Raw genomic sequence first — 101,296 nt, forward strand, 5'->3', positions numbered from 1 at the left:
CCGCGCTGCTGCTCATCCCGATCGTCGGATTCCTGCCGCCGGAGGACTCCCGGGTGCGCGGCACCGTGGAGGCGGTCGAGCGGGAGCTGACGGTGGACGGCTTCGTCATGCGCTACCCGGTGGCCGAGGAGAACGCCGTGGACGGGCTGCCGGGCGGGGAGGGCGCCTTCCTGGCATGCAGCTTCTGGATGGCCGAGGCGCTGGCGATGATCGGCAGGCGGGACGACGCGGCCACGATGTTCGAGCGGCTGCTCTCGCTGCGCAACGACGTGGGACTGCTGGCCGAGGAGTACGACCCGCGTTACGGCCGGCTGGTGGGCAACTTCCCGCAGGCGTTCAGCCACGTGCCGCTGATCCACGTGGCCGGGCTGCTGAGCGAGCCTGCCCCGGCGGCCAGGCCGCTGACCGGGGAGGGCCTGCAGGAAGGCGCCTGACAGCCCGGCGCGCCGTCGGGAGCGGTGTCGTCTCGCGTGGGGCGTCACATGGTGGAGGTGAGCCCTTCCCCGATCTTCTTCAGCTCGGCGTCGACGGCCTCGGCACCGGAGAACTCCTCCGCGTACACAGGGCTGAACGCGATCTCGGCCCACTGCCTGCCGCCCGTTCTGAGGAACAGGGTCGGGGTGCCCTTCATGCCGTCCTCACCGACGTTCCGCACGACCAGGTAGCCGCTCCGGCCGCCGACGGTCACCTCCTCGCCGTCCTGCTCGTCGCGATACGCCCGGATCTGGTCGTCGACCTCCTGGACGGCCGCCTCCTCGTACATGCGAATCTGCACCCGGTAGGAGCCCTCGCCGTCGCCCTCGCGGTTGTACGACGTCATGTACCGGTCACCGAGGTCCACCGACCATCGGGACCACTGCAGCCCCTCGGGCAGGTATCCCACCCTGACATGCCCGAACTCCCTGCCATCGCCCAGGTCGCCCAGGTCCGGCGGCGCGGAACGCGCGGGCGGGGTGTCGTCGATGGCAGGCGGCTCCGGCGCCGGGGAGACGGTGCTCCACTCGTCCGTCGTGGTCGCCGGGCCGGCGGTCAGGTAGGCGACGGGCGGGGCGGCGACCACGACGGACGCGACCACGGACGCGACCACCGCCGCGGCCTTGGCCCTCCTCCTCCGGTCCCGGTGGGAGCGCAACACCCGGACCAGCAGGTCAGGCGCGGCCTGCAAGCTCGCCGTCTCGTCCGCCATGAGCCGGCGGATCTCGTCCTCAAGCGTGGGCATCCTTGATCACTCCTTCCAGTGTTTCCCGGCCAAGCGCCGAACGGAGCTTGGCCATGGCCTTCGACGTCTGGCTCTTGACCGTGCCGACCGCGCATCCGAGCACCTCGGCGGTCTGCGGCTCGGTGAGGTCCTCCCAGTACCGCAGGACGATCACTGCCCGCTGCCGGGGCGGCAGGGCGCGCAGCGCCTCCATCAGCACATGGAGCAGGTCGGGGTCGCCCGCGCGGGCCGACGTCTCCGGCGGGCTGTGCATGGGGATGATGCGGAGGAGCGCCCGGCGGCGGGCACGGCTGATGGCGGCGTTGATGATGACGCGCCGCACGTAGGGCTCGGGGTCGTCGTGGCGGACCGTCCGGTCCCAGTTCCGGTAGGTGCGCTCGAGTGCCGTCTGCAGCAGGTCCTCGGCCTCCGTCCTGTCGCCGCAGGCGAGATAGGCGACCCGGAGGAGGCTCGTGGCACGCGCGGCCACGAAGGCGCCGAAGTCATGTTCCTCGCCGCTCACGGCTGTCTGTCCGATATCACGCCTCCTCATACGCCTCGGCCTTCGCGACCGTTGCCCTGCCGCGCCGGATATTTTCACAGGCAACCCTTCAGGCGGCCCAGGCGTATGGATGGTCATGACTTCCGAACCATGGAGTGACTCGATGGCTCTCCCGACCGCGCCGGCCCGGCGGCTGACCGTTCTCGGCGTCGCCGTGGCCGTGGGCGCGACCCTCCTGAGCGCGCAGCCGGCCGCCGCGGCCGCTCCCCCCGAAGGGGCCTACTGGCACACCAGGACGATTTCGACGTCCACCCATCCCTTGCGATTCGGCACCAGGGCGCACCCCTATTCGCTGGTCCAGCAGGAGATCGAGGAGCGGTGGAGCGCCCCTGACGGCAGAGCCTGGGTCGGACGCCGCGAGCTGGCGACGCTGCCGGGGACCGCGGCCGACAGGAAGGCATGGCGGCGCGACGGCTCCCCTTCCAGGTGGAGCGAGTCGATCGACGGCAAGACCGTGAAGCTGTCCGCCCACCCCGCCCAAGGCCGTGTGGACCCTGTGCCGGGTAAAACCCAGTTCTGGTTCGCGGAGCAGTGGCTGACCTACGACGAGGTCCAGCGCCTGCCCGCCGACCCGGGACGGCTGAAGGACTGGATCACCAAGGCGGGCCGGACCAACCGGGAGAGCGACATCCCCGGCTGGGTCCGGTACACCCTGCCCGCGGTGCTGCACGACGTCCCCGCCCCGAAGGAGGTCCGCACCGCGGCCTACCGGGCCCTGCTGACGCTGCCGGGGGTCCGCGCCGGCGGCGCCGCGAAGGACGACCTGGGCAGGCCGGGCACCGTCGTCGTGATCGACAGTACGAGCGGGAAGGGGAAGGAGGCGACCGTGTTCAAGGAGAGGCTGATCGTCGACACCGGCAGGATGGTGCTGCTGTCACAGGACCAGAAGGCCACGCGCGACGGCAAGGCGGTCCCGGACATGTCCTCGGACGAGACGCTGATCCAGGTCGGCTGGACCGACTCCCGGCCTGCCGTACCGGCCCTGCCCTGACGCGCCGCGGCCAGAAGATCGGCCCCCGGCCCGGACATCCGACTCACCGGCGGATTCCGGCGCATGACCCTAGCGGGGCGGGCGGGCGGCGAGGGCGGCCAGCACGGACGCGAACTCCGGCGGCGGGGCGACGACGAGCCGCACCTGGCCGTCCTGGGCGACCAGGTCGGCCCTGATCAGGGTGAGCCTGCCCGCCCGCCACCAGTAGACCTGCGGGCTGAGGCCGTCCTCCCGCTCCTCGACCTGCCGCTGGGCGAAGACGCGCAGCCGTTCGATCGCCCGGACCACGCCGATCCCCTCGACGGGATGCGCGAGGAGCACGCCGGGGGCGGGCAGTGCCACCAGGGCGCCGTCCTGCGGGACCGGCAGGTAGTCCTCCAGGCACCGCAGGTGGGCGGGGACGCCGCTGGTGGAGCCGGTGAGCCGCCAGACCGTCACGCCGCCGAGGTCGCTTCTCGACACGGTCAGCCGCTCGTCGTCGCGGGCGTTGCGCAGGGCCAGGTCGAGCGCCTGGGCGGCCGGGATGGGCCAGCAGCCCGCCTCCTCCGGGCGGACCGCGCGGCCGGTGCCGCCGTACCCGACGGTGAGCACCTCGACGAGGTCGGCGGCGAGGTGGCGGCCGACGACGCGGTCGCCCTCGATCTCGTCGGCGGGACGGATCCGGGTGCGCAGCAACGGGCGGATCTGGGCGAGGTCGCAGGCGTCGAGCGGCTCACCGGCCACGGCGAGCGCGTGGGCGAGGTGCTCGGAGACCAGCTTGGGCCAGTCTTCCCTGGCGCTCCTGGCCGCCTCCCTGCGCAACCCTCTCAGCCTGACGGCGTGGCGTTCGGGCCCGGTGAGGAGCAGCGTGTCGCCGTCCGCGGCGAAGGAGCACGCGTAGCCGAGCGAGTCGGCCACCAGTGCCAGCAGCGAATCCAGGTCCACGTCCCCGGCCGGGCGCCTGGGCGGCATGCCCTGCGGCTCACGACTGCGCCGGAACAACCCCACGTCCGTCCCCTCTGCCACTTTCACCAGGCTTCGCTCTACATTGTCTTCTCCCTGTCACCCAACAGACCGGTCAGGGAGCACGATTCTGTATCGATAACACCAAGTCCCCCCAGCCACACGCTCTGCTGCGGTGATCCGTGCCCGACCGGCAGACCTGCGAGAACGGGGACGCCGAGCGGGACGAGCCGGTCGGCGAGGACCGGCATCGGGTCGCCGCAGTCCACCCACGAGCCGAGGGCGACGCCGGCCACGCCGTCGAAGGCGCCGGCCTGGAGAAGCTGGGTGAGCATCCTGTCGATCCGGTAGGGCTGCTCGCCCACGTCCTCCAGGAACGCGATCCGCCCGGCGAACCGCGGCGCGTACGGCGTGCCGCACAGCGCGGCGAGCAGCGACAGGTTGCCGCCGGTCAGCGGGGCCCGCGCCCGGCCGGGCACGAGCACCCGGTCGCCGGTGACCGGCTCGGGGCCGGCGGTCAGCGCGGCCCGCAGGCTCGCGAGGGAGCGCGGCTCCGGCCCGCCCGCGCCGCCCAGCACGTCGTTCCCCGGCATCGGCCCGAAGCAGCTCGCCACGCCCAGCCGGAGCGCGAACGCCTGGTGCAGCGCGGTGATGTCGCTGGAGCCGAGCAGGATCTTCGGCTCGGCGGCGGCCATCGCGTCCCAGTCGAGCAGGCCGAGCAGCCGGCTCGCACCGTAGCCGCCCCTGGCGCAGACCACCGCGGCCACCGACGGGTCGCACCACGCGCCGGCGAGGTCGGCGGCCCGCTCGGCGTCGAAGCCCGCGAGGTAGCCCTCCCGGCGCATCACGTGCGCGCCGAGGCTCACCTCCAGCCCCATCCCGGTGAGAACGGCGACGCCGCGTTCCAGCGTGTCGGGCTCGACCGGTCCCGAGGGCGCCACCACGGCCACCCTGTCTCCCGGCTTCAGCGATCTGGGCGTGCGCAGCCCCTCGTCCATCGTCGGCTCCCCGCTCACGTGACTCCTCCGGACCTCCATCCTGCCCTTTCACACCTGCCACGCGGGACCGGGGGCGCCCCCGCCCGGGGGCCGTGTCGCGGCCGGGACCGGTCCGAGGCGTTCGGCTGCGGAAGATCGCGGATATCTGATGGGATGGGAGCGTAGATCAGGAAATTTCCGCTGGTGGGGTATATGTTCGCGTCGGTGGGGGCGTGATCGGTAGGTGTACTCGGCAAACGGTGGCACACTGTCCACACCTATGCGACCTCCGCCCCACATCCTCGTGGTCAACGGCATCAAGGTCCGCCGGCCGGTGTTCGTGCTCGCCGCCCCGCACTCCGGCGCGGACCTGGTTGCCCGCGCGCTCAAGCGCTCGCCGGGCTTCCACGTCACGGTGGGCAGGCCGGCCGTGACCAACGTCGTCTACGCCTTCGCTCGCAGGCCGTCCATCGTCGTCAGGAACGAGGGCGCCGGCGCCTCCCGCGTGCTGCGGGACGCGCTGGCTGAGGCGTGGCAGATCGTGCCCGGCGCGTGCCAGGAGTGCGCCGACGCCTGCCGGGCGGCGGCCGGCCTGACCGGCATCGGCCCGTGCGCCCCGGCGGACACGGTGGCGCGGTACGGCGACGCCAGCCCCGACCTGCTCTACAGCGCTCCGCTGCTGCTGCGGGCCTTCCCCGACGCGCGGTTCGTCCAGCTGATCAGGGACGGGCGCGACGTGACCGCGGACATGATGGCCGACCCCGCCTGCATGGCGTGGTTCAAGCCGGTGATGCTGAGCGAGGGGACGGAGTTCCCCAACGCCTTCCTGGGAATCAACCGGGACGAGCACGTCCAGCGCTGGAAGGACATGCCTGCGGCCGGCAAGTGCGCCCTGCGCTGGCGCAGCGCGGTCCGGCTGAACGCCACGCTGCGCCGGCAGCTGCCGCACGAGCAGCTGCTCACCCTCCGCTACGAGGAGCTGACCGCCTCCCCCGCGGGCGCGGCGCGGAAGCTGTCGGAGTTCCTGGAGAGCCGGGTGTCCAAGGTCGCGCTCTACTCCGCGACCGCCGCCCGCCCCGGCTCAGCCCGCCCGCGGCTGGGCGCGCAGGACACCAGGCTGGTGGAGAAGGTCGCCCGCGAGGAGCTGGCCCGGCTCGGCTACGTGCCCGCGGCCCAGCCCTGAGCGGCTCACACGCCGCTGAACTGCGTGCGGTAGAGCTCGGCGTAGACCTTGCCGCCGGCCAGCAGCTCCTCGTGCCTGCCCCGCTCGACGACCCGGCCGTCCTGCACCACGAGGATCTGGTCGGCGTCGCGGATGGTGGACAGCCGGTGGGCGATCACCAGCGAGGTGCGGCCGGCCAGCGCCGTCTTCAGCGCCTGCTGAACGGCGGCCTCCGACTCCGAGTCCAGGTGGGCGGTGGCCTCGTCGAGCACGACCACCCTGGGCGCCTTGAGCAGCAGCCTGGCCAGGGCCAGCCGCTGCTTCTCCCCGCCGGACAGCCGGTAGCCCCGGTCGCCGACGACGGTCTCCAGTCCCTCGGGCAGCGCCTCCACCAGGTCACCGATCTGGGCCGCCCGCAGCGCCTCCCAGATCTCCTCGTCGGTGGCCTCCGGCCGGGCGTAACGCAGGTTGGCGCCGATCGTGTCGTGGAAGAGGTGGGCGTCCTGGGTGACGACGCCGACCGTGTCGCGCAGGGCGGCCATCGTCGCGTCGCGCACGTCGAGCCCGTTGATCCGGACCGCGCCCTCGGTGACGTCGTAGAGCCGGGAGACCAGGGACGTGATCGTGGTCTTGCCGGCGCCGGAGTGGCCGACCAGGGCGACCAGTTCGCCGGGCGCGGCGGTGAAGCTCACCCCGCTCAGCACCTCCTGGGCGGGGGCGGAGTCGGGCCGCGCCACGGACTCGAGGGAGGCCAGCGACACCTCCGACGCCGCCGGGTAGCGGAACCGCACGTCGTCGAACTCGACGAGCGCGGGCCCGCCGGGCACCGGCCGCGCGTCCGGCCGCTCGGCCACCATCGGCTTGAGGTCGAGCACCTCGAAGACCCGGTCGAAGCTCACCAGCGCCGTCATGACGTCCACGTGCACGTTGGACAGGCCGGTCAGCGGGCCGTACAGGCGCATGAGCAGGGCCGCGAGGGCGACCAGGGTGCCGAGCTCGAAGGCGCCGTTCACGGCGAGCACGCCGCCGACGCCGTAGACCAGAGCGGTGGCCAGTGCCGCGACCAGGCCGAGCGCGAGCCGGAACACCGTGCCGAACATCGCGACCGTGATGCCCACGTCGCGCACCCTGGCGGCCCGGCCGGCGAAGGTGACCGCCTCCTCGTCGGGCCTGCCGTACAGCTTGGCGACCATGGCGCCCGCGACGTTGAACCGCTCGGTCATCACCGAGCTCATCTCCGCGTCGAGCTGCATCTGCTCGCGGGTCAGCTTCGACAGCCGCCTGGCGAAGTACTTGGCGGGCAGCAGGAAGATCGGCAGCAGCACCAGGGCCGCGAGGGTGATCTGCCAGGAGAGCACCAGCATGGCGCCGAGCACGAGCACCAGGCTGATCACGTTGGACACCACGGAGGACAGCGTGGTGGTCAGGGCGCGTTGGGCGCCGATCACGTCGGTGTTGAGCCGGGAGACCAGCGCGCCGGTCTGCGCCCGCATGAAGAACGCCACCGGCATCCGCTGCACGTGGTCGAAGACCTCGGTGCGCAGGTCGTAGATGAGGCCCTCGCCCAGGCGCGCGGAATACCACCGCTGGGCCAGCCCGAGCAGCGCGTCGACGACGGCCAGCGCGGCGATGGCCACGGCCAGCCCGGCGACGAGCCCGGTACGGTGCTGCGCCACCCCGTCGTCGATGATCGACTTGATCAGCAGCGGGTTGGCGATCACGATCCCCGCGTCGAGGACGACCAGCACCAGGAAGGCGGCGATCTGTGCCGCGTAGGGCCGCCCGTAGCCGGCGATGCGGCGGACCGTGCCGGGCGCAACGCGCTCACGGACCACCGACTCGTCGCGCCGCATGGAGCGCAACGCCTGGCCGTAGCCTCCGCCGTTCATCATGGTCATGACGCCGTCGTGCCCGTCCTTCCCGGTCGGGGGGTGTGCTTTGCCGGGGTGCGGGCCGGATGCCTCTCCCGTGTGTGCCGTACAGCACGGGGGGACTCTCCGGCCATTCCCCGATCAGCTCGCGGCGAACAGCGTGCTCCCGTCGTGCTCACGAACGGGCGGACATGATCTTCAACCGGGCGATCTGCTCCTGCCGCTCGGCCGCGCTCTGCTCCTCCAGCGAGCGCTGCCCGGCGCCCTGGAGAAGCCGTTTGGTGGCGGTCGCCGCTCCCCGCTCGGTCGCGAGCAGCGCGCCCGCCAGATCGCGTACGGCCTGCCTGAGCTCTCCCCTGGGCACCACCAGCTCGCCCAGGCGCAGGTCGTACGCCTCCTTGGCGTCCACCGTGCGCGCCGTCAGGCACAGCTCGATGGCTCTGGGCAGTCCGACGAGCTCGACCAGCGGCTTGGTGCCTGTCAGGTCGGGCACCAGCCCGAGCGCCGGCTCCTTCATGCAGAACTTGGCGTCGTCGGCGAGGATCCGCAGGTCACACGCGAGCGCCAGCTGGAAACCGGCGCCGATCGCATGCCCCTGGACCGCGGCGATCGACACGATGTCCGGTCGCCGCAACCACAGGAATCCCCGCTGTGCCTTGGCTATCGTCTGCCCCAGGGACTCGTCGTCCCGTTGCCCGTTCGATGCGAACGAGCCCTGCCCCGGTACCCCATCCGGGGTGAACATCCGCAAATCGATTCCAGCCGAGAAGGACGGCCCCTCACCTTCAATCACGACGATGCGCACCTGGCCTGGCAGGTTGTCACCGATCCTGGCCAGTGCGGCCCAGGTCGCGAACGTCTGCGCGTTCCGCTTCTCCGGCCTGTCCAGTGTGATCGTCGCGATCTCGCCGTCCACCTCGAATCGCAGGCCGATCTCGGCAAGCTCGCTCGCCTCGATCGTCTCCGCGCTCCCCCCAACAGTCGCTTCCGCCATCGCCTCTCCCCTTCACTGATCCGTCACGCCCGAGCCTATCCACAAGGCAGAACGTCGTTCTGCTGGCCCGGGCGCGACGACACCGACTGACGGGGACGAGCGGCTGCGGTCGCGCGTTTTCCGAGGCGGTCGCTAGCGCTTCGACTTGCCCCGGGTGGCTCCGCCGCGTCCCCGTAGAGTCACGCCGGACTCGCTGAGAATGCGGTGGATGAACCCGTACGACCGGCCGGTAGAAGCGGCCAGCGCGCGGATGCTTTCGCCCGCGGCATAGCGCTTCTTGAGATCGGCGGCCAGTTTTTCACGGTCGGCCCCGGTCACCCGGGTGCCCTTCTTCAGAGTCTCGGCCACGAGTACCTCCTGTAGTGCCAGACTTCCGCAGCGTTACTCACGCCATGATCAGTCATTTCAGCCGGATCGGCTACCTACTCCATGGGAAAAGATCCGTACCCGCTCAAATTAAGATCAGGCAAGTGCCACAAGATCGGAAAATTCATCGCTCCAAGCGTCTTCTACTCCGTCTGGTAGCAAGATCACCCTATCCGGTTGTAGTGCCTCAACGGCGCCCTCATCATGCGTGACGAGGACGATCGCCCCAGAATAGGACCTAAGTGCCGAAAGTACCTGATCGCGGCTGGCAGGATCGAGGTTGTTCGTAGGCTCGTCGAGCAACAGCACATTCGCACTGGAAAGCACCAGCGTCGCCAGCGCCAGGCGGGTCTTCTCACCGCCGGACAGCACTCCGGCGGGCTTGTCCACGTCGTCGCCGGAGAAGAGGAACGAGCCCAGGACCTTCCGCAGCTCGACCTCGGGCACGTCGGAACCGGCCGAGCGCATGTTGTCGATGACCGTGCGCGCCGGGTCCAGAGTCTCGTGCTCCTGGGCGTAATAGCCCAGCTTGAGGCCGTGACCGGGGCGGATCTCGCCGCTGTCGGGCCGCTCGACGCCGCCCAGCAGCCGTAGCAGCGTGGTCTTGCCCGCGCCGTTGAGGCCCAGGATGACCACCCTGCTCCCCCGGTCCACCGCCATGTCCACGTCGGTGAAGACCTCCAGCGAGCCATACGCCTTGGACAGCCCCGCCGCGGTCAGCGGCGTGCGCCCGCACGGCGCCGGGCTGGGGAAGCGCAGCTTGGCCACCTTGTCGGCCCTGCGCTCCTCGGAGACGCCGCTGAGCAGGCGTTTCGCCCGGCGCTCCATGTCCTGCGCCGCCTTGGCCTTGGTGGCCTTGGCCCGCATGCGGTCGGCCTGCGACAACAGCACCGACGCCTGCTTCTCCGCGTTGGCCCGCTCCCTCTTCCTGCGCCGCTCGTCGGACTCGCGCTGCGCGAGATACGTGGTCCAGCCGACGTTGTACGTATCGATCACGCAACGATTGGCGTCCAGGTGAAGAACGCGGTTTACCGTCGCTTCAAGAAGGCCGACGTCATGGCTGATGACGATCAAACCGCCCTGATGGGATCGTAAAAAATCACGAAGCCACCCGATTGAGTCTGCGTCGAGGTGGTTTGTCGGCTCGTCCAGGAGGAGAGTCTCCGCTCCGGAGAACAGAATTCTGGCGAGTTCGACCCGTCGGCGCTGGCCGCCGGAAAGCGTCTCCAGCGGCTGGCCCAGCACCCGGTCGGGCAGGCCGAGGCTGGAGGCGATGGAGGCCGCCTCCGCCTCCGCCGCGTAGCCGCCGAGCACGTGCAGCCGGTCCTCCAGCCGCCCGTAGGCGCGCACCGCCCTGTCCCGGACCCGGTCGTCGTCGGAGGCCATGCCCTGCTCGGCGGCGCGCAGGTCGCGCAGCACCTCGTCCAGGCCGCGCGCGGAGAGGATGCGGTCGCGGGCGAGCACGTGCAGGTCGCCGGTGCGCGGGTCCTGCGGCAGATAGCCGACGTTGCCGTTCTTCGTCACCGAGCCGGCCGCGGGCAGGGCCTCGCCGGCGAGCACTTTGGTGAGCGTGGTCTTGCCCGCCCCGTTGCGGCCGACGAGCCCGATCTTGTCGCCGGGGTTGACACGGAAGGAGGCGCCCTCGATGAGCAGCCGCGAGCCCGCGCGCAGTTCGATGTCAGTAGCTATGATCATGGTCGGAGAAACACTCCCAGCCGGAGGTCGAAGGAAGGAACTGTGGCCGGGGGGCCGTCAGTCGGGAGTGGGCATAGGGATCAGTGTACGGCGGTTCGCGGCCTCACCTGGGCGCGCGCATCGCCGGGGGGCGGTCAGGTGGTCAGCCCGCCGTACCCTCGACCGGGTCCACGACCCTGATCCGGACCGCGAGGAAGGTCCTGGGCGTCTCCTTCAGCACCGCCAGCCGGGGGTCCGGGACGGCCAGGAACGGCGCGGCCTCCAGGGCGAAGACCGGCGCCATCCTCCTGTCGCCTCTCAGCGCGTCCACCGAGCGCCGGTCGCCGCCGAACACCACCGCGTCCAGCTCCGCCAGCCGGGGCCCGAGCACCCGCAGGGCGGTTTCGGCGGCGGCGTCCTGCGCCTGTCCCGCCTGGTTCTCCCTCCTGCGCGCGAACCTGCGCTGTGACCACCCCCCTGCCGCCGTGCGGCCCTGGACCAGCCGCGACCCGACCTTCGAGGCGACCAGCGAGCCGCCTTCGAACACCCCCGCGGCGTACCCGCCCAGCCTGACCAGCACGACCCCCACCCGGCGCGGCAGCGCCGCGTGCCCGGCCAGCCCGCGCACCGGGTCCCCGTGCCCGCCGGGGGCCAGCGGCGGGAAGGGCACGTGGCACTCGGCCACGGCGCCGTCGGCCGCGGTGAGCACGACCGCCTCTCCCGCCATCCCGTCACCCGCCCCGGTCACCACGGTCGCCGTCACCGGCCCGTGCCGCTCGCCGAACCCCTCGATCCACCCGCCGAGCCGGTCGGGAGCGACCGAGACCCAGCGGCCCCCGCCTCGCGCCGGTCGTCCGCCCATCCCGCGAGGCTACCGCTCCGCGGCCGGACGCACGATCACACAGGATGTCAAAGCCGCAGGTCAGAGGGGGAGTCCACGCATGCAACAAGAGGAGAAAAATGGGTGAATTTCATCTCATGCGCCTTTTGTGACAGCGTGTGCGGCGACATCATCTGTACGTGTCGAGCAGCATCAACATCATGCCGCCATCAGCGACCGGAGCGCGGCCGGTCATCACACCGATCGTCGATCTCGACACCGGTGGCGTGATCGCTCTCAGCGCTTCCGCGGAGCACGATATCGCGATGCCGGCCACTCCGCAGTCCGGCGCGGGCGCGGTACGCGCCGCACTGGACGCGGCCCGCAGGGAAACGCTCCTGCCCATCGTCCTCACCGTGCCCACCACCACCGTGATCGGCGGTTCGGCGAGCCTGGCGCCGCTGCACGAGGCGCTGCGGTCGTCCGGACGCCGGCCGGGCGAGGTGATCCTCACGGTCGAGGGCGGCTTCCCCGCAGAACGGCGCAGGGCGCTGCTGACCGGCCTCGACGGGCTGCGCGCGATCGGCTACCTGATCGCCATCGGCGACCTCGGCTCCGGTCACCTCCCGCTCGACCTGCTCACCGACGCCGCGCCGTACCTCGTCGTGCTCTCCGCCGGCCTGATCGCGCGGGTCCCGCGCGACCCCCGGCGGGCGACCCTCGGGGAGTCGGTGTCGTCCCTGGCCAGAGGCACCGGCGCGCACGTGCTCGCGCCGAACATCACCCACGAGGCGCAACTCGCCGCCGTGCGCGGCTGGGGGGTACGGCTGGCGCAGGGGCCGCTGCTGGCCCCCGGGCCCTCAGGGCGGGTGCGCGTGCCGCTGCCGGTGCCGCAGGAGTCCGCGGTCGGCGCGCTGCTCGGCCCGCGGGTGCAGGAGATGCTGCTGCCCGCCGTCACGCTGGACATCGAGGCGACCGCGGAGGACGCGGTCGAGGCGTTCAGCAGCGAGCCGTCCATCACCAGCGTGATCCTGGTGGACGAGTACCAGCGCCCGCGCGGCAGCCTGGACCGCAGCCGTTTCATGCTGTCCTTCGCCGGCCGGTACGGCCACGCGCTGCACGGCAAGAAGCCCGCCATCCGCCTCGCCGACCCGCCGCGCACGGTGCCCAAGACCACCCCGGCCATCGCCGCGATGCAGGTGGCCGGCAAGGCGAACGAGCGGGTCTACGACGACCTGGTGGTCATCGACGAGGTGGGCAGGTGCATGGGCATCCTGCGGGTCAGCGACCTGATCCGGCAGGTGGCCGACCATGACAGCTCCTTTACCAAGTAGATCACGATAAGTCCTGACATCAGATCGGTCACGACTTGCCAACGCCTCGTGGTCATGCCCTGTTGATCAGGATAAGAAGGGATACCGGAAGCTGACACGGGGGCGGGCGACGGGGAGTGCGCCATGCGCGATCACGACGGCGAGACGGGACCGGGCCGGCGGCGGTTCCTCGGCGCGGGCCTGGCCGCGGGCGCCGCGCTGGCCCTCGCCGGATGCACGCCGGAACGGGAGCCGGCCACGCCCGCGTTCGACCCGGCTGACTGGGAGTCGGTGCGGGCGCAGTTCCCGCTGCGGACCGACCACGCGCACTTCGCCGCCTTCGTCCTCGCGGCCCACCCCGACCAGGTACGGCGGGCCATCGAGCGACACCGCCGGGGGCTCGACGCCGACACCGACGCCTACCTGCACGAGGACCGCGAAACGCCGGTGCTCCGGGCCGCCGCCTCCTACCTCGGGACACCCGAGTCGGAGATCGCCCTCACCGACAGCACCACGATGGGACTCGGCATCCTGTTCGGCGGCCTGCGGCTGCGCCCCGGGCAGGACGTCGTCACCACCGAGCACGACTTCTACGCCACCCACGAGGGCCTGCGGCTGCTCGCCGCGCGCACCGGCGCCGAGGTGCGGCGGGCCAGGCTCTACGACGATCCCGCCGCCGCCGGCGTCGACGAGATCGTGTCCCGGCTGAGGGCCGCGATCCGGCCCGCGACCAGGGTGGTCGCGATCACCTGGGTGCACTCGGGCACGGGCGTGCGGCTGCCGGTCAAGGAGATCTCCGGCATGATCGCCGAAATCAACTCGGGGCGGGACACGGAGGACCGGGCGCTGCTGTGCGTGGACGGCGTGCACGGGTTCGGTGCGGTCGCCGACCGGGTCGGCGACCTGGGCTGCGACTTCCTGGCCACCGGCACGCACAAGTGGCTGTTCGGCCCGCGCGGCACCGGCGTCCTGTGGGGCCGCGCCTGGGACGCGGTCGCGCCCGTGATCCCGAGCTTCACCGGGGACGGCATCGCGGCCTGGATCGGCGGCTATCCCCCGGCGGGGAACAACGCCGCCATGGGCACGCCCGGCGGATACCACTCCTTCGAGCACCGCTGGGCGCTGGACGAGGCGTTCGCCTTCCACGGGGCGATCGGCCGGGACCGCATCGCCGCCAGGACCGCCGAGCTGGCCACCCGGCTGAAGCAGGGGCTCGCCGGCATCCCCTCCCTGCGCCTGGTCACCCCGGCCTCCCCCGAGTTGTCCGCCGGCCTGGTCTGCTGCTCCATCGCCGGCCAGAACCCCGGCGCCGTCGCCGCCCGGCTGCGCGAACAGCACCGGATCGTCGCCGGCGTGACCCCCTACAGCGACGCCTACCTGCGCTTCGGCACCAGCATCGTCACCAGCCCCGAGGACGTCGACCGGGCCGTCAAGGCCGTCGCAGCCCTCTGAGCGCGGCTCGGAGCCGCCCGCCGGGGCCGGGCGCGACGGACGGCGCCCTGCCCCGGCGGACGGCCACGGCCGGCGTCACGCGCTCACAGGCGGCAGGCGTAGATATCGGTGACGAAGATGGCGCGGGCGCCGATCTCCCAGAGCTGGTCCATGACCTGCTGGTGGCCCTTGCGACGGACCATGGCGCGGACCGCGACCCAGCCCTCGCGGTGCAGCGGCGAGACGGTGGGGCCCTCGATGCCGGGGGTGATGGCGATGGCCTTCTCGATCTGCTCGGCCCGCATGTCGTAGTCGATCATGACGTAGTCGCGGGCGACGAGCACCCCCTCCAGGCGGCGGACGAGCTGCTCCAGGCCGTTCGCCTGGGGCGCGCCCGCCTGCTTGATCAGCACGGCCTCCGAGCGCATGATCGGCTCACCGAAGACCTCCAGGCCGACGTTGCGCAGCGTGGTGCCGGTCTCCACCACGTCGGCGACGGCGTCGGCGACGCCGAGCCGGATCGCGGTCTCCACCGCGCCGTCCAGCTTGATGACCCGGGCGTCGACGCCCGCGTCGGCCAGGTGCTTCTCCAGCAGCCCGGCGTAGGAGGAGGCGATCCGCAGGCCCTTGAGGTCCTGGACGGAGGCGAACTCGCCGGGCTTGGCGGCGAAGCGGAAGGTGGATCCGCCGAAGCCGAGCGGCAGGATCTCCTCGGCCGGCGCGCCGGAGTCGTAGAGCATGTCGCGGCCGGTGATGCCGCCGTCGAGGGTGCCCTCGCCGACGTAGACGGCGATGTCGCGGGGACGCAGGAAGAACAGCTCGCAGGAGTTGTCCGGGTCGACGACCACGAGCTCCTTGCTGTCCTTGCGGTGCCGGTAGCCGGCTTCTTTGAGCAGGGTCTGGGCGGCTTCGGCGAGCGCGCCCTTGTTCGGGACGGCGAGACGCAGCATGGCGTGAATTCCTCTGATCGAGAGAACGAACGGGACGGTGAGCGGGCCCGGCCGGGCGAACCCGGCCTACAGATGCTTGTAGACCTGCTCCAGCCCGATCCCACGGGCCAGCATGAGCACCTGCACGTGGTAGAGGAGCTGGGAGATCTCCTCGGCGGCGCGCTCGTCCGACTCGTGCTCGGCGGCCATCCAGCTCTCGGCGGCCTCCTCGACGACCTTCTTGCCGATGGCATGGACGCCGGCGTCCAGCGCGGCGACCGTGCCCGACCCGGCGGGTCGGGTGCGCGCCTTCTCGGACAGCTCGGCGAACAGCTCTTCGAAGGTCTTCATGATCTCTCTCGGCGGTCGGTGAGTGTGTCACCTCAGCCTAACCGGGCGAACCCGGCGGCGATGCGCCTGCTCCCTCCGCGGCGTTCCGCGTGTCGCACGCCTGGCCGAACTGGGCGATCCGGCGTTCCCGGGTGTCCAGCACGTTCCCGGCGGCGTCGGTCAGCTCGACGCGGAGCGGGTACAACGGCTGGTCGCCGTGCCCGCGCGGCCACCACAGCGCGAGACCGGGCACCTCCAGCTCCAGCACGGTGGCCGAGACACCTCCTAGGAGCGCTCCCAGAACGGCGTGCCCGGTGCCGGCGGACACCGTGACATATTCCACGTGAGCTCCTAGCGGCTGAACCGGATAAGTAACGCGACGGTGAGCGCCTTTGTCCAGATATATCAACGTATTGTTGGCTATTGGCTGACGTGCTGTGCCAGGTGGACCGGCCATTCACCGGCCGAGCGACGGGGCGCCTGCCGGGGGCGTAGTAACGTACCCGGGTGCCGGTGCGGGCAGGCCGAGAGCGCATGCCGCTCAACCGGTTCAAGGGGAGGGGCCCGTGAACAGACCGACGATCGCCGACATCGCCCGGCGGGCCGGAGTCTCCAAAGGAGCGGTTTCCTACGCGCTCAACGGGCAGCCCGGCGTGTCGGAGACGACCCGAGCGCGGATCCGGGCCATCGCCGAGGAGATCGGCTGGCGGCCCAACAGGGCGGCCCTCGCCCTGAACGGCGCCCGCGCCGACGCCGTCGCCCTGGCAGTGTGCCGCCCGGCCCGCATCCTGGGCGCCGAGCCGTTCTTCATGGAGCTGATCAGCGGTATCGAGGCCGAGTTGTCGGCCCGGTCCTGCGCGCTGATGCTCCAGGTCGTCGCCGACCACGACGCGGAGGTCGCGGTCTACCGCCAATGGTGGGGCGAGGGCCGCGTCGACGGGGCGATCATGGTGGACCTGCACGTCGCCGATCCGCGGGTGGCCGCGCTGTCCGCGCTGGGCATGCCGGTGGTGGTCATCGGTCACCCCTCGGAGGCGGGCGACCTGGTGCCGGTCTGGTCCGACGACGGCGCCGCCGTACGGGAGACCGTGGAGTATCTCGCGGCCCTCGGCCACCGGCGGGTCGCCCGGGTCGCCGGCCTGCCCCGGCTGGTGCACACGGTGATCAGGGACCGCGCGTTCGACGCCGTGTGCGCGGAGCTGGGACTGGACGGCCAGGTGACCGTGCACACCGACTACACCGGTGAGCAGGGCGCGCGGGCCACCCGCAGGCTGCTCAGCTCGCCCCGGCGGCCCACCGCGATCGTCTACGACAACGACATCATGGCGGTGGCCGGGTTGTCGGTCGCGCAGGAGATGGGGTTGTCCGTGCCCGCCGGCCTGTCGGTCGTCGCCTGGGACGACTCCCCGCTCTCCCAGGTCGTACGGCCCGCCCTCACCGCGCTGACCCGCGACATCGCCGCCTACGGCGGCCACGCGGCCAGGCTCCTGCTCTCCCTCGTCGCCGGCGAGCAGGCCACCGCCTACGAGGACACGGCCGCCCGCCTCATCCCCCGCGGCAGCACCGCTCCCCCACCCACCACGTGACCCGCCCCCACCCGGCCCGCCCTCACGCGGGCGCGCGCCACCCTCGGGCCCGCCGATTAGCACGGCCCGCCCCTCCGCCGACAGCGGACAGCGGACAGCCGACAGCCGACAGCCGACAGCCGACAGCCGACAGCCGACAGCCGACAGCGGACAGCGGACAGCGGACAGCGGACAGCGGCGGGATGATATGCGGAACGGGCGCCCGGTCATGTGCCGGGCGCCCGTCATCGTCCTGCCTTAACCGCTCTCAGCGGCCACCTCGCGGCACGCGACCCCTGGGGCCGCGATGCCGGACCGGCGCCGAGCGGCGTTCTCACGGCCTGCCGGGGCGGGCGGGCGGGTGAGACGCCGGTGGTGCCGGTACGCCGGAGGTCAGCGGCCGAAGCGGCGCTCCGGCCTGCCGCGGTCGGCGCGGAAGCCGCTGCGGGTGTCCCTGTCGTCGGTGCGGAAACCGGCCCGGTTGCCGGGGCCGTCGGAGCGGAAACCGCCACGCCGGGCCCGGTCGCCGGAGCGGTGGGCCCCGTTGTCACGCTCACCCGCCCGGAAACCGCCGTCCCGGTCGTTCCGGAACCCGTTGTCGGCGCGGAAGCCGTTGTCGTTCCGGAAGCCGTTGTCACCGCGGAACCCGTTGTCCCGGTCGGTACGGAAACCGCCGCGGTCGCCCCGGTTGTCGAAGCGGGAGTCGCGCCCCCGGAAGCCGTCGCCTCCGCGAGGAGCGTCACCACGGGAGGCGTCACCACGGGGGGCGTCACCACGGGGAGCGTCACCCCCGCGTGGGGCGTCACCCCCACGGAAGCCCGCGTCGGAACGCCCACCATAGGACCCGCGGTCGTCGGAACGGGCGGCGCCGTACGACCCGCGGTCGTCGCGGCGGCCGGACCGGAACGGACGCCCGGCGCCGCCGTCGCGGCGGGGGCGGTCCTCGCCGTCCTGGCGGCGGGGGTAGGACTCCCCGTCCTGGCGGCGCGGGTAGGAGTCGCCGTCGCGCCCGCGGGGGTGCGCGGCGTCCTCGCCGGAGTCACGGCGCGGGCGGCGGTCGCCGTCGAAGCCTTCGTGCCGGCGGCGCGGACGGCGGTCGGACTGGCCGTCGCGGCGCTGGCGGCGGTTGCCGGTGGGGGCCACCGGCGGCTCCCAGACGGGGATCTCGACGCCGCTCGGCTGCTGGGCTCCGGCGGCCTCGGCCAGCCGGGGGTGGCCCGGGGTGGCCTTGAGGCGGAACGGCCGGATGCCGGCCTGCCGGGTGAGCTGCTCGGTGGAGCGGCGCTCGTTCGGCAGCACCAGCGTCATCACGGTGCCGCGCTCGCCGGCGCGGGCCGTACGGCCGCCGCGGTGCAGGTAGCTCTTGGGGTCCTGCGGCGGGTCGACGTGCAGCACCAGGCTGACGTCGTCCACGTGGATGCCGCGGGCGGCGACGTCGGTGCAGACCAGGACGTTGATCGCGCCCTCGCGGAACTCCGCCAGGATGCGGGTGCGCTGGTTCTGCCGCTTGCCGCCGTGCAGGCCGCCGGCCCGGACGCCGACCCGGGCGAGCTGCTTGACCAGGCGGTCCACGCCGTGCTGGGTGCGGACGAACAGGATCGTCCTGCCCTCACGGTTGGCGATCTCCGCCGTGATCGGGAACTTGTCGTCCCGGGTGACCTGGAGCACGTGGTGCTCCATGGTCTCCACCGGCGAGGTGGCCGGGGCGATGGAGTGCGTGACCGGGTCCTGCAGGAAGCGCTTGACCAGCTTGTCCACGTCGCCGTCGAGGGTCGCGGAGAACAGCAGCCGCTGACCGTCGGTCGGGGTCTGCTCAAGCAGCGCGGTGACGACCGGGAAGAATCCCAGGTCGCACATGTGGTCGGCCTCGTCGAGCACGGTGACCCGGACCTCTTCGAGCGAGCACTCGCCCTGCTGGACGAGGTCGGTCAGGCGGCCCGGCGTGGCCACCACGACCTCGACGCCGCGGCGCAGCGCCTCGATCTGCCGGCCCATCGACATGCCGCCGACGACGGTCTTCATCCGCAGCGACAGTCCCCTGCCGAGCGGTTCGAGCGCGTCGTGCACCTGGAGTGCCAGCTCGCGGGTGGGCACGAGGATGACGGCCAGCGGGCGGCCGGGCCTGGCCCGGACCCCGGAGATGCGGGCCATGGTGGGCAGGCCGAACGCGAGGGTCTTGCCGGAGCCCGTCTGGCCGCGGCCGAGGACGTCGGTGCCGGCGAGGATGTCGGGGATGGTGGCACGCTGGATCTCGAAGGGGGCCGTGATGCCCTGCCGCGCGAGGGCGGCGACCAGCGGCCGGGGCAGGCCCAGCAGGCTGAACTCCGAGGGCCCGGAGCCGCCGGCGTCCGCGGTCCCCTCGGAGGGCTGGGAGGTCTCGGAGATCTGCGGCGCGTCGATCGTCTCGGGGGTTTCGGGCAGGACGGCGTCGAGCATCGTCACGAAGATTCGTGCCTTTCGATAGAAGTACGCGGCACGTCACTTCTGCGAAAGGACGAGCCTGGGGCGTGCGGCATCGGGCCGCACTCCTGGAGCACCCACTTGATCGGGTACCGTGCAGCGCCTGCCGGGTATGGCGTCCGGGCGCTGCGCAAGGCGGGCGACAGCAGTCTACCCGCACAGAGCCAAACTGTGATCAAACCGGCCCGGCCTTCGCAGGGCCGACACCGAGACCGCGCACGTACGGTCCCCGCCGGGACCTGATGTGCGGTCAAAGGGAGACAACACTCCCAACCGGACCTTTCTTCCCGGCGAGCACAAGTCTCTCACAGATCATCGTCGCCCACTCCCGGGATGGCGGGGTGCCGGGAGTCGCGAGGGCGCGGTGAGCTGGGAACACGGTGAACCCCCGGCTCCAGGGCCGGGGGCTCGCCTGGGCGGCACTCAGACGTTGAACCCGAGCATGCGGAGCTGCTCGCGGCCGTCGTCGGTGATCTTGTCAGGACCCCACGGCGGCAGCCACACCCAGTTGATCTTCACATCGGAGACCATCCCGCTCAGCGCGGAGTGCGCCTGGTCCTCGATCACGTCGGTGAGCGGGCAGGCGGCACTGGTCAACGTCATGTCGATGGTCGCGACCGTGCCGTTCTCCCCCGGGTCGAGGTTGAGGCCGTAGATGAGGCCAAGGTCCACGACGTTGACGCCCAGCTCGGGGTCCACGACGTCCTTGAGCGCCTCCATGACGTCGTCGGTGCTCATCTCGCCGTCGTAAGCCGTGCCGGAGGCCGGATCGCCGGCCACCGTGGCCGTCGTGGGGGTCTCGACGGGCTTGCTCATGCCGTGCTCCTCACCAAAGCGTCCTTGTAGGCCATCCAGGCCAGCAGCGCGCATTTCACCCGGGCGGGGTACTTGGCCACGCCGGCGAACGCCACCGCGTCGCCCAGCACGTCCTCGTCCGGCTCGACCTGACCCCTGCCCTGCAGGAGCCGGGTGAACTCGTCGACCACGCCCAGCGTCTCCTCGACGCTGGAACCGCTGGCCAGCTCGTACAGTACCGAGGCGGCGGCCTGGCTGATCGAACAGCCCTGACCGTCGTAGGAGACGTCCTCCACCTTGCCGCCGTCACCGAGTTTCACCCGCATGGTGATCTCGTCACCGCAGGTGGGGTTGACGTGGTGCACCTCGGCGTCGAACGGCTCACGCAGCCCGCGCCCCTGCGGGTGCTTGTAGTGCTCCAGGATCAGCTCCTGGTACATGGACTCGGTGATCATGGTTAGGAGAACACCTTCTGAACATGGTGGAGGCCGCGCACGAGGGCGTCGATCTCGCTCGTGGTGTTGTACAGATAGAACGACGCCCTCGTGGTCGCGGGTATTCCGAACCGCAGGTGCAGCGGCCGGGCGCAGTGGTGCCCGACCCGCACCGCGATGCCGAAGGCGTCATCCAGGATCTGCCCGACATCGTGCGGATGAATCCCGTCCAGCGTGAAGGAGACCGTGGCGCCCCGCTCGTGGGTGTCGCCGGGGCCGATGACCCGCAGGGTGGGCACCTCGCGCAGGGCGTCCAGCGCGTACGCGGTGAGCTCGCGCTCGTGCGCCTCCACCGCCTCCAGGCCGACCGAGGTCAGGTAGTCGGCCGCGGCGCCGAGGCCGATGGCCTCCACGATCGGCGGCGTCCCCGCCTCGAACTTGTGCGGCGGCGGGGCGTAGGTCGAGTGGTCCATCCAGACCGCCTCGATCATCTCGCCGCCGCCGAGGAACGGCGGCATGGCCTCCAGCAGCTCGCCGCGCCCCCACAGCACGCCGATCCCCGAGGGGCCGACCATCTTGTGGCCGGTGAAGGCGACGAAGTCGACGCCGAGCGCCGCCACGTCCACCGGGTGGTGCGGGACCGACTGGGAGGCGTCGAGCATCATCAGCGCGCCCACCTCGCGTGCCCGGGCGAGCACGGCGGCGACCGGGTTGACGGTGCCCAGCACGTTGGACTGGTGGGCGATCGAGACGATCTTCGTCCGCTCGTTGACCAGGTCGCCGATGCCGGACAGGTCGAGCCTGCCCTCGTCGGTGACCGGGAACCAGCGCAGCGTGGCGCCGGTGCGCCGGGCCAGCAGCTGCCAGGGGACGATGTTGGAGTGGTGCTCCATCTCGGAGATGACGATCTCGTCGCCGGGCCCCATCCGGAACCGCGGGTCCTCGCCCGCCGGGTTGCCGAAGGCGTAGGCGACGAGGTTGAGCCCCTCCGAGGCGTTCTTGGTGAAGACCACCTCGTCGCGCGAGGGCGCACCGATGAAGTCGGCCAGCTTGTCCCTGGCCGTCTCGAACGCCTCGGTCGACTCCGAGCCGAGCGCGTGCATGGCCCTGCCCACGTTGCTGTAGTGCTGGGCGAAGTGCTCGCGCATGGTCTCGATCACCTGCGCCGGCTTCTGCGAGGAGTTGCCGGAGTCGAGGTAGACGAGCGGGCGGCCGCCGGGCAGCTCGCGGGAGAGGATCGGGAAGTCCTTCCTGATCCTCTCCACGTCGAAGGCGGCCGAGGTCATGCCGACGCCTTGACGAAGCGCTCGTAGCCTTCGGACTCGAGCCGGTCCGCGAGTTCGGGCCCACCCTCCTCAACGATCTTGCCGGCGGCGAAGACGTGCACGAACTCCGGCTTCACGTAGCGCAGGATGCGGGTGTAGTGGGTGATCAGCAGGACGCCGGTGTCGCCGCTCTCCCGGAACCGGTTGATCCCCTCGGAGACGACGCGCAGGGCGTCGACGTCGAGGCCGGAGTCGGTCTCGTCGAGCACCGCGATCTTCGGCTTGAGCAGCTCGAGCTGGAGGATCTCGTGCCGCTTCTTCTCACCGCCGGAGAAGCCCTCGTTCAGGTTGCGCTGGGCGAAGGCGGCGTCGATGGCGAGGTTGTCCATGCCGCCCTTCAGCTCCTTGGTGAACTCCCGGAGCTTGGGGGCCTCGCCGCGCACGGCGGTCACCGCGCTGCGCAGGAAGTTGGACACCGACACGCCGGGCACCTCGACGGGGTACTGCATGGCGAGGAACAGGCCGGCCCTGGCCCGCTCGTCCACCGGCATGTCCAGCAGGTCCTCACCGTCGAGCAGCACCTGGCCGCCGGTGATGGTGTACTTGGGGTGACCCGCGATGGCGTAGGCGAGCGTCGACTTGCCCGAGCCGTTCGGGCCCATGATGGCGTGCGTCTCGCCCGACCGGACGGTCAGGTTGACGCCCTTCAAAATCGCCTTGTCGCCGACGGCGACCTGCAGATCGCGGATCTCAAGGGTGGACACGGTTATGACTCCTTCGAGAGCGAGACGTAGACGTCGTCGCCGTCGATCTTCACTTGGTATACGGGCACGGGCTTGGTGGCGGGCGGCCCCGTGGGCTTGCCGGTGCGCACGTCGAAGCACGAACCGTGCAGCCAGCACTCCAGGGTGCCGTCGTACACGTCGCCCTCGCTGAGCTTCACCTCGGCGTGCGAGCACACGTCGTACAGGGCGTGGACGCCGTCGCCGGAGCGGACCAGGGCGACCTGGGTGTCGCCGACCTCCACTCCGATCACACCCCCCTCGGGGATGTCGCTGACCTTGCAGACCTTCTCGAAGGTCACCTCGGCCTCGCTCACTTCTCCAGCTCCGCCTCGACCGCGCGGGCGACCCGCTCGCGGATCTCCTCGACCTCGATCTTCTCGAGCATCTGGCCGAAGAAGCCCTGGATGACCAGGCGGCGCGCCTCGTCGAAGGGGATGCCGCGGGCCTGGAGGTAGAAGATGTGCTCGTCCTCCAGCCGGCCGGACGCCGAGGCGTGACCGGCGCCGGCCACCTCGCCGGTGAGGATCTCCAGGTTGGGCACCGAGTCGGCGCGGGCGCCGTCGGTCAGGAGCAGGTTGCGGTTGAGCTCGTAGGTGTCGGTGCCCTCGGCCTCGACCCTGATGACCACGTCGCCGATCCACACGGCGTGCGCCCCGTCGCCCTGCAGCGCGCCCTTGTAGGTGACGTTGCTGCGGCAGTTGGGCACGCTGTGGTCGACCAGCAGCCGGTGCTCCAGGTGCTGCCCGCCGTCCACGAAGTAGATGCCGTTGAGGTCGGCGTCGCCGCCGGGGCCGGTGTAGGAGACCGACGGCGAGAGCCGTACGAGGTCGCCGCCGAGGGTGACCACGAAGCTGCGGAAGGTCGCGTCGCGGCCGAGCTGGGCGTGGTGGTGGGAGACGTGCACGGCGTCGTCGGCCCAGTCCTGCAGGCTGACGACCCTGAGCGTGGCGCCGTCGCCGACGACGAACTCGACGTTGTCGGCGTAGACCGCGCTGCCCTGGTGGTCCAGGACGAGGACCAGCTCGGCCAGCGGCTCCAGCTTGACCACGATGTGGCCGTAGGCGGCGCCCTCGCCGGAGCCCTCGGCCTGGCCGCGCAGCGTGACCGTGGTCGGCCTGGACGCGACGGCCTGGGCGGGCACCGTGATGACGGTGGCCTTCTCGAAGGAGGCGTAGGCCTGGGCGCTCACCCGGTCGCGCGGCACGTAGGCGGCGCCGACCCGGGGGTCGTCGCGGCCGACGGTCTCGACGACGACCTCGGGGGCGGGGTCGACCTCCACCACCACGTGGCCGGACCCGGCCGCGGTGCCGTCGTGCAGGCCCTTGAGCCTGCGCAGCGGGGTGAACCGCCAGGCTTCCTCGCGGCCGGTCGGCACCTCGAAGTCCGCCGGCTCGTAGGAGGCCCGCTCGTGCAGGGTGGAGAGGGGCTTGGTCTCGAGGCCCATCGTCAGCCCACCGCTCCTTCCATCTGCAGCTCGATCAGCCGGTTGAGCTCCAGCGCGTACTCCATGGGGAGCTCGCGCGCGATGGGCTCGACGAAGCCTCGGACGATCATCGCCATGGCCTCGTCCTCGTTGAGGCCGCGGCTCATCAGGTAGAAGAGCTGGTCCTCGGAGACCTTGGAGACCGTGGCCTCGTGGCCCATCGACACGTCGTCCTCGCGGACGTCGACGTAGGGGTAGGTGTCGGAGCGGCTGATCTGGTCGACCAGCAGCGCGTCGCACTTGACGGTCGAGGCGCTGCCCGCCGCGCCCTCCTCCACCTGCACCAGGCCGCGGTAGGAGGTACGGCCGCCGCCGCGCGCCACCGACTTGGAGACGATGGTCGAGGAGGTCTTCGGCGCGAGGTGCACCATCTTGGCGCCGGCGTCCTGGTGCTGGCCCTCACCGGCGAAGGCGACCGACAGGGTCTCGCCCTTGGCGTGCTCGCCCATCAGGTAGACCGCGGGGTACTTCATCGTGACCTTGGAGCCGATGTTGCCGTCGATCCACTCCATGGTCGCGCCCTCGTAGGCCACGGCGCGCTTGGTGACCAGGTTGTAGACGTTGTTCGACCAGTTCTGGATGGTCGTGTAACGGCAGCGGGCGCCCTTCTTCACGATGATCTCGACGACCGCCGAGTGCAGCGAGTCGCTGGAGTAGATCGGCGCGGTGCAGCCCTCGACGTAGTGCACGTAGCTGTTCTCGTCGACGATGATCAGGGTGCGCTCGAACTGGCCCATGTTCTCGGTGTTGATCCGGAAGTAGGCCTGGAGCGGGATCTCGACGTTGACGTTCGGCGGGACGTAGATGAACGAGCCGCCGGACCAGACGGAGGTGTTCAGCGAGGCGAACTTGTTGTCGCCCACCGGGATCACGGAGCCGAAGTACTCCTTGAAGAGCTCCGGGTGCTCCTTGAGGCCGGTGTCGGTGTCGAGGAAGATGACGCCCTTCTCCTCAAGGTCCTCGCGGATCTTGTGGTAGACGACCTCCGACTCGTACTGCGCGGCGACGCCCGCGATCAGGCGCTGCTTCTCCGCCTCGGGGATGCCGAGCTTGTCATAGGTGTTCTTGATGTCGGGCGGCAGCTCGTCCCACGTCGCCGCCTGCTTCTCGGTGGAGCGCACGAAGTACTTGATGTTGTCGAAGTCGATGCCGCTCAGGTCGGAACCCCAGGTCGGCATGGGCTTCTTCTGGAACAGCCGGAGGCCCTTGAGGCGCAGGTCCAGCATCCACTCCGGCTCGTTCTTGAGCGCGGAGATGTTGCGGACGACCTCCTCGGACAGGCCGCGCTTGGCCGCCGCGCCGGCGACGTCGGTGTCGGCCCAGCCGAACTTGTAGTTCCCGAGGCCTTCCAGCTCCGGGCGGTCGGTGAGAGTCACCTTCCGGTCTCCTTGCTCGAATCTTCATTCGAATCGTCGATCGTCATATTCCCGGCTCCGGCCTCCGAACGCGCCCGCCCCGGCGCCTCGTGAACCGGCCCGCTCTCCCTCACGCCCACCAGCTCGTGAGGGCTCACATGTGTCGTGCACACGCCGTCGCCGTGGGCGATGGTGGCCAGCCGTTGCACCGGCGTGCCCAGGATCTCGGCGAACGCCTCGGTCTCGGCCTCGCAGAGCTGCGGGAACGCGACCGCCACGTGCGCCACCGGGCAGTGGTGCTGGCACAGCTGCTCCCCGCCCAGGTGGGCCTTGCTTGCCGACGCGGCGTAACCGTCGGCGGACAGGGCCTCGGCGAGGACCCGCACCCGCTCGTCGGCCGGCACCTCGCGCATCGCGGGCATGAGGCGCTCGACCAGCCCCGCGACCTGCGACCGGGCGAACTCCGCGACCGCCTCCTCGCCCAGGCGTCCCGCGAGGAAGCGCAGCGCGCTGCCCGCGAGGTCGTCGTAGGCGTGCTCGAAGGCGCTGCGCCCGGCGTCGGTGATGGCGAACAGCTTCGCCGGCCGCCCGCGCCCGCGCTGGGCACGGGGCCGCGCCGCGCGATGCTCGATCATCTCGTCGGCGAGCAGCGCGTCAAGGTGGCGGCGCACCGCCGCCGGTGTCAGCCCCAGCCGCTCCCCGAGCGCGGCTGCGGTGACGGGGCCGTGCTCCAGGATCAGCCGGGCGACGCGCGCGCGAGTGCTCTGCTCGGCGCCCGTCTCGGCGTTTCTCATCCCGGCCACGTTTTTCACAACATCAGTGTGACGTATTTCCTTCCCGGCGCACAAACGGTTCTGCGCGATCGGGGAATGTCTTTGCTCACGCAGGTAAGCCTTACCTAACCTGCGGAGACAGGTTCCGCGCGGACCGCCGGGCGGGTGCCGCCGAGGGCCAGGAAGGCGGCCAGCGATCCCGCCGCGAGCACCGTCATGACGACCGCCATCGGCGCCGCCGTACCGGTGCCGGCCAGCCCGACGAGGGGGGCCGACAGTGCGCCGAAGGCGAACTGCAGCACGCCGAGCAGGGCGGAGGCGCTGCCCGCGACCTGCGGCGGCTGGTTCATCAGGGCCAGCGCGCCGGTGCCCGGCAGCACCAGGCCCGCCCCGCACATCATGACGAACAGCGAGCCCGCCACCACCGGCAGGCCCAGCCCCGCGGCCACGCCCGCGAGCAGCGACAGCGCCCCCGCCAGCGTCACGAACAGGCCGACGAGGACGAGCCGCGCCGGGGACACCCGCCCGGCCAGCCGCCCGCCGAGCTGGGACAGCGCGATGAGCCCGACGGCGTTGGCGGCGAAGAGCAGCGAGTAGGTCTGCGGGGTCACCTCGTAGACCCCCTGGAGCACGAACGGCGAGCCGGAGATGTAGGCGAACATCGCGCCGAACCCGAGACCGGCGGAGATCGCGCACGCCATGAACGGGCGGTCGCGCAGCAGCACCCAGAAGGTCCTCCCGGTACGGCGCAGCCCGCCCGCCTCCCGCTGACCGGCGGGCAGCGTCTCGCGCACGCGGAACACCACTGCGGCGAGCAGTCCCAGCCCGGCGACGGTGAGCGCGACGAAGACGCCGCGCCAGGAGGTGACGGAGAGCAGTTGGGCGCCCGCGATCGGCGCGAGGATCGGGGCGAGGCCGCTGACCAGCATGAGGCTGGCGAAGATGCGGGCGATCGCGGGGCCGTCGTACAGGTCGCGGACGACCGCGCGGACGATCACCAGGACGGCGCCGCCGGCGAAGCCCTGCACCAGGCGCAGCGCGACCAGCGCGTAGACCGAGGGTGCGAAGGCGCACAGCAGCGAGGCCAGCACGTAGCCGGCGAGGCCGGCGAGGAGCGGGGTCCTGCGCCCGCGCACGTCGCTGAGCGGGCCCGCGACCACCTGGCCGAGCGACACGCCGATCAGGCAGGCGGTCAGGCTCAGCTGCACCTCCGCCGCCCCCGCGGCCATCTCCGAGGAGATCGAGGGCAGCGCGGGCAGGTACATGTCGATGGACAGGGGGCCGATGGCGGACAGCGCCCCCAGGACCAGGAGCCCTCCCCTGCGGCGGGGGGCGGGTGAGCCGGATTCCGCATCCGGTTCTGCGTCGATGCCGGGCGACTTCCTGGCGTCGGCGGGGGCGGTCATATGCGGATCCTTTTCCCGTACTGCGGCGGCGGAGAGCGAGAGGTGCAAACGGCATAGAAGCACCAGAAATTCCCAAATTTCACCCTATTTTCGGGTGATCGGTCGTGACCGGCGCAGCCGCCGTGCCGCGAACGGGACCACGGCCGGGAGTCCCTAGACTCGTGCCCATGGAATCCCCTGCCCTCGAGGTGGTCGATCTGGTCAAGCGGTACTCCCGCGTGACCGCGGTCGACGGCCTCACGCTCGCCGCCGGGCGGGGCGCGGTCACCGCCATCCTCGGCCCCAACGGCGCGGGGAAGACCTCCGCGATCGAGATCTGCGAGGGCTTCCGCCGGGCCGACGGCGGCACCGTCCGGGTGCTCGGCCTGGAGCCCTCGCGGCCGGAGCTGCGCGCCAGGGTGGGCGTGATGCTCCAGGCGGGCGGGGTGCCCCCCGCGATGCGCGCCGGCGAGTGGCTGCGCCTGGTGAGCCGGTTCTCCGCCAGCCCGCTGCCGCCGCAGGCCCTCCTCGACCGGCTGGGCCTCACCCGGCAGGCCCGCACCCCCTACCGCCGGCTGTCCGGCGGCGAGCAGCAGCGCCTGTCGCTGGCCGCCGCCGTCGTCGGCCGCCCCGAGCTGGTCTTCCTGGACGAGCCGACCGCGGGCCTGGACCCGCAGGCCAGGCACGCCTGCTGGCAGCTCGTCCGCGACCTGCGCGCGGCGGGCGTCTCCGTGGTGCTCACCACCCACCACATGGAGGAGGCCGAGCGGCTGGCCGACCGCGTGGTGATCATCGACAGGGGCCGGGTGGTGGCCGAGGACACCCCGGCGGCGCTCACCGGGGCCGAGCGCCAGCTCCGCTTCCGCGCCCGCCCCGGCCTCAACCTCGACGAGCTGCTCAACGCCCTGCCCGGCGGCAGCGCGGCGAAGGAGTCCCCCTCCGGGCACTACATCATCGAAGGGCCGGCCCGCGTCGGCGTCGGCCCCGAGCTGCTCGCCACCGTGACCGCGTGGTGCGCCGCCGAGGGCGTCACCGCCGACGACCTGAGCATCGAGCGGCGCACACTGGAGGACGTGTTCCTCGAACTGACCGGCAGGGAGCTGCGATGAGCGCCCGGGCGCGCCGCGCGGGCGCCGCCGGGGCGGCCGAAGGAGGGCACCGGTGACCACGACGGACGGCCCGGGGGCCACGCTGGACCTCACCCCCGCGCCGGGCGCCGCGCCGATGTGGCGCATGGTCGCGGCCCAGGCGGGCGCCGAGGTCAAGGCCACCCTCAGGAACGGCGAGCAGCTCCTGCTCACGCTGATCATCCCGGTGCTGCTGCTCACCGGCTTCTCCGCCGCGCCGCTGCTCGACCTCGGCACGACCCGGCGGGTCGACTTCCTCACCCCGGGCGTGCTGGCGCTCGCCGTCATGTCCACCGCGTTCACCGGCCAGGCCATCGCGACCGGGTTCGAGCGCAGGTACGGCGTGCTGAAGCGGCTGGGCGCGACCCCGCTCTCCCGGGGCGGGCTGATGCTGGCCAAGACCCTCGCGGTGCTCGTGGTGGAGGCCGTCCAGGTGGTGGTGATCGTCGCGGTCGCGTTCGCCCTGGGGTGGCAGCCGCGCGGGTTCCTGCCCACGGCGATCCTGCTGATCGTGCTGGGCACGGCCGCGTTCAGCGGGCTCGGCCTGCTGATGGCGGGCACGCTGCGCGCCGAGGCGACCCTGGCCGGGGCCAATCTGGTCTACCTGATCCTGCTGGCCTGCGGCGGAGTGGTCTTCCCGCTGACCGACTTCCCCGGTGGCGTCCAGCCCGCGCTGGAGCTGCTGCCGATCTCGGCGCTGGCCGGCGGCCTGCGCGCCGTGCTCGCCGACGGGGCCGCCCTGCCCACCGTCTCCGTCGCGGTGCTCGCCTGCTGGGCCGCGGCGTCCCTGGCGCTGGCCGCCCGCACCTTCCGATGGGAGTAGCGTGACCTCTCTGTCGCGGACCGGCGCGGCCGAGCCGTACCGGCGTGGGTTTCGCGCGGGCGCGTTGCTGCGCTCGGCCTCCGACGCCATCCCCCCGTCCGGCCTCGTGCTGCTGGCGATCATGTCCGTGCAGGTCGGGGCGGGCTTCGCCAAGGACCTGTTCACCCAGCTCCCGCCGAGCGCGGTGGTCTTCCTGCGGATCGCCGCCGGGGCGCTGATCCTCGGCGTGTTCGTCCGGCCTCGGCTGCGCGGCCTGAGCCGGGCCGACCTCGGCGTGGGCGTCGCCTTCGGCGTCACGCTCGCGCTGATGAACCTGTCGTTCTACGAGGCGCTGGCCCGGCTGCCGATGGGTGTCGCGGTGGCGGTGGAGTTCCTCGGGCCGCTGGGCGTCGCGGTGGCCGCCTCGCGGCGGCGGCTCGACCTGCTGTGGGTGACGCTGGCCGCGGCCGGGATCGCCCTGCTCGCCCCCTGGGCGGAGGCGGCCGGGCGGATCAGCTGGGCGGGCATCGGCTTCGGCCTGCTGGCCGCGCTCTGCTGGGCGGGGTACATCCTGCTCTCCGCGGCCACCGGCAGCCGCTTCCCCGGCGCCACCGGGCTGTCGTTCGCGATGATCGTGTCGCTCGTGGTCATCGCCCCGGTGGGCCTGACCACCGGGGGCTCGGACCTGCTGCACCCCGAGCTGCTGCTGATCGGCCTCGGCGTGGGCCTGCTGTCCTCGGTGATCCCCTACTCGATCGAGCTGGAGGCTCTGCGCAGGATGCCGAAGAAGGTGTTCGGCATCCTGATGAGCCTGGAGCCGGCCGCCGCCGCGCTGGTCGGGCTGGTCGTCCTCGGTGAGATCCTCTCGCCGATGGAGTGGGCCGCGATCGGCTGCGTCGTCGTGGCCAGCGTGGGCGCCACCCGTGCCGCCTGACCTCCGTACACCACCGGGCGCCCGGATGCTCTGAGTATTCGGGTACTCATGCGCGATCGGCGCTCGCGCGGAAGGATGGCCGGGTCAGGTGAGCGCGGACGGCGCGCCGTCCGCCAGCGGAAGGTCCGGGAGGCGAGGAGAGCCGATGTCGACACCCGACGCGGGGCAGCACCGCGGCTGGTGCGGGACGATGCCCGTGCACCACACCATGCTGGCCACCCAGCCGGAGTACGCGATCGCCAGAGCGACGATCGAGAACACCGCCTTCCAGCGGATGACCGCGCGGGCGCCGGTGCACGAGGAGGTCGTGACCATCCCCGTGGTCGTGCACGTGGTGTACCGCGCCGCCGCCGAGAACGTGTCCCAGGAGCAGATCGACAGCCAGCTCACGGTGCTGAACCACGACTTCCGCAAGACGAACGCGGACGTGTCGAAGGTGCCCCCCGTCTTCCAGCCGCTGGTCGCCGACACCCGGATCGAGTTCAGGCTCGCCACCACCGACCCGGCGGGCGGGACGACCACCGGCGTGGTCAGGCGGCAGACCACCCGCGCGTCGTTCGGGCAGGACGACGCGGTGAAGTTCACCGCCAGGGGCGGCTCCGACGCCTGGCCCGCCGACCGCTATCTCAACCTGTGGGTGTGCCGGCTGGACCGGTTCCTGGGCTACGCGCAGTTCCCCGGCGGCGCGGCGGCGACCGACGGCGTGGTCGTCTCGCACACCGCCTTCGGCACCTCCGGCACCGCCGCCGCGCCGTTCGATCTGGGCCGCACGGCGACGCACGAGGTGGGCCACTGGCTCAACCTCCGGCACATCTGGGGCGACGACGGCGAGGGCTGCTCGGGGGACGACTTCGTGGCCGACACCCCGAACCAGGCGGGCCCCAACTACGGCGCGCCCACCTTCCCCAACCCGAGCTGCGGCAACGCGCCCAACGGCGACCTGTTCATGAACTACATGGACTACACCGACGACAGGTCGATGTACATGTTCACCAAGGGTCAGGCCGAGCGGATGGACGCCTGCCTGGCGGGCCCGCGCTCGTCGTTCGTCCCGGCGGCGGAGCTGCGGAACATGCGGGCCGGCGTGGCGGAGGGAGACGCCGCGGGGGAGCCTGTGAGAACGTGAGCGGGTGACCGCTACGCCCGCGCAGCTGGCCGGTGACTGGACGCACGCCCGCGAGGAGGACTCCGCGGGCGTGAAGGTGTACCGGCCGGCCGGGCATCCGCTGCCGCCGGCCCGCTGGCGGCACCGGCTGGAGCTGCGCGCCGACGGGACCTACGTCGACCACCGGCTGGGCGCGGACGACCGCTCCCCCGGCGTGCGGGGGCGCTGGACGGTCGAGCCCGGCCGGGGACGGCTGCGGCTCCAGCCGGACGACGCGGGCGCCGGCGCCGTGCTGTTCGAGGTGGTCGCCGCGGAGCCGGGCAGGCTCACCCTGCGCGACGCCTAGTCCTCCGGCTCCGGGCGGGCGGCCCAGATGCCGCGCACGTGCCCGATGTGCTGGTTCATCAGCCCCTCCGCCGCGCCGGCGTCGCCGTCGCACAGGGCGTCGAGGATGTAGAAGTGCTCCCGGGCCGAGTCGGCGAGGGTGCCCTTGCGGTAGAGCGCGTCCAGCCCGTACAGCCGGGCCCGGTTGCGCAGGTCGCGGACGACGGTGACGAGGTGGGCGTTGCCGGCCAGCGCCAGCAGTTCGACGTGGAAGCGCAGGTCGGCGTCCACGTAGGCGAGGAGGTCGCCGTTCCCGGCGGCGACGATGATCTCCTCGGCGATCGGCCGCAGCCCCTCGAACTCCGCCCGCCGGGCCGGGTCGGCCAGCCGGGCGACGGTCGGCACCTCGATGAGCTGGCGCAGCGCGGTGAGCTCGTCGAGGTCGCGGTCGGACAGTTCGGTGACCCGGAAGCCCTTGTTGCGCACCGCCTCCACCAGGCCCTCCTTGGCCAGGTCGAGCATGGCCTCGCGGACGGGGGTCGCCGAGACGCCGAACTGCGCGGCGAGCACCGGCGCGGAATAGACCATGCCCGGCCGCATCTCACCGGTGATCAGCGCGACCCGCAGCGCGTGCGCAACCTGCTCCCGAAGGCTCTGTCGTTCGCCCACCACCGGCAGGTCGAGGCGGCTCTCCGCCGAAGGCGTCATCCCGTGTCCTTCTCTCGTCGCTCTCGTGGCTGTACTGGGTCTCGGCTCATCGACGTCGAACGCGCCCGCCGTCCGCCGTCTACGCCCTCCGGGTGGGGCGCCGCCCAGGCGTGGTAGGCCGCCGCGGCCACGACCAGGTCCTGCCAGGCCATGCCCACGCTTTTGAACACCCTCGGGCCGGTGGCCGGCACGCCACCGCCGATCACCAATTCAGCCATGTTTCCGGTGAGATGACCATCGGTGATGGTACCGCTCCGCAAGGGCGTTATCAGGTCGCCCGCCTCGGCGAGAGCCGCCGTCCGGGCCTCCACGAACACGGTCGACCGGGCGATCAGCACCTCGTCCAGCTCGCGGGCGCCGGGCTCGTGGGAGCCGACGGCGACGACGGTGGCGTCGTCGCGGACCAGCTCGCCGGGGAACAGCGGGGTGCGCGCGGTCGTGCAGCACGCGATCAGCTCGGCCTCGGCGACCGCCGCGCGCACCGCCGCGGTGTCATCGGCGGCCAGCGCGCGCGATTCGAACCCCTCCGCCGCGCAGCGGGCGGCGAAGGCGGCGGTCCTGGCCGCGTCGCGGCCCACCACGGTGACCCGCTCCACCGGCCGCACCGCGCGCAGCGCGGTGACGTGCCCGCGCGCCTGCGGCCCGGTGCCGAAGACGAGAAGCGATCCGGCCCGTTCCCGGGCGAGATGGCGTACGGCGAGCGCGGAGACGGCCGGGGTGCGCAGCGAGGTGAGCGCGATGCCGTCGAGCAGGGCGAGCGGGGCGAGGGTCCGCCCGTCGAGGAGCAGGTAGGAGCCCTGGATCCGGGGCAGTCCGAGCGCCGGGTTGCCCGGGGCGACGGTGGCGATCTTCACCCCGGCGTGGTCCCGCCAGGCGGCGGGCATGAGCAGCACCTGCCCCGCGGGCACCTCCATGACCGGCCGCCGCGGGGTGTCCTCGGGGTCCAGCCCGCCGCGCAGCGCCTCCTCCAGCACCTCCACGGCCCGGGCCACCGGCACCAGCCGGGCCAGCTCCGCGCCGTCGATGTACGGCGGCGCCTTCGTCTCCCGCTCCCCCGCGTTCATCTGAGGGTGAATCCCGTGCCGAGGGGATCACGCGGGTCGAGGGTGAACCGGTGCTCCCCGGTGCGGTAGGCGGTGCCCTCGATCTCGGGGATCACCCCTTCGGGTAGCACCTCGGCGACCCGCCCGGTGAAGACGCTGCCGACGATGCTCTCGTGGGTGAGCGTCCCGGTGAACCCCTCCTCGTGCAGTAGGGCGAGCCTGGCGGCGGTGCCGGAGCCGCAGGGTGAGCGGTCCACCTCGCCGTCGGCGAAGACGGTGACGTTGCGCTGCCGTCCCGGTCCGAGGTCCTCGTGGAGGACGACGCCGTAGACGCCGGAGAGCCGGTCGTCGCCGGGGTGCCTGGTGGCGGGATGCCCGGCCAGGGCGGCCTTGACGGCACGCCCGCGGGCGATCAGCTCGGGGAGGTGGGCGGGGGTGACGGAGAGCCCGAGGGCGGCGGCCGGGAGGGAGGCGTAGACGGCGCCGCCGTAGGCGAGGTCGGCCTTCACGCCTTGCCCGGGCAGCGGGACGCCGCGCTCGATGACGTAGGAGGGGACGTTGCGGAAGACCACGGACTCGGGGCGGCCGGCGGCGCAGCGGACCCGGGCGGTGACCCGGCCGGAGGGCACGTCGATGACGACGTCGGTCTCGCCGTCGGGGTCGGCCTGGACGAGGCGCTGCTCGACGGCGTGCACGCCGAGCGCCATCGTGCCGTGGCCGCAGGCGGTGGAGTAGCCGTCCTTGTGCCAGAAGAGCACGCCGAGGTGGGCGCCGGCGTCGTCGGGCGGGACGAGGAAGCAGCCGTACATGTCGGCGTGGCCGCGTGGCTCGTGGCAGAGCAGCCGGCGCACGGCGTCGAACTCCGGCGCGGCGGCGGCGGTGCGCCGGTCCAGCACGGTGCGCCCGGGGATCTCCGGGACGCCGTCCACCACGACACGGAACGGCTCACCGCCCGTGTGGTAGTCGATGGTCCGGACGTCACATGTCACCATGCATAAAGTGTGACATTCCATCCTGGTTCTCGGTATCCCATGCGGTCGGGTGAAGTGCGGGGGGACGGCACGGACGACCGCTCTCCAGGGCCGCGGCGAACCGCCGGCCGGGGCGACCACGAGACGCGCACGCGAACTCACCCAGGCAGATGAAATTGAATAGGGGAAGAGTACCAGACAGATGGATTAGTCCTCGTTTACACGGGAGTGGGTTCTGGGAATCCCGCGGCTTCTGTGAATTGGCGCACATCGGGCGGCCATTGCCCGAAAGGCGGCCGGGTGCCAAAGGACGGCACGCCAAGCCTTTCGCCTTTCCGGATCGGCCGTGCCACCAGCGCGGCGACCGGCCTCACGCGCCTCCGGGACGGCACTGCGCGGCACCTCGCCCGCCCGCGGTATTCGCGTCCAGAAACCGGATAAAAGGGCAGCGTCGTCACAGAGAACTCTCCTGCCACACTTTGGAACGATTCAGGAGGGCAGCCGGTTCCCGGGCCTTCTTCGCGGGCCTCCCGGAGAGTTCACGCGACGGCTTTGGCGGCGGCTTCCTTGGTGTGCCCCGTCCCGCCGTGGTTCGTGGTGTTTGCGAGCTGTAATCAGATTCTAGAATTCGCTGGGTTATCATGGGGATCGGGGGCAGGACCATGGCAGGTGGAAGGACCGGGATGGCGCGCGCTTCGAGTGGCAGGGGGGGCTCCTGGGAGTGGAGCCGCACGGCGCAGACCCGCAGGGGCATGCTCCAGGCGGCCCGCGAGGTCTTCGGCGAGCACGGCTTCACCGAGGCCAGCGTGGCCGACGTGGTGGCGCGGGCCGGTTCGAGCGTGGGCAGCCTCTACCATCACTTCGGCGGCAAGACCGAGCTGTTCCTCGCCCTGTGGGAGGAGCACCAGGCCGCGCACGAGGAGGCCGCCGCCTCCGCGGTCGCCAGGGCCAAGCAGTCCGGCGCCGCCGACCCGCTCGGCCTGTTCGTCGCCGGGGCCCGCGCCTTCCTCGAAGGCTCCTGGGAGCGGCGCGACCTCGCCCGCCTGTTCATGGACGGCAACGGCCCGCCCGGGTTCGAGCTGATGCGCCGCACCCGCAGCCGCGAATGGGTCCGGCAGAACGCGGTGCTCCTGGGCGCCGGCGGCGACCCCACGGCCCGCCTCACCGTCATGGTGCTCACCACGATCATCGGCGAGGCCGGCCGCGAGGTGGCCACCAGCGAGACCGAGGAGGAGGCGCGTCAGCTCATCGAGGCCGCCATCGTCCTCATCCAGCGCCTGGACCCGCTGCACCGCCCGTAGGCCGGGCCCGCCCCTGCGGCCCGCCGGCGGGATCAGGCCGGGGTCAGGCGGGGGGCAGGCGGGGTCAGGCGGGGGTCAGGCGGGGTCAGGCGGGGCGGATGACCGCGCGGCCGTTGTCGATGACAACCGTGCCGTCCTCCTTCGCCGTGCGGAACAGCGCGGTGTCGCCGTCCACCCACATGGAGACGGTCAGCGACTCCCCGGGCAGGACGGGCCGGCTGAACCGGCCGGACATCGACGCGAAGCGGGCGGGATCGGAGCCGGCCAGGGTGTGCAGCAGGGCGCGGCCGGTGATCCCGTAGGTGCACAGCCCGTGCAGGATGGGCCGCCGGAACCCGGCCCTGGCCGCGAAGGACGGGTCGGTGTGCAGCGGGTTGCGGTCGCCGGAGAGCCGGTAGAGCAGCGCCTGCTCGGGACGCGTCCGGTAGGTGACCTCGTGGTCGGGCTCGCGGCCGGGCAGGGTCCAGTCGTCCTTCGGCCCGCGGTCGCCGCCGAAGCCGCCCTCGCCGCGGATGAAGGCCGAGCTGCGCGAGGTGATCATCGGCTCGCCGGTCGCCGGGTCCACCGCGGTGGCCTCGATGACCACCAGCGCGCCCGATCCCTTGTCGTAGATGCCGGTCACCTTCGACGTCGTGCGCACGCCGCCCTCGGCGGGCAACTCCCTGTGCAGGGTGAACGCCTGCTCGGCGTGCACCAGCATGGCCGGGTCGAAGTCGCCCAGGCTGCGCCCGGTGCGCGCCTGCGCCGCGAGCACGGCGAAGGTGGGCAGCACGCGCTGCCGTACGCCGGCGGTGTTCTCGGTGGTGAAGGGGAGCTCCTGGAGCGGGTCGCCGAGCCCTGCGCCCACGCCCACGGCGTAGAGCAGGGTGTCCCTGGAGGTCCAGGAGCGCTCGCAGGGCTCGCTCTCGACGCCGATGACATCGTGGTCGAAGGGCATGTCAGCGCTCCCGTCCCGGAATCTCGCCGCTCTGCCGGGCGTTCGGGGCCGCCCGCTCGACCAGGCCGGGGACGATCTCGCCGAGCTTGGCCGGGTCCCAGCGGGCGCCGTTGTCCACGCCCGGTCCCGCGTGCCAGCCCTCGGCCACGCTGATCACGCCGCCGCGCACGTTGAAGACCCGGCCGGTGATCTCCCTGGCCTCGCCGGAGGCCAGCCAGACCACCAGCGGGGCCACGTTGCCGGCGTGGCCCGCGTCGAACTCGCCCTCGGCGGGACGCGGCCGGTCGGGCCGCAGGTTCTCGGTCATCCGGGTGAGCGCGGTGGGCGCGATCGCGTTGACGGTCACGCCGTAGCGGGCGAGCTCCATGGCGGTGATGACGGTGAACGCGGCGATGCCCGCCTTGGCGGCGCCGTAGTTCGACTGGCCGGGGTTGCCGTAGATGCCCGACGACGAGGTGGTGTTGACGATGCTCGCGTCCACCCGGTGACCGGCCTTGGACCGCGCACGCCAGTAGGCGGCGGCGTGCCGGGTGGGTGCGAAGGTGCCGCCGAGGTGGACCCGGATGACCGCGTCCCACTCCGCGGCGCTCATGTTGACGAGCATCCGGTCGCGCAGGATGCCGGCGTTGTTGACGAGCACGTGCAGGTCGCCGAAGTGGTCCACGGCGGCCTCGACCAGCCGCCTGGCGCCCTCGAAGTCGGCGACGTCCTCCCCGTTGGCGATGGCCTCCCCGCCCATGGCGCGGATCTCGTCCACCACGGCGCCCGCCGGGCCGCCGGACGACCCGCTGCCGTCGACCTGGGCCCCGAGGTCGTTGACCACGACCCTGGCCCCCTGGCGCGCGAACTCCAGCGCGTGCTCCCGCCCGATCCCCCGCGCCGCGCCGGTGACGATCACGGTACGGCCGGCCACGATTCCGTTCATGCCATCTCCGAGATACTAGAACCTAGTTCTAGAAGAATCCCGCACCGGATCGCCGTAAGTCAACAGCGTGCGATCCGGCCCCCGCCCGGCCCGGGGGGCATGGGGCGGAGACCGGGTGACCGGGACGCGTCACAACACGAAACCGGCGGGGAAGGGGTCGGCGGGGTCCAGGAAGTACTGCGCGGTCCCGGTGATCCAGGCCCGGCCGGTGATGGCGGGCACGACGGCGGGCCGCCCGGCCACCTCGGTCAGGGAGAGCAGCCTGCCGGTGAACCTGGTCCCGATGAAGGACTCGTTCACGAAGTCGGCGCCGAGTTCCAGCTCGCCGCGGGCGTGCAACTGGGCCATCCTGGCGCTGGTGCCGGTGCCGCACGGCGAGCGGTCGAACCAGCCGGGATGGATGGCCATCGCGTGCCGCGAGTGCCGCGCGTCCGAGCCGGGCGCGACGAACTGCACGTGGTGGCAGCCGCGGATGCCCGGGTCGAGCGGGTGCACCGGCTCGTCCTGCTCGTTGATCGCCGCCATGACGGCCAGGCCCGCGTCCAGGATCCGCTGCTTGGCCGCCCTGTCGAAGGGCAGGCCGGCCGACTCGACGGGCAGGATCGCGTAGAAGTTGCCGCCGTAGGCGAGGTCGTAGGTGAGCTCGCCGAGGCCGGGCACCTTGACCGTCCGGTCCAGGCCGGCGCTGTAGGAGGGCACGTTCTCGATGGTGACGGCCCGGGCGGCGCCGTCCTCGACCTCGACCCTGGCCACGACCAGCCCGGCGGGGGTGTCCAGCCGGATCGTGGTGACCGGCTCGGTCACCGGCACCATCCCGGTCTCCACCAGGACCGTGGCCACGCCGATCGTGCCGTGCCCGCACATCGGCAGGCAGCCGGACACCTCGATGTACAGCACGCCGTAGTCGGCGTCGGGCCGGGTGGGCGGCTGCAGGATGGCGCCGCTCATCGCGGCGTGGCCGCGCGGCTCGTTCATCAGCAGGGTGCGCACGTGGTCGAGGTTCGCCATGAAGTGCTCGCGCCGCTCGGCCATCGTGGCGCCGGGGATCACGCCCACGCCGCCGGTGATCACCCTGGTCGGCATGCCCTCGGTGTGCGAGTCGACGGCGTGGTAGACGTGCCGCGTCCTCATGCCCGCCTCCCGTCCTGACCCGCGCCGCTCACCTGAGCCCCTCGGCGAGGACCTTCTCCGTGGCGGCCCGGACGATCGCCTCCTGGCCGGGGGTGAGCGGCCCGCGCGGCGGGCGGCACGGCCCGCCCCTGCGGCCCGCGATGTCCATGCAGAGCTTGATCGCCTGGACGAACTCGGTCTTGCTGTCCCACCGCAGCAGCGGGTGCAGGCTGCGGTAGAGCGGCAGCGCGGTGCCGAGGTCGCCGGCGACGGCCGCCCGGTAGAGCGCCACGTTGGCGGCGGGCAGCGCGTTGGGGAAGCCCGCCACCCAGCCCACGGCGCCGGCGACGGCGAGTTCGAGCAGCACGTCGTCCGAGCCGATCAGCAGGTCCAGCCCGGGGGCGAGCTCGGCCAGCTCGTAGGCCCGCCGCACGTCGCCGCTGAACTCCTTGACCGCCACGATCAGCCCCTCGGCGTGCAGCCGGGCGAGCAGCGCGGGAGTGAGGTCCACCTTCGTGTCGTAGGGGTTGTTGTAGGCCACGATGGGCAGCCCCGCCCTGGCGACCTCGCGGTAGTGGTCGAGCACGGCGCGCTCGTCGGCCCGGTAGGAGTTCGGCGGCAGCAGCATGACGACCTCGCAACCGGCGTCGCGGGCCCGCTCGGCCCACGTGCGCGCCTCCCGCGCGCCGTAGGCGGCGACGCCCGGCATGACCCGCCCGGGGCCGATCGCGGCGGCGGCCGTCTCCACGACCCGGATCCGCTCCTCCTCGGTCAGCGTCTGGTACTCGCCGAGCGATCCGTTGGCGACCACGCCGTCACAGCCGTTCTCCACCAGCCACGCGCAGTGCTCCGCGTAGCCGCCGAAGTCGGCCGACAGGTCCTCGTTCAGCGGGAGCGCGGTCGCGACGAGCACGCCGTGCCACGGTCTGGCCTGGGTCGTCATCAGGGATTCCTTTCGTCGGAGGGCTCGGCGCCGGACGCGGCCAGGTCGCCGAGGCGTACGGGTTGCGCGAACGGCCTGCGGGGCGGCCGGGGCGTCTCCCCGGCCAGGCGGGCGACGGCGTGGCCGCACACGCGGCCCTGGCACCAGCCCATCCCGGGCCGGGCCAGCAGCTTGACGGCGCGCGCGTCCCTGGCGCCCAGCTCCCGGGCTTCGACGACGCGCGCGTAGGGGACCTCCTCACAGCGGCAGACCAGCGTGTCCGGCCGCAGCCAGCCCATCCAGCCGTCCCGCACCGGGTAGGCGCGGGCCAGCGCGGCGGCGAACGCGGCCAGCCGGTCCCGGCGCGCGGACAGCGCGGGCGCGGGCGCCACCGCGCGCCCCAGGTCCGCCGCCGCCGTACGGCCGGCGATCAGGCCCTCCACCTCGGCCAGCTCGGACCCGCCGACCCCGGTGGTCTCGCCCGCCGCGTAGACACCGGGGACGCTGGTGCGCAGCCCGGCGTCCACCGCCACGACGGGATCGCCGTCCGCCCCGGGCACGGTGGCGCAGCCGAGCTGGACCGGCAGGTCGAGCTGGGCGACGAAGCCGTAGCCCACGGCGAGGGTGTCACAGGCGATCACGCGGGTGCGCAGGGGATGCCAGTCCGCGTCCACCTGGGCGAGGGTGACGTGGGTGAGCTCCGTGCCGCCGTGCGCGGCGATCACCGCGTGGCCGCCGCGGAAGGGCGTCCGGTGCCGGGCCAGGGTCAGGGCGTATCCCGCGGCCTCGGCGACCTTGCCCGGGGTGAGACGCGCCCGGCGCGCGACGCCGGGCAGCGCGGCGGCCTCGAAGACGCCGAGCACCCGGGCGCCGGCGGCGGCGAGCCCGGCCCCGACCGGCAGCAGGAAGGGCCCGGTGCCCGCGACCACGACCCGGCGGCCCGCCGTCACCAGGTCGCCCTTGAGCAGCGCCTGCGCGCCGCCCGCGGTGAGCACGCCGGGCAGGTCCCAGCCGGGGAAGGGCAGCGACCTGTCGTAGGCGCCGGTGGCGATCAGCAGCCGCCGCGCGGTGATCGCGCGCGGCCGTTCCTCCCGGTCGCCGACCAGGCAGTGCACGGCGACCGTGCCGTCCTCGCCGCGCTCCACGCTCCAGACGCGGTGCCGCGTGAACACCTCGGCCCGTTCCGACACCCCCTCGCGCAGCCGGGTGAACCGGGCGAAGCCGTGGTGCGGCCCGGCGGGGTTCGCGGCGTGCAGGCCCTCGGCGGGGTGCCGGAAGTACTGGCCGCCGAGCCGCGCGCCGCCGTCGATCAGCGCGACCCGCAGCCCGGCCCTGGTGGCCGCGGCGGCCCCGGCCAGGCCGGCCGGACCGCCGCCGACCACGGCGAGGTCGTAGGGCGTCCCGCTCACGCCGTGGTCACCTCGTCCCCCGGGCGGGCCTCGGTGACGCAGGCGCGCAGCGAGGTGGCGGCGTTGACCGTGACCAGGCAGTCGAAGCAGACGCCGATGCCGCAGTACAGGCCGCGCGGGCGGCCGCCGAACCTCGTGGTCCGCCAGGAGCGGATGCCTGCGGCGTGCAGCGCGGCGCCGATCGTCTGGCCGGGGACGGCGGGCACCGGCCTGCCGTCCAGGGTGAACTCGAACGCCGGGCCGGGCCGGACGCCCGCCGGCCTGCCTGGTGTCCCGTGGGATGTCATCGTCTCTCCGCGGCGAATCGGTCGGGCAGGAACGGTGCCAGGTCGAGGTCGGGGCGGTCGCCGCCGAGCGACTGGGCGATCAGGTGACCGGTGGCCGGGGCCAGGCCGATGCCCGCGCCCTCGTGGCCGCAGGCGTGGTGGAGGCCGGGCGCGCGCGGGTCGGGGCCGATCACCGGCAGGTGGTCCGGGCAGTACGGCCGGAAGCCGCAGTAGGACCTGATCACCTTCGTGGCGGCCAGCGCGGGGAACAGCGCGATCGCCTGGGCGGCGAGCCGGCGCAGCACAGGCGGCGACGGGGTGCGGTCGAAGCCGACCCGTTCCCTGCTCGCGCCGATGAGCACGGTCCCGGCGGGGGTGCCCTCCACCACGGCGCTGGTCTCCAGCCCGGCCGACCCGCTGGCGACGTTGGTCACGTAGGCGGCGGTGTAGACCTTGTGCCGGATCAGCGGCCTCGGCAGCGGCTCGGTGACCAGGATGAAGCCGCGTCTCGGCAGGATCGGCAGCTCCAGGCCGGCCAGCGCGGCCACCTCGCCGCCCCAGGTGCCCGCCGCGTTGACCACCGCCCCGGCCAGGATGTCACCGGCCGTGGTACGCACCCCGGTGACGCGGTCGCCGGCCCGGAGGAACCCGGTGACGGCGGTGCCGGTGCGCAGGGTCAGCTTGCCGTGCCCGAACCGGGCGGCGCCGTACCGCAGGAGCAGCGCGGCGGCCAGCATCGGCTGCACCTGGGCGTCCTGCGGGTAGAACACGCCGCCCGCGAGGCCGGGGGCGAGGTGCGGCTCGTAGCCGGGCAGGTCGTCCGGGCCGGCGACGACGTGGTCCAGGCCCTGGGCGGCGGCCAGCGCGTTCAGCGCCGCGCGCACCTCGTCGGTCTCGGCGACCACGAGGCCGCCCTTGGCCTCGAACTCGAAGCCGGCGGGGAAGGCGCTCTCCCCGGCCCGTCCGCCGGCCTCGTGGGTGGCTGCCAGCTCCCGCCACAGGCCGTTCGACAGCACGGCGAGGTCGAGCTCCGGGCCCGGCTCCTTGTCGGAGACGAGCACGTTCCCCTCGCCCGCCCCGGTGGTCCCGCTCGCGACCGAACCCCGCTCGACGACGGTCACGTCGAAGCCCGCGCGCGCCGCATAGTAGGCGCAGGCGGCGCCGACGACCCCCGCCCCGATCACCACGACATCCGGCACCCGTGCCTCCTTCCCTGGGGATGGTATGTCACATACCGACCTTGGCATAGGCCCTGACCCCGTCCATAACGGGACCATAGGGTGAGGACGGGACCGGCCCCCTCTCCGCCTACGATGTGACCCGTGACCCGCCTCATCGACGAGCTCCGCAGCCGCGCGACGGCCCTGTTCCATTCGTTCTGGACGCCCACCCCCGCCACCATGCGGCGCTGGGCGATCGCGGCCGTCGTGGTCAACGCGGGCATCACGGTGACCGGGGCCGTGGTCCGGGTCTCCAAGTCCGGCCTGGGCTGCCCCACCTGGCCGCGCTGCACGCCGGAGAGCTTCACGCCGGTGGCCCATCCCGAGGTCTCGCCGATCAACATGCTGATCGAGTTCGGCAACCGGACGCTGACGTTCCTGGTGCTCGCCGTCGGCGTGGCCTGCCTGCTGGCGGCGCTGCGCCTCGCGCCCCGGCGCCGCTCCCTGGTCCGGCTGGCCTGGCTGCAGCCGATCGGCGTGGCGGCGCAGGGCCTGTGGGGCGGCGTGGTGGTGCGCAGCGTGCTCAACCCGGTGACGGTGAGCGTGCACTTCCTGATCTCCATCGGTCTGATCGCGGCCTGCTACGCGCTCTATGCCCGTTCCACCGAGGGGGACGGCCCGCCGCAGCGCCTGGTCCACCGCGACGTGCGCACGCTCGGCTTCGTCCTGGTGGCCGCGGTCGTCGTGCTGCTGGTCGCGGGCGTGGTGGTCACCGGCACCGGCCCGCACTCGGGCGACGTGGCGGCCACCCGCTTCCCGTTCGACATGGAGGTGGTGGCGCGGATCCACGCCGACATCGTGTGGGTCGTCGTCGGCATCACGTTCTCGCTGCTGTTCGCGCTGCACCTCACCGACACACCGGGACGAGCCCGGCGGGCCGCCCTGCTCCTCTTCGCCGTCGAGCTGGCCCAGGGCGTGATCGGTTACGTGCAGTACTTCACCGCCGTGCCGGCCGCGCTGGTGGGCCTGCACGTCTTCGGGGCGGCCCTGGTGTGGATCGCCACGCTGCGGGTGGTCTTCATGCTGCGCTCCCGGGGACCCCTCCCCGAGCCCGCCCCGGAGCCGCTCAGGGCGATCGCCGCCTGACCCCTCTCCCCCGCCGGGACCGGCTCCGCGCCCTGGGGTGCCGTGTACTGGAATGTGGGGAAAGATCCGCTCCTCCCCCACCGCGCGGAGAACCGTTTCGTTGATGAACATACGAAATGTCGTTTCGCCCCTCCCCCACCTCTCCCGCACCGCGCTGCGCCGGTTGTTCCACGGGCTGGTGCTGCTGAGCGTGCTCGCCCTCGCCCCGCCCACCTGGGCCCGGCTGAGCAGCGACGGGCACACGACCGTCGCCGGGGCCGGGGCGGGCTGGCTCGGCGCCGTGCCGGAGACGCCGGTCGGGCTCGTCCTGGGCGCCGGCATCCGGAACGGCCGGCCCACCCCGATGCTCGCCAACCGGCTGGACATCGCCGCCCGGCTGTACGCCGCCGGGAAGATCCACACGATCCTGCTGTCCGGCGACAACTCCCAGGTGGGCTACGACGAGCCCACCGTGATGCGCGACTACCTTCTCGCCAGGTCCGTGCCGGGCGAGGCCGTGGTGCTGGACTACGCGGGCTTCGACACCTGGGACTCCTGCGTACGGGCCCGCCAGGTCTTCGGAGCCCACCGGATCACCGTCGTCACCCAGCTGTTCCACCTGCCCAGAGCCGTCACGCTGTGCCGTACGGCCGGCCTGGACGCGTACGGCGTCGGCGACGACTCCAGCAGGCAGTGGGCGCTGCGCACCTACTCCTACGCGGTCAGGGAGTTCTTCGCCTGTGCCAAGGGCTTCCTGGACGCCGTGGTGCTGGACTCGCCGCCGCGTTTCCCCGGGCCGCGGGAGACCTCGCTGGAGCAGGCCGCGCGGTGGGCCGGCATCCGCCTGGACGGCTGAGCGGCGCGGGTCAGCGCGAGCCTGGCGGCCCGCCCAGGGAGGACGCCCCGGCCGGGACCGGGAAACGCTCTCTCGCCACCCGCATGCACTCCAGCAGCGCCCGCTGCTCCTCGTAGAAGGTGGACTCGCCGACGACGCCCCGGGTGGCGCGCTCGTGCAGCAGGCCGAGCTCGGTCGCGGCGAGCTGGTACTCGGTCATCGCGCGGAGTCCCGCCCGGCCGCCGTTCCCCCTGGCCCACTGCCGGGCGTGCCGCCGGGCGGGCAGCGAGGAGAGCATCTGCACGTCGAACAGGGTGAGCAGGCCGGTCGGCTGGTAGGCGGGCAGGTAACGCTGCAACAGTGCGACGATCCGCCGCCGGTCCCGGATGACCACGCCGATCAGCACGAACAGCACGGCCATCAGCACCAGGTAGGCCACCGCCAGCCCCTCGAAGCCGCCGTAGGAGGCCAGGCCGTTCCACAGGCCGTGCAGCAGCATGGCGCCGAGCCACCCGGCCAGCACGATCAGCACCCTGCCCGGACCCCGCCGGCCCGCCGCGACCGCCACCGCCACGCCGATCATCGAGGTGAACAGCGGATGCGCGAACGGCGACAGGATGCCGCGCAGCACCACCGTGACGGCGAGCGTCTGCACCCCGGACGGGCCGCTCAGCGCGGCGACGTAGTAACTGACGTTCTCGGACATGGCGAAGCCGAGGCCCACCATGCTCGCGTAGATGACGCCGTCGGTGGGGCCGTCCAGCTCCTGCCTGCGGAACCTCAGCAGGCCGAGCAGCACCAGGCCCTTCATGGTCTCCTCGACCAGCGGGGCGCCGAAGGTGGCGGCGACGCTCCGCGCGTCGGCGCTCTCCAGGTTGACCGCCCGCTCGATGTAGACCAGGCCGAGTGAGTTGATCACGCCCGCGACCAGGACGGCGATGCCCGCCCCCCAGGCGAAGGCGAAGAGCAGGTTGCTGCGCGGCTCGGGCTCCATGCGGTCCAGCCCCAGCACGGCCGCCAGCAGCAGCGGCACCGGCGCGATCGCCAGGATCAGCGCGATGAAGAACTGCACCGGCTGCCCGTCGAGCAGGTCGAAGGAGAACGACACCAGCGCGCACAGCCCGGCCACGACGAGCCCGATGATCAGCCCGACCGACGGGCGCTCCCTGAACACCCAGCGAGGATCACGGCTCGTCATGTGGCGAGGGTAACCGATCGGCCACGACCTGTCCCGCCCAAGGCTCAGCGGAGCAGGGAGTCGATCGCCACGGCGAGGAAGAGCAGGGCGAGGTAGGCGTTGGACCAGTGGAAGAAGCGCATCGGCCGCAGGTCCACGCCCGTCTTGCCGGCGTTGACGCGGGCCAGCAGGCGGTATGCCTCCCACAGGCACGCCGCGCCGAGCGCCAGCGCCACCGCCGGGTAGAGCAGGGTGGTCCCGGCCACCGGCCACAGCAGCAGCGAGCACAGCACGGTGGCCCACGTGTAGACGATGCTCTCCAGCACCACGCGGCGCTCGGTGGCGACCACCGGCAGCATGGGCACCTTGGCCGCCGCGTAGTCCTCGCGGTAGCGCATGGCGAGGGTCCAGGTGTGCGGCGGCGTCCAGAAGAACACCACGCCGAAGAGCACCAGCGGCGCCCAGTCGAGCCGGCCGGTGATGCCCGCCCAGCCGATCAGCACCGGCATGCAGCCCGCGATGCCGCCCCACACGACGTTCTGCGCGGTGCGGCGCTTGAGCAGCATGGAGTAGACGAAGACGTAGAACAGGTTGGCCGCGAGCGACAGGAGCCCGGCCAGCCAGTTGACCGCGAGGCCCAGGCCGACGGTGGACAGGACGCCCAGGATGACGCCGAAGATCAGCGCTCCGGTCGGGGAGACCTGGTCGCGGGCGAGCGGCCGGCGCCGGGTGCGCCGCATGGCCGCGTCGATGTCGCGGTCTATGTAGCAGTTGAGCGCGTTGGCGCTCCCCGCCGAGAGGGTGCCGAAGACCAGGGTCGCCAGGGCGGCGCGCCAGTCCGGCAGGCCCTTGGCCGCCAGGAACATCACCGGCAGCGTCGTGATCAGCAACAGCTCGATGATCCGCGGCTTGGTCAGGGCCACATACGCCTTGACCAGCGCGCCCAGCGAGCGGGGCCGCTGCGGGTGCTCCGCCGGAGCGGCCACCTGCGGGCTCACCGACAGCTCGGTCGATGGCTTGTTCGTCAGCACCGTCAAGGCGCTTCCAGCACATGCGGGGTCAACGCGTAACCTCTGATTAGAGCGGATCCGTGAATGCGGGCACCAGCCAGCTTGGAGACTCACTGTAGTCCCAGAGGAGGCCGGTCCCGGAAATGGGGGGCGTAGGGCGCGCGGCGGGATGTCTCACCTTGGGCGTTTCCCCGGCGCTGCCGACAAACCTCGCGCAGACCCGCCTGTGGGCTCCACGACGCAAGCCGTGCCGAACCACTAGGGTCCGGTGTGGGCGGGAAACGCCACCCGGGCGCCACCATTACTACTAGATCCGGAGATCGAGCAGTTGAGCACCGAACTCGTGCCCCTTGAATGGAGCGACCTCGACCGGCGTGCCGTCGACGTCGTACGCGCCCTGGCGATGGACGCGGTGGAGAAGGCCGGATCAGGTCACCCCGGTACCGCCATGAGCCTGGCCCCCGCCGCCTATCTGCTCTTCCAGCGCACCATGCGCCACGACCCCACCGATCCCACGTGGGCGGGCCGCGACAGGTTCGTCCTGTCCTGCGGCCATTCGAGCCTCACCCTCTACATCCAGTTGTTCCTGTCCGGTTACGGCCTCACTCTGCACGACCTGAAGTCGCTGCGCCAGTGGGACAGCCTCACCCCCGGCCACCCCGAGCACGGCCACACCCTCGGCGTCGAGACCACCACCGGCCCGCTGGGCCAGGGCATCGGCAACGCGGTGGGCATGGCGATGGCGGCCCGCCGCGAGCGCGGCCTGTTCGACCCGGACGCCGAGCCCGGCGAGAGCCCCTTCGACCACCACATCTGGTGCATCGCCTCCGACGGCGACATCGAGGAGGGCATCAGCCACGAGGTCAGCGCGCTGGCCGGGCACCAGCGGCTGGGCAACCTGACCGTCATCTACGACAGCAACCAGATCTCGATCGAGGACGACACCCGGATCGCCCTGTCGGAGGACGTCGCCAAGCGGTACGAGGCGTACGGCTGGCACGTCGTCGACGTCGACTGGCGGGCCGGCGACGAGTACCACGAGGACGTGCCCGAGCTGCACCGGGCGCTGGAGGAGGCGCGCGCCGAGACCGGCCGGCCGACCCTGATCAGGCTGCACACGGTCATCGGATGGCCGGCGCCGAACAAGAAGGGCACCGGCAAGATCCACGGTTCGGCGCTGGGCGCCGCCGAGGTGGCCGCCACCAAGCAGGTCCTCGGCATGGACCCGGACAAGAGCTTCGACGTCCCGCAGGACGTGCTGGACCACGCCCGCACGGTCGTCGAGCGGGGCCGCTCCGCGCGCGCCGCGTGGGACAAGGTGTACGCGGGCTGGCGCGAGGCCAACCCCGAGCGGGCCGCCGAGTTCGACCGGATCGGCGCGCGGCGGCTGCCCGAGGGCTGGACCAAGGCGCTGCCGTCCTTCGAGGCGGGCGCGTCCCTGGCCACCCGCAAGGCGTCCGGCGAGGTGCTGTCGGCCCTCGCGCCGGTGCTGCCCGAGCTGTGGGGCGGGTCGGCCGACCTGGCCGAGTCCAACAACACGACGATGAAGGGCGAGCCGTCCTTCATCCCCGAGGAGCTCCAGACCAAGGAGTTCCCCGGCAACAAGTACGGCCGCACGCTGCACTTCGGCATCCGCGAGCACGGCATGGGCTCGATCCTCAACGGCATCGCCCTGCACGGCGGCACCCGCCCCTACGGCGGCACGTTCCTGGTGTTCAGCGACTACATGCGCCCGGCCGTCCGGCTGGCGGCGCTGATGAAGCTGCCCGTCACCTACGTGTGGACGCACGACTCGATCGGGCTCGGCGAGGACGGCCCGACGCACCAGCCGATCGAGCACCTGTGGGCGCTGCGCGCGATCCCCGGCCTCGACGTGGTCCGCCCGGCCGACGCCAACGAGACCGCCGCCGCCTGGCAGGTCGTGCTGGAGCACACCGACCGCCCCGCCGCGCTCGCGCTGACCCGGCAGAACCTGCCGGTCTACGAGGGCACCGGCGACGCCGCCAAGGTCGCCAAGGGCGGTTACGTGCTGGTGGAGGCGTCCGGTGGCCGGCCGCAGGTGATCCTCATCGGCACCGGCAGCGAGGTCCACCTCGCCGTCGAGGCCCGGGAGGCGCTGGAGGCCGCCGGCGTGCCCACCCGCGTGGTGTCCATGCCGTGCGTGGAGTGGTTCCGGGCGCAGGAGCCCGCCTACCGGCAGCAGGTGCTGCCGCCCTCGGTCCGGGCCCGGGTCGCCGTGGAGGCGGGAATCGCCATGGGCTGGCACGAGTTCGTTGGTGAAGACGGGGAAGTGCTGAGTTTGGAGCACTTCGGCGCCTCCGCGCCGTACAAGACCCTGTTCGAGCAGTTCGGCCTCACGGCTGAGCGGGTGGTGGCGGCCGCTAACGCCAGCCTCGCCAGGTCCGGGGCCGACAAGGGCGAGACGACGGGAAACTGATCATGAGTGAGACCCTCAGGAAGCTTTCCGGCCAGGGCGTTTCGATCTGGCTGGACGACATCAGCCGGGAGCGGCTGCGCACTGGCAACCTGGCCGACCTGGTCCGGGACAAGAGCGTGGCGGGCGTCACGTCCAACCCCACGATCTTCGCCTCGGCGCTGAGCAAGGGCGACGCCTACGACACCCAGTTGCACGACCTGCGGGTGCGCGGGGTCGACGTGGGCGAGGCCGTGCGCTCCATCACCACCTACGACATCCGCTGGGCGGCCGACGTGCTGCGCCCGGTGTACGACGCCTCCGGCGGCGTGGACGGCCGGGTCTCCATCGAGGTGGACCCGCGGCTGGCCAAGGAGACCGAGAAGACCATCGCCGAGGCGCGCGCGCTGTGGTGGCTGGTCGACCGGCCCAACCTGTTCATCAAGATCCCGGCCACCGTCGAGGGGCTGCCCGCGATCACCGCGTGCCTGGCCGAGGGCATCAGCGTCAACGTCACGCTGATCTTCTCGCTGGAGCGTTACCGCGCCGTCATGGACGCGTGGCTCGCCGGGCTGGAGGCCGCCAAGGCCAAGGGCCTCGCGCTGAACGGGATCGAGTCGGTGGCGTCGTTCTTCGTCAGCCGGGTGGACAGCGAGATCGACAAGCGGCTCGACGGGATCGGCACCGAGCAGGCCGCGGCGCTGAAGGGCAAGGCCGCGGTGGCCAACGCCCGGCTCGCCTACGCCGCGTTCGAAGAGGTGACCGCCTCGCCGCGCTGGGAGGCGCTGCGCGCCGCGGGCGCCCGTCCCCAGCGTCCGCTGTGGGCCTCGACCGGGACGAAGAACCCGGACTACCCCGACACCCTCTACGTGGACGACCTGGTCACCTCCGGCACGGTCAACACCATGCCGGAGAAGACGCTCGACGCGGTGGCCGACCACGGCAAGGTGTCCGGTGACACGATCCGCCCGTTCTATGAGGACGCGTGGAACACGATGGCCGCGCTGAAGGACGCCGGTGTCGACTACGACGACGTGGTGCGGGTACTCGAGGACGAGGGCGTCGAGAAGTTCGAGGCGTCCTGGAACGAGCTGCTCGAGACCGTGGCCGCCGAGTTGAAGAAGGCGTGAGAACGCATGAGCGTGTCGTTCGGCGATGAGACGGTGGCCGCCGCGGCGGCGGCCACCGTCCACGCCCTCGCCACCGAGGGGGTGCCGGCCGCGTTCGCGGCCGGTGACCCGGCGCTCTGGGGCGCCGTGGCGCAGGCGGAGGCCGCGATTCGGCTCGGCTGGTTCAACCTGCCGCTGACCAGCAGGGAGCTGCTGCCGGAGATCGGCAAGCTGGTCGAGCGGGCCCGTGCGGAAAGCCTGGACCACGTGGTGCTGGCCGGCATGGGCGGCTCCTCGCTCGCATCCGAGGTGATCTGCGCCACGGCCGACGCGCCGCTGACCGTGCTGGACACCACCGATCCCGGCCAGGTCAGGCGGGCCCTCGCGGACCGGCTGGACCGCACGATCGTGGTGATCGCCAGCAAGAGCGGCGGCACCGTCGAGACCGACAGCCACCGGCGCGTCTACGAACACGCGTTCCGGGAGGCGGGGATCGACCCGGCCGACCGGATCGTGGTCGTCACCGACCCCGGCTCGCCGCTGGAGCAGGCGGCGATCGAGGCGGGCTACCCGACCGTGCTGGCCGACCCCAACGTCGGCGGCCGTTACAGCGCGCTGAGCGCGTTCGGCCTGGTGCCGAGCGCGCTGGCCGGCGTCGACGTGGAGCGGCTGCTGGACGACGCGGGGGACGTGCACGCCTCGCTCACCGAGGAGGAGGGCAACCCCGGTCTGGAGCTGGGCGCCGTGCTCGGCGCCGCGGCCCTGGCCGGGCGCGACAAGCTGATCCTGGAGGACGGCCTCTCGGAGATCAGCGGGCTGCCCGACTGGATCGAGCAGCTGATCGCCGAGTCCACCGGCAAGGAGGGCAAGGGGATCCTGCCGGTGGTGGACGCCGATCCTTCCGGCGCGGACGACGAGCTCGCGGTGGGCATCGGCACCGACGGCGCGGTGCGGGTCGACGGGCCGCTGGGCGCGCAGTTCCTGATCTGGGAGTACGCGACGGCGGTGGCCGGGCGGCTGCTCGGCGTCAACCCGTTCGACCAGCCCAACGTGGCGGAGTCCAAGGAGAACACCGCGGCGATCCTGGAGGCCGGCCTCCCCGTGGAGACGCCGGTGCTCGTGGACGGCCCGGTCGAGGTGTACGGCGAGCTGCCCGGCCCGGCCAAGGACCTCTCCGACGTGCTCACCGGGCTGCTGGAGGCCGTTCCCGACGACGGTTACCTCGCGGTGATGGCCTATCTGGACCGGTGGGCCGCCTTCGACGTGCCCGTCCGGGACGACGCCCCGCTGGACGAGCTGACCGACGCGTGGGCCGCCGCCGACCCGGCGACGCTGCGCGCCCTGCTCGCCCTGCGCACCGAGCGCCCGGTCACCTTCGGCTGGGGGCCGAGGTTCCTGCACTCCACCGGCCAATATCACAAGGGAGGCCCGCAGAACGGCGTCTTCCTGCAGATCACCGGGGCGGTCGAGGAGGACGTCGAGGTGCCCGGCCGACCGTTCACCCTGGGCGGGCTCCAGCACGCCCAGGCGCTCGGCGACTTCGGCGCGCTGGTCAAGCGTGGCCGTCCCGCCGTGCGCCTTCATCTGACCGACCGAGTGGCCGGGGTGGGCCATCTGCTGGCCGCCGCCCGGCAGGTATGACAGACGGGGAGACTCAGATGACCAGTCCGGAAGAGCCGAAGGCTCCCGGCGACGAAGAGGAGACCAGGCCGGCCCACGCCGACGAGGTGGCGACCGTCGCCGCCGCGGCGGCGTCCGCGGCCAGCACGGAGGCCGCGATGCTCGCCAACCCGCTGCGCGACCCGCGCGACAAGCGGCTGCCGCGGGTGGCCGGGCCGTGCGTCCTGGTGCTCTTCGGCGTCACCGGTGACCTGGCCAAGCGCAAACTGCTGCCGGCGATCTACGACCTGGGCAACCGGGGGCTGCTGCCTCCCGGCTTCTCGCTGGTGGGCTTCGCCCGGCGAGACTGGGCCGCCCAGGACTTCGCGCAGCTCACCCACGACGCCATCAAGGAGCACGCGCGGACGCCGTTCCGCGAGGAGGTCTGGAAGCAGCTCCGCGAGGGCATCCACTTCGTGCCCGGCGAGTTCAGCGACGACGGCGCCTTCGACGCGCTGGCGATGACGCTGAAGGAGATCGACGAGACCCGCGGCACGGGCGGCAACTACGCGTTCTACCTGTCGGTGCCGCCGAAGTTCTTCCCGCTGGTGGTCGAGCAGCTCAAGCGCACCAACCTGGCCAACGCGCCGGAGGGGGCGTGGCGGCGGGTCGTCATCGAGAAGCCCTTCGGGCACGACCTGCAGAGCGCCCAGGAGCTCAACACGATCACCAGCGCGGTCTTCCCCGAGAGCTCGGTCTTCCGGATCGACCACTATCTCGGCAAGGAGACCGTCCAGAACATCATGGCGCTGCGGTTCGCCAACAACCTGTTCGAGCCGATCTGGAACCGCGGCTACGTCGACCACGTGCAGATCACGATGGCCGAGGACATCGGGATCGGCGGGCGGGCCGGCTACTACGACGGCATCGGCGCGGCCCGCGACGTGATCCAGAACCACCTGCTCCAGCTCCTGGCGCTGGTCGCGATGGACGATCCCACGTCCTTCGAGGCCAACTCCCTGCGCAGGGAGAAGGAGAAGGTCCTCAAGGCCGTACGGCTGCCGCACGATCTGGGCCTCGGCACCGCCCGCGGCCGGTACACCTCCGGCTGGCAGGGCGGCGAGCCGGTCGTCGGCTACCTGGACGAGGACGGCATCCCGGCCGACTCCATCACCGAGACCTACGCGGCCATCAAGCTGGAGATCGCCAACCGCCGGTGGGCGGGCGTGCCGTTCTACCTGCGCACCGGCAAGCGGCTCGGCCGCCGGGTGACCGAGGTGGCCGTGGTGTTCCAGCGGGCCCCGCATCTGCCCTTCAGCACCGACGACACCGAGATACTGGGGCAGAACGCCCTGGTCATCCGGGTGCAGCCGGACGAGGGCATCACGGTGCGGTTCGGCTCCAAGGTGCCCGGCACCGCGATGGAGGTCAGGGACGTCAGCATGGACTTCGCCTATGGCGAGTCGTTCATGGAGTCCTCGCCGGAGGCTTACGAGCGGCTGCTGCTCGACGTGCTGATCGGCGATCCGCCGCTGTTCCCGCACCAGCGGGAGGTGGACCTGTCCTGGCAGATCCTCGACCCGATCGAGCACTTCTGGGCGTCCCAGGGCCGGCCCGAGGGGTACCCGGCCGGCACCTGGGGGCCCGCGTCGGCCGACGCGATGATGGCCCGTGACGGGCGTGTCTGGAGGAGGCTCTAAGTGGCGAGCTTCATGCTGAGCGGCACGACCGCTTCCAAGATCTCTTCGCAGCTCACCCACCTGCGGCACCAGATGGGCGCCCCGGCGATCGGCATGGTGCTGACCCTGGTGGTGGTCTGCGACGAGAGCAACCAGTACGACGCCGTCCGCGCCGCCACCGAGGCGGCCCGCGAGCACCCGTCGCGCATCCTGGTGGCGATCGCGCGCGACCCGGCGGAGGCGATCAGGCTCGACGCCGAGCTGCGCATCGGCGAGTCCACCCCCGGCGAGGTCATCCTGCTCCGCCTGTACGGGGAGCTGACCCGGCACGCCGAGTCGGTGGTCAGCCCGCTGCTGCTGCCCGACACCCCGGTGGTGGCGTGGTGGCCCGGGGAGTGCACGGACCGCCCGGCCAAGGATCCCATCGGGCTCCTCACGCAGCGGCGGATCACCGACGCGCGGTCCGCCGACGACCCGGTGAAGGCGATCGTCGGCCGGGCCCGCGGCTACCACCCCGGGGACACCGACCTGGCCTGGACCAGGCTCACCCCGTGGCGCAGCCTGCTGGCCGCGGCGTTCGACCAGCCGGTCGGCGAGGTGGAGCGGGGCGTCGTGGAGGCGGTTCCGGACAACCCGAGCGCGCCGCTGCTGGCCGCCTGGCTGTCGGACCGGCTCGGCGCCCCGGTGGAGGTGGCGGAGTCCGGCGGCCCCGGGCTGACCGCGGTACGGCTCTCCACCGCCGACGGCGAGATCAAGGTGACCCGGTCGGACGCCCGGCTGGCCACCCTGACCCGTCCCGGGCAGCCCGACCGGAGGGTGGCGCTGGCCCGCCGGCCCACCTCCGAGCTGCTCGCCGAGGAGCTGCGCCGCCTCGATCCCGACGAGCTCTACGAGACGGCGATCCGCCACCTGGCCCGCGGCGTCACCGCGCCACAGGCCGCGCGGCGCTGAGCACCACCACCACCGAGAAAGGGCACCACCGTGACCGTCCCCAGCGTTGTCGTCCACCGCGACGCCGACGTCCTCGCCAAGGCCGTCGCCGCGCGTCTGATCACCCGGCTCGTGGACGCGCAGTCCGCCAAGGGCTCGGCGTCCCTGGTGCTGACGGGCGGCACGGTGGGCCATGCCACGCTCGCCGAGGTCGCCGCCACCCCGGCGCGTGACGCCGTGGACTGGCGGCACCTCGACGTGTGGTGGGGCGACGAGCGCTTCGTGCCGACGGGCGACCCGGAGCGCAACGAGACGGGGGCCCGCAAGGCCCTCCTCGACCACATCGACCTCGACCCGGCGCGGGTGCACGTGATGGCCGGCCCGGACGGCGGCCTGTCCGCCGAGGAGTCGGCCGCCCGCTACGCCGAGGAGCTGCGCGCGGCGGCGCGGCCGGAGGACCACGGCCCGGTGCCGTCCTTCGACGTGCTGCTGCTCGGCATGGGCCCGGACGCGCACGTCGCCTCGCTGTTCCCCGAGTTGCCCGCGCTGTATGAGGAGCGCCCGGTGGTCGCGGTGCACGGCTCCCCGAAGCCGCCGCCCACCCGGATCACGCTCACCCTGCCCGCCATCCAGGCGGCGCGGGAGGTGTGGGTGGTCGCCGCGGGCGCGGAGAAGGCGCAGGCCGTACGGCTGGCGCTGGAGTCCTCGGGCCCGGTGCAGGTGCCCGCGGCCGGGGCGAGAGGGCGGCAGCGCACGCTGTTCCTGCTGGACCGCGCGGCCGCCGCCAAGATCCCCGCGTCCCTGAGCCGCCTCGCCTCCCCCTGACCCGCCCGGGGCTCAGGCGGGGACGGCGTCGATCTCGGCGTTGAGCGCGTCCTTGGCCGCCTGGCCGAGGAAGGACGCGTTGACGGCGTTGTGCGCCAGCGCGGCGAGCCCCTTGCGGTCCAGGCCGAACACCTCGGCGGCGACGCGGTACTCGTTCGACAGCGTGGTGCCGAACATCGGCGGGTCGTCGCTGTTCAGCGTGACGTAGAGCCCTTCGCCCAGCATGACGGGCAGCGGGTGCTCCTCGATGGCGGCGACCTGCCCGGTGCACACGTTGGACGTCGGGCAGACGTCGAGCGGGAGCTGTGTCTCCCGCAGATGGGCGAGCAGCGCGGGGTCCCGCACGCAGGAGATCCCGTGGCCGATCCGCTCGGCGGCGAGGTCCTCGATGGTCTGCCAGATCGTCTCGGGGCCGCTCATCTCGCCGCCGTGCGGGACGCTGTGCAGCCCGGCCGCGCGGGCCGCCACGAAGGCGTCCCTGAACGCGTCCCGGTACTGTGAGCGGCTCTGCTCGATGCCCGCCAGCCCGAAGCCGACCAGGGCCTGCGGCGGCTCGCCGAGCGCGTGGTCCAGGGTGACCCTGGCCGCCTCCTCGCCGTATTCGCCGGGGATGTCGAAGATGTAGGCCACCTGGACGCCGTGCTCGTCGGCCGCCTGCCGGGCCGCGATGTCCAGTGCCTCGGTGACCGCCCGCATCGGCAGGCCACCCACGTGGTGCGCGTACGGCGTGACCTGGAGTTCCACGTAGCGGCCGTTCTGCGCCGCGAGGTCCCTGGCCATGCCGGTCACCAGGGTCGCGACGTCCTCCGGGTCGCGCAGCAGGGTGTTGACCGCCATGTAGATCTGCGCGAAGTGCGGGAAGTCGCGGAACGTGTAGAACGCCCGCAACTCCTCCTCGACGGTGGGCACCGGGCCGCCCGGATGACGCCGGGCGAGTTCGAGGACGGTCTGCACGGAGGCGGAGCCGACGAGGTGGAGGTGGAGTTCGACCTTGGGCAGCGCGGCGATGAAGTCTTCGAGTGGGGATTCGGCCATGCGGGCGACTTTACGCAGCCTCTCAGCACTCCATACAGCCCAGGGGCCGATATCTTACACAAGAATGTAAGGTTATGGCTTTCGGTGAACTTTCGCCTGGTTCGGGCCGGGTGGTGGACGCGACGGGGCTTTCGGGGTAGGTCTCAGAGGTGGGACTGGACGAGGTGGCCGAGCGGCTCTACACGCTGCCGCCCGAGGGTTTCATCGCCGAGCGGGACGCGGCGGCGCGGGCCGCCAGGCAGGCGGGCGAGGCGGGGCTCGCCCGGGAGATCGGCGGCCTGCGGCGGCCGACGGTCTCGGCGTGGGCGGTCAACCAGGTCGCCCGCACCCATCCGGATGAGCTGACGGAGCTGCTGGACCTGGGCGAGGACCTCCGCCGGGCGTGGCGGGCGCAGGACGCCGATTCCCTCGCCGGTCTCACCGGCCGGCGCGGCGCGCTCACCACCCGGCTGGCCCGGCTGATCCGTGACCACGCGGCGCGGGAGGGCCGGCCGCTGTCCGGCTCGGCCGCCGCCGAGGTGGAGCAGACCCTCGACGCGGCCACCGTCGACGCGGACGCGGCCGACCAGGTACGGCGGGGCCGCCTGGTCCGCCCCCTCAGCTACACCGGCTTCACCCCCTCCCCCACCCCTTCACGGGCTCCCTCCCCCGCCCCTTCCCCCGCCGCCTCACGCGCCGCCTCACGGACCACGGCCGCTGCGCCCGGTGGGCGGAGGTCCGTCCGCGGCGGGGCCCGGGGGACGTCCGCCGCGGACGACGCCGCGCGGCGGGAGCGGCGGCGGCTGGAGCTGGAGCGGGCGGCGGAGTCCGCCGCCCGGGCCGCGGCCGAGGCGCGGGAGGATCTCGCGGAGTGGGCGGCCGAGCGGGCGCGCGCCGTCGAGGAGCACGAACGGCTGGCGGAGCGCGTGGCGACCCTGACCCGCCAGCTCGCCGAGGCCCGCGACCGGTTGTCCACGGCCGCGCAACGCCGCGAAACGGCCGAACGCCGCGAACGCCGGGCCCGCCACACCGCCGACTCCACCCAGACCACCGCCGACACCGCCACCGCAGCCGCCACGAAGGCCGCCGACACCGCCACCAACACCGCCACCGAAGCCGCCATGAGGACCGCCGCCGACGGCACCCCCGAGGACGCCGAGGAGACCGCCGCGCCGAGCGACACCGAGACCGCCACCGAAGCCGCCACGAGGGTCGCCGACGGCACCGCCGAGACCGCCGAGGAGGCCACCGCCACGAGCGACACCGAGGGCGACACCAGGGGCGACGCCGAGGGCGCCGGCACCGCTGCCGAAGCCGCGACGGGCGGGGCACCTCAGGTGAGACGCACGGCCGGCCACCGGGCGCGGAACACCGGCACCCGTCACGGTCACCGGACCTGAGACGCCAGATCGTGCGACCCCACCGTGACGACACCGTGACGACACCGTGACGACACCGTGAGGACGCCGGGCCTCCGGGAACCGGCCGCGTGGTTCGGGCACTGGCCAGGCTTCCTGGTCAGGACCCGACATCGTGTCGCATAGTGGAGTCACCGCACTCGGCCCACCCCTGTAACGGAGGCTCCAGTGTTCGAGCGTTTCACCGAACCTGCCCGCCGTGTCGTGGTCCTCGCACAGGAGGAGGCCAGGCGGCTCGGCCACGGCCACATCGGCACCGAGCACATCCTGCTCGGCCTGGCCGGCGAGGAGGGCGGGCTGGCCGCCGGGATCTTGCGCGGCTGGGGCCTGGACCGCGACCGGCTGCGCGGCGAGGTCGAGCGGGTCGTACCGCGCGGGCGGGCGGGCACGGCTGAGCACATGCCGTTCACGCCCAGGTGCAAGAAGGTGCTGGAGCTGGCGCTGCGCGAGGCGATCCTGCTGCAGCACCAGCACATCGGCACCGAGCACATCCTGCTCGGCCTGATCAGGGAGGGAGAGGGCGCGGCGACGCAGGCGCTGGCGAGGACGGGTCTCACGGTGAAGACGCTGCGGGACCGGGTCCTCGCGGAGATCAGGTCGCGCACCCCCGAGCGCACCCCGTCCGTCCGGCACTTCGCCGCGGACCCGGCGTCACTGGGCGAACGGCTGGAGCGGCTTCAGCGCGGCCTGGACCGCATCGAGCGCCGCCTCGACCTCCTCGGCGCCCCACCCGACCCGGGCCCGGCCCCCACGCCCGGACCCGGTTCCCCGCCGGGCCCAGGCCCAGCACCAAGCCCGGCCCCTGACCCTGGCCGTGGCCCTGGCCGTGGCCCTGACCCTGGCCCGGCGCCGGACGCCGAACCCGGCGAACCCGGCGAGGGCGCCGAGGGCGGCGGGCGGGCTTGAGCGCGCGGCGTCAGGCCGCTCCCGGGGACGCGGCCGCCATCACCCCCAGCGGCAGCCGGGCCTCGATCACGCCCGGATCCTCGGTGTAGGTCAGCGTGGCGCCCAGCGGCAGCATCAGCCGCCGCATCCGCGTGTTGTCGGAGAGCATCCCGGCCCTGATCTCGGCGAAACCGAGGTCCCTGGCGTGCTGCACGAGCATGCGGGCGAGCACGCCGCCCAGGCCGCGCCCCTGCCAGCGGTCCTCGACCAGGAAGCCCACCTCGGCGATGCCGGGATCGGCGGTGAAGAGCAACGTCGCCAGGGCCACCACCTGGCCGTCGTGCCCGGCGACGAGGGACAGCCCGCGCCCACGGTCGCAGAGGCGGTCGAACAGCCGGGGCGGCAGGGTGGGCATGGCGGTGAAGTAGCGGAACCTGCGCGATTCCGGCGAGCAGCGTTCATGCAGGTCGCGTACGGCGTCGCGGTAGATCGGGGTGAGCGGGCGGATCATGACCTCGCCGCCGTCGGCGAGCCGGACCTGCCGGTCGTGACCGGCGGGCTCGGCCGGCGGCTGGGCGAGCCGGACGAACGCCGCCGCCCGGGCGGCCTCGGTCAGGGTGAAGGGCAGGTGCGACCGGCGCAGCCGGACCGCGCGCCGCTGCGCGACCGGCACGGTGAGCAGGGTCGGGTCGGGCAGCTCCCCCGCTTCACCGGCCGCGGAGCCGTACACCCAGCGCGCGTCGTCGGCGCGCAGCAACTCGGCGAGCAGTTCGGGCAGCCGCCACGGCATGCCGCGCAGCCGGGCGGCGAGCAGCAGCGCCCTGGTCGGCTCGTCGGTCAGCTCGTGCGCGGTGGCGGCGACGACCTCGACCCGGCGCCCGCCGGCGGCCTCCAGCGCCGCGCGGACGGCCTCCGGGGAAGCGGGGATGTCGGCCATGAACTCGTCGACCGTGCCGTCGGTGTCGGGCTGCACGCTCAGGCCGAGGATGTTGCCCCCCTTCTCCGCCAGCGCGGCGGCCAGTGAGGCCAGCCGTCCGGGACGCTCGTCCACAGTCGTGCGAATGCGCAGAAACCCCATGTTCGGTTCGCTCCCTCCGTCACCCGAAAGAGTGGCGGAGAACTGTTACACAACTGCTACGTAACGATGAGCCCGCCGTTTCATCCTGATTCACTAGGCATGGCCGGACTTCACCGTGCCACCGAAGGCACCTTGCGGACCCGGGACAGGGACAAGGACAGGGGCAGAGGAGGATGGGCGGATATGAACGGCACCGTTCCGCTGACCGGCGACTTCGTCAACGGGGACGTCTCCTTCTGGTACCGCTCCGCCGGGCCGCCCGTGCCCGGCGAGCGGCTCGACGGCGACCTGGACGCCGACGTGGCGATCGTCGGCGCCGGCTACACCGGCCTGTGGACCGCCTACTACCTCAAGAAGGCCCGGCCCGGCCTGCGGGTCGTCGTGCTGGAACGGGAGTTCGCCGGCTTCGGCGCCTCCGGCCGCAACGGCGGCTGGCTCACCTCGGAGCTGGCCGGCCTCCCCCGCCGCTACGCCCGGGACCGCGGGGACGCCGCCGTCGCCCGGTTGCGGCGCGAGATGCACCGGACCGTCGACGAGGTCGTCGCGGTCGCGGCGGCCGAGGGCATCGACGCCGACATCGTCAAGGGCGGCGTGCTGACCGTGGCCACCAACCGGGCGCAGGACCGGCGGCTGCGCGAACTCCTCGCGCACGAACGCGCCCTCGGCGGCACCGAGGAGGACCTGCGCCTGCTGCCGGCGGACGAGCGCGAGGCCAGGCTGCGGGTCGCGGGCGCGGTGAGCGCGCTGTGGAGCCCGCACTGCGCGCGGATCCAGCCGGCCAGGCTGGTCCGCGGCCTACTGCGTGCCGTACGCGACCTGGGCGTGACCGTCCTGGAGGAGACGCCGGTCACCCGCATCGCCCCTGGCAGGGCCGTCACCCCGCGGGGAACGGTCCGCGCCCGGCACGTCGTCCGCGCCACCGAGGGCTTCACCCCCGGCCTGGCGGGCCACCGGCGCACCTGGCTCCCGATGAACAGCTCCCTGATCGTCACCGAGCCGCTGAACCCCGCCGTGTGGGCGGCGATCGGCTGGGACGGGCACGAACTGCTCGGCGACATGGCGCACTACTACATGTACGCCCAGCGCACCGCCGACGACCGCATCGCCTTCGGCGGGCGCGGCAGCCCCTACCGGTACGGCTCGCGGGTGGACGACCGGGGACGCACCCCCGAGCGGACCGTCGAGGCCCTGTGGCGGCTGCTGACCGGCATGTTCCCCGCCGTGGCCGGGGCCAGGGTGGCGCACGCGTGGTCCGGCGTGCTCGGCGTCCCCCGCGACTGGTGCGCCGGCGTGCACCTGGACCGCGCCCGCGGCCTGGCCTGGGCAGGCGGCTACACCGGGCACGGCGTCGCCACCGCCAACCTGGCCGGCCGTACGCTCAGGGACCTCATCCTGGACGAGGAGACCGAGCTGACGGCGCTGCCCTGGGTGGGGCACCGTTCGCGCGGCTGGGAGCCCGAGCCGCTGCGCTGGCTGGGCGTGCACGCGATGTACGGCCTCTACCGGATGGCCGACGCCCGGGAGCGGCGCGGGCGCGCCCGTACCTCGACCCTGGCTCGCGTCGGCGACGCCATCACCGGTAGATAGGTAGCCATGACCGAACTCGTTTTCCGCGGCGGACCCGTCTTCACCGCCACCGGCTCCACCGCGGAGGCCGTGCTCGTCCGCGACGGGCTGATCGCCGCCTGCGGCACGGAGGCCGAAGTCGCGGGCCAGGCCGGCCCCCGCCACGAAACCGTCGACCTGGACGGGCGCCTGCTGACCCCGTCGTTCACCGACGCGCACCTGCACCCCGTCCAGGCGGGCATGGAACGGGCCAGATGCGACCTGTCGGAGGTCTACGGGCTGCCCGAGTACGTGGAGCGGATCCGCGTCTACGCCGCGGCCCACCCCGGCAAGGAGTGGATCGACGGCGGCGGCTGGGACATGTCCGCCTTCCCCGGCGGGCTGCCCCACCGCTCGCAGCTCGACTTCCTGGACCGGCCCGCCTACCTCATCCAGCGCGACCACCACGCGGCCTGGGTCAACAGCCGTGCCCTGGAGGCCGCCGGGATCACCCGGCACACCCCCGACCCGCCGGACGGCAGGATCGAGCGCGACCCGGACGGCTCGCCGAGCGGCGTGCTGCACGAGGGCGCGATGGACCTCGTGGGCCTGCTCACCCCCCGGCCCACCGAGGCCGACATGCACGCGGCCCTGATGGACGCGCAGAGTCACCTGTTCTCCCTGGGCATCACCGGCTGGCAGGACGCCATCGTGGGCTCCTACGCCGGGTCGGACGACCAGTTCCCCGTCTACGTCTCCGCCGCCGCCTCAGGGCGGCTGCGGGCGCGCGTCACCGGCGCGCTGTGGTGGGACAGGACGCGCGGCGCCGAGCAGATCCCCGGCCTGGTGGAACGGCGCGCCGCGACGGCGGGCCTGGACCGGTTCCGCGCCACCTCCGTGAAGATCATGCAGGACGGCATCACCGAGAACTTCACCGCCGCCGTGCTGGAGCCCTACTGCCGCTGCGGCGGCACCGGCCTGTCCTACGTGGACCCGGCCAAACTCATCGAATACGTCGCCGAGCTGGACGCGAACGGCTTCCAGGTGCACTTCCACGCGATCGGCGAGCGTGCCGTACGCGAGGCGCTGGACGCCCTGCGGGGCACCGATCCGGCCAACCGGCACCACGTCGCCCACCTGCAGATCATCGAGCCGTCCGACCTGCCCAGGTTCGCCGCGCAGGGCGTGACGGCCAACCTCCAGCCCCTGTGGGCCACCCACCACGCCCAGATGGACGAGCTGACCCTGCCCTTCCTCGGCGAGGAGCGCTCCGCCTGGCAGTACCCCTTCGCCGACCTGGTACGGCACGGCACCCGGCTGTGCGCGGGCAGCGACTGGCCGGTGTCCACCGCCGACCCGCTCCAGGCGATGCACGTGGCGGTCAACCGCACCGAACCCGGCGGCTCGGTGCACGCGACCTACCCCACGGCCCAGACGCCGTTCCTGCCCGGCCAGGCGATCGACCTGGCCACCGTGCTCACCGCCTACACGGCCGGGTCGGCGTGGATCAACCGCTCCCCCGCCGGGAGCATCGAGCCGGGCCGCCCGGCCGACCTGGTCGTCCTGGACCGCGACCCGTTCGCCGTCGACCCGGCCGACCTGTGGCGGACCCGGGTGGCGATGACCTTCCTCGACGGCGACTGCGTGCACGGCGGCTGACCCTCCGGCCGGGCCTTTCCCGGCACAGAGAAAGGCCCCTCGGTCCGCACCGAGGGGCCTCGCTCCACGCCGGGCTCAGTAAATGGGTCGCGAGGAGGTGCGCAGCCGCTCCAGGGCCTCCGCGAGGATGGCGGCGCCGTCCTTGTCGCTGCGGCGCTCCTTCACGTAGGCCAGGTGCGTCTTGTAGGGCTCGTTCTTCGGCGGGGCCGGGGGATTGGCCTCGTCCTGTCCGGCCGGCAGGCCGCACCGCGGGCAGTCCCACAGCTCGGGGACGGCCGCGTCACTGGCGAAACTGGGGCGCGTCTCATGCATGTTGGCGCACCAGAACGGGACCCGGACACGTGGAGCTGCCTCGCCGCGCTCGGCCTCCCCCATCGGGCCGGCGCCGACTCGGCTGCCACGGATCGCGTTGCCACTACCCACGGATGAACTCCTCGCTCGATCGCCCCGCGGATGGCGGGGGGAGAATCACTGTCACGCGGTTTCGCCGATAGACGATCAAGGCCGCAGGAGCAGGCCCAGCGCGACGATGCAGATGAACCAGATCACGCCTGTGATGATGGTGAGCCGGTCGAGGTTGCGCTCGACCACAGAAGACCCACCGAACGACGACGAGAAACCGCCACCGAACATGTCAGAAAGGCCGCCACCTTTGCCCTTGTGAAGCAGGACGAGCAGCACCATCAGCGAGCTCGACAGGATGAGGGCGATGGAGATTCCGATAGTCACCGTAGACCTGTTCCTTATATGCGCTTACCCGCGGTTGGGAGCGCGACCCAATGCACGACATCGTCGGCGTGACGATTCGAACTTGCTCTAAGAGGGTACGACCTGCTGTCAAGTCGCACCCTCCGAACGGCCCAGTTAGCCAGACATTTCACCGAAACGGCAGATCTTGACGAAGTCTCCGGGGTCGAGACTGGCGCCGCCGACGAGTGCGCCGTCCACATCCGGTTGAGCCATGATCCCGGCGATGTTGTCCGGCTTCACCGAACCTCCATAGAGGATACGGACCGCGGCGGCGACATCACCGTCATAAAGCTCGGCGAGTCGTGCCCGCAACGCGCCGCACACCTCCTGGGCGTCGGCCGGAGTCGCGACCTCGCCGGTGCCGATGGCCCACACCGGCTCGTAGGCGACCACGATGGACGCCGCCTGCTCGGCGGTGACCTCGCGCAGCGCGCCGTCGAGCTGGGAGAGGGCGTGCGCCACCTGTCCGCCGGCCTGGCGGACCGGCAGCCCCTCGCCCACGCACAGGATCGGCGTGATCGAGTGCCGGTAGGCGGCCAGCACCTTGGCGTTGACGACCTGGTCGTCCTCCGCGTGGTACTGACGCCGCTCGGAGTGCCCGACCACGACGAAGGTACAGCCCAGCTTGGCCAGCATCGCCCCGGACACCTCACCGGTGTAGGCGCCGCCGTCGTGCCGGGAGAGATCCTGCGCGCCGTACACGATGCGCAGTTTGTCGCCGTCCACCAGCGTCTGCACGCTGCGCAGCGAGGTGAACGGAGGCAACACGGCCACCTCGACCGCGTTGAAGTCCTTGTCGACGAGGGAGAACGCCAGCTTCTGGACGGTGTTGATGGCCTCGAGGTGGTTGAGGTTCATCTTCCAGTTGCCGGCCATGAGCGGCTTGCGGGGCATCGTGGTCAGTCCTCCAGCGCGGCGAGTCCGGGCAACGTCTTGCCTTCGAGGTACTCCAGGCTGGCGCCGCCGCCGGTGGAGATGTGCGAGAACCCGTCCTCGGGCAGGCCGAGCCGGCGCACCGCGGCCGCGGAGTCGCCGCCGCCGACGACGGTGAACGCCTCGGAGCCGATCAGCGCCTCGGCCACCGCCCGGGTGCCCCCGGCGAAGGCGTCGAACTCGAACACGCCCATCGGGCCGTTCCAGAACACCGTGCGGGCGTCGGCCAGCTTGCCCGCGAACAGCTCCCTGGTCTTGGGCCCGATGTCGAGGCCCTGCCGGTCGGCCGGGATCGCGGTGGCGTCGACCGCCTCGTGCTCCGCGTCCGGCGCGAACCCGGTCGCGGCCAGCACGTCCACCGGCAGCACGAGGTCCACGCCGCGCTCGGCCGCCTCGTCGAGGAAGCCGCGCACCTTGTCGAGCTGGTCCTCCTGCAGCAGCGACCCGCCCACCTCGTGCCCCTGGGCCGCGAGGAAGGTGTAGGCCATGCCGCCGCCGATGAGCAGGCGGTCCACCTTGGACAGCAGGTTGGCGATCACGCCGAGCTTGTCGGAGACCTTGGCTCCGCCGAGCACCACGACGTACGGCCGGGCCGGGTCGTCGGTGAGCTTCCTCAGCACGCCGACCTCGGCCAGCACCAGGCCGCCCGCCGCGTGCGGCAGCAGCCTGGGCACGTCGTAGACGCTGGCGTGCCTGCGGTGCACGGCGCCGAACCCGTCGCCCACGTAGAGCGCGGCCAGCGCGGCGAGCCGCTCCGCGAACGCGGCGCGCTCGGCGTCGTCCTTGGACTCCTCGCCCGGCTCGAAGCGCAGGTTCTCCAGCAGCGCGACCTGGCCGTCGGCGAGACCCTCGACCGCCTGCGCGGCCGAGTCGCCCACCACGTCGGAGGCGAAGGCCACGTCCGCGCCGAGCAGCTCGGCGAGCCGCGTGGCCACGGGACGCAGCGAGTACTTCGCGTCCGGCTTGCCCTTGGGGCGGCCCAGGTGGGCGCACACGACCACGCGCGCGCCCCGCCCGGTGAGCTCCTGGATCGTCGGCACCGAAGCGCGGATACGCCCGTCGTCGGTGATCGTCTCCCCGTCGAGGGGGACGTTGAGGTCGGCGCGCAGGAGCACGCGCCGGCCCTTCACGTCGAGTGTGCTCACTCCTCGCATCAGAGGTCCGCGCCCACCAGCTCGACGAGGTCGGCGAGGCGGTTGGAGTAGCCCCACTCGTTGTCGTACCAGCCGATGACCTTCACCTGGTTGCCGATGACCTTGGTGAGGCCGGAGTCGAAGATGCAGGAAGCCGGGTCGGTCACGATGTCGGAGGACACGATCTGGTCCTCGGTGTAGCTGAGCACGCCCTTGAGCGGGCCCTCGGCGGCGGCCTTGAGCGCGGCGTTGACCTCTTCGACGCTGGTCTCGCGGCCCACCTCGACGGTCAGGTCGGTCGCCGAGCCGGTGGGGATCGGCACCCGCAGCGCGAAGCCGTCGAGCCGGCCCTTCAGCTCGGGCAGCACCAGGCCGATGGCCTTGGCGGCGCCGGTGGAGGTCGGCACGATGTTCAGCGCGGCGGCGCGGGCGCGGCGCAGGTCCTTGTGCGGGCCGTCCTGCAGGTTCTGGTCCTGGGTGTAGGCGTGGATCGTGGTCATCAGACCCTTCTCGATACCGAAGGTGTCGTTGATGACCTTGGCCATGGGGGCCAGGCAGTTGGTGGTGCAGGACGCGTTGGAGATGATCGTGTGGCCGGCGGCGTCGTACTTGTCGTGGTTGACGCCCATCACGATCGTGATGTCCTCGTTCTTGGCCGGCGCCGAGATGATGACCTTCTTGGCGCCGTTGTCGGCGTGCGCCTTGGCCTTGGTCGCGTCGGTGAAGAAACCGGTCGACTCCACCACGACGTCGACGCCCAGGTCACCCCAGGGCAGCTTGGCGGGATCACGCTCGGCGAAGACCTTGATGGCCGTGCCGTCCACGCTGATCTCGTCCGCCGTGGCCTTCACCTCGTAGGGCAGGCGTCCCAGGATGCTGTCGTACTTCAGCAGGTGGGCAAGGGTCGCGGTGTCGGTCAGGTCGTTGACCGCGACGATCTCGATGTCTTTACCGCCGGCCGCTACGGCACGCCAGAAGTTGCGGCCGATGCGGCCGAAGCCGTTGACGCCTACGCGGATGCTCACGGCACCGATCTCCTCGTACGTCGAGTGCGCCGGCCGGGCCGACGCCAGGGGCGGGCTGGAACCTAAACAGAAACACTATCCGAACGAAATTGGTGTAGACCACACGCGGGTCCGCTCCAGGCCAGGCAGCACTCACGCGCCTGCCGGTCCATTCAATCAAAGTGCGACCCCGGTCTCGGCAGGCCCTCCTGCGACACGCTCAGCCCCTGGTCAGAGCGTCGCGCCCGGCGACGCTAGGGAGCGAGCATGTCCATGGTCAGGTTGGCCTCGGTGTTCGGGATGCCGAGATCGCCCGCCCGCTTGTCGGCCATCGCCAGCAGGCGGCGGATCCGCCCGGCGATCGCGTCCTTCGTCAGCGGCGGGTCGGCGAGCTGGCCCAGCTCCTCCAGGGACGCCTGCTTGTGCTCCACGCGCAGCCGCCCGGCCACCACGAGATGGTCCGGGGCCTCCTCGCCGAGGATCTCCAGGGCCCGCTGGACGCGCGCGCCGGCCGCGACGGCGGCCCGGGCGGAGCGCCGCAGGTTGGCGTCGTCGAAGTTGGCCAGCCGGTTGGCGGTCGCGCGGACCTCGCGGCGCATCCGCCGCTCCTCCCAGGCCAGCACGCTGTCATGGGCGCCGAGCCGGGTCAGCAGCGCGCTGATCGCGTCGCCGTCGCGGACCACCACCCGGTCCACCCCGCGCACCTCGCGCGCCTTGGCGTGGATCTTCAGCCGGCGGGCGGAGCCGACCAGCGCCAGCGCCGCCTCCGGCCCCGGGCAGGTCACCTCCAGCGACATGGACCTGCCGGGCTCGGTCAGCGACCCGTGCGCGAGGAACGCCCCCCGCCAGGCGGCCTCGGCGTCGCAGGTCGCCCCCGCGACCACCTGCCGGGGCAGGCCGCGCACCGGACGCCCGTGGTTGTCGATCAGCCCGGTCTGCCGGGCGAGCGCCTCCCCGTCGCGGTACACCCGCACGACGTAGCGCGACCCCTTGCGCAACCCGGCCGGGGCGAGGACCAGCACCTCGGCCTTGTGGCCGAACACCTCGCCGATGTCCCTGATCAACCGTCTGGCCGTGACGTTGGTGTCCAGCTCGGCCTCGATCACGATGCGCCCGCCCACCAGGTGCAGCCCGCTCGCGAACCGCAGCAGCGTCGACACCTCCGCTTTGCGGCAGCAAGGCTTCAGGACCGAAAGCCTGCTCAGCTCGTCCTTCACCACACCCGTCATCGCCATGTGCGTAAGTCCTCCCCCATTCAGACCTGGCTCACAGCAGTCTCTCGTACTCGCCGAGCACGCTGACCAGGATCAACGCTTCTCACGGAAAATCTCGTCAAGGACCGAGGCAAGACGTCGTGCATCGTGCCTCGCCGGGTCTCCGGCGGTGGCCACACCGGCCGTGACCAGCCGGCCGCCCATGCCGATCGTGACCTTCTCGAGTTCCTCTCTGTCGTCGACCACGCCGCTGTCGGCGAGCACGACGTCGATGTCGAGGGCGGGCGCGTGCTGCCGGAGGACCTCGAGATGCTTCTGGGGGGAGAAGCCGTCGGTCTCGCCCGGCTGCGGCGCGAGATTGAGCGCCACCAGCCGTTTGGCCCTGGTGGCGTGCAACGCCTCGGCGAGCTGCGGCACCTTCAGGTGCGGCAGCACGCTGGTGAACCATGACCCGGGGCCGAACACGACCCAGTCGGCGTCGAGCACCGCCGAGATGGCCTGGGGGGAGGCCGGCGGGTCGGGCGGCACCAGCGAGATCGCCCGGACCCTGCCCGGGGTGAGCGCGCAGGCCACCTGGCCGCGCACGGTGGTGACCGCGCCGTCGAGCTCGACCTCGGCCACGATGTCGAGCGGCACCGACGCCATGGGCAGCACCCTGCCGTGCGCGCCGAGCAGCCGGCCCACCCAGTCGAGCGCGGCCACGGGGTCGTCGAGCAGCTCCCACAGGGCCACGATCAGCAGGTTGCCGACGGCGTGCCCGTGCAGGTCGCCCTCGCTGCGGAAGCGGTGCTGCACGACCTTGCTCCAGGTGCGGCCCCAGTCGTCGTCGCCGCACAGCGCGGCCAGCGCCATCCGCAGGTCGCCCGGCGGCAGCACGCCCAGCTCCCGCCGCAGCCGCCCGCTGGACCCTCCGTCGTCGGCGACGGTGACCACCGCCGTCAGCTCGGAGGCCACCCGGCGCAACGCCGACAGCGAGGCGTAGAGGCCGTGGCCGCCGCCGAGGGCGACCACGCTGGGACCGTCACCACCCGGTGACTCGCCAGGCTCCTTCACTTCTCGCGCTGATTCGGCATCTCCTGACACCGCACCAGGCTCCCTCACTCCCTGCCCACATCCCGATGACTCACCTGAACCTCCATCGAGCGGTCCCGCAGGCGGGCGCCGATCTGCTCCGCGACGGCGACGCTGCGATGCTTGCCGCCGGTGCAACCCACGGCCAGCGTCACGTAGCTCTTGCCCTCCCGGGCATAGCCCGCCGCGACGACGTCAAGCACCTCATCGTAGGCGTCGAGGAACTCTTTCGCGCCCGCCTGGCTGAGCACGTAGTCACGGACCGGCGCGTCCAGGCCGTTCATCGGGCGCAGCTCGGGGACCCAGTGCGGGTTGGGCAGGAAGCGGCAGTCGACGACCAGATCGGCGTCGACCGGCAGGCCGTACTTGTAACCGAAGGAGACCACGTTGACCCGCAGCCCCGGCCGGTCCTCGCCGCCGAAGAAGGCGACGATCTTGCTGCGCAGCTCGTGCACGTTGAGCGAGGACGTGTCGATCACCAGGTCGGCGTTGGCCCTGACCTCGCGCAGGATCCCCCGCTCCCGAGCGATGCCGTCGACCAGCCGGCCCTCCCCCTGCAGGGGGTGGGGACGCCGCACGTTCTCGAAGCGGCGCACCAGCTCCTCGTCGCTGGCCTCCAGGAACGCCACGCGGACCGCGACGCCGCGCCCCTCCAGCTCCTCGATCGCCGCGTTGAGGTCGGTGGTGAACGCCAGGCTGCGCACGTCGACCACCGCCGCCACCTTGTCGGCGGCCAGCTTGACCCGCCCGGCCTCCTCGGCGAGTGAGAACAACAGCCCGGGCGGCAGGTTGTCGATCACGAACCAGCCCAGGTCCTCCAACGCCTTCGCGGCCGTGCTCCGCCCCGCACCGGACATGCCGGTGACGATGACGAACGCCGGCTCCGCGCCTGTCGCGGTCACGAGTCCTCCCCCTTCAGCGCTGACACGATCACCTCGGCCAGCGCGGGGCCGAAGCCGGGAACCTCGCAGATCTCGGCCGTGCCCGCCTCGCGCAGCCGCTTGACCGACCCGAAGTGCCGCAGCAGTGCCTGCCTGCGGGCCGGGCCCAGTCCTGGAACGGCGTCCAGAGCGCTTTCCTTCGCGCTTTTGGAGCGCTTGCTTCGATGGTAGGTGATGGCGAACCTGTGAGCCTCGTCACGCACCCGCTGGAGGAGATAAAGGCCTTCGCTTGACCGAGGAAGGATCACCGGCTGGTCGTCACCGGGAACCCACACCTCCTCCAGCCGCTTGGCCAGCCCGCACACCGCCACGTCGTCGATGCCCAGCTCGTCGAGCGCGCGCTGGGCGGCGGCGGCCTGCGCCGGCCCGCCGTCCACCACGAGCAGGTTGGGCGGATAGGCGAACTTGCGCGGCCGGCCGGTCTCGGGGTCGATCGGCTCGGCCCCCGGCTCGCCGCCCGGCTCCGCGCCCAGCTCGCCCGTCGCGCTGCGCTCCTCCAGGTAGCGCCTGAACCGCCGGGAGATCACCTCATGGATGGAGGCCACGTCGCCCTGGCCGGACAGCCCTCTGATGGAGAACCTGCGGTATTCGCCCTTGCGGGCCAGGCCGTCCTCGAAGACCACCATCGAGGCCACCACGTCGTCGCCCATCATGTGGGAGACGTCGTAGCACTCGATGCGCAGCGGGGCCTGGTCGAGCTCCAGGGCGTCGGCGATCTCCTGGAGCGCCTTGCTGCGGGTGGTGAGGTCGCCGGCCCTGCGCAGCTTGTGCTGGGCGAGCGACTCCTTGGCGTTGCGCTCGACGGTCTCCATCAGCGCCTTCTTGTCCCCCCGCTGGGGCACCCGCAGCTCGACCCTGGCCCCGCGGTGCTCGCTCAGCAGCTCGGCGACCGCCTCGGCCTCCGGCGGCACGGCCGGCACCAGGACCTCCCTGGGCAGCGCCTCGGGGGCGGCGTCGCCGTACATCTGGAGCAGGAACTGCTCCACCAGGTCGCCGGGGGTGGGCTCCTCGACCTTGTCGACCACCCAGCCCCGCTGGCCCCTGATCCGGCCGCCGCGCACGTAGAACACCTGGACGGCGGCCTCCAGGGCGTCCTCAGCGAGGGCGATCACGTCGCAGTCGGTGCCCTCGCCGAGCACGACCGCCTGCTTCTCCAGCGCCCGCTGGAGGGCCTGGACGTCGTCACGCAGCCGGGCGGCGCGCTCGAACTCCTCCTCGGCCGCGGCCTCGCGCATCTCGCGCTCCAGCCGCCTGATGAACCGGGAGGTGTTGCCGGCCATGAAGTCGCAGAAGTCGGCGGCGAGCTCGCGGTGCTCCTGCTCGGTGACCCGGCTCACGCACGGCGCCGAGCACTTGTCGATGTAACCCAGCAGGCAGGGACGGCCGATCTGCCCGGCCCGCCGGAACACCCCCGCCGAGCAGGTGCGCACCGGGAACACCCGCAACAGCAGGTCGACGGTCTCCCTGATGGCCCAGGCGTGCGAGTAGGGCCCGAAGTAGCGGGTGCCCCTGCGCCGGGCGCCGCGCAGCACCTGGACCCGGGGGAACCGCTCGTCCATGGTGACCGCGAGGTAGGGGTAGGACTTGTCGTCGCGGTATTTGACGTTGAACCGCGGGTCGAACTCCTTGATCCACGAGTATTCGAGCTGGAGCGCCTCGACCTCGGTGCTCACCACGGTCCAGTTGACGTCGGCGGCCGTGGTGAGCATGGTCTGCGTGCGCGGATGCAGGGAGGCGAAGTCGGCGAAGTAGGAGTTGAGCCGCTGCCTGAGGCTTTTGGCCTTCCCCACGTAGATGACCCGGCCGCCGGCGTCGGTGAAGCGGTAGACGCCGGGCGACTCGGGAATCGACCCCGGCGCCGGCCGGAAACTGAGGGGACTGCCTGCCGATCTCACACCCAAAGCCTATCCGTCCCGACCGACAGACCCCGGCCCTCCGAGGGGCTCAGGCGAGCGTGATCCGGTCCCCGGAGACCGTGATCGGCACCTCGGCGAGCGGCTGGGTGGCCGGGCCCTTCTGCACCGAGCCGTCGGTCACGCTGAAGGTGCTCATGTGACAGGGGCAGACGATGGAGCCGTCCCGCACGTCCTGCACGGTGCAGCCCTGGTGCGTGCAGACCGCGGTGTAGCCCTTGAACGTGCCCTCTTCAGGCTGGACCACGACGACCTTGCGGTCGGGGAAGACCTTCCCGCCGCCCACCGGGATGTCGGCGGTGGAGGTGAGCGCGCCGCCCGCGGAGGGCGCTCCGCCGGAGGAGGGCGCCGCGGACGCGTCGGCGCCCTGTTCGGTGGCGGTGGTGTCCCCGGAGGCGCCGCACGCCGCGAGCACCGTCAGCAGCCCGCCCGTCCCGACGCCCGCGATGACGGCCCGCCGTGTCGTCCTGTCGTTCTGTCTCATGCGGCCCACCCAACCGCATCGAACTGAGAAAGATATGAGACGCCTCCCCCGCCGCACGAAAGCCGAGGTCCGCGGCCGGTGGACACCGAACGGGCGGGCTCCGCCGAGCGGGACCGACCGGGCGGCTTCTCACCAGGAGTCCTCGGCGGCGCCCCAACCCGCCGGTCCCCCTCCGCCGGCGCTCCCCAGCCGGTCCCCGCCCGCCGGTCTCCACCGATCGCTCTCCACCCGCCGCTCTCCACCCGCCGGTCCCCGAAGACGCCACCGGGGCCCTCGCATGATGCGAGGGCCCCGTGGTGGCCGGGCGATCAGGCGAGGGAGATGGCGTCGCCGTCGACCTTGATCTGCGTCTCGGGGAGCGGCCTGGGGGCGGGGCCGCCCTTGACCGAGCCGTCCGTGATGCTGAACTTGCTGCCGTGGCAGGGGCAGTTGATCGTGCCGCCGGAGACGTCGCCCACCGTGCAGCCCTGGTGCGTGCAGGTGCTGCTGAACGCCTTGAACTGCCCCGCGGCGGGCTGGGTCACCACGAGCTTCTGGTCGGCGAAGATCTTGCCGCCGCCCTCGGGGATGTCCGCCGTCTTGGCGAACCCGGCGGAGTCGCCGCCACCGGCCGCGGACTGCTCAGGCGCGGCCGACGAGGCGGGCGCCGGCGCGGAGGACGCGGGCGCCGCCGTGTCGGTGCCGCCGGAACCGCAGGCGGCCAGCACGGCCACCAGTCCCACGCCGCCCGCGCCGAGCATGACGGCGCGCCGGGACGTGTCCGCCGGCAGAGCCTGGCCGGCCGCCACGGGCCGCTCCTCCCGATCGGCGGTGTGCTGCTCACTCACCACGGCCTCCCGGGGAACACAGGCCGGACATCACATACATACGTTCACCCCTCCAAGGGTTCTTTCTTTCCCATACGTACGGTTCCGGCGAGGCGCGGGTTCAGCGTGCCGTACAGTCGGCGGGAAAATTTTGAACTTTCATCTATACGCCAGGGCGAGGATGGGGGGCGTCACCCGGGGCGCGGGCCGCAGGCGCGGCCGGCGGGTCCTCCGGCGGGCCTGCGGTCGGGCCGTCACCAGCGTATTGACGGCACGGCCCGGTCCCCGATCGGGGGCCGGGCCGGTGCGGCGGGTCAGGAGCCGAGGATCTTGCGCAGGAACCGGGCGGTGTGGCTCTGCTCCACCAGGGCGACCTCTTCCGGGGTGCCGGTGGCGATGACGCCGCCGCCCCGCGAGCCGCCCTCGGGGCCCATGTCGATGATCCAGTCGGCGGTCTTGATGACGTCGAGGTTGTGCTCGATGACGATGACGGTGTTGCCGCCGTCGACGAGCCGGCCGAGGACGCCGAGCAGCCGGCGGATGTCCTCGAAGTGCAGGCCGGTGGTGGGCTCGTCGAGCACGTAGATCGTGCGGCCGGTGGACCGGCGCTGGAGCTCGGAGGCGAGCTTCACCCGCTGGGCCTCGCCGCCGGAGAGCGTGGTGGCGGGCTGGCCGAGCCGGACGTAGCCCAGGCCCACGTCGTTGAGCGTCTTGAGGTGCCGCTTGATCGCCGGGATGGCGTCGAAGAACTCCAGCCCCTCCTCGATCGGCATGTCGAGGACCTCGGAGATCGTCTTGCCCTTGTAGTGGACCTCCAGCGTCTCCCGGTTGTACCGGGCGCCCTGGCAGACCTCGCAGGGCACGTAGACGTCGGGCAGGAAGTTCATCTCGATCTTGATGGTGCCGTCGCCGGCGCACGCCTCGCAGCGGCCGCCCTTGACGTTGAAGCTGAACCGGCCGGGCTGGTAACCGCGGACCTTCGCCTCGGTGGTGGCCGCGAAGAGCTTGCGGACGTGGTCGAAGACGCCGGTGTAGGTCGCCGGGTTGGAGCGCGGGGTGCGGCCGATCGGCGACTGGTCGACGTGCACGACCTTGTCCACGAGGTCCATGCCGTTGATCCGGGAGTGCCGGCCCGGCACGGTGCGCGCGCCGTTGAGCTCCTTGGCCAGCGCGCTGTAGAGGATGTCGTTGACCAGGGTGGACTTGCCCGAACCCGAGACGCCGGTCACCGCGGTGAACACGCCGAGCGGGAACTCCACGTCGACGCCCTTGAGGTTGTGCTCGCGGGCGCCCTTGACGACGAGCTGGCGCTTCTTGTCGCGCTTGCGCCTGGCCGGCGGCAGGCTGATCGACCTGCGCCCCGACAGGTAGGCGCCGGTGAGCGACTGCTCGCTGGCGAGCAGCTCCTCCACGGTGCCGGAGACGACGACCTGGCCGCCGTGCTCGCCCGCGCCGGGACCGATGTCCACCACCCAGTCGGCGGCGGCGATGGTGTCCTCGTCGTGCTCCACCACGATGAGCGTGTTGCCCATGTCGCGCAGCCGGATGAGGGTCTCCAGCAGGCGCTGGTTGTCCCGCTGGTGCAGGCCGATGGACGGCTCGTCGAGCACGTAGAGCACGCCGACCAGGCCGGAGCCGATCTGCGTGGCCAGCCGGATGCGCTGCGCCTCGCCGCCGGCCAGCGTGCCGGCCGCGCGGTCCATCGTGAGGTAGTCGAGACCGACGTCGAGCAGGAAGCCCAGGCGGGCGTTGATCTCCTTGACCACCCGCTCGGCGATCTGCATGTCACGGTCGGACAGCTTCAGGGCGGACAGGAACTTGGCGCACTCGCCGATCGACATCCCCGACACGTCGGCGATCGACCGCTCGGCCACGGTCACCGCGAGCGAGACCGGCTTGAGCCTCGCCCCCTTGCACGCCGGGCACGGGATCTCCCGCATGTAGCCCTCGAACCGCTCCCGGGTGGCGTCGCTCTCGGCCTCGGCGTGCCGCCGCTGCACCCACGGGACCACGCCTTCGAAGGTGGTGTAGTAGGAGCGCTGCCTGCCGAAACGGTTGGCGTAACGGACGTGCACCTGCTCGTCGTGGCCGTTGAGCAGCGCCTTCTGCGCCTTCTTGGTCAGGCGCTCCCACGGGGTGTCCAGGTTGAAGCCCATGGTGTGGCCGAGGGCCTCGATGAGCCGGATGAAGTAGTCGCTGGTGTGGCCGTTGGTCCACGGGGTGAGCGCGCCGTCGCCGAGCGTCTTCTCGGGGTCGGGCACCACGAGCTCGGGGTCGACCTCCATCCGGGTGCCGAGCCCCGTGCAGTCGGGACAGGCGCCGAACGGCGAGTTGAACGAGAACGACCGCGGCTCCAGCTCCTCGAACGACAGGTCGTCGTAGGGGCAGTAGAGATGCTCGGAGTAGAACCGCTCCCGGCCCGGGTCGTCCTCCGGGAGGTCGACGAACTCCAGGGTGATCGTGCCGCCGGAGAGCTGGAGCGCCGTCTCGACGGAGTCGGTGAGCCGCCGGGCGGCGGACTCCTTCACCGCGAGCCGGTCGACGATCACCTCGATGTCGTGCTTCTCGTACTTCTTCAGCGTGGGCGGCTCCTCCAACCGCACGACGGTGCCGTCCACCCGGGCACGGGCGAAGCCCTTCCCCTGGAGCTGGCCGAAGAGCTCGGAATACTCGCCCTTGCGACCGCGGACCACGGGGGCGAGCACCTGGAAGCGGGTGCCCTCGGGCAGCTCCATGACCCGGTCGACGATCTGCTGCGGGGTCTGCCTGGCGATGGGCCGCGCGCACTGCGGGCAGTGCGGCTTGCCGATGCGCGCCCAGAGCAACCGGAGGTAGTCGTAGACCTCGGTGATGGTGCCCACGGTCGAACGCGGGTTGCGGCTCGTGGACTTCTGGTCGATGGAGACCGCGGGGGAAAGCCCCTCGATGAAGTCGACGTCGGGCTTGTCCATCTGGCCCAGGAACTGCCGCGCGTAGGCCGAGAGCGACTCGACATAGCGCCGCTGGCCCTCGGCGAAGATCGTGTCGAAGGCCAGGCTCGACTTGCCTGAGCCGGACAGGCCGGTAAAGACGATCAAAGAGTCTCGCGGAAGGTCCAGCGAGACGTCTTTGAGGTTGTGTTCACGTGCGCCACGCACGATGAGGCGGTCAGCCACGGTGGTCCCGATGTCCCAAGGTCTAGTTGGTCAATACCTGCTGCACGGGCAGAGTAGCCGGGGGGTGTGACAAAAACGCGGCGACCGGGTCCCCACGTGCTTCCAGACTACGGGCACCGCCGTCGCTTCGCCTGCCACACATGTCAACAGGACCAACAACGCAGGCCATCGGGGTTATGCCCGACGGCGCCCGGATGGGACGGACGGGAGACCCGATGACCTGCGCCGGACCGGGTTCCGGGCACCGCGCGCCGGCAGGTGTACGCGGGAGCCGTACGGCCGGCCGCCGAGCGGCTCGCCGATCCCGCGGCGCACGGCCCGCGGGGCGAGGTGCCGGGCCCGGGTGACCGGCCGGTCGGCGCGGGCGGGTCCTAAAGTGATCCCTGAGGGCGCGGCCGAGCCGCCGCCGTGGCTCGACATGCCGGCGCCGCCGTACCTGCCCGCCACACCTCCGAAGGAGTATCCGTGACCTATACCGGCGACGTCACCAAGGGCGGTCCCGCCGACGTCCGGGAGCTGCCCGGCCTGACCATCAGCAAGCTGGAGGTGGGCGACTTCGGGAACAACGCCTACCTCCTGCGGTGCACCGAGACGGGCGACGGCCTCCTGATCGACGCCGCCGCCGAGGCCGACCGGCTGCTCGGCCTGATGGGCGACCGGCCGATCAGCAAGATCGTGACCACCCACCGGCACCAGGACCACTGGATGGCGCTGGCGGAGGTGGCCGGGACGACCGGCGCGACGGTGGTGGCCCACCCGCTCGACGGGCCGGAGCTGCCGGTGCCGGTGGGCCTGGAGGTCGAGCACGGCGACCGGGTGACGGTGGGCGTGGTGACCCTGGAGGTCGTCCACCTGCGTGGCCACACGCCCGGCTCGATCGCCCTGCTCTACCAGGACGGCCACGTCTTCACCGGCGACTCGCTGTTCCCCGGCGGGGTGGGCAACACCCAGGGCGACGCGGCGCGGTTCACCCAGCTCTTCGGCGACGTGAAGGAGCGGATCTTCGACCGGCTGCCCGACTCGGCCTGGGTCTACCCCGGTCACGGCAAGGACACGACGCTCGGCGCGGAGCGGCCGGCGCTGCCCGAGTGGGAGGCACGCGGCTGGTAAAATTCGGAAGGTGAGGCCCGAAGGGGTCAGGCCCGGCGGCCGGGCGGGGCGGCGAAGAGCCGCATGATGCGGTCGGCCGCGGCCGACGGGTCCTCGGCCCGCTCCACCACGTCGCCCCACGACCAGCGGAAGAACCACCCCCCGGACACGCACGCGCAGTCCACGGTCTCGGTGAGCAGGGCGGCGTCGGGGTCGCTGACCTTGAGCGAGGGCGGGTCCGGACGCAGCGAGACCGACATGCCTCGCAGCTCCAGCTCCTGGGCGAGCCTGCCGAGGAAGTAGGTGCGGGTGTGCTCCCGTGGCGCTGCTGCCATAGGCCCATTAGAACGCATGGCGTCGCCGGGGGGACACACGGCCGCGTTCCGCCGCGGAAACGGGAACGGCACCGCCGGGGGGCGGTGCCGTCTGCCGTCGCTCTCGTCTCAGCCGACCGGCCGGTGCTCGCGGCGCTGCTCCTTGCGCTGGGAGCGCTTGAACATGACCACCCGCAGCGGGATCGCGGTCACCAGGGCGATCTGCATGCTGGCGCCGACCTTGATCAGCGTGTCGCCGCCCTCAGGCCAGGCCGCCCACACCGTCAGGCAGGCCACGTTGAGCATGATCCAGCCGAGCACGACCGCGGCGAGCTGCCCCTTGGGCTTGGGGTACTCGATCCGGCTCACCATCAGCCAGGCCACCGCGAAGATCGCCGCCAACGCGACGAAGGACGGCTGGAACAGCAGTACGACCGAGACCACGGTCATGGCGCCCATCGGGATCGGCAGGCCCATGAAGTCGCCGCTCTTGGTCTTGACGCAGGCGAAGCGGGCCAGCCGTACGACGCCGGCGACCAGGACCGAGCCCGCGGCGCCGAGCACCAGCCACAGCGGGACCCCGGGTGAGAAGCCCGCCCAGACCACCACCATGAAGGCGGGGGCGAAGCCGAAGCTGATCACGTCGGCCAGGTTGTCCAGCTCGGCCCCCATCGCCGAGGCGCGGAAGCGGCGTGCCACCAGGCCGTCGAAGAGGTCACAGGTCGCGCCGATCAGCAGCAGCACCACGGCGGTGGCGAAATACCGCGGATCAGGGGAGAACCTGCCGCCCGACGCCTGGAGCTGGCTGATGGCCGACCAGGTGAGCACGCACACGGCGAGGAACCCGCACAGCGCGTTGCCCAGGGAGAGCGAGTCGGCCGCGGAGAGCCGGAACGCCTTGCCCACCGGGCCTTTCGGCTCGTCGTCGACCTCGTCCAGTTGTTTGAGGGGCCATTCGGCGTCAGCCGTGGTCAAGGCCGGTCACCCCCGCCACGGTCTTCTGGCCGACGGTCACCGCAGGGGCGACGCCCTCGGGCAGGTAGACGTCCACCCGGGAGCCCAGCCGGATCAGGCCGATCCGGTCGGCGCGGGCCACGCGGGCGCCCTTCGCCAGGTAGGGCACGATCCGGCGCGCCACGGCGCCGGCGATCTGCACCAGCTCGATGTCGCCGAGGGCGGTCTCGAAGTGCCACACCACCCGCTCGTTCTGGTCGCTGTCCTTGTTGAACGCGGGACGGAAACCACCTGGCACATGCTCCACCGACGTGACGGTGCCGGCGAGGGGCGCCCGGTTCACGTGCACGTCGAGGGGGCTCATGAAGATCGCCACCCGTGTTCGGCCGTCCGGCCACGGATCGATGCTCTGCACCACGCCGTCGGCGGGTGAGAGGACCCTTCCCGGCCCGGGGACGCGCTCGGGGTCGCGGAAGAACCAGAGCATGCCACCGGTGAGCGCGGCCAGCGGACCGGCTGCGATCGCCCAGCGCCGATCTCGCGTGGCGAGGAGCGAGGTCACCGCGGCGGCCGCCGCGGTCGGCGCCAGCCACGGCGATACGCCGCGGGCCAACCGCGTGCGGCCGGTGTTGAACCTTGCTGAATCGTGGGACACGGAGAACCTTTTGTGATGACTTCCGGCTATGTATTTGCCGCCTTGGTGGCAGATGTTACCGATCCCACAACGTTTGGTTGGCCCTTCGAGAGAACAGAACGACTCAATGGCCGTTTCGCTAGCTCTGGCCGGTGCTCGCAGGCGACGGCTCCGCCACCGCCTTACGCGCGTCACGCCGGGACTTCGCGAGGCTGGCCACCGTGGTCACGATCATGGTGATGATGATGACGCCCAGCGACACCGGGATCGGGACCTCGGGAGCCCACGAGAAGCCGCTGGAGTGCAAAGCCTCGAGAATCAGCTTAACCCCGATGAAACCGAGAATGAACGCCAAACCGTAGCTGATGTAGACGAGCCGCTGGAGCAGGCCGCCGAGCAGGAAGTACAGCTGCCGCAGGCCCATGAGAGCGAAGGCGTTGGCGGTGAAGACGATGAAGGCGTCCTGCGTGAGGCCGAAGATGGCGGGGATGGAGTCGAGGGCGAAGAGCAGGTCGGTGGTGCCGATGGCGATCATCACGATCAGCATCGGGGTGACCAGGCGCCTGCCGTCGATCCTGACGAAGATCTTGGAGCCGACGTAGTCGGGCGTGGTCGGCAGCGCCCTGCGCGCCCAGCGCAGCAGCGCGTTCTCCTCCATGTCGTCCTCCTGGCCGTGCTGGCGGACGATGTTGACGGCCGTGTAGAGGAGGAAGGCGCCGAAGACGTAGAACAGCCAGCCGAAACTCGCCAGCGCCGCCGCGCCGACCGCGATGAAGACGCCGCGCATGACCAGCGCGATCAGGATGCCGACGAGGAGCACCTTGTGCTGGTACATCCTCGGCACCGCGAAGCGGCTCATGATGATGTAGAAGACGAAGAGGTTGTCGACGCTCAGGCTGTACTCGGTCAGGTAACCGGCGAAGAACTGCCCGGCGTGGTGCCCGTCCTGCACCAGCCAGACGCCGATGCCGAAGAGCACGGCCAGGGTGACGTAGAAGCCCACCCAGAAGCCGGCCTGCCTCATGGAGAACTCGCGGGGTTCGCCGCGGTCGACGATCCACAGGTCGAAGGCCAGCACAAGGAGCAGGCCGCCGATCACGGCGCCCCAGGCCCACAGGGAAACGTCCACGTCCTCATACCTCCGGCGCAACGACAGACGGCCGGAGGTCTCTCCCGCCCAGGAAAAGCGGACCGGCAGCCCCGGGGGCCTCACAGAACGAGGCGGCACCGTGATGACGAGACTGTCGCGAAGGGATACTCCCCCCCTAATCAGGTCAGTATAGGTGAACGTTTAGGTCATGCCTAATCATTCCTCCGGCCAAGAAGGTAAAGCCTGACCTGGACGGGGATAGATCGGACAGCCTGCCCCGTCCTTCGGTTACGGTCGGTCATCGCCGGGCGTCGCGGCGACCGGATAGGCGGCGAGCGCGGCCGTCACGGCCTCCTCCTCGCCGGGCAGTTCGCTCCCGCGCCGGGTGGCCGCTCGTTCCAGGTTCCCGGCCAGTTCCGGGTCGCCGAGGACGCGGCCGATCGCCGCCCGCATCCCGGCCGCGTCGCCGTACGGCACCAGCAGCCCGGCGTCGCCGACCATGGCGGGGACGCCGCCGACCGCCGTCGCGATCACCGGGCGGCCGGCCCGCAGCGCCTCCTGCACGTTGAGCGGCTGCCCCTCCCACCTGCTCGGCGCGACCAGGAGCCGGGCCGCGGCGAGCAGGTCGGGCACGTCTCCCCGGTCGCCGAGCAGCCGCACGGGCAGTCCCTCGGCGTCGATCCTGTCCTGCAGCCGGGCGCGCAGCGGGCCGTCCCCCGCCACGGCGAACAGCGGCGCGTCCGGACCGGCGAGGCCCGCGGCCACGTCGAGCAGCATCTCCAGGCCCTTCTGCTGGGCCAGCCTGGCGATCGTCAGCAGCACCGGCCGTCCCGGCTCCGCCCCGAGTTCGGCGCGTACCTCGGCCACCGGGCGGGCGGGCGGGCGGAGCGGCGGGGCGGGCACCACGGCCGGTTCCACGTGCCGGGCGCGCAGGGCGGTCATCCGCTCCCCCAGGTCGGGCGAGACGACCAGGATCCGGGCGGCCCGCGCGGCGACGATCCTTTCGAGCACGCCGTACACCGCGCCGGTCGCGCCGCCCGCGGTGAGCGCGTTGTGCAGGGTGACCACGAGGGGAGTCGCCGTGCCGGTCAGCGCCAGCCCGGCGAGCGCCCCGGCGCGCAGGCCGTGCGCGTGCACGGCGTGCGGCCCCTGGCCGCCGCGGGCGAGCCGCCGCAGTGTCGCCGCCGCCCGCAGGTCGCTGGCCGGGCGGGGACGCTCGGCGATGGCCACGGGCGCGAAGACGGCTCCGGCGGCGGAGAAGCGGAACGTCTCCTCCGTGCTCGGCGGACCGGCGACGACGACCCGGTGGCCACGCTGCGCGAAGCCCTCCGCGAGCATGCGCACATGCCGCCCGACGCCTCCGGCGCTGGTGCCCAGCACGAGCAGGATCCGCTTCACGTCCCGGCGTTCACCCATCGATCCGCTCCTCGTCCCTGCCGGCCGTCCGGCGGTTCCTTCCCGGCGCGAAGCGCGCCAGCATGGCTTCGGCATCCGGCCGGTCCACCAGGGCGGCGGCGATTCCGCCCACTGCGAGCGCGAGTACGGCGGCGGGCACGGCGGCGAGCAGGTTGGGCCACACGCCGCGCACGTCCAGCCAGGCGACCGCGCCCGCCCCGGCGAGCCAGCCGGCGACGCCGCCCAGCACGGCGGCGGCGGTCGCCCTGCCGATGCCGCCCAGCGCGGCGGCGCCCCGCGCCCTGACCACCGACACCGCGAGCATCGTCCCGCCGACGGTCATCCCGGCCGCGCTGCCCAGCGCCAGCCCGGCGATCTGCCAGCCAGCGGGCAGCGTGAACACGAGCACGGTCTGGACGGCCATCACGGCGCCCCAGGCCGCCACCGTGCCGGTCGCCGCGGCCCGGCCGCGCCCGGCCGCGTAGAGCACGCGGCTCAGGTGGGCCACCAGCCCGTAACCCACCAGCCCGGGGGCGAACAGCGCGATCGCCCGGGCGAGCGTGGCGGGGTCGATCGAGCTGGCCGTGCCCTCGATGAACACCGCGGCCACCGGCGGCGCGGTCGCCGCGAGCAACCCGGCGGCGAGACCGGAGACGAGCACCACGGCCCGGCTCGTCCGGGCGCTGGCGTTCGCGAAGGCGGCGGTGTCGCCGTCCTCGGCCCGGGCCGACAGCACCGGGAAGACGCTGGTGGCGATGGGTACGGCGAGCACCGCGTAGGGGACCTGGTAGATCGCCCAGGCGAAGTTGTAGGCGGCGAGCGCGCCGCCGCCCACCCGGTGGTTGGCCAGCACGACGACCAGCGCCGTCGCCGCCTGCTGGGCGAGCAGCGCGGCGAGCCCGGCCGCCGCCAGCCTACGCACCTGCCCGGCGACGCCGTCCGGGAAGCGGAACGCGGGCCGCAGCCGCAGCCCGAGGCGGCCGGCCGGCCCGAGGACGGTCACCACGAGGGCCACCACGCCGAGCGTCGTCCCCAGCGAAAGGGCCAGCTCGGCGGGCGCGGGCAGGCCGCTCACCCCGGTGTGGCCGCCGCTGAGCGGGACGAAGGCCAGATAGGCGACGATGACGACGAGGCTGGACACGAGCGGGGCGAGCGCGGGAGAGGCGAACCGCCGGTGCGCCTGGAGCACCCCGTAGAGCACCACGGCCAGCCCGTACAGCGGGATCTGCGGCGCGAAGACGACGAGCATCCTGGTCGCGACCGCGGTCACCGCCCCCGTGTCGCAGCCGTCGATGTCGCCGCCGGCGAACAACCCGATCACCGGCCCGGCGAGCAGCGCGGTCAGCACCGCGAGCGGGACCAGGATCACCACCACCCAGGTGAGCAGCGCGGAGGTGATCAGCCCGACCTGTTCCCTGGCCCGGACCGCCTCCTCCCCGCCGTCCGGAGCCGTGGAACGGGCGGCGGCGCCGGCGAGCACCGGCACCACCATCCCGGCCAGCGCGCCGCCCACGACGACCTCGAAGACCAGGTTGGGGATCGTGTTGGCGGTGAAGTAGGCGGTGGACAGGCAGTTGGTGCCGACCGTACGGGCCAGTGCGAGCTGCTTGCCGAAGCCGGTCACCCGGGCGGCGATCGTGATCACCGCGATGAGCGCCGCCGCCCCCGCGATCCCCGGGCCGAGGCGCCTGATCACGTGTCCGCTCGCTCAGGCCCCGGCCGGTACGGCGGGCGGCGGCGCCGGGCGGCGGCCCAGCATGTCGATCTGGTTGAGCACCCGGTTGCCCGCGATGACCTTGGTGAAGCTGATCTTCTCGGAGGCGGCGGTGAGCGCGGCGACCGTGCCGAGGACGGTCAGCCGCCCGCGGCGGCCGAGCGAGGTCGCCGCGGCCAGGCCGAGCAGGGCGCCGAGCGCGTTGGCCCCCGCGTCGCCGAGCATCGCGCGCTCTCGGAGGTCTTCGGGCAGCAGCGCGGCGGCGGCGCCGAGCGGGAGGGCGGCCAGCGCCGCGGCGGGGACGGCGGCCGGGCCGCGGGCGGCCAGCGTGGCGGCGAGCAGCGGCCCGCCGGTGAGCAGGCCCACCTTGATCGCCCGCCCGGGGCGCAGGTCGAAGAGGTTGGCGAGGTTGGCGGCGCCCGCGACGAGCGCGCCGTTGACCACGGTGTCGACCGGGCCGCGCGAGACCAGGGCGGCCGCGGCGAGACCGCTGGCGCCGATGCCGAGGATCTTCACCGCCCCGCTGGTGACCTCACCCCTGGCCAGGGCGGTCAGGTGCCCCTTGAAGCCCTTGGAGGAGGTCGCGCCGTACAGGTCGTCGTACCCGCCGAGGACGCCGCCGCCGGCGCAGGCGATCAAAGCCGCGGCCCTGGTGGCGGGCGGCAGGCCCGGAGCGAGCGCCGCCGCGGCGCCGGCGCCGGCGACGAACGCCGGGCCTTCCAGCAGCGTGATCGGCTCGCCGCGGTGGTTGGTGCGGGTCCAGGTCTTCTCGTCGCCGAGTGGCGGCCTGCGGCGGAAGGCGGTGTAGGCGGCGCGTGCCGCCACCGCGCCGAGCGCGGCTCCGATCGCCGCGGCCGCCATGGGGCCGAGTGGGGCACGGGCCATGGTTCAGCCTCCGGATGATCTGGGGGTGGGAGAGGCGGCGGGCGAGGGCTCGAAGGCCGAGGCTCCGGCGCCGAGGCCGTAGTGGCCCGCGTCACCCGCCAACTGCTCCCGCAAAGCGTAGACCAACACGATCCGGCCCACCGGCATATCGGCGGTGTCCACGCTCGACACGCCGCCGGACGGCTCGCCGGAGTCGCGGAGGGCGGCGATGAGCCCGCCGGCGCCCGAGGCGCTGAGCGGCCCGGCGACGATGGTGCCGCCGTCCGCCGCGTCCAGCCCGGCGGCGAGGGAGACGAGCGCGGCGTTCTGCGACTCGGCGTTCTCTCCCTCGTAGGGGTCGGCGGGGGCCATCACGACCGCCAGCGTGGCGCGCTGCGCCGGATCGCCGCTGGTGGTGATCATGCCGCCCTTCTCGAACGCGTCGAGCACGCCCGAGGCCGCGGGGTTCTCCCTGCCGCCCTCCGCGCTGTCGGCGGTGACCACCGCGGCGGCGAGCACGGCGGCGGCCCGGTCGTAGGGGGTGAGCCCTTCGGAGAAGGACATCTCCGCCGGTTTGGCGGCCAGCGCGAGCTGGTCGAGCACCCCGCTCTGCTTGGGGTCGAAGAATCGGTCGGTGACCGCGACCCGCCCGGTCACCGCCGCCCCCGCCTGGCCGAGCGACTCCTGCACGGCGTCGCGCAGGCCCGCGGTGACGCCGGGCGCCTCCACGATGAGGACGCGCTCCCCGGCGAGCTCCCCCTGCACGAGCTGCGGGGTCACCCCGCCGATGAACCCGTCGTTGCCCGTCTCCCTGCCCTGCAGGGTCTGCACCTGCCGCAGGAGCTCCTCGTTGTGCTGACTGACGCGCCCGACCGTCTGGTTGGCCAGCTCGATCGCGGGCCCCTGCAAGAAGGTGGCGCCCAGCACGATGCCGACCGACAGCGCGAGGAAGATCGCGACGATGGAGACGAGGTGATAGCGGAAATCGATCACGAGAAGAGTCCGACCAGCCAGAAGATGAAACCGTTCCAGAAATCATGGAGCCCGGTCAGCCAGATCTGGCCCACCGGCGACACCCCGAGTGCCACGGCTATCGTGATCAGGGTGGTGAGCACGAGCAGGAGGAGCGACGACGTGGAGATCCGGCTGCGGTAGAGCCGGCTCACACCCTTGGCGTCGACGAGCTTGCTGCCGACCCGCAACCGGGTGAGGAAGGTGCTCGCCATGCCCGAGCGCCCCTTGTCGAGGAATTCGACCAGGGTCGCGTGGGTGCCCACGGCCACGATGAGATCGGCTCCCTTGTCATCGGCGAGGAGCATCGCGATGTCCTCGCTGGTGCCGAGCGCGGGGAAGAGCACGGCGTCCCGGCCGAGCTTGTGCACCCGGTCCAGGCCGGGGGCGCGGCCGTCGCGGTAGGCGTGCACCACGAGCTCCGCGCCGGTGGTGAGCGCCTTGGTGGAGACCGAGTCGAAGTCTCCGACGATCATGTCGGGCAGGTAACCGGCCTCCATCAGCGCGTCGGCGCCGCCGTCGACGGCGATGAGCACCGGGCGGTACTCCCTGATGTAGGGACGCAGCGTGGCGAGGTCTTCCTTGTAGTGGTAGCCGCGCACCACGATGAGGACGTGACGGCCCTCCATCGGCGTGCGGATCTCCGGGACGCCGATGCCGTCGATGAGCAGGTCGCGCTCGCGGCGGACGTATTCCATCGTGTTGGCGGCGAACGCCTCGATCTGCACCGAGAGCCCGGCGCGGGCCTCGGTCATCGCGGCGTTGACCGTCTCCTCCGTGGCGACGTCGCCCTTGCCGACCGTCTCGCCGTCGAGGTAGACGACCCCCTCGTGCACCCGGACCAGATCGCCGTCCTTGACCCGCTCGAACAGCTCGGGCGTGGCGTTGTCGACGAACGGCACCCCGGCCTCGACGATGATCTGCGGGCCCAGGTTGGGATAGCGGCCGCTGATGCCCGCCGCGACGTTGACGACGGCGGCGGCGCCGCACGCGACAAGCGCCTCCGCGCTGACCCGGTCGACGTCCACGTGGTCGATGATCGCGATCTCTCCGGCCCTGAGGCGCTTGGTCAGCCTCTTGGTCCGCCGATCGATTCTCGCCACTGCCGTCACCCCGGGAAGGTCGTCGACCTTCCAGCGGCGGAGGCCCGGAACCTTCATGGTCGGAACCTTCATCAAGACCATCCTGCCAGAGTGAGCGACCTCGTAGGTCCCGCATGCCGCGGCGTGTCGGTTTCGGCGCGCCACACCCGCCACGGGGAACCCGGTCGCATCATCCGGTCAGACCTTGCTCTCCGCCGCGATCGAGAGCAGCTCCTCGGCGTGCGCCCGGCCGAGCTCGGAGTTTTCCATGCCGGCGAGCATGCGCGACAGCTCGCGCACCCGGCCCTCGTGGTCCAGGGTCACCACGCCGCTGCGCACGATGCTGCCGTCGCTCGCCTTCTCGACCACGAGGTGCTGGTCGGCGAAGGCGGCCACCTGCGGCAGGTGGGTGACGACTATCACCTGGGCGCTGCGCGCGAGCATGGCGAGCCTGCGGCCGATCTCGACCGCGGCCTTGCCGCCCACCCCCGCGTCCACCTCGTCGAAGACGAAGGTCGGCACCGGGTCGGCGCCCGCGAAGACCACCTCGATGGCGAGCATGACCCGGCTCAGCTCGCCGCCCGACGCGCCCTTGTTGAGCGGCAGCGGCGGCGCGGCGGGGTGGGCGGCCATGAGCAGCTCCACCTCGTCGATGCCGTGCGGGCCGAACTCCTTGCCCGGGGAGAGCCGCACCACGACCCGCGCGTGCGGCATCGCGAGCGCGGTCAGCTCCCGGGTGACCGCCTCGCCGAACCGCTCGGCGGCGGCGGTGCGGATGCCGGTCAGGTCGGCGGCCAGCTCGGTGACCCGGACGGTGAGCTGCTCGTGCTCGCGGGTGAGCTCGGCCACCCGGTCGTCGTCGCCGTCGAGCTCGGCGATCCGCAGCGCGGCCTGCTCGGCCCAGGCCAGCACCGCCGTGGCGTCCTCGCCGTACTTCCTGGTGAGCGCGCCCAGCTGGGACCTGCGCTCCTGGACGACCGCCAGCCGGGCGGGGTCGGCGTCGACCGACTCGGCGTAGGCGGCCAGCTCGGTCGCCACGTCGGACAGCAGGTAACCGGCCTCGGCGAGCCGGTCGGCCAGGCCGCCCAGCGCCGGGTCGAAGTCGCGCACCGCCTCGATCGCGGCGCGCGCCTCGCCGACCAGGGAGATCGCGTCCTGCCCGGACTGGCCGCTGCTCATCGGGTCGGCCAGCAGGGCGCCGTGCGCTCCGCCCGCCGCGCCGCGCAGCGCGTCGGCGTGGGAGAGGCGGTCCTCCTCCTCACGCAGCCAGACGTCCTCCCCGGCCTTGGGGTCGACCTTCTCGATCTCCTCCAGGCCGAACCGGAGCACGTCGGCCTCCTGGGCGCGCTCCCTGGCCCGCGCGGTGATGTCGGCGAGCTGCTCGGCCACCTGCTTGTGCCGCTTGTAGGCGTGCTCGTAGTCGCGCAGCGGCTTGACCAGCTCCTCACCCGCGTAACGGTCGAGGGCGGCGCGCTGCCTGCCGGGCTGGAGCAGCCGCTGCTGGTCCATCTGGCCGTGCACGGCCACCAGGTCGTCGGCGAGATAGGTGAGCGTGCCGACCGGCACGGCACGGCCGCCGAGCCAGGCGCGGCTGCGCCCCTCGGTGGAGACGGTGCGGGAGATGATGAGTTCGCCGCCGTCGACCTCGCCGCCCACGTCCTCGACCTGCTGGGCCACCCGGCCCTCGCGCTCGACGACCAGCGTGCCCTCGACCGTCGCCTTGTCGGTGCCCGGTCGCACGCGCGCCGGATCGGCCCGGCCGCCGAACAGCAGGCCGAGCCCGGTCACCACCATCGTCTTGCCCGCGCCGGTCTCGCCCGTGACCACGTTGAACCCCGGCGAAAGCTCCAGGACCGCCTCGTCGATGACGCCGAGCCCCTGGATTCGGACCTCCTCGACCCTGGGTCGCACTGGTCCCTCCCGTCCCATCCAAGCGACCGAACACCTGTACGGTGCGCGCGTCACGATCCTACGCGCTCCGGGCCACGGCGGCCCTGAGCCTGTGGGTAACATCGGCAGGCGGCGGGGTGTCCCGCCGCCTAAGGGCGCACCCTTCCCCGCCAGCCCTGGACCGGCAGATCGAACTTCGCCACCAGGCGATCGGTGAACGGAGCCCCGGTGTCCTCCAGGCCGTGCAGCCGCGCCAGCCGTACCGGGACGCTTCCCCTGCGCACCTCGACCCGCACCCCGGAGGGCAGGTCGAAGCGGCGGCGGCCGTCGCACCACAGGACGCCGCCCGGCGTGTCGGGCAGGATCTCCACCGCCAGCGTCGCCCGCGGGGAGACCACCATGGGCCGGGCGAAAAGGGCGTGCGCGCTGATCGGCACCAGCAGCAGCGCCTCCACCTCGGGCCAGACCACCGGCCCGCCCGCGGAGAACGCGTAGGCGGTGGAGCCGGTCGGCGTGGCGCAGATGACGCCGTCGCACCCCCAGCGGGAGAGCGGGCGGCCGTCGATCTCGGCGACGACCTCCAGCATGCGGTCGCGCTTCTCGACGGCGACCTCGTTCAGCGCCCACGTCTCCGCGAGCACCTCGCCGTTGAGCCGCGCGGTCACCTCGACCGTGAGCCGCTCCTCCACGTCGTACCTGCGGTGCACGACGCCTTCGACGGCACTGGCCAGGTCGTCCACCTCCGCCTCCGCCAGGAAGCCGACGTGGCCCAGGTTGACGCCGAGCAGCGGAGTGCCGCTCGGCCTGGCCAGCTCGGCGGCGCGCAGCAGAGTGCCGTCGCCGCCGAGCACCATGATCATCTCTGTGTCCTTGACCGCGGCGGTCCCGGCCGGGACGGCCTCCGCGCCGGGGCAGGCGATCTCCTCCGCCTCGGAGTCGAGCACCCGCACCTGCAGCCCGGCGGACAGCAGGCGGTGGATGACCAGCCGCGCGCTCTCGACCGCGGCCTCCCGCCCGGTGTGGACGGTGATCAGAACGGTCCGGTCCGTGCTCACTGGGGGCCCTCCGCCACGGCTCGCTCGATCTCGTCGTCCAGGCCGGTCAGAGGCGGCGCCCCTGCGCCCCTGCCCATCCAGAGCAGGTACTCCACGTTGCCCGAGGGGCCCGGCAGCGGGCTCGCCGTGACCCCGCGCACGTCGAGGCCGAGCGCGCGGGCCGCGGCGGCCGACTCGCGCACGGCGCCCGCCCGCAGCCCGGGATCGCGGACCACTCCGCCCGCGCCCACCTTCTCCTTGCCCACCTCGAACTGCGGCTTGACCAGCATCACGAAGTCGGCCGCCGGCGCGGCGCACGCGGCCAGGGCGGGCAGCACCAGGCGCAGCGAGATGAACGACAGGTCGCCGACGACCAGCGTGGGCGGCTCGCCCACGTCGCCGGGCGCCAGATCGCGCACGTTGACCCGTTCCATCACCGTGACCCGCTCGTCGGTCCGCAGCGACCAGGCGAGCTGGCCGTAGCCGACGTCCACCGCGACCACGTGCGCCGCGCCCGCCCGCAGCAGGACGTCGGTGAACCCGCCGGTGGAGGCGCCCGCGTCAAGGCAGCGGCGCCCCTGTACGGCGAGGCCGCGCGGCCCGAACGCCGTCAGCGCGCCCAGCAGTTTGTGCGCCCCTCGCGAGACGTAGTCCGGCCCGGCCTCCGACTCGGCCACCACGATGGCGGAGGCGGTGTCCACCTGCGTGGCCGCCTTGGCCGCCACCCGGCCGCCGACGCTGACCCGCCCGGTCTCGATGAGCGTTCCCGCCTGCTCCCTCGACCTGGCGAGCCCTCTGCGCACGAGCTCGCTGTCGAGCCGCGTCCGCCTGCTCACCCTCGTCCCCGCCTCTTCCCACCGGTCAACTCGTCCATCCCGCCACTCCGGCCCCACCGGCACCCGACGACCCCGGCCCCGGCCTGGCCCCTGGCCCCGGTCTGAGCCCCGGTCCCGGCCTGAGTCCTGGTCCCGGCCTGAGTCCTGGTCCCGGCGCGGGTCCGGGAGCCCGGTCCGTCGCCGCGGCGCCGTTCCCAGCCCTGCCATCATCCGCGCCGGCGGTGCCGCCGCCCGCACCGGACCCGGCGCCGGCCGCGTCCGACGTCTCGTCGGCCGCCTTGGCCAGTGCGCGTTCCAGGCCGGCGTGCGCCTCCTCGAACACGGCCACGTGCTCGGCGACGGGCAGTGTCGCGAGCCGGTCGAGGCCGCGAAGGGCGTCGTCGACCTGTTCGTCACCTGTGTTCCGCAGCGGATCCGTCACGCGCGCCCTCCTGTCGTCGTCTCGATCAAGCCTCTGACTGCCGGTCTCCGGCCTTCCCGCGGGCCCGCTCCGTGCGCGCCGCGTCGAACGTATCCGAAGCCGCGCCCCGCGGACCGGGTCCGGCGGCCACACCTGCGGGACCGGCCGGAGATGTGACCTTATCCCCACGACCGCCGCCCCGTACGGCTTCGCCCTCCCCTAACCGGCACTTCTTCTTCACCCGGGCGTCCGGCCCGCGAACCACCGCGCGGGCCTCGGACGTTGTACCTTCCATGAGAACCGGTGGCGACCCGGGACGGCGCCGGGAGCGCTTCGAACACCATCGCGGCGACCTCCCTCCGGCACACCCCGCGCCGGGCACGCGAATCACTCGTGTGGAACGCTACCGTCCGTAGGTAAGAGGTTTTCGGCCGGTCCGCAGGAGAAGGGAAATCGATCTATGGCGACCGTCGAGGAATGCCGGGCGGCGCTGCGCAAGCTCGCGGAGCAGTTCGACGAAGTCGATGAGGAGACCCGGGCGAAGCACGTCGTAGAGCGTACTATCGGCTGCCGCATCTCAGACCTCGACACCACCTTCTACGGCCGCATCCACCACGGCGGGCTCGACCCCTTCCAGGAGTTCCCCGCCAAGGCGGACGGTGCCGCCGACATCCGCCTGACGATCTCCAGCGACGACCTCGTCGCCCTCGTCGCCGGCGAGCTCGACATGACCCGCGCCCTGTTCTCCGGCCGGGTCAAGATCGAGGCGAGCTTCGGCGACATGCTCAGACTTCGCAAACTCCTCTAACCCGCCCCCTCACTCCGCCCCTCCGGGGACCGCCTGCCCCCTCAGAACCCCAGTGCCGCCAGAACGGGCTTCACCGCGTCCTCGTCGGCGGCGCCGTCGCCTGCCGCCTCCCACGCCGCCCCGCTCGCGGCCCGCAGCCCGTCCAGCGGCTCACCCGCCCCTGCCAGGCCGAGCCGGCCCTCCTCCCAGCGGGCGGTCCACCCGCCACACGTCCACCCGTGCTCGCCTCGCCGCACCGGCGGGTAGGGCTCGCCCAGCGCGCTCAGGTCCGCGGCGACGTAGGTGGGGCGATGCCCGGGCCCGGCGGTCAGCAGGTCGAGCGGCGTGGCCACGCCGGTGAGGACGAGCAGGCTGTCGGTGGCCGCGTTGGTCGCACCCTCGATGTCGGTGTCCAGCCGGTCGCCCACGATCAGCGGGCGACGGGCGCCGGTACGCAGGATGGACTCGCGGTGCAGCGGCGGCTGCGGCTTGCCCGCGACGATCGGCTCGACACCGGTCGCGGTCGCGATCACCCGCACCATGGCGCCGTTCCCGGGCAGCTCGCCACGCCCGGTGGGCATGGTGGAGTCGCCGTTCGCCGCCACGAACAGCGCGCCCCGCCGTACGGCCAGCGCCCCCTCAGCGAGCAGCCCGTACGACAGGTCGGGCGCGATGCCCTGGACGACGGCCACCGGGTTCTCCGCGGCAGTGGTGACCGGCCTGAGCCCGCGGGCGCGCACCGCCTGGCGCAGCCCCATGCCGCCCACGACGAGGACCGGCGCGCCCGGCTCGACCCGCTCGGCGACGAGCCTGGCCGCCGCCTGGGCGGAGGTCACCACGTCCCCCGCCTCGGCCGGGACGCCGAGGGAGGACAGGTGCTCGGCGATGGCGGCGGGCGTCCGCGAGGCGTTGTTCGTCACGTAGGCGAGCCGGACACCGCCGTCCTGCGCCCGCGCCAGCGCCTCCGCGGCACCGCGCACGGCGTGCCGCCCCAGATAGACGACACCGTCGAGATCGAGCAGCAGGGTGTCGTAACCCTCGATCATCGCGCCGTCCCGCTCACTCACAGAACCACCTCAAGTCCACGGCCGATCAGCTGCCCATGCCCACAATCGTCCTCATGACCGCCAAAGCCCAACAGCCACAAACCCTCACCCGGCAGCCACCCGAAACCCATTCTCACAGCCCCACACCCCGACCGCCCACACACCAACCCCTCATCCCCACCCACATCCCTGGCCATCCGACCCCCACACGGCCGCCCACGCCCCACCCACAACCCCGGCCATCCACATCTGGCCGCCCACGCCCCACCCACAACCCCGGCCGCCCACATCTGGCCGCCCATGTCCCGCCCACACCCAGACTGCCCAAGCCCCAGCCCCGGCCGTCCACACGCTGCTCAAACTTGACCGCTCACACCACGACCGCCCAAGCCCCACCCACATCCCCGGCCGTCCACGCCACGACCGCCCAAGCCCACCCACATTCCCGGCCGCTCACGCCATGACCGCGACTTACCGCCCACGCCCTAACCGCCAAGACCCCACAATCCCCAAACCTCCAACCACAGCCCCCGCCACCCTCAACATGCGCCCGCCGCCAAAACGCGGCTCCGCGCGCTACCTCTCGCCACCCTCAACGGTCAGCCCCATATCCACAGTCCTCGGAAGCCACCCGCCGAAACCACCGCCGATGCCACCCCAGAGGCCCCTTGCTCTGAAGCCCCATGCATCCCGAGTCCATCCGTATTTCACAGCCACTGTTCCGCAGCGCTCTCCGCAGCCGTCCAAGCTCTGAAGCCACCTGTGCTCCGAGCATCGGAGGTCAGGCTTCATACCCCGCGAACACCCGCCCCGCTCCCCGAGCAGCACCCAGCAGCACCCAGCAGCCGTCCAGCCGCGGCCAAGCAGATAAACGTTCACTCACATGTCGCGGCGGGCCTGCAGCGTCGCGCGCACACTCTTCAACGCGGACACGTAGTGCCGCTGGTCGGGGCTCATGGCCACGGCGATGGCGAGCGGCTCCTGCGCGGCCTCCATGTCGCCGGTACGCCACAGGGCGAGCCCGAGACCGAAATAGGCGTAGTCATCGGCCGGGTTCGCGTCCACGATCAGGCGAAAGCTGTCGGCGGCCTCGGCGTACTGCCGGGAGTTGAACTGTGCCCTGGCCAGCGCCTCGCGGACGCTGCGGGACTCGGGCTCGGCCTCGGCCGCGCGCTCCAGCAGTGCCGCGGCCGCAGCGGGACTGCCCTCTTGCAGGAGCTTCATCCCGCGCTGAAACCATTCGTAGACGTCTCCAGCCGGGGTTCCCACTCCGTAGTCGGGGGAATCATACGGGCCACTCCGGCCTTGGGTCATGTGAGAGGCCTCCTTGAACGACATGGGCCGAGCACGGACAACAGACCAATTCCTGATGGGTCGCCACATCATCGAAGCGGCCCGCTGGACGTTTCAGACCTATGGGAGCATGCCCGATATGGCGAATCCTGAACTGCCGGTGCCGGATGGGCTGACGTTGCGCCCCTTCCACGGCGTGCGTTTCGCCGTGACGGACGTGGCCGACGTCACCTCTCCGCCATACGACCTGATCTCCGATGAAGACGCGCGAACACTGCTCGACACCCATCCCAACAACGTGGTGCGGCTCATCCTTCCCGGCGCCGATCGGCACCGGTACGGGCAGGCCCGCGACACGCTGCACGCCTGGCTGGAGGCGGGCGTCCTCGCCACCGACCCCCAGCCCGCGATCTACGTCTACGAGCAGAGCGCGCAGGGCCGGGTGTTGCAGCGCGGCCTGATCGGCGACGTGGCCCTGGCCGACCCCGAGCGGCGGATCATCCTGCCGCACGAGGACGTCATGCCCGGCCCGGTCGCCGACCGGCTGGCGTTGATGCGCACCACCGAGGCCAACCTGGAGCCCATCTTTCTGCTGTACGACGGCGGGAACAGTGCCGCCACGGCCCTGGTGGACGAGGTGGCCACCACCCGGGCGCCCCTCACCGAGGCGGTGGTGAAGGCGCCGGGCGGGGACGAGGTCCGCCACCGGCTCTGGGCGCTCACCGACGAGGCCGAGATCACCCGTGTCAACGACGACCTGCGCGACCGGCAGGCGCTGATCGCCGACGGCCATCACCGTTACGCCACCTACCGTGCGCTCCAGCTCGAACACCACACGGCGGGCGACGCCGACGGCCCCTGGGACCACGGGCTGGCGCTCCTGGTCGACTCCAGCGCCTACCCCCCGCACCTGAAGGCGATCCACCGCGTGATCCCGGGCCTGCCCTTGCACGAGGCGGTCACCAAGGCGAAGGGCGCCTGGCAGGTCACCGAGCACGCCGACCTCGACGAGGGCCTTGCGGCACTGGCCGAGGCGGACGAGCCCGCCTACCTGCTGGCCGGCGCGGGACACGCACACCTGCTCACGGCTCCGGACCCCCTGCAGGTGCGGCACGCGATGCCCGCATCTAGGTCGGAACGCTGGTCTTCGCTGAACACCTCCATCCTCGCCGAGTTTCTGCTGCCGAAGGTCTGGGGACTCTACGACGACGAGCAGACCGTGCACATCGTGCACCACGACGCCGAGGCCGCCGCACGCCTCGCCCGGCAGGCCGGTGGGACCGCCGTCATCCTCAACCCCCTGTCGGTGCCGGACGTGCTCGCCGTGGCGGCCGGCGGCGAGCGGGTGCCGCGCAAGTCGACATCCTTCGGCCCCAAGCCCCGCACCGGCCTGGTCCTACGCACCTTCACCACCCTCTGACACCACCCTCTGACACACTCTTTGGCACCGCCCCCACTTACCGCCCCTGCCGCACACGCCCGACCCCGACCCGGCCCGACCTCGCTCGGCCCCAACCCCGACCTCGTTCGCCCCCGCCCTCGGCACCAGCCTCGACCCCGACCTGACGCGACCTCGCCCCCCAACCCCGACCTCGCTCGACCCGGCACCAACCCCAACCTCAGCCCCGGCCCCGCCCCCGGTTAGGGCCCCGTCTCGGCTGGTCGGTCGACGACACGGACTCCTGCCGCCTCCACCGAATAGGTGCTGACCTTGCCCTGGCCGGTGTTGAAGAACCTGCGGCGCAGCGCCCCGGTGACCTCTATGACGTCACCGGGCCGTCGTCGGGCGACGGCCGCCGCGAGCTCCGGATCGAAGGTCACACAGTCGATGACGTCGACGACGGCCGCCCGTCTGCGGACGATCAACCGCCAGGTCGTGAGCGTGGTGCCACCGGCGCGCGACCTGTCCTCGGCCGCCGCGGACATCCGCCCCACCAGCGTGACCTCGTTGCGGTCCATCTGATCCCCTCCTTGATGTCCTTCCTCGGGGATCACTCTTTACGATGTGAGCTACACCAGGATGACTCGAACCGCATTCTGGGGAACACCGGTTCCAGTACTGAGGTGGCCTGTGGACAACATCACCGCCCTCGGCGGAGACGTGTACGAGATCGACACCCGTATGGCCGGATATACCGGCATCACCGCCGGATACGCGATCCTGGGCGACCGCCCGTGCCTGGTGGAGACCGGCACGTCCACCTCCGCGCCGGTGGTCCGCGACGCGCTCGCCTCGCTGGGCGTCGGGCCGGACGATCTCGCCACCGTCGTCGTCACGCACATCCACCTGGACCACGCGGGAGGAGTCGGGGACATCGCCCGATTCTTCCCCTCCGCCGAGATCGTGGTGCACGAGAAGGGCGCCCGGCATCTGGCCGACCCGTCCCGGCTCATGGCCAGCGCCAAGATGGTCTGGGGCGACCGTCTCGACACGCTGTTCGGCACGCTGTCGCCCACCGACGCGTCGCGGATCCGCGCGCTCGGCGACACCGGCGCCATCGACCTGGGCAACGGACGCACCCTGAACAGCCACTATTCGCCCGGCCACGCCAAACACCACGTGGGCCTGATCGACTCCGCCACCGGCGACCTGTACGTCGGCGACGCGGCGGGCGTCTACCTCCCGCAGACCGGTGACCTCCGCCCGGCCACGCCGCCGCCGGACTTCGACCTGGGCACCGCGCTCGACTCGATCGCGCTGTTCACCGCCCTCGGCCCGCAACGCCTGCTGTTCAGCCACTACGGCCCGGTGGACGACGTACCGGCGATCCTGGAGCGCTCAGCCGAGGAACTCAAGGTGTGGGTGGACCTCACCAAGCAGGCGCGGTCGGAAGGGCTGGACCTGGACCACGCCGTGGCGATGGTGGCCGAGCGCACCCGCGAGCGTTACGCCGCGCTGCGCGCCGACCCGGAGACGATCGAGCACTTCGAGATGCTCAGCGGCGCCCCGTCGAACGTCGCGGGCATCCTGCACTGGCTCGACCGCGTCCAGCCCTGACCTGCGGGAAACCGCTCCGGCAAACCGCCACAAAAGGAAAGGCGCCGCACGGCTGATCCGTGCGGCGCCTACCCTGATGCGAGTTCAGCTCTTACGCTCGTCCGAGTCCTCCGGACCGTCAAGCACGTCGCCGAAGTCGGGTTCGATGAACGCGGGCCCCACGCCCGGCACGGTCTTCCGCTCCTTACCGGCCTTCTCGCCTCCGGCGGCAGCCGCCTCAGCGGCCTTGCCCGGAGCCTCGGCGTCCGCTACCTGACCGGCGACCTCGGTGCCACCGGGCTCGGCGTCCACCGTCTCGGTGACCTTGGCACCCTTGCCGCCGGACGCCGCCTCCGCCGTCCCGGCGGGCTCGCCGGCCTGCTCCGCGCTCCCGTCACCGGACGCGGCATCGACGTCCTCCGCGACCTCGTCGCCAGAATCGTCCGGTTCATCCGACTCGCTCCCGGCGTCGGAGGTCTCGCCAGCCGGCGTCACCCTCGATCCGGGGTCGTCGGACGTGTCCCTGACCGCCTGGTCGTCCGGGTTCACGTAACGCGGCGCGGCACCGTCCTCGGCAGCCGAGGGAGCGAAGTCCTCTTCGTCCAGATCGTCCTCGTCTTCGATCTGCGCGTCCAAAGCGGCGAGGTCGTCGAGATCCTCGTCACCGCGGTCGCCCGGAAGGTCCGCTTCGTCATCCTGGTCGTCCGCGGCGGCCACTTCGCCGTCTTCCGACTCACCTTCGGCGTCCCCGGCGTCCTCGGCGTCCTCGATGTCCTCAGTGTCTTCGTCGTCCTCGTAGTCCTCTTCGAGGTCTTCGATCACTTCGCCGGTGAGTTCCGCGTACCGTTCGGCGGCCTCGGTCTCGCCTTCCTCGTCGAAGGCCATCGCCCGGCCGAACCACTCGGTCGCGGCGGCCTCATGCCCGGCGTCGGCCAGCGCGTCCGCGTAGGCGAACGCCAGCCGGGCCGACCACGGGTGCGGACGGCTGTCGCGCAGTTCCGGCAGGCGCTGGAGCGTCACCACCGCGGCGTCGTGCTGGCCGAGGTCGCGGCGCGCGCCGGACTCCACCATGGCCAGCTCGATCGCGCCCGCCCGGTCGAGCCGCTCGGCCTCGGGCGAACGGACCAGGTCCAGGGCACGCTCCGGACGGCCGAGGCCACGCTCGCAGTCGGCCATGATCGGCAGATAGGCGTCGGATCCGGTCATCCGGCGCGCGGCCCGCAGGTCGCTCAACGCCTCGGCGTACTCGCCCGCGCGGTAAGCCGTCACGCCGGCGGCCTCGCGCACCACGCCGATCCGGGCCGCGAACCGCCGCGCCACCTTGGCGTGCTCGTACGCCTTCTCCGGCTCGTCCTCGCTCAGAGCCCGCTCGGCCGCCACGAGGTGGCAGGCGATCAGCTCGGCGAGATCGTTCGGAAGCGAACGCAGCTCCTCGCGGACCTCCTTGTCGAGCTCGTCGGGGGTGATGTCCGGCGCGAGGGCCGGGAGTTCCTCCCGCTGCCGCGACTCGGACGGCCCGTCCGACGGCCTGCCGTACCGGCTCCGCGAGCCGCCGCCGTCACGATCGTCCCGCTCGTACGGCCGACCGGCCGGACGGTCGTCACGCCGGAACGGGCGGTCTCCACGGTCATCGCGCCGGAACGGCGGACGGTCCCCACCACGGTCGTCACGCCGGAAGGACGGCCGATCCCCACCGCGGTCATCCCGGCGGAACGGACGGTCCCCGCCACGATCGTCACGACGGAACGACGGACGGTCCTCGCCACGATCGTCACGGCGGAACGACGGACGGTCCCCACCGCGGTCATCGCGACGGTAGCCCCCCTCGCCCCGGTCGTCGCGCCGGAACGGCGGCCGGTCGCCTCCGCGATCATCCCTGCGGAACCCGCCACGGTCATCACGGCGCCCACCGCTGCCGCCGTCCCGGTAACGACTGGCTCCGCGATCATCCCCACGCTCATCGCGCCGGAACGGCGGACGGTCCCCACCGCGATCGTTACCACGGAACGGACGATCGCCACCGCGGTCATCGCGGCGGAACGGACGATCCCCACCGCGATCGTCACGACGGAACGGCGGACGGTCCCCACCACGGTCATCGCGACGGAACCCGCCCTCGCCACGGTCATCCCGGCGGAACGGACGATCGCCACCACGCTCATCGCGCCGGAACGGCGGACGGTCGCCACCGCGATCGTTACCACGGAACGGACGGTCACCTCCGCGGTCATCGCGGCGGAACGGACGATCCCCACCGCGATCGTCACGACGGAACGGCGGACGGTCCCCACCACGGTCATCGCGACGGAACCCGCCCTCGCCACGGTCATCCCGTCGGAACGGCGGACGATCGCCACCACGGTCATCACGACGGAATGCCGGGCGGTCGCCACGGTCATCACGCCGAGGACCACCCGTGCCACGATCGTCACGACGGAACGGGCGGTCGCCACCGCGGTCATCACGGCGGAATCCGCCGCGGTCATCGCGACGGGCGCCAGAGCCGCCGCCGTCCCGGTAGCCACCCGCCCCGCGGTCATCCCGTCGGAACGGCGGACGGTCCCCACCACGGTCATCACGACGGAACCCGCCCTCGCCACGGTCATCCCGTCGGAACGGCGGACGATCGCCACCACGGTCATCACGACGGAACGACGGGCGGTCGCCACGGTCATCACGCCGAGGACCACCCGTACCGCGATCGTCACGACGGAATCCGCCCTCGCCGCGGTCGCGGGGAGCGCTCTGGCCGCGCCGGTCGTCCCGGTCGCGGAAATTGCCTGGTCCGCGGCGATTGTCGCCGCCTCCGCCGTATCGCCGGTCGCCGCCTTCGCGGTCGTTCGATCCCGCTCGGTCGCGGGAGCCGTACGGGCCCGACGCGCGCCGCTCTCCGTAGCGCGGGCCGTCTCCAGGCCGGCCCCGACCACCCTCATAGCCTCCGCGGCCTGCGGCCTCGCCGCCACTCTCCGATGCGCGGTCTCCGCCCTCTTCGCGCCGACCCGCGGCATCGCGTCCGTTATCTCTGTTCACTTCTGTCCATTTCGTCGGCTCACTCAACGAGTTCGCCCTGCCCGATCCCTCGAAGGAGATGGGCTTCGCTGTACGGGCGGTCTCTGGCCGCGGGTGCGTCTGGTTCCTATCGCTGCCCCGCCCAGGTGGTCTGACGCAACGAAGGCCACCCGTGGGGGTGGCCCGGCATGTCAAGCGTAGCAAGCCCTTGAAACTCCCCGGGCCATGAGGGTGCACACCGGCACCATCAGTGGGGCCGGTATGACGGATAACCACTCCCGAGTGCGGAATCCGCGGTCACGCGCCGCTTTCGCCGCCCTGGACTCCGCCCGGCATGCCGTACGCGGCTCGCATGCTGCGCAGCTCCGCCGCCACCTCGGTGCACGACGTGCCGAGCGAGGCCGAGCCCAGCACGTGAATGCCGGTGCCGGTGTCGATCTCCATGTGCTCCCAGCGCCGGCCGTAGCGGTGGAACACGTCGACCTTGACGCGCTCGACGTCGGACCACGCGATGCGTTTCCGTCCCGCGAAGCCGTTGATGACGACCAGGCCGTCTTCGTCCGCCGCGAGCCGGACCGGTACGAGGAGGTCGCGCACGAGAAGCGCCGCCAGCACGAGCGCGGCCGCCCCGCAGAGCACCACGGCCCGGCGGTCGTCCAGACTCAACGCGGTCAGCGCCAGCGCGGCCACGAGCCCGACGGCCTTGACGACCACGAGCTTCTGCTGCACCCGCCACTCTCGCCCGCCCAACCCTCCACTCATGCCCGAAAGCTACCTCACCCCAAGCCCGCCGCGACACGCCCGACACGACGAACTCCCCGGCCGCCCCCAGCGTCCACAACCGAAACACCACCCCGCCTTCCATCGCCGAGACGGTAACCCCCGTCTACCACGTGGCCTAGCTCATCCTCCTCCGCCACCGATCCAGAAACACAAAAAGGGCCACCCACCACGGATGACCCCACACCACCAACCCACCACCCACCACCGGCCACCCACCACCGACCGGCTCCTCATCCCGGACGCGTGAACCACCCCACGCGGAAAACTGCGCAGAAAAACTGTCGCGGAGGAAAACTGTCGCGGAGGAAAACATCCCCAAACGCAGAAAAGGGCCGCCCCAAAGGGCGACCCTTTCCCGCAGACAAAAATTGTCCGGCGGTGACCTACTCTCCCACACCGTCCCCAGTGCAGTACCATCGGCGCTGGAAGGCTTAACTTCCGGGTTCGGAATGTAACCGGGTGTTTCCCCACCGCTACAACCGCCG

Annotated in this window: 95 protein-coding genes and 1 rRNA gene (1 of these 96 running past the window's edge); 28 read left to right on the forward strand and 68 right to left on the reverse strand. The window is 72.3% G+C overall.

Features of this window, described 5'->3' with window-relative positions:
- A protein-coding gene (locus tag QSK26_RS16810) for a glycoside hydrolase family 15 protein (protein ID WP_285776079.1) crosses the window boundary here: on the forward strand, positions 1–434 show its final stretch. 1,375 nt of this gene lie to the left of the window's left edge; only the last 434 of its 1,809 coding nucleotides appear in the window; its start codon lies off the left edge, out of view; it ends in the stop codon at positions 432–434.
- Positions 435–478: 44 nt separating this feature from the next.
- Here QSK26_RS16810 and QSK26_RS16815 read toward each other — a convergent pair whose 3' ends face one another.
- Positions 479–1,219, reverse strand: a complete 741-nt coding sequence (locus QSK26_RS16815) for a hypothetical protein (RefSeq protein ID WP_285776080.1) — start codon at positions 1,217–1,219, stop codon at positions 479–481.
- On the reverse strand, positions 1,206–1,721 hold the full coding sequence (locus QSK26_RS16820) for a SigE family RNA polymerase sigma factor (protein ID WP_285776081.1): 516 nt from the start codon (positions 1,719–1,721) through the stop codon (positions 1,206–1,208). The genes QSK26_RS16815 and QSK26_RS16820 overlap by 14 nt, the downstream gene beginning before the upstream one ends.
- 142 nt (positions 1,722–1,863) lie before the next feature.
- Between QSK26_RS16820 and QSK26_RS16825 the strand changes: the two genes are divergently transcribed.
- Positions 1,864–2,751, forward strand: coding sequence for a hypothetical protein (locus QSK26_RS16825; protein WP_285776082.1), 888 nt, complete (start codon positions 1,864–1,866; stop codon positions 2,749–2,751).
- 69 nt (positions 2,752–2,820) lie between these two features.
- Here the strand turns inward: QSK26_RS16825 and QSK26_RS16830 are convergent, their stop codons facing one another.
- Positions 2,821–3,756: a hypothetical protein gene (locus QSK26_RS16830; protein ID WP_285776083.1), complete on the reverse strand. Its 936-nt coding sequence runs from the start codon at positions 3,754–3,756 to the stop codon at positions 2,821–2,823.
- A 17-nt stretch (positions 3,757–3,773) separates the two neighbouring features.
- The gene (locus tag QSK26_RS16835; protein WP_285776084.1) at positions 3,774–4,709 is read right to left on the reverse strand and encodes a S66 peptidase family protein; all 936 of its coding nucleotides are present in this window, start codon (positions 4,707–4,709) and stop codon (positions 3,774–3,776) included.
- Positions 4,710–4,950: 241 nt separating this feature from the next.
- Here QSK26_RS16835 and QSK26_RS16840 point away from each other — a divergent pair, with 241 nt between their 5' ends.
- A complete protein-coding gene (locus QSK26_RS16840; RefSeq protein ID WP_285776085.1) occupies positions 4,951–5,853 on the forward strand; it encodes a sulfotransferase family protein in 903 nt (300 codons plus the stop codon).
- Positions 5,854–5,858: 5 nt separating this feature from the next.
- Here QSK26_RS16840 and QSK26_RS16845 read toward each other — a convergent pair whose 3' ends face one another.
- The 5 genes from QSK26_RS16845 to QSK26_RS16865 form a co-directional block, all read right to left on the reverse strand.
- On the reverse strand, positions 5,859–7,730 hold the full coding sequence (locus QSK26_RS16845) for an ABC transporter ATP-binding protein (RefSeq protein ID WP_285776086.1): 1,872 nt from the start codon (positions 7,728–7,730) through the stop codon (positions 5,859–5,861).
- A gap of 148 nt (positions 7,731–7,878) precedes the next feature.
- The gene (locus QSK26_RS16850; protein ID WP_285776087.1) at positions 7,879–8,697 is read right to left on the reverse strand and encodes an enoyl-CoA hydratase/isomerase family protein; all 819 of its coding nucleotides are present in this window, start codon (positions 8,695–8,697) and stop codon (positions 7,879–7,881) included.
- A gap of 132 nt (positions 8,698–8,829) precedes the next feature.
- Positions 8,830–9,045 (reverse strand): helix-turn-helix domain-containing protein, encoded by a 216-nt coding sequence (locus QSK26_RS16855; RefSeq protein ID WP_093173121.1) that lies wholly within the window; start codon positions 9,043–9,045, stop codon positions 8,830–8,832.
- Positions 9,046–9,159: 114 nt separating this feature from the next.
- Entirely contained in the window at positions 9,160–10,758 is a 1,599-nt protein-coding gene (locus QSK26_RS16860) for an ABC-F family ATP-binding cassette domain-containing protein (protein ID WP_285776088.1), read from the reverse strand.
- 142 nt (positions 10,759–10,900) lie between these two features.
- Entirely contained in the window at positions 10,901–11,599 is a 699-nt protein-coding gene (locus QSK26_RS16865; protein ID WP_285776089.1) for an acVLRF1 family peptidyl-tRNA hydrolase, read from the reverse strand.
- 158 nt (positions 11,600–11,757) lie between these two features.
- Here QSK26_RS16865 and QSK26_RS16870 point away from each other — a divergent pair, with 158 nt between their 5' ends.
- Complete coding sequence (locus QSK26_RS16870) at positions 11,758–12,891, forward strand: EAL domain-containing protein (protein ID WP_285776090.1); 1,134 nt, start codon at positions 11,758–11,760, stop codon at positions 12,889–12,891.
- 123 nt (positions 12,892–13,014) lie between these two features.
- Positions 13,015–14,322 (forward strand): aminotransferase class V-fold PLP-dependent enzyme, encoded by a 1,308-nt coding sequence (locus QSK26_RS16875; RefSeq protein WP_285776091.1) that lies wholly within the window; start codon positions 13,015–13,017, stop codon positions 14,320–14,322.
- A gap of 83 nt (positions 14,323–14,405) precedes the next feature.
- Here QSK26_RS16875 and hisG read toward each other — a convergent pair whose 3' ends face one another.
- The 3 genes from hisG to QSK26_RS41810 form a co-directional block, all read right to left on the reverse strand.
- A complete protein-coding gene (hisG, locus tag QSK26_RS16880) occupies positions 14,406–15,251 on the reverse strand; it encodes an ATP phosphoribosyltransferase (RefSeq protein WP_502888711.1) in 846 nt (281 codons plus the stop codon).
- A gap of 66 nt (positions 15,252–15,317) precedes the next feature.
- A complete protein-coding gene (locus tag QSK26_RS16885) occupies positions 15,318–15,581 on the reverse strand; it encodes a phosphoribosyl-ATP diphosphatase (protein WP_285776092.1) in 264 nt (87 codons plus the stop codon).
- Positions 15,582–15,618: 37 nt separating this feature from the next.
- Positions 15,619–15,903, reverse strand: coding sequence for a hypothetical protein (locus tag QSK26_RS41810; RefSeq protein WP_352244333.1), 285 nt, complete (start codon positions 15,901–15,903; stop codon positions 15,619–15,621).
- Between the two features lie 223 nt (positions 15,904–16,126).
- Between QSK26_RS41810 and QSK26_RS16895 the strand changes: the two genes are divergently transcribed.
- A complete protein-coding gene (locus QSK26_RS16895; protein ID WP_285776093.1) occupies positions 16,127–17,146 on the forward strand; it encodes a LacI family DNA-binding transcriptional regulator in 1,020 nt (339 codons plus the stop codon).
- Between the two features lie 372 nt (positions 17,147–17,518).
- On the opposite strand, the gene QSK26_RS16900 is transcribed toward QSK26_RS16895, so the two are convergent.
- From QSK26_RS16900 to QSK26_RS16945, 10 genes are all read right to left on the reverse strand, one after another.
- A complete protein-coding gene (locus QSK26_RS16900; RefSeq protein ID WP_285776094.1) occupies positions 17,519–19,561 on the reverse strand; it encodes a DEAD/DEAH box helicase in 2,043 nt (680 codons plus the stop codon).
- Positions 19,562–20,008: 447 nt separating this feature from the next.
- On the reverse strand, positions 20,009–20,401 hold the full coding sequence (locus QSK26_RS16905) for a metal-sulfur cluster assembly factor (protein ID WP_285776095.1): 393 nt from the start codon (positions 20,399–20,401) through the stop codon (positions 20,009–20,011).
- Complete coding sequence (sufU, locus tag QSK26_RS16910; protein WP_285776096.1) at positions 20,398–20,835, reverse strand: Fe-S cluster assembly sulfur transfer protein SufU; 438 nt, start codon at positions 20,833–20,835, stop codon at positions 20,398–20,400. The genes QSK26_RS16905 and sufU overlap by 4 nt, the downstream gene beginning before the upstream one ends.
- 2 nt (positions 20,836–20,837) lie before the next feature.
- On the reverse strand, positions 20,838–22,100 hold the full coding sequence (locus tag QSK26_RS16915; protein WP_285776097.1) for a cysteine desulfurase: 1,263 nt from the start codon (positions 22,098–22,100) through the stop codon (positions 20,838–20,840).
- A complete protein-coding gene (sufC, locus tag QSK26_RS16920) occupies positions 22,097–22,843 on the reverse strand; it encodes a Fe-S cluster assembly ATPase SufC (protein WP_285776098.1) in 747 nt (248 codons plus the stop codon). Before sufC ends, QSK26_RS16915 begins: the two co-directional genes overlap by 4 nt.
- Positions 22,844–22,845: 2 nt before the next feature.
- On the reverse strand, positions 22,846–23,178 hold the full coding sequence (locus QSK26_RS16925) for a Rieske (2Fe-2S) protein (RefSeq protein WP_285776099.1): 333 nt from the start codon (positions 23,176–23,178) through the stop codon (positions 22,846–22,848).
- Complete coding sequence (gene sufD / locus QSK26_RS16930) at positions 23,175–24,308, reverse strand: Fe-S cluster assembly protein SufD (RefSeq protein ID WP_285776100.1); 1,134 nt, start codon at positions 24,306–24,308, stop codon at positions 23,175–23,177. Before sufD ends, QSK26_RS16925 begins: the two co-directional genes overlap by 4 nt.
- 2 nt (positions 24,309–24,310) lie before the next feature.
- Complete coding sequence (gene sufB / locus QSK26_RS16935) at positions 24,311–25,723, reverse strand: Fe-S cluster assembly protein SufB (RefSeq protein WP_285776101.1); 1,413 nt, start codon at positions 25,721–25,723, stop codon at positions 24,311–24,313.
- Positions 25,720–26,496, reverse strand: coding sequence for a helix-turn-helix transcriptional regulator (locus tag QSK26_RS16940; protein WP_285776102.1), 777 nt, complete (start codon positions 26,494–26,496; stop codon positions 25,720–25,722). Before QSK26_RS16940 ends, sufB begins: the two co-directional genes overlap by 4 nt.
- Before the next feature lie 104 nt (positions 26,497–26,600).
- On the reverse strand, positions 26,601–27,881 hold the full coding sequence (locus QSK26_RS16945) for a multidrug effflux MFS transporter (RefSeq protein ID WP_285776103.1): 1,281 nt from the start codon (positions 27,879–27,881) through the stop codon (positions 26,601–26,603).
- A gap of 167 nt (positions 27,882–28,048) precedes the next feature.
- On the opposite strand from QSK26_RS16945, the gene QSK26_RS16950 reads away from it, so the two are divergent.
- The 5 genes from QSK26_RS16950 (at position 28,049) to QSK26_RS16970 (ending at position 32,174) form a co-directional block, all read left to right on the forward strand.
- Positions 28,049–28,969, forward strand: a complete 921-nt coding sequence (locus QSK26_RS16950) for an ABC transporter ATP-binding protein (RefSeq protein WP_285776104.1) — start codon at positions 28,049–28,051, stop codon at positions 28,967–28,969.
- A gap of 115 nt (positions 28,970–29,084) precedes the next feature.
- Positions 29,085–29,810 carry an ABC transporter permease gene (locus QSK26_RS16955; RefSeq protein ID WP_285776177.1) on the forward strand — a complete coding sequence of 242 codons (726 nt, stop codon included), beginning with the start codon at positions 29,085–29,087 and terminating at the stop codon, positions 29,808–29,810.
- Between the two features lies 1 nt (position 29,811).
- A complete protein-coding gene (locus QSK26_RS16960; protein ID WP_285776105.1) occupies positions 29,812–30,723 on the forward strand; it encodes an EamA family transporter in 912 nt (303 codons plus the stop codon).
- A 145-nt stretch (positions 30,724–30,868) separates the two neighbouring features.
- Positions 30,869–31,849: a zinc metalloprotease gene (locus tag QSK26_RS16965; protein ID WP_285776106.1), complete on the forward strand. Its 981-nt coding sequence runs from the start codon at positions 30,869–30,871 to the stop codon at positions 31,847–31,849.
- A gap of 4 nt (positions 31,850–31,853) precedes the next feature.
- Entirely contained in the window at positions 31,854–32,174 is a 321-nt protein-coding gene (locus QSK26_RS16970) for a hypothetical protein (RefSeq protein WP_285776107.1), read from the forward strand.
- Here the strand turns inward: QSK26_RS16970 and QSK26_RS16975 are convergent.
- The 3 genes from QSK26_RS16975 to QSK26_RS16985 are packed head-to-tail and all read right to left on the reverse strand — an operon-like array spanning position 32,171 to position 34,895.
- Positions 32,171–32,860 carry a GntR family transcriptional regulator gene (locus QSK26_RS16975; RefSeq protein WP_285776108.1) on the reverse strand — a complete coding sequence of 230 codons (690 nt, stop codon included), beginning with the start codon at positions 32,858–32,860 and terminating at the stop codon, positions 32,171–32,173. The genes QSK26_RS16970 and QSK26_RS16975 overlap by 4 nt on opposite strands.
- Positions 32,857–33,924 carry an ornithine cyclodeaminase family protein gene (locus QSK26_RS16980; RefSeq protein WP_285776109.1) on the reverse strand — a complete coding sequence of 356 codons (1,068 nt, stop codon included), beginning with the start codon at positions 33,922–33,924 and terminating at the stop codon, positions 32,857–32,859. The genes QSK26_RS16975 and QSK26_RS16980 overlap by 4 nt, the downstream gene beginning before the upstream one ends.
- A complete protein-coding gene (locus QSK26_RS16985) occupies positions 33,921–34,895 on the reverse strand; it encodes a proline racemase family protein (protein ID WP_285776110.1) in 975 nt (324 codons plus the stop codon). Before QSK26_RS16985 ends, QSK26_RS16980 begins: the two co-directional genes overlap by 4 nt.
- 662 nt (positions 34,896–35,557) lie before the next feature.
- Here QSK26_RS16985 and QSK26_RS16990 point away from each other — a divergent pair.
- Positions 35,558–36,175, forward strand: a complete 618-nt coding sequence (locus QSK26_RS16990) for a TetR/AcrR family transcriptional regulator (protein ID WP_285776111.1) — start codon at positions 35,558–35,560, stop codon at positions 36,173–36,175.
- Between the two features lie 85 nt (positions 36,176–36,260).
- Here the strand turns inward: QSK26_RS16990 and QSK26_RS16995 are convergent, their stop codons facing one another.
- The 7 genes from QSK26_RS16995 to QSK26_RS17025 form a co-directional block, all read right to left on the reverse strand.
- On the reverse strand, positions 36,261–37,112 hold the full coding sequence (locus tag QSK26_RS16995) for a MaoC/PaaZ C-terminal domain-containing protein (RefSeq protein WP_285776112.1): 852 nt from the start codon (positions 37,110–37,112) through the stop codon (positions 36,261–36,263).
- Between the two features lies 1 nt (position 37,113).
- On the reverse strand, positions 37,114–38,037 hold the full coding sequence (locus QSK26_RS17000) for an SDR family oxidoreductase (RefSeq protein WP_285776113.1): 924 nt from the start codon (positions 38,035–38,037) through the stop codon (positions 37,114–37,116).
- A gap of 129 nt (positions 38,038–38,166) precedes the next feature.
- Positions 38,167–39,168, reverse strand: a complete 1,002-nt coding sequence (locus QSK26_RS17005; RefSeq protein ID WP_285776114.1) for a proline racemase family protein — start codon at positions 39,166–39,168, stop codon at positions 38,167–38,169.
- 28 nt (positions 39,169–39,196) lie between these two features.
- Positions 39,197–40,090 carry a dihydrodipicolinate synthase family protein gene (locus QSK26_RS17010; protein ID WP_285776115.1) on the reverse strand — a complete coding sequence of 298 codons (894 nt, stop codon included), beginning with the start codon at positions 40,088–40,090 and terminating at the stop codon, positions 39,197–39,199.
- Complete coding sequence (locus tag QSK26_RS17015; protein WP_285776116.1) at positions 40,090–41,478, reverse strand: FAD/NAD(P)-dependent oxidoreductase; 1,389 nt, start codon at positions 41,476–41,478, stop codon at positions 40,090–40,092. The genes QSK26_RS17010 and QSK26_RS17015 overlap by 1 nt, the downstream gene beginning before the upstream one ends.
- Positions 41,475–41,765: a (2Fe-2S)-binding protein gene (locus tag QSK26_RS17020; RefSeq protein WP_285776117.1), complete on the reverse strand. Its 291-nt coding sequence runs from the start codon at positions 41,763–41,765 to the stop codon at positions 41,475–41,477. The genes QSK26_RS17015 and QSK26_RS17020 overlap by 4 nt, the downstream gene beginning before the upstream one ends.
- A complete protein-coding gene (locus QSK26_RS17025; RefSeq protein WP_285776118.1) occupies positions 41,762–42,943 on the reverse strand; it encodes an NAD(P)/FAD-dependent oxidoreductase in 1,182 nt (393 codons plus the stop codon). The genes QSK26_RS17020 and QSK26_RS17025 overlap by 4 nt, the downstream gene beginning before the upstream one ends.
- A gap of 123 nt (positions 42,944–43,066) precedes the next feature.
- Between QSK26_RS17025 and QSK26_RS17030 the strand changes: the two genes are divergently transcribed.
- Together QSK26_RS17030 and QSK26_RS17035 are read left to right on the forward strand one after the other, a co-directional pair.
- Entirely contained in the window at positions 43,067–44,050 is a 984-nt protein-coding gene (locus QSK26_RS17030) for a COX15/CtaA family protein (RefSeq protein ID WP_285776119.1), read from the forward strand.
- Between the two features lie 103 nt (positions 44,051–44,153).
- Positions 44,154–44,885, forward strand: a complete 732-nt coding sequence (locus QSK26_RS17035) for a SanA/YdcF family protein (protein WP_285776120.1) — start codon at positions 44,154–44,156, stop codon at positions 44,883–44,885.
- A gap of 10 nt (positions 44,886–44,895) precedes the next feature.
- Here the strand turns inward: QSK26_RS17035 and QSK26_RS17040 are convergent, their stop codons facing one another.
- Together QSK26_RS17040 and QSK26_RS17045 are read right to left on the reverse strand one after the other, a co-directional pair.
- Positions 44,896–46,062, reverse strand: coding sequence for a PrsW family intramembrane metalloprotease (locus tag QSK26_RS17040; RefSeq protein WP_285776121.1), 1,167 nt, complete (start codon positions 46,060–46,062; stop codon positions 44,896–44,898).
- 44 nt (positions 46,063–46,106) lie between these two features.
- Positions 46,107–47,078: a heme o synthase gene (locus QSK26_RS17045; protein ID WP_502888712.1), complete on the reverse strand. Its 972-nt coding sequence runs from the start codon at positions 47,076–47,078 to the stop codon at positions 46,107–46,109.
- Between the two features lie 376 nt (positions 47,079–47,454).
- On the opposite strand from QSK26_RS17045, the gene tkt reads away from it, so the two are divergent.
- The 6 genes from tkt to pgl all read left to right on the forward strand — a co-directional run bounded on the left by tkt (position 47,455) and on the right by pgl (position 55,606).
- Complete coding sequence (tkt, locus tag QSK26_RS17050) at positions 47,455–49,488, forward strand: transketolase (RefSeq protein ID WP_285776179.1); 2,034 nt, start codon at positions 47,455–47,457, stop codon at positions 49,486–49,488.
- Positions 49,489–49,490: 2 nt separating this feature from the next.
- Positions 49,491–50,594 (forward strand): transaldolase, encoded by a 1,104-nt coding sequence (tal, locus tag QSK26_RS17055; protein WP_285776122.1) that lies wholly within the window; start codon positions 49,491–49,493, stop codon positions 50,592–50,594.
- Between the two features lie 6 nt (positions 50,595–50,600).
- A complete protein-coding gene (locus QSK26_RS17060; protein ID WP_285776123.1) occupies positions 50,601–52,214 on the forward strand; it encodes a phosphoglucose isomerase-related protein in 1,614 nt (537 codons plus the stop codon).
- A gap of 137 nt (positions 52,215–52,351) precedes the next feature.
- Entirely contained in the window at positions 52,352–53,872 is a 1,521-nt protein-coding gene (zwf, locus tag QSK26_RS17065) for a glucose-6-phosphate dehydrogenase (protein ID WP_285776180.1), read from the forward strand.
- A 12-nt stretch (positions 53,873–53,884) separates the two neighbouring features.
- Positions 53,885–54,802 (forward strand): glucose-6-phosphate dehydrogenase assembly protein OpcA, encoded by a 918-nt coding sequence (gene opcA / locus QSK26_RS17070; RefSeq protein ID WP_502888715.1) that lies wholly within the window; start codon positions 53,885–53,887, stop codon positions 54,800–54,802.
- Between the two features lie 30 nt (positions 54,803–54,832).
- Entirely contained in the window at positions 54,833–55,606 is a 774-nt protein-coding gene (gene pgl, locus QSK26_RS17075) for a 6-phosphogluconolactonase (protein ID WP_285776125.1), read from the forward strand.
- 12 nt (positions 55,607–55,618) lie between these two features.
- On the opposite strand, the gene add is transcribed toward pgl, so the two are convergent.
- On the reverse strand, positions 55,619–56,641 hold the full coding sequence (gene add / locus QSK26_RS17080; protein WP_285776126.1) for an adenosine deaminase: 1,023 nt from the start codon (positions 56,639–56,641) through the stop codon (positions 55,619–55,621).
- Positions 56,642–56,790: 149 nt separating this feature from the next.
- Here add and QSK26_RS17085 point away from each other — a divergent pair, with 149 nt between their 5' ends.
- Together QSK26_RS17085 and QSK26_RS17090 are read left to right on the forward strand one after the other, a co-directional pair.
- The gene (locus QSK26_RS17085; protein WP_285776127.1) at positions 56,791–58,020 is read left to right on the forward strand and encodes a hypothetical protein; all 1,230 of its coding nucleotides are present in this window, start codon (positions 56,791–56,793) and stop codon (positions 58,018–58,020) included.
- 186 nt (positions 58,021–58,206) lie between these two features.
- Positions 58,207–58,944, forward strand: coding sequence for a Clp protease N-terminal domain-containing protein (locus QSK26_RS17090; RefSeq protein ID WP_285776128.1), 738 nt, complete (start codon positions 58,207–58,209; stop codon positions 58,942–58,944).
- Positions 58,945–58,954: 10 nt separating this feature from the next.
- Here the strand turns inward: QSK26_RS17090 and QSK26_RS17095 are convergent, their stop codons facing one another.
- The gene (locus QSK26_RS17095) at positions 58,955–60,001 is read right to left on the reverse strand and encodes a GNAT family N-acetyltransferase (protein ID WP_285776129.1); all 1,047 of its coding nucleotides are present in this window, start codon (positions 59,999–60,001) and stop codon (positions 58,955–58,957) included.
- Between the two features lie 183 nt (positions 60,002–60,184).
- Here QSK26_RS17095 and QSK26_RS17100 point away from each other — a divergent pair, with 183 nt between their 5' ends.
- Both QSK26_RS17100 and QSK26_RS17105 read left to right on the forward strand, forming a co-directional pair.
- Entirely contained in the window at positions 60,185–61,588 is a 1,404-nt protein-coding gene (locus QSK26_RS17100) for an NAD(P)/FAD-dependent oxidoreductase (protein WP_285776130.1), read from the forward strand.
- A gap of 6 nt (positions 61,589–61,594) precedes the next feature.
- The gene (locus tag QSK26_RS17105) at positions 61,595–63,205 is read left to right on the forward strand and encodes an amidohydrolase (protein ID WP_285776131.1); all 1,611 of its coding nucleotides are present in this window, start codon (positions 61,595–61,597) and stop codon (positions 63,203–63,205) included.
- 75 nt (positions 63,206–63,280) lie between these two features.
- Here QSK26_RS17105 and QSK26_RS17110 read toward each other — a convergent pair whose 3' ends face one another.
- The 12 genes from QSK26_RS17110 to uvrA form a co-directional block, all read right to left on the reverse strand.
- Complete coding sequence (locus tag QSK26_RS17110; protein ID WP_285776132.1) at positions 63,281–63,628, reverse strand: RNA polymerase-binding protein RbpA; 348 nt, start codon at positions 63,626–63,628, stop codon at positions 63,281–63,283.
- A 75-nt stretch (positions 63,629–63,703) separates the two neighbouring features.
- On the reverse strand, positions 63,704–63,934 hold the full coding sequence (secG, locus tag QSK26_RS17115; RefSeq protein ID WP_285776133.1) for a preprotein translocase subunit SecG: 231 nt from the start codon (positions 63,932–63,934) through the stop codon (positions 63,704–63,706).
- Between the two features lie 135 nt (positions 63,935–64,069).
- Positions 64,070–64,849, reverse strand: a complete 780-nt coding sequence (tpiA, locus tag QSK26_RS17120; RefSeq protein ID WP_285776134.1) for a triose-phosphate isomerase — start codon at positions 64,847–64,849, stop codon at positions 64,070–64,072.
- A gap of 5 nt (positions 64,850–64,854) precedes the next feature.
- Entirely contained in the window at positions 64,855–66,042 is a 1,188-nt protein-coding gene (locus QSK26_RS17125; protein WP_285776135.1) for a phosphoglycerate kinase, read from the reverse strand.
- The gene (gene gap / locus QSK26_RS17130) at positions 66,042–67,046 is read right to left on the reverse strand and encodes a type I glyceraldehyde-3-phosphate dehydrogenase (protein WP_285776136.1); all 1,005 of its coding nucleotides are present in this window, start codon (positions 67,044–67,046) and stop codon (positions 66,042–66,044) included. Before gap ends, QSK26_RS17125 begins: the two co-directional genes overlap by 1 nt.
- Positions 67,047–67,279: 233 nt before the next feature.
- Positions 67,280–68,260: a DNA-binding protein WhiA gene (gene whiA, locus QSK26_RS17135; protein WP_285776137.1), complete on the reverse strand. Its 981-nt coding sequence runs from the start codon at positions 68,258–68,260 to the stop codon at positions 67,280–67,282.
- 72 nt (positions 68,261–68,332) lie between these two features.
- On the reverse strand, positions 68,333–69,250 hold the full coding sequence (locus tag QSK26_RS17140) for a gluconeogenesis factor YvcK family protein (protein WP_285776138.1): 918 nt from the start codon (positions 69,248–69,250) through the stop codon (positions 68,333–68,335).
- An 86-nt stretch (positions 69,251–69,336) separates the two neighbouring features.
- Positions 69,337–70,212 carry an RNase adapter RapZ gene (rapZ, locus tag QSK26_RS17145; RefSeq protein WP_285776139.1) on the reverse strand — a complete coding sequence of 292 codons (876 nt, stop codon included), beginning with the start codon at positions 70,210–70,212 and terminating at the stop codon, positions 69,337–69,339.
- Positions 70,209–72,146 (reverse strand): excinuclease ABC subunit UvrC, encoded by a 1,938-nt coding sequence (gene uvrC / locus QSK26_RS17150; RefSeq protein ID WP_285776140.1) that lies wholly within the window; start codon positions 72,144–72,146, stop codon positions 70,209–70,211. The genes rapZ and uvrC overlap by 4 nt, the downstream gene beginning before the upstream one ends.
- 49 nt (positions 72,147–72,195) lie before the next feature.
- Complete coding sequence (locus QSK26_RS17155; RefSeq protein ID WP_285776141.1) at positions 72,196–72,648, reverse strand: Rieske (2Fe-2S) protein; 453 nt, start codon at positions 72,646–72,648, stop codon at positions 72,196–72,198.
- Positions 72,649–72,956: 308 nt separating this feature from the next.
- Entirely contained in the window at positions 72,957–73,475 is a 519-nt protein-coding gene (locus QSK26_RS17160; protein WP_285776142.1) for a Rieske (2Fe-2S) protein, read from the reverse strand.
- Between the two features lie 293 nt (positions 73,476–73,768).
- Entirely contained in the window at positions 73,769–76,609 is a 2,841-nt protein-coding gene (gene uvrA, locus QSK26_RS17165; protein WP_285776143.1) for an excinuclease ABC subunit UvrA, read from the reverse strand.
- Between the two features lie 465 nt (positions 76,610–77,074).
- Here uvrA and QSK26_RS17170 point away from each other — a divergent pair, with 465 nt between their 5' ends.
- Positions 77,075–77,719, forward strand: a complete 645-nt coding sequence (locus QSK26_RS17170) for an MBL fold metallo-hydrolase (protein ID WP_285776144.1) — start codon at positions 77,075–77,077, stop codon at positions 77,717–77,719.
- 26 nt (positions 77,720–77,745) lie between these two features.
- On the opposite strand, the gene QSK26_RS17175 is transcribed toward QSK26_RS17170, so the two are convergent.
- The 13 genes from QSK26_RS17175 to QSK26_RS17235 all read right to left on the reverse strand — a co-directional run bounded on the left by QSK26_RS17175 (position 77,746) and on the right by QSK26_RS17235 (position 90,937).
- The gene (locus QSK26_RS17175; RefSeq protein WP_285776145.1) at positions 77,746–78,033 is read right to left on the reverse strand and encodes a hypothetical protein; all 288 of its coding nucleotides are present in this window, start codon (positions 78,031–78,033) and stop codon (positions 77,746–77,748) included.
- Positions 78,034–78,141: 108 nt separating this feature from the next.
- A complete protein-coding gene (pssA, locus tag QSK26_RS17180) occupies positions 78,142–78,987 on the reverse strand; it encodes a CDP-diacylglycerol--serine O-phosphatidyltransferase (RefSeq protein ID WP_285776146.1) in 846 nt (281 codons plus the stop codon).
- Positions 78,974–79,621, reverse strand: a complete 648-nt coding sequence (locus tag QSK26_RS17185) for a phosphatidylserine decarboxylase (protein WP_285776147.1) — start codon at positions 79,619–79,621, stop codon at positions 78,974–78,976. The genes pssA and QSK26_RS17185 overlap by 14 nt, the downstream gene beginning before the upstream one ends.
- Positions 79,622–79,739: 118 nt before the next feature.
- The gene (locus tag QSK26_RS17190; protein WP_285776148.1) at positions 79,740–80,729 is read right to left on the reverse strand and encodes a TerC family protein; all 990 of its coding nucleotides are present in this window, start codon (positions 80,727–80,729) and stop codon (positions 79,740–79,742) included.
- 249 nt (positions 80,730–80,978) lie between these two features.
- Positions 80,979–82,106, reverse strand: a complete 1,128-nt coding sequence (locus QSK26_RS17195) for a glycosyltransferase (protein WP_285776149.1) — start codon at positions 82,104–82,106, stop codon at positions 80,979–80,981.
- Entirely contained in the window at positions 82,099–83,781 is a 1,683-nt protein-coding gene (gene murJ / locus QSK26_RS17200; protein ID WP_285776150.1) for a murein biosynthesis integral membrane protein MurJ, read from the reverse strand. Before murJ ends, QSK26_RS17195 begins: the two co-directional genes overlap by 8 nt.
- A 12-nt stretch (positions 83,782–83,793) precedes the next feature.
- The gene (locus QSK26_RS17205; protein WP_285776151.1) at positions 83,794–84,684 is read right to left on the reverse strand and encodes a hypothetical protein; all 891 of its coding nucleotides are present in this window, start codon (positions 84,682–84,684) and stop codon (positions 83,794–83,796) included.
- A 3-nt stretch (positions 84,685–84,687) separates the two neighbouring features.
- A complete protein-coding gene (locus QSK26_RS17210) occupies positions 84,688–85,656 on the reverse strand; it encodes a copper transporter (protein WP_285776152.1) in 969 nt (322 codons plus the stop codon).
- Positions 85,653–86,834 carry a putative cytokinetic ring protein SteA gene (steA, locus tag QSK26_RS17215; protein WP_502888713.1) on the reverse strand — a complete coding sequence of 394 codons (1,182 nt, stop codon included), beginning with the start codon at positions 86,832–86,834 and terminating at the stop codon, positions 85,653–85,655. Before steA ends, QSK26_RS17210 begins: the two co-directional genes overlap by 4 nt.
- A 120-nt stretch (positions 86,835–86,954) precedes the next feature.
- Positions 86,955–88,667: a DNA repair protein RecN gene (gene recN / locus QSK26_RS17220; protein WP_285776154.1), complete on the reverse strand. Its 1,713-nt coding sequence runs from the start codon at positions 88,665–88,667 to the stop codon at positions 86,955–86,957.
- A gap of 128 nt (positions 88,668–88,795) precedes the next feature.
- The gene (locus QSK26_RS17225; protein WP_285776155.1) at positions 88,796–89,701 is read right to left on the reverse strand and encodes an NAD kinase; all 906 of its coding nucleotides are present in this window, start codon (positions 89,699–89,701) and stop codon (positions 88,796–88,798) included.
- A complete protein-coding gene (locus QSK26_RS17230) occupies positions 89,698–90,516 on the reverse strand; it encodes a TlyA family RNA methyltransferase (protein WP_285776156.1) in 819 nt (272 codons plus the stop codon). The genes QSK26_RS17225 and QSK26_RS17230 overlap by 4 nt, the downstream gene beginning before the upstream one ends.
- 25 nt (positions 90,517–90,541) lie before the next feature.
- Entirely contained in the window at positions 90,542–90,937 is a 396-nt protein-coding gene (locus tag QSK26_RS17235; protein ID WP_285776157.1) for a hypothetical protein, read from the reverse strand.
- 439 nt (positions 90,938–91,376) lie between these two features.
- Here QSK26_RS17235 and QSK26_RS17240 point away from each other — a divergent pair, with 439 nt between their 5' ends.
- Positions 91,377–91,724, forward strand: a complete 348-nt coding sequence (locus QSK26_RS17240; protein ID WP_285776158.1) for an SCP2 sterol-binding domain-containing protein — start codon at positions 91,377–91,379, stop codon at positions 91,722–91,724.
- Positions 91,725–91,765: 41 nt separating this feature from the next.
- Here the strand turns inward: QSK26_RS17240 and QSK26_RS17245 are convergent, their stop codons facing one another.
- Both QSK26_RS17245 and QSK26_RS17250 read right to left on the reverse strand, forming a co-directional pair.
- Positions 91,766–92,749: an HAD-IIA family hydrolase gene (locus QSK26_RS17245; protein ID WP_285776181.1), complete on the reverse strand. Its 984-nt coding sequence runs from the start codon at positions 92,747–92,749 to the stop codon at positions 91,766–91,768.
- Positions 92,750–93,628: 879 nt separating this feature from the next.
- Positions 93,629–94,063, reverse strand: a complete 435-nt coding sequence (locus QSK26_RS17250; protein WP_352244336.1) for a tetratricopeptide repeat protein — start codon at positions 94,061–94,063, stop codon at positions 93,629–93,631.
- Between the two features lie 118 nt (positions 94,064–94,181).
- Between QSK26_RS17250 and QSK26_RS17255 the strand changes: the two genes are divergently transcribed.
- Positions 94,182–95,462, forward strand: a complete 1,281-nt coding sequence (locus QSK26_RS17255; RefSeq protein WP_285776160.1) for a DUF1015 family protein — start codon at positions 94,182–94,184, stop codon at positions 95,460–95,462.
- A 221-nt stretch (positions 95,463–95,683) separates the two neighbouring features.
- Here QSK26_RS17255 and QSK26_RS17260 read toward each other — a convergent pair whose 3' ends face one another.
- Positions 95,684–96,001 (reverse strand): single-stranded DNA-binding protein, encoded by a 318-nt coding sequence (locus tag QSK26_RS17260; RefSeq protein WP_285776161.1) that lies wholly within the window; start codon positions 95,999–96,001, stop codon positions 95,684–95,686.
- Positions 96,002–96,113: 112 nt separating this feature from the next.
- Here QSK26_RS17260 and QSK26_RS17265 point away from each other — a divergent pair, with 112 nt between their 5' ends.
- Positions 96,114–97,040, forward strand: coding sequence for an MBL fold metallo-hydrolase (locus QSK26_RS17265; RefSeq protein ID WP_285776162.1), 927 nt, complete (start codon positions 96,114–96,116; stop codon positions 97,038–97,040).
- 84 nt (positions 97,041–97,124) lie between these two features.
- Here the strand turns inward: QSK26_RS17265 and QSK26_RS17270 are convergent, their stop codons facing one another.
- The 4 genes from QSK26_RS17270 to rrf form a co-directional block, all read right to left on the reverse strand.
- Positions 97,125–98,399 carry a tetratricopeptide repeat protein gene (locus QSK26_RS17270; protein WP_285776163.1) on the reverse strand — a complete coding sequence of 425 codons (1,275 nt, stop codon included), beginning with the start codon at positions 98,397–98,399 and terminating at the stop codon, positions 97,125–97,127.
- Positions 98,400–98,413: 14 nt separating this feature from the next.
- A complete protein-coding gene (locus tag QSK26_RS17275) occupies positions 98,414–99,727 on the reverse strand; it encodes a hypothetical protein (protein WP_285776164.1) in 1,314 nt (437 codons plus the stop codon).
- A 598-nt stretch (positions 99,728–100,325) separates the two neighbouring features.
- The gene (locus QSK26_RS17280; RefSeq protein WP_285776165.1) at positions 100,326–100,790 is read right to left on the reverse strand and encodes a PH domain-containing protein; all 465 of its coding nucleotides are present in this window, start codon (positions 100,788–100,790) and stop codon (positions 100,326–100,328) included.
- Positions 100,791–101,181: 391 nt separating this feature from the next.
- A 5S ribosomal RNA gene (gene rrf, locus QSK26_RS17285) occupies positions 101,182–101,296 on the reverse strand; the annotation flags it as partial.

Origin of the sequence: Microtetraspora sp. NBRC 13810, from assembly GCF_030268685.1 — a bacterium.
Taxonomy (GTDB): Bacteria; Actinomycetota; Actinomycetes; order Streptosporangiales; family Streptosporangiaceae; genus BSRQ01.

What these genes read in the sequence shown, in the direction of transcription:
- QSK26_RS17105 (WP_285776131.1), top strand. Translation starts at nt 61,595, where the DNA reads ATGACCGAACTCGTTTTCCGCGGCGGACCCGTCTTCACCGCCACCGGC.
- QSK26_RS17255 (WP_285776160.1), top strand. Translation starts at nt 94,182, where the DNA reads ATGGCGAATCCTGAACTGCCGGTGCCGGATGGGCTGACGTTGCGCCCC.
- QSK26_RS17035 (WP_285776120.1), top strand. Translation starts at nt 44,154, where the DNA reads ATGAACATACGAAATGTCGTTTCGCCCCTCCCCCACCTCTCCCGCACC.
- QSK26_RS17040 (WP_285776121.1), bottom strand. Translation starts at nt 46,062, where the DNA reads ATGACGAGCCGTGATCCTCGCTGGGTGTTCAGGGAGCGCCCGTCGGTC.
- QSK26_RS16955 (WP_285776177.1), top strand. Translation starts at nt 29,085, where the DNA reads ATGTGGCGCATGGTCGCGGCCCAGGCGGGCGCCGAGGTCAAGGCCACC.
- sufD (WP_285776100.1), bottom strand. Translation starts at nt 24,308, where the DNA reads ATGGGCCTCGAGACCAAGCCCCTCTCCACCCTGCACGAGCGGGCCTCC.
- sufU (WP_285776096.1), bottom strand. Translation starts at nt 20,835, where the DNA reads ATGATCACCGAGTCCATGTACCAGGAGCTGATCCTGGAGCACTACAAG.
- QSK26_RS17240 (WP_285776158.1), top strand. Translation starts at nt 91,377, where the DNA reads ATGGCGACCGTCGAGGAATGCCGGGCGGCGCTGCGCAAGCTCGCGGAG.
- QSK26_RS17125 (WP_285776135.1), bottom strand. Translation starts at nt 66,042, where the DNA reads ATGCGAGGAGTGAGCACACTCGACGTGAAGGGCCGGCGCGTGCTCCTG.
- QSK26_RS16825 (WP_285776082.1), top strand. Translation starts at nt 1,864, where the DNA reads ATGGCTCTCCCGACCGCGCCGGCCCGGCGGCTGACCGTTCTCGGCGTC.
- QSK26_RS16860 (WP_285776088.1), bottom strand. Translation starts at nt 10,758, where the DNA reads ATGATCATAGCTACTGACATCGAACTGCGCGCGGGCTCGCGGCTGCTC.
- QSK26_RS17175 (WP_285776145.1), bottom strand. Translation starts at nt 78,033, where the DNA reads ATGGCAGCAGCGCCACGGGAGCACACCCGCACCTACTTCCTCGGCAGG.
- QSK26_RS16950 (WP_285776104.1), top strand. Translation starts at nt 28,049, where the DNA reads ATGGAATCCCCTGCCCTCGAGGTGGTCGATCTGGTCAAGCGGTACTCC.
- QSK26_RS16875 (WP_285776091.1), top strand. Translation starts at nt 13,015, where the DNA reads ATGCGCGATCACGACGGCGAGACGGGACCGGGCCGGCGGCGGTTCCTC.
- whiA (WP_285776137.1), bottom strand. Translation starts at nt 68,260, where the DNA reads ATGGCGATGACGGGTGTGGTGAAGGACGAGCTGAGCAGGCTTTCGGTC.
- QSK26_RS17195 (WP_285776149.1), bottom strand. Translation starts at nt 82,106, where the DNA reads ATGGGTGAACGCCGGGACGTGAAGCGGATCCTGCTCGTGCTGGGCACC.
- QSK26_RS16990 (WP_285776111.1), top strand. Translation starts at nt 35,558, where the DNA reads ATGGCGCGCGCTTCGAGTGGCAGGGGGGGCTCCTGGGAGTGGAGCCGC.
- zwf (WP_285776180.1), top strand. Translation starts at nt 52,352, where the DNA reads ATGCTCGCCAACCCGCTGCGCGACCCGCGCGACAAGCGGCTGCCGCGG.
- QSK26_RS17100 (WP_285776130.1), top strand. Translation starts at nt 60,185, where the DNA reads ATGAACGGCACCGTTCCGCTGACCGGCGACTTCGTCAACGGGGACGTC.
- QSK26_RS16975 (WP_285776108.1), bottom strand. Translation starts at nt 32,860, where the DNA reads ATGACGCCTTCGGCGGAGAGCCGCCTCGACCTGCCGGTGGTGGGCGAA.
- QSK26_RS17155 (WP_285776141.1), bottom strand. Translation starts at nt 72,648, where the DNA reads ATGAGACAGAACGACAGGACGACACGGCGGGCCGTCATCGCGGGCGTC.
- tpiA (WP_285776134.1), bottom strand. Translation starts at nt 64,849, where the DNA reads ATGCCCCGCAAGCCGCTCATGGCCGGCAACTGGAAGATGAACCTCAAC.
- QSK26_RS17245 (WP_285776181.1), bottom strand. Translation starts at nt 92,749, where the DNA reads ATGATCGAGGGTTACGACACCCTGCTGCTCGATCTCGACGGTGTCGTC.
- QSK26_RS17250 (WP_352244336.1), bottom strand. Translation starts at nt 94,063, where the DNA reads ATGACCCAAGGCCGGAGTGGCCCGTATGATTCCCCCGACTACGGAGTG.
- QSK26_RS17280 (WP_285776165.1), bottom strand. Translation starts at nt 100,790, where the DNA reads ATGAGTGGAGGGTTGGGCGGGCGAGAGTGGCGGGTGCAGCAGAAGCTC.
- QSK26_RS16840 (WP_285776085.1), top strand. Translation starts at nt 4,951, where the DNA reads ATGCGACCTCCGCCCCACATCCTCGTGGTCAACGGCATCAAGGTCCGC.
- QSK26_RS17260 (WP_285776161.1), bottom strand. Translation starts at nt 96,001, where the DNA reads ATGGACCGCAACGAGGTCACGCTGGTGGGGCGGATGTCCGCGGCGGCC.
- QSK26_RS16985 (WP_285776110.1), bottom strand. Translation starts at nt 34,895, where the DNA reads ATGGTGACATGTGACGTCCGGACCATCGACTACCACACGGGCGGTGAG.
- add (WP_285776126.1), bottom strand. Translation starts at nt 56,641, where the DNA reads ATGGCCGAATCCCCACTCGAAGACTTCATCGCCGCGCTGCCCAAGGTC.
- tkt (WP_285776179.1), top strand. Translation starts at nt 47,455, where the DNA reads ATGGACGCGGTGGAGAAGGCCGGATCAGGTCACCCCGGTACCGCCATG.
- steA (WP_502888713.1), bottom strand. Translation starts at nt 86,834, where the DNA reads ATGAAGGTTCCGGGCCTCCGCCGCTGGAAGGTCGACGACCTTCCCGGG.
- QSK26_RS16995 (WP_285776112.1), bottom strand. Translation starts at nt 37,112, where the DNA reads ATGCCCTTCGACCACGATGTCATCGGCGTCGAGAGCGAGCCCTGCGAG.
- QSK26_RS17020 (WP_285776117.1), bottom strand. Translation starts at nt 41,765, where the DNA reads ATGACATCCCACGGGACACCAGGCAGGCCGGCGGGCGTCCGGCCCGGC.
- QSK26_RS16845 (WP_285776086.1), bottom strand. Translation starts at nt 7,730, where the DNA reads ATGACCATGATGAACGGCGGAGGCTACGGCCAGGCGTTGCGCTCCATG.
- QSK26_RS16940 (WP_285776102.1), bottom strand. Translation starts at nt 26,496, where the DNA reads ATGAGAAACGCCGAGACGGGCGCCGAGCAGAGCACTCGCGCGCGCGTC.
- QSK26_RS17060 (WP_285776123.1), top strand. Translation starts at nt 50,601, where the DNA reads ATGAGCGTGTCGTTCGGCGATGAGACGGTGGCCGCCGCGGCGGCGGCC.
- QSK26_RS16945 (WP_285776103.1), bottom strand. Translation starts at nt 27,881, where the DNA reads ATGACCGCCCCCGCCGACGCCAGGAAGTCGCCCGGCATCGACGCAGAA.
- tal (WP_285776122.1), top strand. Translation starts at nt 49,491, where the DNA reads ATGAGTGAGACCCTCAGGAAGCTTTCCGGCCAGGGCGTTTCGATCTGG.
- QSK26_RS17005 (WP_285776114.1), bottom strand. Translation starts at nt 39,168, where the DNA reads ATGAGGACGCGGCACGTCTACCACGCCGTCGACTCGCACACCGAGGGC.
- QSK26_RS16965 (WP_285776106.1), top strand. Translation starts at nt 30,869, where the DNA reads ATGTCGACACCCGACGCGGGGCAGCACCGCGGCTGGTGCGGGACGATG.
- QSK26_RS16850 (WP_285776087.1), bottom strand. Translation starts at nt 8,697, where the DNA reads ATGGCGGAAGCGACTGTTGGGGGGAGCGCGGAGACGATCGAGGCGAGC.
- QSK26_RS16980 (WP_285776109.1), bottom strand. Translation starts at nt 33,924, where the DNA reads ATGAACGCGGGGGAGCGGGAGACGAAGGCGCCGCCGTACATCGACGGC.
- QSK26_RS17010 (WP_285776115.1), bottom strand. Translation starts at nt 40,090, where the DNA reads ATGACGACCCAGGCCAGACCGTGGCACGGCGTGCTCGTCGCGACCGCG.
- QSK26_RS17000 (WP_285776113.1), bottom strand. Translation starts at nt 38,037, where the DNA reads ATGAACGGAATCGTGGCCGGCCGTACCGTGATCGTCACCGGCGCGGCG.
- opcA (WP_502888715.1), top strand. Translation starts at nt 53,885, where the DNA reads ATGCTGAGCGGCACGACCGCTTCCAAGATCTCTTCGCAGCTCACCCAC.
- QSK26_RS17205 (WP_285776151.1), bottom strand. Translation starts at nt 84,684, where the DNA reads ATGGCCCGTGCCCCACTCGGCCCCATGGCGGCCGCGGCGATCGGAGCC.
- QSK26_RS16900 (WP_285776094.1), bottom strand. Translation starts at nt 19,561, where the DNA reads ATGCTCGACGCCGTCCTGCCCGAAACCCCCGAGACGATCGACGCGCCG.
- hisG (WP_502888711.1), bottom strand. Translation starts at nt 15,251, where the DNA reads ATGCTGCGTCTCGCCGTCCCGAACAAGGGCGCGCTCGCCGAAGCCGCC.
- QSK26_RS16865 (WP_285776089.1), bottom strand. Translation starts at nt 11,599, where the DNA reads ATGGGCGGACGACCGGCGCGAGGCGGGGGCCGCTGGGTCTCGGTCGCT.
- QSK26_RS17095 (WP_285776129.1), bottom strand. Translation starts at nt 60,001, where the DNA reads ATGGGGTTTCTGCGCATTCGCACGACTGTGGACGAGCGTCCCGGACGG.
- QSK26_RS16905 (WP_285776095.1), bottom strand. Translation starts at nt 20,401, where the DNA reads ATGAGCAAGCCCGTCGAGACCCCCACGACGGCCACGGTGGCCGGCGAT.
- QSK26_RS16815 (WP_285776080.1), bottom strand. Translation starts at nt 1,219, where the DNA reads ATGCCCACGCTTGAGGACGAGATCCGCCGGCTCATGGCGGACGAGACG.
- QSK26_RS16915 (WP_285776097.1), bottom strand. Translation starts at nt 22,100, where the DNA reads ATGACCTCGGCCGCCTTCGACGTGGAGAGGATCAGGAAGGACTTCCCG.
- QSK26_RS16885 (WP_285776092.1), bottom strand. Translation starts at nt 15,581, where the DNA reads ATGAAGACCTTCGAAGAGCTGTTCGCCGAGCTGTCCGAGAAGGCGCGC.